At 64.3% G+C, this 112,982-nt stretch carries 102 protein-coding genes and 7 pseudogenes (1 of these 109 running past the window's edge); 49 read left to right on the forward strand and 60 right to left on the reverse strand.

Features of this window, described 5'->3' with window-relative positions:
* Positions 1 to 732 precede the first annotated feature (732 nt).
* Positions 733 to 978, forward strand: a complete 246-nt coding sequence (locus IPF36_RS15415) for a hypothetical protein (RefSeq protein ID WP_195428601.1) — start codon at positions 733 to 735, stop codon at positions 976 to 978.
* Positions 979 to 1,822: 844 nt separating this feature from the next.
* On the opposite strand, the pseudogene IPF36_RS15420 reads toward IPF36_RS15415, so the two are convergent.
* The 12 genes and pseudogenes from IPF36_RS15420 to IPF36_RS15475 all read right to left on the reverse strand — a co-directional run.
* Positions 1,823 to 2,024 (reverse strand): annotated as a pseudogene (locus tag IPF36_RS15420) (LysR family transcriptional regulator); the annotation flags it as partial.
* Positions 2,025 to 2,338: 314 nt separating this feature from the next.
* Positions 2,339 to 3,310 (reverse strand): tripartite tricarboxylate transporter substrate binding protein, encoded by a 972-nt coding sequence (locus IPF36_RS15425; RefSeq protein WP_195428603.1) that lies wholly within the window; start codon positions 3,308 to 3,310, stop codon positions 2,339 to 2,341.
* 173 nt (positions 3,311 to 3,483) lie between these two features.
* Entirely contained in the window at positions 3,484 to 4,686 is a 1,203-nt protein-coding gene (gene pcaF, locus IPF36_RS15430; protein WP_133097890.1) for a 3-oxoadipyl-CoA thiolase, read from the reverse strand.
* 619 nt (positions 4,687 to 5,305) lie between these two features.
* Positions 5,306 to 7,348: a 3-hydroxyacyl-CoA dehydrogenase NAD-binding domain-containing protein gene (locus IPF36_RS15435; RefSeq protein WP_133097889.1), complete on the reverse strand. Its 2,043-nt coding sequence runs from the start codon at positions 7,346 to 7,348 to the stop codon at positions 5,306 to 5,308.
* Positions 7,345 to 8,307 carry an FAD-binding protein gene (locus IPF36_RS15440; protein WP_195428605.1) on the reverse strand — a complete coding sequence of 321 codons (963 nt, stop codon included), beginning with the start codon at positions 8,305 to 8,307 and terminating at the stop codon, positions 7,345 to 7,347. Before IPF36_RS15440 ends, IPF36_RS15435 begins: the two co-directional genes overlap by 4 nt.
* Before the next feature lie 18 nt (positions 8,308 to 8,325).
* Complete coding sequence (locus IPF36_RS15445; RefSeq protein WP_133097887.1) at positions 8,326 to 9,075, reverse strand: electron transfer flavoprotein subunit beta/FixA family protein; 750 nt, start codon at positions 9,073 to 9,075, stop codon at positions 8,326 to 8,328.
* 524 nt (positions 9,076 to 9,599) lie between these two features.
* Positions 9,600 to 10,283, reverse strand: a complete 684-nt coding sequence (locus IPF36_RS15450; protein ID WP_195428606.1) for an RraA family protein — start codon at positions 10,281 to 10,283, stop codon at positions 9,600 to 9,602.
* A gap of 103 nt (positions 10,284 to 10,386) precedes the next feature.
* Positions 10,387 to 11,592, reverse strand: a complete 1,206-nt coding sequence (locus IPF36_RS15455; RefSeq protein WP_195428607.1) for a pyridoxal phosphate-dependent aminotransferase — start codon at positions 11,590 to 11,592, stop codon at positions 10,387 to 10,389.
* A 77-nt stretch (positions 11,593 to 11,669) separates the two neighbouring features.
* Entirely contained in the window at positions 11,670 to 12,398 is a 729-nt protein-coding gene (locus IPF36_RS15460; protein ID WP_195428609.1) for an amino acid ABC transporter ATP-binding protein, read from the reverse strand.
* Positions 12,395 to 13,120 carry an amino acid ABC transporter permease gene (locus IPF36_RS15465; RefSeq protein ID WP_133097883.1) on the reverse strand — a complete coding sequence of 242 codons (726 nt, stop codon included), beginning with the start codon at positions 13,118 to 13,120 and terminating at the stop codon, positions 12,395 to 12,397. Before IPF36_RS15465 ends, IPF36_RS15460 begins: the two co-directional genes overlap by 4 nt.
* Positions 13,117 to 13,821 carry an amino acid ABC transporter permease gene (locus tag IPF36_RS15470; RefSeq protein ID WP_133097882.1) on the reverse strand — a complete coding sequence of 235 codons (705 nt, stop codon included), beginning with the start codon at positions 13,819 to 13,821 and terminating at the stop codon, positions 13,117 to 13,119. The genes IPF36_RS15465 and IPF36_RS15470 overlap by 4 nt, the downstream gene beginning before the upstream one ends.
* Positions 13,822 to 13,873: 52 nt before the next feature.
* Complete coding sequence (locus IPF36_RS15475) at positions 13,874 to 14,707, reverse strand: ABC transporter substrate-binding protein (protein WP_133097881.1); 834 nt, start codon at positions 14,705 to 14,707, stop codon at positions 13,874 to 13,876.
* Between the two features lie 293 nt (positions 14,708 to 15,000).
* Between IPF36_RS15475 and pxpB the strand changes: the two genes are divergently transcribed.
* The 5 genes from pxpB (at position 15,001) to IPF36_RS15500 (ending at position 19,049) form a co-directional block, all read left to right on the forward strand.
* Positions 15,001 to 15,714, forward strand: coding sequence for a 5-oxoprolinase subunit PxpB (gene pxpB / locus IPF36_RS15480; protein ID WP_195428620.1), 714 nt, complete (start codon positions 15,001 to 15,003; stop codon positions 15,712 to 15,714).
* Complete coding sequence (locus tag IPF36_RS15485; protein WP_133097879.1) at positions 15,711 to 16,676, forward strand: biotin-dependent carboxyltransferase family protein; 966 nt, start codon at positions 15,711 to 15,713, stop codon at positions 16,674 to 16,676. The genes pxpB and IPF36_RS15485 overlap by 4 nt, the downstream gene beginning before the upstream one ends.
* The gene (locus IPF36_RS15490; protein WP_195428623.1) at positions 16,645 to 17,112 is read left to right on the forward strand and encodes a hypothetical protein; all 468 of its coding nucleotides are present in this window, start codon (positions 16,645 to 16,647) and stop codon (positions 17,110 to 17,112) included. The genes IPF36_RS15485 and IPF36_RS15490 overlap by 32 nt, the downstream gene beginning before the upstream one ends.
* On the forward strand, positions 17,109 to 17,873 hold the full coding sequence (locus IPF36_RS15495; RefSeq protein WP_195428625.1) for a LamB/YcsF family protein: 765 nt from the start codon (positions 17,109 to 17,111) through the stop codon (positions 17,871 to 17,873). The genes IPF36_RS15490 and IPF36_RS15495 overlap by 4 nt, the downstream gene beginning before the upstream one ends.
* A gap of 207 nt (positions 17,874 to 18,080) precedes the next feature.
* On the forward strand, positions 18,081 to 19,049 hold the full coding sequence (locus IPF36_RS15500; protein WP_133097876.1) for a tripartite tricarboxylate transporter substrate binding protein: 969 nt from the start codon (positions 18,081 to 18,083) through the stop codon (positions 19,047 to 19,049).
* A gap of 227 nt (positions 19,050 to 19,276) precedes the next feature.
* Here IPF36_RS15500 and IPF36_RS15505 read toward each other — a convergent pair whose 3' ends face one another.
* From IPF36_RS15505 to IPF36_RS15525, 5 genes are all read right to left on the reverse strand, one after another.
* The gene (locus tag IPF36_RS15505) at positions 19,277 to 20,110 is read right to left on the reverse strand and encodes a putative hydro-lyase (protein ID WP_368671154.1); all 834 of its coding nucleotides are present in this window, start codon (positions 20,108 to 20,110) and stop codon (positions 19,277 to 19,279) included.
* A gap of 68 nt (positions 20,111 to 20,178) precedes the next feature.
* Positions 20,179 to 20,550, reverse strand: a complete 372-nt coding sequence (locus IPF36_RS15510; protein WP_133097875.1) for a RidA family protein — start codon at positions 20,548 to 20,550, stop codon at positions 20,179 to 20,181.
* A gap of 104 nt (positions 20,551 to 20,654) precedes the next feature.
* On the reverse strand, positions 20,655 to 21,941 hold the full coding sequence (locus IPF36_RS15515; protein WP_195428627.1) for an FAD-binding oxidoreductase: 1,287 nt from the start codon (positions 21,939 to 21,941) through the stop codon (positions 20,655 to 20,657).
* Positions 21,942 to 21,982: 41 nt separating this feature from the next.
* On the reverse strand, positions 21,983 to 23,053 hold the full coding sequence (locus tag IPF36_RS15520; RefSeq protein WP_255519789.1) for a transporter substrate-binding domain-containing protein: 1,071 nt from the start codon (positions 23,051 to 23,053) through the stop codon (positions 21,983 to 21,985).
* 117 nt (positions 23,054 to 23,170) lie between these two features.
* The gene (locus tag IPF36_RS15525; protein ID WP_133097719.1) at positions 23,171 to 23,887 is read right to left on the reverse strand and encodes an IclR family transcriptional regulator; all 717 of its coding nucleotides are present in this window, start codon (positions 23,885 to 23,887) and stop codon (positions 23,171 to 23,173) included.
* Between the two features lie 235 nt (positions 23,888 to 24,122).
* Here IPF36_RS15525 and IPF36_RS15530 point away from each other — a divergent pair, with 235 nt between their 5' ends.
* A complete protein-coding gene (locus tag IPF36_RS15530; RefSeq protein ID WP_195428629.1) occupies positions 24,123 to 25,355 on the forward strand; it encodes an MFS transporter in 1,233 nt (410 codons plus the stop codon).
* A gap of 128 nt (positions 25,356 to 25,483) precedes the next feature.
* Here the strand turns inward: IPF36_RS15530 and IPF36_RS15535 are convergent, their stop codons facing one another.
* From IPF36_RS15535 to gcvA, 8 genes are all read right to left on the reverse strand, one after another.
* On the reverse strand, positions 25,484 to 26,266 hold the full coding sequence (locus tag IPF36_RS15535) for a class II aldolase/adducin family protein (protein ID WP_133097717.1): 783 nt from the start codon (positions 26,264 to 26,266) through the stop codon (positions 25,484 to 25,486).
* 21 nt (positions 26,267 to 26,287) lie between these two features.
* The gene (locus IPF36_RS15540) at positions 26,288 to 27,292 is read right to left on the reverse strand and encodes a D-2-hydroxyacid dehydrogenase (protein WP_195428631.1); all 1,005 of its coding nucleotides are present in this window, start codon (positions 27,290 to 27,292) and stop codon (positions 26,288 to 26,290) included.
* 23 nt (positions 27,293 to 27,315) lie between these two features.
* Entirely contained in the window at positions 27,316 to 28,185 is an 870-nt protein-coding gene (locus tag IPF36_RS15545; RefSeq protein ID WP_195428632.1) for an alpha/beta fold hydrolase, read from the reverse strand.
* Positions 28,182 to 30,272, reverse strand: coding sequence for an acetate--CoA ligase family protein (locus IPF36_RS15550; protein ID WP_195428634.1), 2,091 nt, complete (start codon positions 30,270 to 30,272; stop codon positions 28,182 to 28,184). The genes IPF36_RS15545 and IPF36_RS15550 overlap by 4 nt, the downstream gene beginning before the upstream one ends.
* 2 nt (positions 30,273 to 30,274) lie before the next feature.
* A complete protein-coding gene (locus tag IPF36_RS15555) occupies positions 30,275 to 31,255 on the reverse strand; it encodes a tripartite tricarboxylate transporter substrate binding protein (protein ID WP_195428636.1) in 981 nt (326 codons plus the stop codon).
* 5 nt (positions 31,256 to 31,260) lie between these two features.
* The gene (locus IPF36_RS15560) at positions 31,261 to 32,244 is read right to left on the reverse strand and encodes a tripartite tricarboxylate transporter substrate binding protein (RefSeq protein WP_195428638.1); all 984 of its coding nucleotides are present in this window, start codon (positions 32,242 to 32,244) and stop codon (positions 31,261 to 31,263) included.
* 45 nt (positions 32,245 to 32,289) lie between these two features.
* The gene (locus IPF36_RS15565) at positions 32,290 to 33,447 is read right to left on the reverse strand and encodes an acyl-CoA dehydrogenase family protein (protein WP_195428639.1); all 1,158 of its coding nucleotides are present in this window, start codon (positions 33,445 to 33,447) and stop codon (positions 32,290 to 32,292) included.
* 168 nt (positions 33,448 to 33,615) lie between these two features.
* A complete protein-coding gene (gene gcvA / locus IPF36_RS15570) occupies positions 33,616 to 34,518 on the reverse strand; it encodes a transcriptional regulator GcvA (RefSeq protein ID WP_195428641.1) in 903 nt (300 codons plus the stop codon).
* A 134-nt stretch (positions 34,519 to 34,652) separates the two neighbouring features.
* Between gcvA and IPF36_RS15575 the strand changes: the two genes are divergently transcribed.
* Together IPF36_RS15575 and IPF36_RS15580 are read left to right on the forward strand one after the other, a co-directional pair.
* Entirely contained in the window at positions 34,653 to 35,591 is a 939-nt protein-coding gene (locus IPF36_RS15575) for a hydroxyacid dehydrogenase (protein WP_195428644.1), read from the forward strand.
* Between the two features lie 16 nt (positions 35,592 to 35,607).
* Positions 35,608 to 36,477, forward strand: a complete 870-nt coding sequence (locus IPF36_RS15580) for an amidohydrolase (protein WP_195428646.1) — start codon at positions 35,608 to 35,610, stop codon at positions 36,475 to 36,477.
* A gap of 83 nt (positions 36,478 to 36,560) precedes the next feature.
* On the opposite strand, the gene IPF36_RS15585 is transcribed toward IPF36_RS15580, so the two are convergent.
* Positions 36,561 to 37,529: a tripartite tricarboxylate transporter substrate binding protein gene (locus IPF36_RS15585; RefSeq protein WP_195428649.1), complete on the reverse strand. Its 969-nt coding sequence runs from the start codon at positions 37,527 to 37,529 to the stop codon at positions 36,561 to 36,563.
* A gap of 484 nt (positions 37,530 to 38,013) precedes the next feature.
* Here IPF36_RS15585 and IPF36_RS15590 point away from each other — a divergent pair, with 484 nt between their 5' ends.
* The 7 genes from IPF36_RS15590 to IPF36_RS15620 all read left to right on the forward strand — a co-directional run bounded on the left by IPF36_RS15590 (position 38,014) and on the right by IPF36_RS15620 (position 45,417).
* Positions 38,014 to 39,219, forward strand: coding sequence for an acyl-CoA dehydrogenase family protein (locus tag IPF36_RS15590; RefSeq protein ID WP_255519790.1), 1,206 nt, complete (start codon positions 38,014 to 38,016; stop codon positions 39,217 to 39,219).
* Positions 39,216 to 40,298 carry an acyl-CoA dehydrogenase family protein gene (locus IPF36_RS15595; RefSeq protein WP_195428653.1) on the forward strand — a complete coding sequence of 361 codons (1,083 nt, stop codon included), beginning with the start codon at positions 39,216 to 39,218 and terminating at the stop codon, positions 40,296 to 40,298. The genes IPF36_RS15590 and IPF36_RS15595 overlap by 4 nt, the downstream gene beginning before the upstream one ends.
* A 4-nt stretch (positions 40,299 to 40,302) precedes the next feature.
* Positions 40,303 to 42,414, forward strand: coding sequence for an acetate--CoA ligase family protein (locus IPF36_RS15600; RefSeq protein ID WP_195428655.1), 2,112 nt, complete (start codon positions 40,303 to 40,305; stop codon positions 42,412 to 42,414).
* On the forward strand, positions 42,411 to 43,199 hold the full coding sequence (locus IPF36_RS15605) for an enoyl-CoA hydratase-related protein (protein ID WP_195428657.1): 789 nt from the start codon (positions 42,411 to 42,413) through the stop codon (positions 43,197 to 43,199). The genes IPF36_RS15600 and IPF36_RS15605 overlap by 4 nt, the downstream gene beginning before the upstream one ends.
* A gap of 40 nt (positions 43,200 to 43,239) precedes the next feature.
* Positions 43,240 to 44,211 carry a tripartite tricarboxylate transporter substrate binding protein gene (locus IPF36_RS15610; protein WP_195428659.1) on the forward strand — a complete coding sequence of 324 codons (972 nt, stop codon included), beginning with the start codon at positions 43,240 to 43,242 and terminating at the stop codon, positions 44,209 to 44,211.
* Between the two features lie 87 nt (positions 44,212 to 44,298).
* The gene (locus tag IPF36_RS15615; RefSeq protein WP_195428661.1) at positions 44,299 to 45,057 is read left to right on the forward strand and encodes an IclR family transcriptional regulator; all 759 of its coding nucleotides are present in this window, start codon (positions 44,299 to 44,301) and stop codon (positions 45,055 to 45,057) included.
* Positions 45,058 to 45,099: 42 nt separating this feature from the next.
* Positions 45,100 to 45,417, forward strand: coding sequence for a hypothetical protein (locus IPF36_RS15620; protein ID WP_195428663.1), 318 nt, complete (start codon positions 45,100 to 45,102; stop codon positions 45,415 to 45,417).
* A 63-nt stretch (positions 45,418 to 45,480) separates the two neighbouring features.
* Here the strand turns inward: IPF36_RS15620 and IPF36_RS34675 are convergent, their stop codons facing one another.
* The 4 genes from IPF36_RS34675 to IPF36_RS15635 all read right to left on the reverse strand — a co-directional run bounded on the left by IPF36_RS34675 (position 45,481) and on the right by IPF36_RS15635 (position 47,974).
* Entirely contained in the window at positions 45,481 to 45,921 is a 441-nt protein-coding gene (locus tag IPF36_RS34675) for a hypothetical protein (protein ID WP_255519791.1), read from the reverse strand.
* Complete coding sequence (locus tag IPF36_RS34680; RefSeq protein WP_255519792.1) at positions 45,915 to 46,316, reverse strand: hypothetical protein; 402 nt, start codon at positions 46,314 to 46,316, stop codon at positions 45,915 to 45,917. Before IPF36_RS34680 ends, IPF36_RS34675 begins: the two co-directional genes overlap by 7 nt.
* A gap of 199 nt (positions 46,317 to 46,515) precedes the next feature.
* On the reverse strand, positions 46,516 to 46,797 hold the full coding sequence (locus IPF36_RS15630; RefSeq protein WP_195428665.1) for an H-NS family nucleoid-associated regulatory protein: 282 nt from the start codon (positions 46,795 to 46,797) through the stop codon (positions 46,516 to 46,518).
* Positions 46,781 to 47,974, reverse strand: coding sequence for a DNA-binding protein (locus tag IPF36_RS15635; protein ID WP_195428667.1), 1,194 nt, complete (start codon positions 47,972 to 47,974; stop codon positions 46,781 to 46,783). Before IPF36_RS15635 ends, IPF36_RS15630 begins: the two co-directional genes overlap by 17 nt.
* Before the next feature lie 111 nt (positions 47,975 to 48,085).
* Between IPF36_RS15635 and IPF36_RS15640 the strand changes: the two genes are divergently transcribed.
* From IPF36_RS15640 to IPF36_RS34685, 4 genes and pseudogenes are all read left to right on the forward strand, one after another.
* The gene (locus IPF36_RS15640) at positions 48,086 to 49,351 is read left to right on the forward strand and encodes a site-specific integrase (protein ID WP_195428778.1); all 1,266 of its coding nucleotides are present in this window, start codon (positions 48,086 to 48,088) and stop codon (positions 49,349 to 49,351) included.
* Positions 49,352 to 49,500: 149 nt separating this feature from the next.
* Positions 49,501 to 49,752 carry an antitoxin gene (locus tag IPF36_RS15645; protein WP_133098635.1) on the forward strand — a complete coding sequence of 84 codons (252 nt, stop codon included), beginning with the start codon at positions 49,501 to 49,503 and terminating at the stop codon, positions 49,750 to 49,752.
* Positions 49,749 to 50,159: a type II toxin-antitoxin system VapC family toxin gene (locus IPF36_RS15650; RefSeq protein WP_195428668.1), complete on the forward strand. Its 411-nt coding sequence runs from the start codon at positions 49,749 to 49,751 to the stop codon at positions 50,157 to 50,159. The genes IPF36_RS15645 and IPF36_RS15650 overlap by 4 nt, the downstream gene beginning before the upstream one ends.
* 31 nt (positions 50,160 to 50,190) lie before the next feature.
* Positions 50,191 to 50,446: pseudogene (locus IPF36_RS34685) on the forward strand (integrase); the annotation flags it as partial.
* Positions 50,447 to 51,091: 645 nt separating this feature from the next.
* On the opposite strand, the gene IPF36_RS15655 reads toward IPF36_RS34685, so the two are convergent.
* The 4 genes and pseudogenes from IPF36_RS15655 to IPF36_RS15670 all read right to left on the reverse strand — a co-directional run bounded on the left by IPF36_RS15655 (position 51,092) and on the right by IPF36_RS15670 (position 55,136).
* Positions 51,092 to 51,562, reverse strand: coding sequence for a hypothetical protein (locus IPF36_RS15655; protein WP_368671155.1), 471 nt, complete (start codon positions 51,560 to 51,562; stop codon positions 51,092 to 51,094).
* The gene (locus tag IPF36_RS15660; RefSeq protein WP_195428670.1) at positions 51,531 to 52,508 is read right to left on the reverse strand and encodes an ATP-binding protein; all 978 of its coding nucleotides are present in this window, start codon (positions 52,506 to 52,508) and stop codon (positions 51,531 to 51,533) included. The genes IPF36_RS15655 and IPF36_RS15660 overlap by 32 nt, the downstream gene beginning before the upstream one ends.
* Before the next feature lie 28 nt (positions 52,509 to 52,536).
* A pseudogene (locus IPF36_RS15665) lies at positions 52,537 to 54,504 on the reverse strand (integrase).
* Positions 54,501 to 55,136, reverse strand: coding sequence for a hypothetical protein (locus tag IPF36_RS15670; RefSeq protein ID WP_195428672.1), 636 nt, complete (start codon positions 55,134 to 55,136; stop codon positions 54,501 to 54,503). The pseudogene IPF36_RS15665 and the gene IPF36_RS15670 overlap by 4 nt, the downstream one beginning before the upstream one ends.
* Before the next feature lie 290 nt (positions 55,137 to 55,426).
* On the opposite strand from IPF36_RS15670, the pseudogene IPF36_RS15675 reads away from it, so the two are divergent.
* Positions 55,427 to 55,714 (forward strand): annotated as a pseudogene (locus IPF36_RS15675) (VapC toxin family PIN domain ribonuclease); the annotation flags it as partial.
* Here the strand turns inward: IPF36_RS15675 and IPF36_RS35075 are convergent.
* The 6 genes from IPF36_RS35075 to IPF36_RS15705 form a co-directional block, all read right to left on the reverse strand.
* On the reverse strand, positions 55,673 to 55,834 hold the full coding sequence (locus tag IPF36_RS35075; RefSeq protein WP_368671156.1) for a PT domain-containing protein: 162 nt from the start codon (positions 55,832 to 55,834) through the stop codon (positions 55,673 to 55,675). The pseudogene IPF36_RS15675 and the gene IPF36_RS35075 overlap by 42 nt on opposite strands.
* 19 nt (positions 55,835 to 55,853) lie before the next feature.
* The gene (locus tag IPF36_RS15685) at positions 55,854 to 57,278 is read right to left on the reverse strand and encodes a pyridoxal-dependent decarboxylase (protein ID WP_195428674.1); all 1,425 of its coding nucleotides are present in this window, start codon (positions 57,276 to 57,278) and stop codon (positions 55,854 to 55,856) included.
* Between the two features lie 173 nt (positions 57,279 to 57,451).
* Positions 57,452 to 57,727, reverse strand: coding sequence for a hypothetical protein (locus IPF36_RS15690; protein WP_195428677.1), 276 nt, complete (start codon positions 57,725 to 57,727; stop codon positions 57,452 to 57,454).
* Between the two features lie 43 nt (positions 57,728 to 57,770).
* Complete coding sequence (locus IPF36_RS15695; protein ID WP_135706834.1) at positions 57,771 to 58,814, reverse strand: DMT family transporter; 1,044 nt, start codon at positions 58,812 to 58,814, stop codon at positions 57,771 to 57,773.
* Positions 58,815 to 59,080: 266 nt separating this feature from the next.
* Positions 59,081 to 59,728 carry a two-component system response regulator NarL gene (gene narL, locus IPF36_RS15700; RefSeq protein WP_195428679.1) on the reverse strand — a complete coding sequence of 216 codons (648 nt, stop codon included), beginning with the start codon at positions 59,726 to 59,728 and terminating at the stop codon, positions 59,081 to 59,083.
* A gap of 193 nt (positions 59,729 to 59,921) precedes the next feature.
* A complete protein-coding gene (locus tag IPF36_RS15705; protein WP_255519793.1) occupies positions 59,922 to 61,502 on the reverse strand; it encodes a histidine kinase in 1,581 nt (526 codons plus the stop codon).
* 209 nt (positions 61,503 to 61,711) lie between these two features.
* Here IPF36_RS15705 and IPF36_RS15710 point away from each other — a divergent pair, with 209 nt between their 5' ends.
* A complete protein-coding gene (locus IPF36_RS15710; protein ID WP_135706836.1) occupies positions 61,712 to 63,973 on the forward strand; it encodes a PAS domain S-box protein in 2,262 nt (753 codons plus the stop codon).
* A gap of 33 nt (positions 63,974 to 64,006) precedes the next feature.
* Here IPF36_RS15710 and IPF36_RS15715 read toward each other — a convergent pair whose 3' ends face one another.
* From IPF36_RS15715 to IPF36_RS15760, 10 genes are all read right to left on the reverse strand, one after another.
* Complete coding sequence (locus IPF36_RS15715) at positions 64,007 to 64,804, reverse strand: TorF family putative porin (protein ID WP_135706837.1); 798 nt, start codon at positions 64,802 to 64,804, stop codon at positions 64,007 to 64,009.
* Between the two features lie 228 nt (positions 64,805 to 65,032).
* Positions 65,033 to 65,995, reverse strand: a complete 963-nt coding sequence (locus tag IPF36_RS15720) for an electron transfer flavoprotein subunit alpha/FixB family protein (protein WP_255519794.1) — start codon at positions 65,993 to 65,995, stop codon at positions 65,033 to 65,035.
* Positions 65,992 to 66,792, reverse strand: a complete 801-nt coding sequence (locus IPF36_RS15725) for an electron transfer flavoprotein subunit beta/FixA family protein (protein WP_135706838.1) — start codon at positions 66,790 to 66,792, stop codon at positions 65,992 to 65,994. Before IPF36_RS15725 ends, IPF36_RS15720 begins: the two co-directional genes overlap by 4 nt.
* Positions 66,789 to 68,258, reverse strand: coding sequence for a hypothetical protein (locus IPF36_RS15730; RefSeq protein ID WP_195428681.1), 1,470 nt, complete (start codon positions 68,256 to 68,258; stop codon positions 66,789 to 66,791). Before IPF36_RS15730 ends, IPF36_RS15725 begins: the two co-directional genes overlap by 4 nt.
* 11 nt (positions 68,259 to 68,269) lie before the next feature.
* On the reverse strand, positions 68,270 to 70,480 hold the full coding sequence (locus IPF36_RS15735) for a (Fe-S)-binding protein (RefSeq protein WP_195428683.1): 2,211 nt from the start codon (positions 70,478 to 70,480) through the stop codon (positions 68,270 to 68,272).
* A 104-nt stretch (positions 70,481 to 70,584) separates the two neighbouring features.
* On the reverse strand, positions 70,585 to 72,777 hold the full coding sequence (locus IPF36_RS15740; RefSeq protein ID WP_195428685.1) for an FAD-dependent oxidoreductase: 2,193 nt from the start codon (positions 72,775 to 72,777) through the stop codon (positions 70,585 to 70,587).
* A gap of 118 nt (positions 72,778 to 72,895) precedes the next feature.
* On the reverse strand, positions 72,896 to 73,939 hold the full coding sequence (locus IPF36_RS15745; RefSeq protein ID WP_135706842.1) for a DUF3445 domain-containing protein: 1,044 nt from the start codon (positions 73,937 to 73,939) through the stop codon (positions 72,896 to 72,898).
* 16 nt (positions 73,940 to 73,955) lie between these two features.
* A complete protein-coding gene (locus tag IPF36_RS15750) occupies positions 73,956 to 74,918 on the reverse strand; it encodes a PDR/VanB family oxidoreductase (RefSeq protein WP_195428687.1) in 963 nt (320 codons plus the stop codon).
* Entirely contained in the window at positions 74,915 to 75,496 is a 582-nt protein-coding gene (locus IPF36_RS15755) for a dimethylamine monooxygenase subunit DmmA family protein (RefSeq protein WP_195428689.1), read from the reverse strand. The genes IPF36_RS15750 and IPF36_RS15755 overlap by 4 nt, the downstream gene beginning before the upstream one ends.
* A gap of 26 nt (positions 75,497 to 75,522) precedes the next feature.
* The gene (locus IPF36_RS15760) at positions 75,523 to 76,638 is read right to left on the reverse strand and encodes an aminomethyltransferase family protein (protein ID WP_195428690.1); all 1,116 of its coding nucleotides are present in this window, start codon (positions 76,636 to 76,638) and stop codon (positions 75,523 to 75,525) included.
* Between the two features lie 280 nt (positions 76,639 to 76,918).
* Between IPF36_RS15760 and IPF36_RS15765 the strand changes: the two genes are divergently transcribed.
* From IPF36_RS15765 to IPF36_RS15795, 7 genes are all read left to right on the forward strand, one after another.
* Positions 76,919 to 79,042, forward strand: a complete 2,124-nt coding sequence (locus IPF36_RS15765; protein WP_255519795.1) for a sigma-54-dependent Fis family transcriptional regulator — start codon at positions 76,919 to 76,921, stop codon at positions 79,040 to 79,042.
* Between the two features lie 18 nt (positions 79,043 to 79,060).
* Positions 79,061 to 80,098: a beta-ribofuranosylaminobenzene 5'-phosphate synthase family protein gene (locus IPF36_RS15770; RefSeq protein ID WP_135706847.1), complete on the forward strand. Its 1,038-nt coding sequence runs from the start codon at positions 79,061 to 79,063 to the stop codon at positions 80,096 to 80,098.
* A gap of 81 nt (positions 80,099 to 80,179) precedes the next feature.
* Positions 80,180 to 81,085: an NAD(P)-dependent methylenetetrahydromethanopterin dehydrogenase gene (locus IPF36_RS15775; RefSeq protein ID WP_195428694.1), complete on the forward strand. Its 906-nt coding sequence runs from the start codon at positions 80,180 to 80,182 to the stop codon at positions 81,083 to 81,085.
* 17 nt (positions 81,086 to 81,102) lie between these two features.
* Positions 81,103 to 82,359, forward strand: a complete 1,257-nt coding sequence (locus IPF36_RS15780) for an ATP-grasp domain-containing protein (protein ID WP_195428696.1) — start codon at positions 81,103 to 81,105, stop codon at positions 82,357 to 82,359.
* Positions 82,292 to 83,362 (forward strand): methenyltetrahydromethanopterin cyclohydrolase, encoded by a 1,071-nt coding sequence (mch, locus tag IPF36_RS15785; protein ID WP_195428697.1) that lies wholly within the window; start codon positions 82,292 to 82,294, stop codon positions 83,360 to 83,362. The genes IPF36_RS15780 and mch overlap by 68 nt, the downstream gene beginning before the upstream one ends.
* A 1-nt stretch (position 83,363) precedes the next feature.
* Positions 83,364 to 84,398: a RimK family alpha-L-glutamate ligase gene (locus IPF36_RS15790; protein ID WP_195428699.1), complete on the forward strand. Its 1,035-nt coding sequence runs from the start codon at positions 83,364 to 83,366 to the stop codon at positions 84,396 to 84,398.
* On the forward strand, positions 84,395 to 85,324 hold the full coding sequence (locus IPF36_RS15795) for a triphosphoribosyl-dephospho-CoA synthase (RefSeq protein WP_218959596.1): 930 nt from the start codon (positions 84,395 to 84,397) through the stop codon (positions 85,322 to 85,324). The genes IPF36_RS15790 and IPF36_RS15795 overlap by 4 nt, the downstream gene beginning before the upstream one ends.
* An 81-nt stretch (positions 85,325 to 85,405) precedes the next feature.
* Here the strand turns inward: IPF36_RS15795 and IPF36_RS15800 are convergent, their stop codons facing one another.
* On the reverse strand, positions 85,406 to 85,855 hold the full coding sequence (locus IPF36_RS15800) for a dihydroneopterin aldolase (protein WP_255519801.1): 450 nt from the start codon (positions 85,853 to 85,855) through the stop codon (positions 85,406 to 85,408).
* Positions 85,856 to 86,302: 447 nt separating this feature from the next.
* Between IPF36_RS15800 and IPF36_RS15805 the strand changes: the two genes are divergently transcribed.
* The 5 genes from IPF36_RS15805 (at position 86,303) to IPF36_RS15825 (ending at position 90,166) form a co-directional block, all read left to right on the forward strand.
* Positions 86,303 to 86,905 carry a flavoprotein gene (locus IPF36_RS15805; protein ID WP_240746118.1) on the forward strand — a complete coding sequence of 201 codons (603 nt, stop codon included), beginning with the start codon at positions 86,303 to 86,305 and terminating at the stop codon, positions 86,903 to 86,905.
* Positions 86,884 to 88,269 carry a DUF6513 domain-containing protein gene (locus tag IPF36_RS15810; RefSeq protein ID WP_195428703.1) on the forward strand — a complete coding sequence of 462 codons (1,386 nt, stop codon included), beginning with the start codon at positions 86,884 to 86,886 and terminating at the stop codon, positions 88,267 to 88,269. The genes IPF36_RS15805 and IPF36_RS15810 overlap by 22 nt, the downstream gene beginning before the upstream one ends.
* 13 nt (positions 88,270 to 88,282) lie before the next feature.
* On the forward strand, positions 88,283 to 88,864 hold the full coding sequence (locus tag IPF36_RS15815; RefSeq protein ID WP_195428705.1) for a DUF447 domain-containing protein: 582 nt from the start codon (positions 88,283 to 88,285) through the stop codon (positions 88,862 to 88,864).
* On the forward strand, positions 88,861 to 89,565 hold the full coding sequence (locus tag IPF36_RS15820) for a (5-formylfuran-3-yl)methyl phosphate synthase (protein WP_195428708.1): 705 nt from the start codon (positions 88,861 to 88,863) through the stop codon (positions 89,563 to 89,565). Before IPF36_RS15815 ends, IPF36_RS15820 begins: the two co-directional genes overlap by 4 nt.
* A gap of 61 nt (positions 89,566 to 89,626) precedes the next feature.
* Positions 89,627 to 90,166, forward strand: a complete 540-nt coding sequence (locus IPF36_RS15825) for a flavin reductase family protein (RefSeq protein ID WP_135706855.1) — start codon at positions 89,627 to 89,629, stop codon at positions 90,164 to 90,166.
* On the opposite strand, the gene IPF36_RS15830 is transcribed toward IPF36_RS15825, so the two are convergent.
* The 3 genes from IPF36_RS15830 to IPF36_RS15840 are packed head-to-tail and all read right to left on the reverse strand — an operon-like array spanning position 90,154 to position 92,859.
* Positions 90,154 to 90,744, reverse strand: coding sequence for an aspartate kinase (locus tag IPF36_RS15830; RefSeq protein ID WP_195428710.1), 591 nt, complete (start codon positions 90,742 to 90,744; stop codon positions 90,154 to 90,156). The two genes, IPF36_RS15825 and IPF36_RS15830, sit on opposite strands and share 13 nt — an antisense overlap.
* The gene (locus IPF36_RS15835; protein ID WP_195428711.1) at positions 90,735 to 91,868 is read right to left on the reverse strand and encodes a hydantoinase/oxoprolinase family protein; all 1,134 of its coding nucleotides are present in this window, start codon (positions 91,866 to 91,868) and stop codon (positions 90,735 to 90,737) included. Before IPF36_RS15835 ends, IPF36_RS15830 begins: the two co-directional genes overlap by 10 nt.
* Positions 91,858 to 92,859: an ATP-grasp domain-containing protein gene (locus IPF36_RS15840; RefSeq protein ID WP_255519796.1), complete on the reverse strand. Its 1,002-nt coding sequence runs from the start codon at positions 92,857 to 92,859 to the stop codon at positions 91,858 to 91,860. Before IPF36_RS15840 ends, IPF36_RS15835 begins: the two co-directional genes overlap by 11 nt.
* 9 nt (positions 92,860 to 92,868) lie before the next feature.
* Here IPF36_RS15840 and IPF36_RS15845 point away from each other — a divergent pair, with 9 nt between their 5' ends.
* The 6 genes from IPF36_RS15845 (at position 92,869) to IPF36_RS15870 (ending at position 99,699) form a co-directional block, all read left to right on the forward strand.
* Positions 92,869 to 93,642 (forward strand): HisA/HisF-related TIM barrel protein, encoded by a 774-nt coding sequence (locus IPF36_RS15845; protein ID WP_195428713.1) that lies wholly within the window; start codon positions 92,869 to 92,871, stop codon positions 93,640 to 93,642.
* Positions 93,643 to 93,966: 324 nt separating this feature from the next.
* A complete protein-coding gene (locus tag IPF36_RS15850) occupies positions 93,967 to 95,307 on the forward strand; it encodes a formylmethanofuran dehydrogenase (protein WP_195428716.1) in 1,341 nt (446 codons plus the stop codon).
* Complete coding sequence (locus IPF36_RS15855) at positions 95,304 to 96,986, forward strand: formylmethanofuran dehydrogenase subunit A (RefSeq protein WP_195428718.1); 1,683 nt, start codon at positions 95,304 to 95,306, stop codon at positions 96,984 to 96,986. Before IPF36_RS15850 ends, IPF36_RS15855 begins: the two co-directional genes overlap by 4 nt.
* Before the next feature lie 79 nt (positions 96,987 to 97,065).
* Complete coding sequence (gene fhcD / locus IPF36_RS15860) at positions 97,066 to 97,980, forward strand: formylmethanofuran--tetrahydromethanopterin N-formyltransferase (RefSeq protein ID WP_195428720.1); 915 nt, start codon at positions 97,066 to 97,068, stop codon at positions 97,978 to 97,980.
* A complete protein-coding gene (locus tag IPF36_RS15865) occupies positions 97,977 to 98,807 on the forward strand; it encodes a formylmethanofuran dehydrogenase subunit C (RefSeq protein WP_368671157.1) in 831 nt (276 codons plus the stop codon). Before fhcD ends, IPF36_RS15865 begins: the two co-directional genes overlap by 4 nt.
* 202 nt (positions 98,808 to 99,009) lie before the next feature.
* Positions 99,010 to 99,699, forward strand: coding sequence for an HAD family phosphatase (locus IPF36_RS15870; RefSeq protein ID WP_195428722.1), 690 nt, complete (start codon positions 99,010 to 99,012; stop codon positions 99,697 to 99,699).
* 6 nt (positions 99,700 to 99,705) lie between these two features.
* On the opposite strand, the gene IPF36_RS15875 is transcribed toward IPF36_RS15870, so the two are convergent.
* Positions 99,706 to 100,584 (reverse strand): phosphoribulokinase, encoded by an 879-nt coding sequence (locus IPF36_RS15875; RefSeq protein WP_195428723.1) that lies wholly within the window; start codon positions 100,582 to 100,584, stop codon positions 99,706 to 99,708.
* A gap of 1,110 nt (positions 100,585 to 101,694) precedes the next feature.
* Here IPF36_RS15875 and IPF36_RS15880 point away from each other — a divergent pair.
* Complete coding sequence (locus tag IPF36_RS15880; RefSeq protein WP_195428726.1) at positions 101,695 to 101,913, forward strand: zinc-ribbon domain-containing protein; 219 nt, start codon at positions 101,695 to 101,697, stop codon at positions 101,911 to 101,913.
* On the opposite strand, the gene IPF36_RS15885 is transcribed toward IPF36_RS15880, so the two are convergent.
* Both IPF36_RS15885 and IPF36_RS34690 read right to left on the reverse strand, forming a co-directional pair.
* Positions 101,901 to 102,770, reverse strand: coding sequence for an IS4 family transposase (locus IPF36_RS15885; protein WP_255519797.1), 870 nt, complete (start codon positions 102,768 to 102,770; stop codon positions 101,901 to 101,903). The genes IPF36_RS15880 and IPF36_RS15885 overlap by 13 nt on opposite strands.
* A 197-nt stretch (positions 102,771 to 102,967) precedes the next feature.
* Positions 102,968 to 103,087: pseudogene (locus IPF36_RS34690) on the reverse strand (transposase DNA-binding-containing protein); the annotation flags it as partial.
* Between the two features lie 83 nt (positions 103,088 to 103,170).
* On the opposite strand from IPF36_RS34690, the pseudogene IPF36_RS15895 reads away from it, so the two are divergent.
* The 3 genes and pseudogenes from IPF36_RS15895 to IPF36_RS15905 all read left to right on the forward strand — a co-directional run.
* Positions 103,171 to 104,373 (forward strand): annotated as a pseudogene (locus IPF36_RS15895) (adenylate/guanylate cyclase domain-containing protein); the annotation flags it as partial.
* Positions 104,374 to 104,506: 133 nt separating this feature from the next.
* Positions 104,507 to 105,358 (forward strand): annotated as a pseudogene (locus tag IPF36_RS15900) (IS110 family transposase); the annotation flags it as partial.
* Positions 105,249 to 105,782, forward strand: a complete 534-nt coding sequence (locus IPF36_RS15905) for a hypothetical protein (RefSeq protein ID WP_195428729.1) — start codon at positions 105,249 to 105,251, stop codon at positions 105,780 to 105,782. The pseudogene IPF36_RS15900 and the gene IPF36_RS15905, both read left to right, overlap by 110 nt.
* On the opposite strand, the gene IPF36_RS15910 is transcribed toward IPF36_RS15905, so the two are convergent.
* The 3 genes from IPF36_RS15910 to IPF36_RS15920 form a co-directional block, all read right to left on the reverse strand.
* A complete protein-coding gene (locus tag IPF36_RS15910; protein WP_133092626.1) occupies positions 105,713 to 106,498 on the reverse strand; it encodes a GntR family transcriptional regulator in 786 nt (261 codons plus the stop codon). The genes IPF36_RS15905 and IPF36_RS15910 overlap by 70 nt on opposite strands.
* A 69-nt stretch (positions 106,499 to 106,567) precedes the next feature.
* Entirely contained in the window at positions 106,568 to 107,563 is a 996-nt protein-coding gene (locus IPF36_RS15915) for a CoA ester lyase (protein WP_195428730.1), read from the reverse strand.
* A 55-nt stretch (positions 107,564 to 107,618) separates the two neighbouring features.
* Positions 107,619 to 108,677: a MaoC family dehydratase gene (locus tag IPF36_RS15920; RefSeq protein ID WP_195428731.1), complete on the reverse strand. Its 1,059-nt coding sequence runs from the start codon at positions 108,675 to 108,677 to the stop codon at positions 107,619 to 107,621.
* Positions 108,678 to 109,393: 716 nt separating this feature from the next.
* On the opposite strand from IPF36_RS15920, the gene IPF36_RS15925 reads away from it, so the two are divergent.
* From IPF36_RS15925 to IPF36_RS15945, 5 genes are all read left to right on the forward strand, one after another.
* Complete coding sequence (locus IPF36_RS15925; RefSeq protein WP_133092629.1) at positions 109,394 to 110,134, forward strand: IclR family transcriptional regulator; 741 nt, start codon at positions 109,394 to 109,396, stop codon at positions 110,132 to 110,134.
* Between the two features lie 26 nt (positions 110,135 to 110,160).
* On the forward strand, positions 110,161 to 110,910 hold the full coding sequence (locus tag IPF36_RS15930) for an SDR family NAD(P)-dependent oxidoreductase (RefSeq protein ID WP_195428732.1): 750 nt from the start codon (positions 110,161 to 110,163) through the stop codon (positions 110,908 to 110,910).
* Positions 110,903 to 112,066, forward strand: a complete 1,164-nt coding sequence (locus IPF36_RS15935) for an acyl-CoA dehydrogenase family protein (RefSeq protein WP_195428733.1) — start codon at positions 110,903 to 110,905, stop codon at positions 112,064 to 112,066. The genes IPF36_RS15930 and IPF36_RS15935 overlap by 8 nt, the downstream gene beginning before the upstream one ends.
* A gap of 91 nt (positions 112,067 to 112,157) precedes the next feature.
* Positions 112,158 to 112,658 (forward strand): MaoC/PaaZ C-terminal domain-containing protein, encoded by a 501-nt coding sequence (locus tag IPF36_RS15940; protein WP_133092632.1) that lies wholly within the window; start codon positions 112,158 to 112,160, stop codon positions 112,656 to 112,658.
* On the forward strand, positions 112,655 to 112,982 hold the 5' end (the start) of the coding sequence (locus tag IPF36_RS15945; RefSeq protein ID WP_195428734.1) for an acetate--CoA ligase family protein. It continues 1,808 nt past the right edge of the window; 328 of the gene's 2,136 nt are visible here — the first part of the coding sequence; the start codon lies at positions 112,655 to 112,657; its stop codon lies beyond the right edge, outside the window. The genes IPF36_RS15940 and IPF36_RS15945 overlap by 4 nt, the downstream gene beginning before the upstream one ends.

Consider the following 112,982-nt stretch of genomic DNA (forward strand, 5'->3'; position numbering starts at 1 on the left):
TCCTAGTGATGGGCGGTGGCGCTGGACTGCGTCGTGGCGGCTGTGGTCGCCAGCGCGACCAAAAGAGGCCGGCGCACGGCGGGCGCTCACCGCGAAATGCGAACAACCGTCCGTCGGGTCCGGTGACCTCTGTAACGAAGGCGCTAACTGGTTCCTGCGCAAAGCTGGCCGATGCCGCCGAGCGCGGCACACCCTTGGTGGCGGTCGCTCCTACCCGATCATCGGGCAGTCCGACTATTGAAATTGAAGAAAAAAGCCAATGGCGTTGCGGCGCAGCGTGTTATCGGTTTCGCGATGAAGCGACGCGGCCGCGAGGAACCGGTGGCCACCGTGCCGCTGTCCAGCCGGCGAATCTGGCCGCCAACGCCGTCGCGCGGTGCCACGCCACCACCACGCAGGAACGGCGTACGAGGCTGGCTATCTGCTTCCCGACCTCTTACGTGTCGGCTGTGGGGGAAGATACACGATCGTCGCGCGCGGCTTCGACGGCGGCGATTTCACCGGACTGCCTGCCGGAGGCAAGCCAGCCGCCCTGGCCTCTTCCGCGGCCCGCGCAATAGCCCGGCAAAGGCCTCCTGAAACCTCTAGCTTAGGATGTATTGGGACAGTTTCGTTGCCATGCCTGGACCTCCTGTTTGCATAGTCTACCGGACTCGGAGCGCCTGCGCCGCGCAACGAATTGCTTGGCGTAACCGGCTATGATGAACTCACGAACCGCAGAAGGGAGGCGCCATGGCTTCGAAACTGACTCACTACATCATGAGCCAACGCTTTCAAGACGTGGTTGGACGCGGGGTCGAACAGGCCGTGGCAATGACGCGTGCGGCAGGATTGACGCCGGCCGGCGATCCGAGCATCCCGCCGAGCGCGCGTCCGACGACGACGATCATCGTCGAAGCTGTCCCTTCAGCCAAGCCTGCGCGCCAGAGCGGCGCGATATCGCGTCGGGCGCCATCCGACTATCCTGAGGCTGGTTGAGGCGCTGGGCTCGCCCAGGGCGAATGGCATGTGCGGCCATGCGCCGCTGGCCCCCGCCAGGACCCTCCTTTTTCGTTCTTCCGTATCGTTGCAACGTTATGCAATTTGACATAGCTGGCGCTATGTCAAATTTCGCGGCAGGGGAGCGTTTTTTTTTGCATGAAGCGTCAACCGGCGGCCGACACAAAACTGATGACATTCAGGACGCAAAGTTGATGACACATGGTCGGGTATCCCACATGAATACTCAGTGGCGACACGAGAGTCGTGACAACTCAGCCAATACCTGCAGCAATATGGTCGGCCAGCGGACGGCCTTGCTAAGCTAAACCCCACCCCTTGGTTAGCATGTCAGCAGTTTGGTGTCATTTTTGGTGACAGCATTTCATCGCGACCCAGCCAAAGTTCCTTAACAGTCAAAGACCTTCAATCACGGCCGTTAAAAGGAACGCCGTCTATAGCCGTGGTGGTGGGCTGTTGGGAGCCGGAATTGGCTGGATTACGTGCGATTATTCTGGATCGGAAACCCAGAATTAGATGGACTGGCTGCTGCGCGAGGGCGAACGGATGAGTGCGCTAGTGCTGTCGGCCGATTTCTATCGGTTGCGGGCCGCCCAGCAGGTCCTCATCTGGGGAGGACGAAGATGCTTCCTGCCTGAACTCGTAACACGACCAGAGATGATCGATCGCGGGGGACTACGGCGCAACCTATCCGCGGGTTCTTTGCCACAAGCTTGGTCACGCTCGCACGGTCAGCGCGGCGGTGCGGAACCTATTGGTACTCTTCCCGCATCGCTATAGGGCTCGCCGCTGCCAGCGCCACAAATGCCACATTGCGCGATTAAACCCCTCTTACCTGCCCCGGCGGTAGCATGTACCGATGCCCACCAGGTTCATCAGGGAAAAAATCCCCCGACCTTCATCACGACATTTGGCGTGAATCGGCTCCAGAACGCCTCGGCAAAGCCATGAGAGGTGACGAAGCCCTCGTTCAGCGCGACAAATGGTTCGTCGCGGCATGCGCGCAGGTCGACCGCCGCCATCGACCGGCGCCGCACCCAGAAGCCTTCGTAGTCGTGTTCAGCTTCCTCGCACAACGCCTGGTAGGAGGCAAGGTCGGGAATCGTGGCTGGTCAAGCGGCAGTTGTGACAATCCACAATCCGCTAGCGTTGCTGCGAGCAGCGTATCTCCGTCACTGGTGGCGCATACCAACGGCATGCCTCCACAGTCTGATTCCAGATGCGCTCGGGCATGCCGCTATTCGCCGCCCTCGTCGAGACTCCCCCCATCTCAAGCCGAGGTGCGGATAGCTACATTCCGAATTCGGCAAGGTCCGTCGTTACGACGAGCGCCTGCCACTCAGTTAGCGGTGACTTTGGCGTCCTTAATCACACCGCCCCACTTCTTTCGGTCGAGAACCAGAAACTCCCTGAATTTTTCAGGTGACCCTCCTATGACCTCGATGCCGTCGTCGCTCAATCTCTTGGCCACGGCAGGCTGCTTTAGTGCTTCGGTTGTATCGCGGGCAAGTCTAGCTAGTACGCTAGGAGGCGTGCCCTTACTTGCACATAGTCCCACCCACGCCACCGGCTCGAAAGAACTGATACCTTGCTCAGCAAATGTCGGCACATTCGGGAGAGCTTCCAACCTTCGTGACGCAGCGACACCGAGAATCCGGAGCTTTCCCGATTTGACATGTTGCATCGAGCTTACAGGCTGGTCGAAGATTAGCGACACTTGGCCGCCGAGAAGGTCCGCCATAGCTTGCCCGGTACCTTTATAGGGAACGTGAACAATGTCCACACCGGTACGGAGTTTGAACATTTCCCCCGCCAGATGGCCCGCTGTGCCGTTACCAGAAGAGGCGAAGTTCAACTTGCCAGGGTTCGCCTTAGCGTAAGCGATGAGTTCCTTGACGTTATGGATCGGCAATGATGCATTGACCAGCGCAATGTATGGCGTATTGCCAATCAGGGTGACGGGCACAATGTCTGCTGGTTCGAAAGCCATACGCTGGAGGAATGGCTGAATCGATTGCAGTCCAGTAGTGCAAACCAGCAAAGTGTGACCGTCAGGGGGGGATTTCAGCATGACGTCGGCGGCGATTGCGCCTCCGGCACCTGGACGGTTATCCACAATTACCTGCTGGCCCAGCGATTGGGATAGCTTCGGCGCGATGAGTCTCGCCACAATATCGGTCGAGCCGCCAGGTGCGAAGCCTACTAGCAGACGCAGAGGCTTTGTTGGATACGACTCGGCACTATGTCCCACAATCGACCACGGCAAGACGATGGCCATACTCAGCCGAAAAAAATGTCTCAGCAAGTTCATGCTCGAAACTCCATAAGAACGGTTGGCTACCTGCGAAAAGCTGCCGAAATCAGCGTGTTAAGGCAGCACTATTCCTTATGCGCAAGTGGGAAAAAAAGGAGGCAGAGCGCCCCAAACAGCTTGCCCCAAAGGCGCAACCGTGCACGTGCACGGCGCCCCTCCGTCAAGCTTCCTTATACGCGCTCCATAACCATCGCGATGCCCTGACCAACGCCAATGCACATAGTGCATAGTGCGTAGCGGCCCCCGGTCCGGTGCAGCTGGTACATTGCCGTGGTCACTAGACGAGCGCCGCTCATGCCGAGCGGGTGGCCCAGTGCGATGGCCCCGCCGTTAGGATTGACGCGCTTGTCGTCATCGGCGATGCCCAACTCACGCAGCACCGCCAGACCTTGCGCCGCAAAAGCTTCGTTCAGTTCAATGACGTCCATTTGGTCGAGCGTCATACCGAGCTGCTTCATCAGCTTCTGCGTAGCAGGCGCTGGGCCGATGCCCATTACACGTGGCGCCACGCCGGCGGTTGCCATGCCGACGATGCGCGCGCGAGGAGCCAGACCGTGCGCCTTGATCGCATCTTCATTGGCGAGCAGCAGCGCGCAGGCGCCGTCGTTCACGCCCGAGGCGTTGCCAGCGGTCACCGTACCGTCCGGCCGGACTACGCCACGCAGCTTCGCCAGCGTTTCGAGGCTGGTAGCGCGCGGGTGCTCGTCGCGCTCGACCACGATGGGCTCGCCTTTCTTTTGCGGAATGGTGACTGCGGTGATTTCCTGCGCCAGCGTGCCATCGGCTTGCGCACGCGAAGCCCTCTCTTGACTGCGCAGGGCCATCAGGTCTTGGTCTTCACGGTTGATTTTGAAATCCGTGGCGACGTTCTCTGCCGTCTCTGGCATCGAGTCCACACCATAGGCGGCTCGCATGGCCGGGTTGACGAAGCGCCAGCCGATGGTAGTGTCGAAAACTTGGGCGTCACGCGAGAAGGCACTGGTGGCTTTCCCCAGGACGAACGGAGCACGGCTCATGCTCTCCACGCCGCCGGCAATCATCAGGGAAGTTTCTCCCGACCTGATGGCCCTAGCCGCCGTGCCGGTCGCGTCCATGCCGGAGCCGCACAGGCGGTTCACGGTCGAGCCCGGCACGCTCTGTGGCAGACCGGCCAGCAGCAGCGACATGCGTGCGACGTTCCGGTTGTCTTCACCGGCTTGGTTGGCATTTCCATAAATGACATCGTCGATGGCGGACCAGTCCAAATTCGGGTTACGCGCCATCAGTGCCTTGAGCGGTACCGCTCCAAGGTCGTCCGCGCGTACCGCTGACAGGCTGCCGCCGTAGCGACCGATAGGGGTACGGATGGCATCACAGATAAAAGCTTCGGTCATGTTTGCGTCCATGAGTAATCGCGTTTCAAGAGATGAATCGACAGGTTGCCGGCTGAACTCTGCTCATACAAAGTGCGAGCCAGACGCCCCTATCAGGGTGACTTGTTTCGTTGATTGCCGTACTCCTCGCTTGCCTGTGTCGACGCAGCCACGGGCTGTAAGGCCCTAACCGCAGATTGGCGGGCGACTGGGAAGCGGCTTGCCCTCCGACAGACCGCCAAGTGCAGCACCTTCCAAGGTCCCTCGAGTTCAGTTGGCTGTTCCATCTCAGCGAAGTGCTTTCCCAGAATGACCCCTGCCTCGATGGCAGAAGCAAGTACCACGACTCTCCACGACGGCTCGGCGTCCTCTGCCCACATCTCGTAAAGCCTTCGCAGGACTCGATGGTATTGGTTACCACAACGTGTTGCGTTCCTCGCCTCGCGGTGGGCCCGCATCGTGACAACTCGAACTTGCTTGAGAAGAGCAGAGTACTGTTGACTCCGGTATGACTGCCGCTGTGCCATCTGTCGATTTCAAACTGACGTCGAAGGCGAGCGGCACTCGCATGGTGCTATGCGCTACAGCCACGGCGTTACGTGACGGGCATCCCGGTCATTGGCCGGGACGAATGCGTGGGTCACTCAGTGAACAAGGGGCTTAAGTCCGCAGCTTTGAAACCAGGACCCACCAGAAGCTTCAGCCGCGACATCTTCTCGTTGAGTGCAGCAAGGCCCGCGCCGCGAGCCCAGAATACTGGGCCGCCCTGCCATCGGGGGAATCCGTAGCCATTTGCAAGAGCGACGTCAATGTCGCTGGGTCGGTCCGTCACGCCCTCGGCAAGCAAGTGCGCAGCCTCGTTGACCATGCTTAGCAAGACTCGCTCAACGATGTCCTCATCACTTACGGCCTGAACGCTCAGACCCTTCTCGGTCCGGGCGTCACCAATGAGTTGGTGCACGACTGGGTCTATCACCTTGCGGCCGTCAGCCTCGTAGGCGTAATACCCTGCTCCAGACTTACGCCCGAACCGCCCCATTTCACAGAGTCGGTCGGGAATCGATACATAGCGCGCCTCCGGGTCACGCAAATGGGCCCGGGACTGTCGCATGCGCCATGCGATATCCAGCCCTGACATGTCCGCCACCGCGAACGGCCCCATCGCGAATCCGAACTTTTGGAGTGCGGCATCAATTTGGTGCGGATAGGCTCCGTCTTCCAGCATCAGCTCACACTGATAGCGGTACGCGGCATAGATGCGGTTGCCGATGAAGCCGAAGGCGTTACCAGTCAAGACGGGCATCTTGCGCAGCCGCTTTGCTACCGTAACGCCCGTCGCAATTGCCTGCTTCGAACTGCGCTTGCCGCGCACGACTTCCACCAGCTTCATGACGTTGGCGGGACTAAAGAAGTGCAGTCCAATTACGTCGTCGGGTCGTGACGTGGAGTCGGCAATGGCATCCAGGTCCAGATAAGAAGTGTTCGATGCCAGAATCGCTCCTTGCTTCGCAAAGCGGTCTACCTGTGCAAACACTTCCCGCTTTACGGCAAGGTCTTCGAACACCGCTTCGATGACCAGGTCTGCTTGGGATAGAGCGGTCCATTCGAGGCTCGCCGCAAGTGCACCCGTTCTCTTAGCTGCTTCAGGTTGTGCCAACTTGCCCTTCTCGACCTGGGTGTCGTAGTGGTTCTTGATTCGCTCAGTACCGCGACGAAGCGCTTCGGCATCCCGCTCCACCAAGACCACGCGATACCCTCCGTCGAGGGCGGCAATCGCAATCCCCGAGCCCATCGTTCCGGCACCAATCACCGCCACCAAGCCGATGTCAGCCGGTTCGACATCGCGAAGCTCCGGATGCTTCAACGCTTCACGTTCAGAAAAGAAAAGATGACGAAGCGCGAAGGCGTCGTTCGACATGCGCAAGTCGGTGAAGACAGCGCGTTCCGCCTTCAAAGCTTCATCGACTGGCAGCCTTACACTCGATTTGACCGCCTCGATTGCTGCAGCGACTTGAGGGCGGCCCTTGCCTTGGCGCAGAGCGGCTGCCTCGGCGATTGCAACAGCGGCCGAATCTGCCGGCGGTACAGAAATGTCACGCAGCCTGCGCTTTCCTCCCATTTTGCGAGCGTATTGGACAGCGCATTCCAGAAGGTCGCCATTCGCAATCTCGTCCAGCACGCCGACCTTCAGCGCGCCCTCTGCAGCCACGCGCTTTCCACTGCAGACCCAATCGATAGCAGCCGGAATTCCAATCAGCCGCGGCAGGCGTTGCGTGCCGCCAGCGCCGGGAATCATCCCCAGGGTGACTTCGGGAAGTCCCACGACCAGATTTCGGCTGCCGACTCTGGCGTCACAACCCAGTGCGAGTTCAAAGCCACCGCCAAGCGCGGCTCCATGCAACGCAGCGACGACTGGCTTCTCGCAGGTCTCAATAGCGGCGATTACCGCAGGTAGTTCCGGCCGCTCCAGCGGCTTGCCAAACTCCCGAAGGTCCGAGCCCGCGATAAACGTGTTGCCGGCGCCAATTAATACCCCTGCTTCGAGGGACGGAACCGATGAAAGCGTCTCAATTGCTTCAAGGATTCCCTGACGTACTCTCAGGGAGCCGGCGTTGACTGGGGGATTGTCGATGAAGATTGCCAGGACGTTGCCGACACGCTCCGTACGAACTTGGGTGCTCATTGGTTGCCTCCATTCGATAGTGCTGTAACGAGTTCGGGCACGACGGTGTTCAGATCGCCCACCAGGCCGTAGTCGGCCACGGCGAAGATCGGGGCTTCGGCATCCTTGTTGATCGCGACGATGACCTTGGAGTCCTTCATACCGGCAAGGTGCTGGATCGCGCCGGAGATACCGACGGCGATGTACAGCTGCGGCGCGACGATCTTGCCGGTCTGGCCGACCTGGTAGTCGTTCGGCACGAAGCCGGCGTCCACGGCGGCGCGCGAGGCACCCAGGGCGGCGCCCAGCTTGTCGGCCAGCGGCGTCAGCACCTTGGTGTAGTTCTCGCCCGAGCCCACGCCACGGCCACCCGAGACGATGATCTTGGCGGCGGTCAGTTCCGGACGGTCGCTCTTGGCCACTTCGCGCGAAACGAACTGCGAAACGCCGACGTCTCCCACGGGCGGTAGAATTTGCACGACGGCCGAACCGCCTTCGCCGGCAGCGGCGTCAAAAGCGGTGCAGCGCACCGTGATAACCTTGATCTTGTCTTCCGACTTGACCGTGGCGATGGCGTTGCCGGCATAGATCGGGCGCTCAAACGTGTCCGGGGCGACGACCTTGGAGATTTCCGAGATCTGGGCCACGTCCAGCTTGGCGGCCACGCGCGGCAGGATGTTCTTGCCGTACGGGGTGGCCGGAGCCAGGATGTGCGAGTAGTCGTTGGCCGCATTGGCCATCAGCGCCAGCGCCTGCTCGGCCACGTTCTCGGCCAGGCCGTCGCCAAGGTACGTTGCGTCAGCCAGCAGGACCTTGGTCACGCCGGCGATTCCGACGGCAACTTGAGCGGCAGCAGCGGCATTGGCGCCTGCCACCAGCACGTGCACGTCGCCGCCGCACTGGGCTGCGGCGGTCACGGTGTTCAGCGTGGCGCCCTTGATCGATTGATTGTCGTGTTCAGCAATGACGAGTGCAGTCATGTTCTATCTCCCCCGCGCTCAGATAACCTTGGCTTCGTTCTTCAGTTTCTGCACCAGCGTCGCGACGTCCGGCAGCATCACACCGGCGCTGCGCTTGGCAGGCTCGACCACCTTCAGGGTCGACAGGCGCGGCTTCACGTCCACGCCGAGGTCTTCCGGCTTGACGGTGTCCAGCGGCTTCTTCTTCGCCTTCATGATGTTTGGCAGCGTGACGTAGCGCGGCTCGTTCAGGCGCAGGTCGGTCGTCACCACGGCCGGCAGCTTCAGCGACAGGGTTTCCAGGCCGCCGTCGACTTCACGGGTCACCGAGGCCTTGCCATCGGCCACCACCACCTTCGAGGCGAACGTGGCTTGCGGCAGGCCGGCCAGCGCGGCCACCATCTGGCCAGTCTGGTTCGAGTCATCGTCGATGGCCTGCTTGCCCAGGATCACCAGTTGCGGCTGCTCCTTGTCGATCAGCGCCTTCAGCAGCTTGGCCACGGCCAGCGGTTGCAGGTCTTCGTTCGACTCCACCAGGATGCCGCGGTCGGCACCGATGGCCATCGCGGTGCGCAGGGTTTCCTGGCACTGCGTGACGCCGCACGAGACGGCGATCACTTCGGTGGCAACGCCGGCTTCCTTCAGGCGCACGGCCTCTTCGACGGCGATTTCGTCGAACGGGTTCATGCTCATCTTGACGTTGGCCAGATCGACGCCGCTGCCGTCCGCCTTGACGCGGACCTTGACGTTGTAATCCACCACCCGCTTGACTGCGACAAGAACTTTCATAACATCACACTCCGGAAAATAGATAGGCCCAGCACATACCTTGGGATGGCTGGCGGCGCAATGACCAGTTGGAAAGACTGGATGTCTAACGGGCTTGGATCGCGCTGGCTTGTCAGAATCTTCCCGTAAAGCGACCGAAACGAATACTTCCAATTCCTTCCATAGGCATAACAAAATCGCATGCCTATTGCTCGGCACGCGACAAGATCGTCTTGCATCCGTCTCGAAAAAAAATGGCGAACATCGCTGTTCGCCCAATGGAGACGCCCCATGAAGAAAGTTAAACCTACTGTGCGTGGCATCTGCAGCAGCGCGGTTCTTCACTTGTTCGGGACCGTCATCTCTTTCCCCAGATGATTCCAGCGCTCATAACGGATGGCACCTCCGACATCCAGCTGGGTGTCAGTAGTTCGTCATGAAGAGCATGCCGAAAACATGGGCATGTAGGACTCCCCTAGCAGAATAAGTTCAGGCGCACCGGCCCATTCACGTGAAGAAAGGCGCTCCGCGGGTGGTGGGATCGCTTACAGCGCCTCTCCTTCCGCCAGCACCCCCGCAGCGCGAAGGGACGCAGCCAGCCATTTTGCAGTTGTGTCACCGCGTGAGATGGCCTCCAGACGTGCAGCCTCGTCTGCCACCTTGCGCTCGGCGAGTTGCAGCATATCGACGGCCTTCTCGCGCTCGATCACCACGACCCCATCTGCGTCCCCGACAACCAGATCGCCTGGGCGTACAGCAACGCCGCCCGCAGCAATGGGGTGATTGATTCGGCCGGGGACATATTTCGTTGGCCCGGCCGGATTGAAACCCGCGCTAAACACCGGGAAACCGAGATTCAGAAGCTCCACACGATCCCGGATAGCACCATCCACGACCACGCCACCGAGGTTCAACTTCTTGCACGCGCTCAGCATGAGCGTACCCATCAGCGCTGCGGTCAGGTCACCTTTGCCGTCAATCACCAGGATGTCTCCGGGACGCGCCAGTGCAATGGCGGCATGGATCATCAGGTTATCGCCAGGGCGCACTTCCACCGTGAAGGCGGGCCCCGCGAGGCTCATTGAATGGTGGACTGGTGCGATGCGTCCGTGCATGGCACCACGCCGTCCAGCTACATCGGCAAGGATCGCAGCTTGGAAGGCCTTGGCCTGGCCTACAACGTCCGGTGAGACGCGGTCAATTTGACGAATAATTTCAGGATGGTTCATAAGCGAGGGAATGGTAGGTTGGCCCCGTGGCGGCTTCGCCGTCACGGCGAGCAAGTTGGTGGAGTACAGGACGAGCGAGCTGCTCGTCCCGTACCAAGTTTAGCTAGCGCACCAGGGCTTCTGCGGCTGAGCCAAGTCGGCGGCAGCCTTCCATCAGGGTGTCCATGTCAGTAGCAAAGGAGAGACGGAAATGCGTATCGACGCCGTAAGCTGAACCTTGCAGGACCGCCAGATCTTGCGAGTTCAACACCCAGTCCACCCAGTCGTCGCTGTTGTTGATGACCTGTCCATCGGGCCGCTTGGAGCCGAATAGACCAGCGCAGGACGCGAACACATAAAAGGCACCATCAGGCGCAAAACAGTCGATGCCATCGACACCGCTTAGCGCAGACACGACAGCGTCGCGACGTTTCTGAAAGATACTGCGGTTTGCATGGACAAAGTCTTGAGGGCCGTCCAACGCAGCGATCGCTGCGGCTTGAGCAATGGAGTTAGCACCCGAGGTGCTTTGGGACTGAAGCTTGACCATCGCCTTGATCAAGGGAGCCGGTCCGCCAGCGAAGCCAATGCGCCAGCCCGTCATGGCGTACGCTTTTGACACGCCATTGATAGTCAGGGTGCGATCCTGCATCGCCGGGACCGCCTGGGCGAATGTCGTGAAGGTGCCGTCCCCATAGGTCAAGTGCTCATAGATATCGTCAGTCATCACCCATACATGGGGATGACGTTGAAGCACTTCGCCTAGTGCGACCAGCTCTTCGCGGCTGTAAGACGCTCCACTCGGGTTGTTGGGCGAATTCAGAATCAGCCAACGCGTGCGCGGCGAAATCGCTCGCTCAAGGTCGTCGGGCCTAAGTTTGAAGCCATTTTCGGCCGGACAATCTACGAAGACCGGCTGACCACCCGCCAGAAGCACGATATCCGGATAGGAGACCCAGTAGGGTGCGGGCACGATGACTTCGTCTCCCTTCTGGACCGTACATAGAACGGCATTGAAAATGACCTGCTTAGCGCCGTTGCTTACGATGATCGCATCGCGTGCGTATTCAAGGCCGTTCTCACGCAGGAACTTTCGAGCCACCGCTTCGCGCAGCGCTACGGTCCCGCCCACGTCGGTGTAACGCGTCTTCCCTTCCGCCATCGCTCGTATCGCGGCCTCGCGAATGTGCTCGGGGGTTTCGAAATCCGGTTCACCTGCCGTCAAACCAATGACGTTGCGACCTTGGGCACAGAGTTCCCGGACGCGCTGGCCGGCCATCGAACTAGGCGACGGTTTGATTCGGTTAAGTCGTTCTGCAAACTGGAGCATGATTGTCAACTTCAACTAGATTGAGTGTGGGCCGATTGCGTCGCAACCCTGCTGGACAGATCGCGATCGGCCGGGTTTTATACGTGGCGAATATCGGCGACAAACTTCTTCGCGCGAGGATGTTCCGGTGCAGCGAAGAACTGCTCAGGCTTGTTGCATTCGAGGATCTGGCCCTGATCCATAAAGATGACCCGGTCTGCCACCTCGCGCGCGAACCCCATCTCGTGAGTCACACACACCATCGTCATGCCCTCCAAGGCAAGCTGCTTCATGACCTGCAGTACCTCTCCCACCATTTCTGGGTCCAGGGCGCTCGTTGGCTCGTCGAAGAGCATGACCGGAGGACGCATGGCCAGAGCCCGGGCGATAGCGACGCGCTGCTGTTGCCCGCCAGAGAGCTGCGGAGGATAGGCATCGGCCTTATGTGCGAGGCCCACCTTGTCCAGTAACGCCATAGCGCGATCGCGAGCTTCGGCTTGGGAAACCTTCAGCACATCCATCGGCGACAGCATGATGTTTCGCAGCACGGTCATATGCGGAAACAGGTTGAACTGCTGGAACACGAATCCAATCTCGCTGCGCAGGCGATTGATGTTGACGTCCTTGCGATGGACATCGGCACCGTTCACGAAGATCTCGCCTTTCTGAATCGGTTCGAGTCGATTGATGGTGCGAATCAGTGTCGACTTTCCAGAGCCGGAGGGACCGCAGACGACCACAACCTCGCCCTTGTCGATGTTTTCGTTGACGTTGTTAAGCGCGTGGTAGTCCCCGTACCACTTGTTGACATTGTTGAAGCGGATCATTGGACGGTTGCTCCTATAGGTACGGCGCTGAACTTGCGGGGGGAACGTCGACCAGTTTCCAGACGCTTCACGCCAAGGTTAAGTGAATAGCAAACGATGAAATAGAACGCGGCGAGGATCAGGTAGACCTGGAACGGCTTGTTCAATAGCTGCCCATTGACCTGGTACGCGGCATACGTCAGTTCGTTGACGCTGATGATGTAGCCCAGCGAGGTGTTCTTGATCAGGTTGATGAACTGATTCAGGATGCTAGGGGTCATGCTTCTTAGCGCCTGCGGCAGGACCACCCGCCACAGAGTTCGGCAATAGGACATACCGAGTGATCGCGCTGCCTCCACGTGTCCGCGGGGAACCGCAAGGATGCCCGCGCGAATGACCTCACCAAGGAAGGCTGCCTCATACACGATCAACGCACAGATGACTGTCGTTACCCCGGATACGCTGCGGCCCACAAGCACCGGGACGATGAAATAGGCCCAGAAGATCAGCATTAGGACCGGGAGCCCCCGCACCACCGTTGTGAATGCAACCGCCGGCAAGGCAAACGCCTTGATTGGGCTTGTGCGGGCGACACCGATCAGCACGGACAATGGGAACGCCAGTACGAGACCTGCTACTGCCATGCACAACGTCAGAGCTAGGCCGCCGAGGGGACCCTCCGGAAATTGCCCGAGCAGGAATATCAGCCCGTACTCCTGCAAAATATGGAGAATTTCGTTCATCGTGCCCCCTTCGCTGTCATGTCAAGCCGTTGATGGGCGAAGCTGCCGAGTCCCATGATCAGGAACGAAACGCACAGGTAGAAGATGGACGCGATCGCGAAAGCCTCGAACGTGTGAAACGTTTCGTTCTCGATCTGCTTGGTGACGTACGTTGCTTCCGCCACACCAATGACCATTGCGAGGCTGGTCGATTTGAATAGGCTCAACGACTGATTGACTAGGGGCGGCACGGACACCCGCACCGCTTGCGGCAGGATCACGCGACGCACAGCCTGCACGTAACTCAGTCCCAACGCGCGCGCTGCCTCAAGCTGGGTCGGTGGTAGCGATCGGATGCCGCTGCGCAGGTCCTCCGACATGTAGGCCGCAGTATTGAGCGACAGCGCGATGAGCGCGAAGATCAGTTCGCCATTGCTGGCGTTGATTGCGACCTGCCAGGAGTTTGGCAAGATTTGCGAGATGCCGAAGTACCAGAAGAAGATCTGGACGAGACCGGGCACGTTGCGGTGATAGCCTACGAACGCCTCGCAAAGCTTTTCCACGACCTTGATGGTCGAAGACCGCAATGCAACGATGATGAGTGCAAGAGCGAATCCGCAAATCCATGAGGACAGAAACAGGCCTATGGTCCGCAGGCCGCCCATGAGCAGCCATCGTACATAAGGCCCCTCATGGAGGAAAGAAAAATCTAGTGGTTCCATGACTAACTCGGAAGGCTGGCGGGGCTGGCGTTCGGCCAACCCCGCATATGGGTTACTCAACCGCTGAGAGCGGCGTCAGCTTCTTTTCCCGCTTGATGTTGAAGGGGGTCTGGGGACCAGCCCACTTGTTCCACATGGCATCAAGCTCGCCTTCCTTTTCCATTTTCGCGAGCGCCGTGTTGACCGCAGCGAGTAAAGCAGGCTCACCCTTCTTCACGCCCAACGCGGTCGGTTCCCAATGCAATTGCCCGTCGACGAATCTCATCTTGCCGCTGGACTCGTTCACGTAGCGGGCGCCGGACATTTGGGCGATCGCGAAAGCCTGCGCCTTGCCCTGTTGCAGGGCGAGGAACGCGGTCGGCGAGTCCTGGAAGGTCACGATTTCTGCGGATTGCAGCAGGCGCCTGGCGTAGAGCTCTGGCGTCGAGCCCTTGACGGTGCTGATCTTGATGTCCTTCGCCTGGCTGACATCCTTGATGGAAGAATCGACCGGGACTACCAGCTTGATGGGGACTTGGTAGTGAATGTCTGAGAACGCGATCTGGCGGGCGCGCTCCTTGGTGTAGCCCAGCGCGGCGGCCACGATGTCGACGCGACCCAGGGCCAGTTCTGGAATACGCGATTCCACGCTCAAGGGTCGGTGCTCGAGTTTCACACCCAAGTGCTTGGCCACCGCTGCACAGGTTTCGACATCAAAGCCCACGATCTGGCGGGTCTTGGGATCCTGATAGCCGAGGGGCTGACTAGTAGACAACGTGCCGCAAATCAGGGTCCCTCTTGCCTTGATGTCGGCCAACCGGTCAGCGTGAGCCGTACCGGTCAATGCGACGCCTATACCTAGAAGGAACAGGCGAAGGCGCCGAGAGAGTTGGGGGTGCAAAGCCATTTCACTACTCCTATGGAACGTTTTCATAATGCCATTATGATTTTTCTTTTGCAGCAATCGTGCCACATCCTGACTGGCAACACCCTAGGGGTTTTCGCGGGGTTAAAGTGTCGCAAAGGACACATTGATGCCGGGGGACATGCACGTTTTCAGCGATCGGCGCACTTCTTCTGTGCACATCGCACCGACCTAAAGCGAGGGTTAGCCCCGGTCGCAAAAGATTGGATTTTGATTTCATAATGACATTATGATTTCGTGAGCGGGCCATCTCGCGCTTGCCACGGAGGATCCACATGACCGACAACGAACTCCCTTCTCATGAACACCCCCCGCCCTTTGCAGACGCGACCGGCTCCGCGCCGGCGAAGGTGAGCAGGGTTGGCGAAGGTGCGCTGCTGCTTGAGGCTGAAGGAGAACTTGAGCTCAATACGCAGCGACTCGTCTGGGGCTTAGCCGACGAGGTTCAGCGCTGGAAAGGCGTGCTCGAGATCGTCGCTGGCATGACGAACTTGCTGGTGATCTACGACCCGTTCCGGCTGGAAAGTACGAGGTTGCAGGCGCGCCTACTCTTCGAATGGTCGCGCGCGAAGCCGAGGACGCGCGCAGGCAAGGTCGTTGAAATCCCCGTGGTCTACGGCGGCGAAATGGGGCCGGATCTTGCCGCGCTTGCCAGCCACGCTGGACTGTCGCCCCGGGAAACTGCGGTTCGACATGCCGAAACCGACTTTGTCGCCTATGCGCTCGGCAGTTCCCCAGGCTTTGCTTACCTCGGTGGCCTGCCCGCGTCCCTCTTTATGGCGCGGCGTGCCGTCCCGATTCTCAGTGCCCCGGCGGGCAGCGTGATGATTGGAGGGAACCAGACCGGTGTGACATCCGCCGCAGGACCGACGGGCTGGCACATCATTGGGCGGGCAACCCGGAGCGTGTTCGATGCGGATGCTTCGCCTCCTGCGCTGATCGCACCCGGTGATACGGTGCGCTTTCGCATCGAGAGGATCGACGAATGATCGAAGTGCTTTCCACCGCAGCCTTGACCACCGTCCAGGACCTCGGCCGGTATGGGCAGCGACGTTATGGCGTCGGTACCGCTGGTGCGATGGACCGGCTGGCCCTTACCCTTGGCAACGAAATGCTTGGGAACGATCCCAATGCAGCGGGTCTCGAGATCACCCTGACACCGTTCAAGATCCGGTTCCTGCGCGAGACTAGTTTTGCAGTCGCTGGCGCGGACTTTGACGCCAGCTTGGACGGAACACAACTCTTGCCTTGGTGGGCGACGACTGCCAAAGAAGGCCAAGAACTGATGCTGAAGCGCCCAGTCCACGGCGCGCGGGCCTATCTTTGTATCGCCGGAGGCATAGACGTTCCACCGGTACTCGGCTCGCGCAGTACGCAGATGCGCGGCGCGATCGGGGGCTATGAAGGCCGGCAATTGCGTAGAGGTGATGTGCTGACCGTCAATGATTGCCCGCTACGGCGCGGCAACTTTGGGATCATCCCTCCAGAGCATCGTCTGGCTCCAGGCAGCGCATCGGGATCTGTCACGGTTCGCGCCATTCCTGCGGGTGAATACGAGAAATTTACCGAGGCATCCTGCAAACAGCTTTGGACCACACCCTGGCAGATCACGCCACAAAGCAACCGGACCGGCTATCGACTCCAGGGGCAGAAGCTTGAACTGACGCAGCCACTAGAGATGCGATCCCACGGCATCATTCCGGGCGTTGTACAGGTTCCGCCTAGTGGACAGCCTGTCGTGCAGTTGGCGGACGCCAATGTCTCTGGCGGCTACCCAAAGATTGCGACTGTGATTAGTGCCGATCTATGGCGGCTTGCACAAGCCAGGATCGGAGAGCACATCTCCTTCGTCCAGGTTGATGTCGAAGAAGCTTTGAGCGCATCGAGAGCGATTGACGAATACATCAAGGAGGTGCGACGTGCTACTGCGCTTGCCATGCCATGGCGTTGACCTCGACGAGCTGGAGTTGGACAAGTTGTCTGCGGTCGGTGTCGTGGAACTCGCCGCGTACGCCGAGAGCCGGGGGATAGGAATCGAGCTCAAGACCGCTAATCTGTCCATGCGATCGCACGTACGGGTCCAGCAGACCACTGCGGTGCCTGATCCCGAGCCATCGTCTTCCATTGCACCAGCATCTATCGAGGTCTGCAGCGCCGACACCGTTGGCATCCTGCGACTCGAGCATCCAGGACGGAGCGCACCGCTTGCGCGTGCTGGGCAAATCGTAAAGATCGGCGATCCCGTTGCCATCCTGCAGGTCGGAATTCGATACAGCGTGGTGCGCGCACCCTCCAATGGCACGATTCAGCGATGTCTAGTTGCCCCGGGAACGCTCGTTGGGTTCGGCGAGCCACTGATTGAACTCTTACCAGAGGTATCAGCATGAAGATCGATATCAACTCAGACATGGGCGAAGCCTTCGGTCCCTATCGCATGGGTGACGACGACACTCTCCTCACGCTCGTCTCGTCGGCCAACATTGCTTGTGGCTTCCACGCTGGCGATCCGGATGTCATGGCTCACACGGTTGCAACGGCCATCAAGAACGGGGTAGACATTGGTGCCCATCCGGGCTTTGACGACAAACGGCATTTCGGTCGGCGTCGTTTGCCGACCGATGCGAAGTCGCTTAAATCGGAAACGCTATACCAGCTTGGCGCACTGGACGCGATTGCGCGCGAGCAGGGGGCACGGGTATCACATCTGAGCTTTCACGGGGCTCTGGGCAACATCCTGTACAAAGACCGGGAACTAGCCGATGTCTTGGTCGGCGCGGTGGCAGCATTCAATCGGGACATCATTTTTCCCGTCACACCGAACACGGCCACGGAAGCGGCTGCCATAAAACACGGGCTACGTACGGTTCGGAAGTTCTTTGCCGACCGGGCATATGACAACAACGGGTTGCTCGTCCCCCGCGGAACGCCAGGTTCCATCATCCATGATCATGATGTCGCCGCAAAGCGTGTGCTACAGCTATTGGACTCGGGCACGGTTACGACCATTGATGGTGAAACGCTGCGCATGCAAGCGCAGGTCGTCATGGTGCACAGCGAGACCCCTGGCGCAGTGGAACTGGCACGCGCCATCCGCAATGCATTGGAAACAAATGGAGGCGAAATCGTGCCCATGTCCAAGCTTGTTTGAGAGTAATGCACCGACATGGTCGGGAGTGCAGCTTCGGTGCGCTCACCCGCGACCCCGCACCAATTCCGAGCGAGTTACCGACCATCATGGCAAGCGAAGGCCGCCTATGGGCGGAATGGATCACCGCAACGCTTGGCACCAATTATGCATAGAGTAATGGCATTATGGTTTTACTAAACGCCTAACTTTGATTTCGAGGATAGCTTCATGGTTAAATCCGCCCTTCTCGCCGCGGCCGCGCTCCAACTTGTGATTCCTGTTTGCGCTCTTGCTACCGAGTTTCCACACCAACAGCCGATCACCTTGATCGTAGGATTCGGACCGGGTGGCTCGACGGACATCATTGCGCGCTTCTTGGCGCCGAAACTCAAAGCCGCTCTGGGACAAACAATCGTGGTCGACAACCGGCCGGGTGCGAGCGGGATTATTGCTACCGAGGCGATGCTTCGAGCCCCGGCAGATGGCTACACGCTGTTCGCTTGCACGAATGGTGTTCTGACGACGCACAAGTATCTGTTCAAGCAACTGAAGTTCGACGCTGCGAAGGACATCCTTCCAGTGACTCAAATTGCTAGCGTCCCGTACGTGCTGCTCGCTCACCCCAGCGTGCCGGCGAACACGCCCGCCGAGTTCGTCGCCTTGGCTAAGAAGGAGCCTGGCAAGATCATGTACGGCTCGGCGGGTGTGGGATCGGCAGGCCACCTCGCTGCTGAGATGTTCTCGTCGAAGGTTGGCATCAACATGAACCACGTCCCCTACAAAGGGAGCGGTCAGGCGATGAGTGACCTGGTCGCGGGCACGATTAACGTCGCCTTCGACCAGCAATCGACCGTCGCGGGCTTCCTTGCCGGAGACCGCCTCAAGGCCATCGCGGTCGCCAGCAAGGAGCGCCTTCCGAGTCTGCCGAAAGTCCCGACTTTCAATGAGGCAGGCATCGCATTCGAAGCCGCCTCCTGGACGGGAATCTGCATTCGCTCCGGAACGCCTGCGCCCATCGTGGATAAGATTTCCCGAGCGGTTCGCGAAGTGATGGCGCAGCAAGATGTCCGGAAGCGATTCGAGGAACTCGGCATCCAACCGAAAAGCACAACTCCACAGGAGTTCCAGACGCTGGTGGCGAACGACCGCGATCGCATGGGCAAGGCCATCACGGCCATTGGCATTAGACCCGAGTAATATCGGGGCGCGCGATCAACAGCGCTCGCCCGCTGGGTGGGTGATTTCCCCGCCCTCCCCGGCTTGACCACCGCCGGGAACGAGCGCCACAAGCACGCTATGCAGGCATCACCGGCTGTCGAAAACCGACTTCGATCTTTGAGGCGTTACACGCGGAGACTAGACGCCGCGATTTCTCCCGCCGAAAGCGGCAAGCGCCGCTACTTGCTCCTCGTTCAATCCTTTGTTTACCAGCCGTCGAGTGTCAGGTCTGTAACGAACATGTGACCCGCAGCGTGCGTGAACATTTCCGGTACACCAGCGGCCAAAGCGACGGCCTGTGGCGTTACGCCACACCCCCAAAAGACTGGCGTATGCCCTTCTGGGAGGCCACCAAACTTAACGAACTCTGGAGCTTGCAGGTCGTGGATACCAATCTGCGACGGGTCTCCGATATGCACGGGGGCGCCGTGTGCAAGCGGATAGCGGCTGGTCACTTGGACGGCACGTGCAACCAGTGGCGTAGGAACCGGCCGCATTGTAACCACCATCGGGCCGGAAAATGGACCGGCTGGTTGGCATGCAATTCCGGATCGGTAGGTAGCTACGCGACCATCCTCATTGTGCAGGTGAGGCATCGCGATGCCGCTATTGTCCAGGGCTTCGTCGAACGAAAGACTGCACCCAAGAAGAAACGCCACACTGTCGTCCCGCCAGACGCTCGTTAGGTCGCTGCGCTCCTCGACAAGTTGGCCGTCGCGGTACACCTTGTACCGTGAGAGATCCGTCCGGACATCAGCTCCGGGCGCGGCGAGTTTCGGCTCCGGATCTCCCGGATTCGTCACATCAATGACCGGACACGGAGAAGGGTTGCGCAAGCAGAAGCGCAGGAAGTCAAAGGCATACCGCGCACTCAGGACCACGAGGTTCGCCTGCAATCGTCCTCGCGATGCTCCATGCGTTGTCCCTGTCCACTGCGACGACCGAATGGCCAGTCTGACTTGTTGCGGCGACATGGTCGCAAGGTCCGTACGTCGGATCACCGTCTGTTGAGCGTCGATTCCTGCATTGACCTGTGTCACTGGATTCTCCTTCATCAAATTGCGCAGTACACGTTAGCGCCGGCGCCACGATAGCGAGCCGGGTGGCATTAGTTCGGAGAGCGCACGGCCACGACCTGTACTTCAATGAGATAGTGCGGCTGTGCAAGTGCAGCCTGCACGCAGGCGCGCACAGGCTGATGTCCAGGCACCACCCACTGGTCGTAGATCTTGTTCATTGCCGCCATGTCGCGAATGTCGTTAAGCCAGATGTTCACCGAGACCAGCCCTGTCTTCGACGATCCGGCCTCGGCCAACAGCTTGTCGACCTGTTCTAGGACGCTGGTAGTCTGCTCTTCGATGGTGCGACCTGAATTGGTAGCTGGAGTCACGCCTTTGAAGTAGACGATTCCCGCGCCATTGACGATCACGGCCTTGCTCATCCGTTCGTTGCCGGGAATGCGTTCGATTGAAGTTTGCATGTAGAACTCCTTCTTGCTGTTGCATGTTCTTAGAAACTGCCCGCTGTGGCGATGAAGCTGGCCCCACCGGGATGGATCGCAGGTCGAATTTACGTGCCTGAAAGCTATGCTGAGAGGTGCCCGCGCGCTTCCCCGCACGACCGTCTCCAAAGGCTGAAGCGTTCGACCGCGTACGGGTGCGAATCGATCTGTGGGACTTTGCGGCCGGAAACGATCGAAGCGAGAAGCTTCGCAGAGACGGCCGCCAGCGTCAGTCCGTTATGTCCGTGGCCGAAGGAGTAGTAAAGATTGGCATGCCGGGAGGCACGGCCAATCGCAGGTAAGCCGTCCGGCAAAGAAGGTCGGACTCCCATCCAGCGAACGGCACCCTCTCGACTCAGACCGGGGAAGTATGGTGTGGCAAGCTTGAAGAGCATGTCTGACCTTGCGGCATTCATCGGCGCATCGGCAGGGGCGAACTCTGCTGTGCCAGCGAGACGCAGGCCATCTGCCATCGGAGTCGCGACAAAGTAAGCTTCCGCAATGGAAACAGGACGGCCCAGGCTGACGCTCGGCATCGGAAGCATAAGGTGATAACCACGCTCGGAAATGAGCGGCGCACTGTAGCCAAGAGGACGCATCAGCGCGTCCGAGCGCCGACCGGCGCATACGACAACCAAATCGGTGTCCAGGGAGCCAATGTCCGAATCCAACCGCCACCGTCCCGCTGCAGTCGGAGCCATTCGATGGATGGAAGCCTTGATGAAACGACAACCAGCTTCTTGAAGCCGCTGAGCGAACATCTCGCCCAGCCGTCGCGGTCCCAAACATCTACCCGAGTTGGGATAGAACAGCGCTCCCTGAATGTCACGAGAGATTGCTGGCTCGAGTTCCAATGCCTGCTCTTTCGATATCCGCTCGACCGCTACGTGATGCTGCTGCAGCGCGGGAATCTTCGCCGACCGGGCTTCAAGCGTCTCCAGTTTCTTACAGATGGCCAATGCGCCGCGGCGCTCCATCAGATGAGATGCTCTGGCTTCGCGCAAGAGCGAATCGTAGCTTTCGATCGCCGGACGAATTAGGGCCGACATCGCTTCGACAGTTTTCGAAAGCTGTTCCGGACGCAAGGCCAGCGCCGCCCGTATGCCCCAAGGCAAGAAGCGTGGAATATACGACGCGTGGATGGTCAAGGGGCCAAGAGGGTCTTTGAGCAGCGCCGGCAGTTTTTTGAGACTTTCGGTCGAGTTCGACGGGAAGATGTTGGCTTCGCTCAGGTAGCCAGCGTTGCCAGCAGAGCACCCGCTTGCTGGTTCATTGGGGTCTATGATTTGCACTGCAAATCCGTCCATGCGGAGCTGCAGTGCAGTAGCCAGGCCTACGATCCCGGCGCCCACAACAGTGACTTGATTCATGCTAGTTTGGAAAGGGCAAAGGCGCCCATAGGCGCCCAGAATTACTGAGTCTTCAACTCGGCACTGACCTGACTAATCGGTGTCAGCCGCTTGTCGCGCTTGATGTTGTACGCCGTGCCAGATCCCAGCCATTTGTTCCAGATCCGGTCCATCTCTCCGCTGGCCTCCATTTGGACGAGTACCTTGTTGACCGCCGCAACGAAAGCCGGCTCGCCTTTGCGAACGCCGAGCCCGTTCGGTTCCCAGCCCAACGCCTCGTCCAGATAACGGAAGGCACCCGCACCAGCCGCCATCAGCTTGGCACCTGACGTTTGTGTGATGCCCTCACCGTCGATCTTTCCCTGCTTGAGCGCTGTGAACACGGCGGGCGTATCGCGGAATGTGATGGCCTGGACTTCAGGAAACCGCTTGCGCAGCCAATGCTCCGGGGTCGATCCTGACGACATCCCTACCTTCTTGCCGTTTAGATCAGTGATCTTCTTATACGGGGACTCGGTTGCCACCATGATGCGGATGGGCACCTGGAAATGCGAGTCCGTGTAGTCGATCTGCTTCGCGCGCTCTTCGGTGTACCCCAGGACAGCAGAAAGAATATCGACACGTCCAAGCGTTAGCTCCGGAATACGCGCTTCCAGCGCGATCGACTTCTGCTCTAGCTGAACGCCCAAGCCCTTCGCCACCGCCTCACAAACATCCACATCGAAGCCGACAACCTTCCTGCTTTTCAGGTCCAGGTACCCCATCGGTTCGATGGTATTCATCGTGCCGCACACGAGCGTGCCGCGGGCCCTTACTTCGGCCAGCAAATCGGCTTGTGCGGTGCCTGCAATGCCCATCGCCAAGACTCCGGCGACTGCTGCGCGCAGCAAACCGAACTTCAGAACAGCTTCACTCTTTCGTGCATCAGCCATGCTAGCTCCCACAAAAAAAGAAGACACGCCCATCGCGTCTTTCATTTTCATAATGGCATTATGATTGCAATACTGATGCCAGGAAGACTCGCTGATGCGTGACTGCATCGCAATAGGTAGTTGCGCTAGGCTTGTGCGGCAGGCGGCGTCTTGTCGCTTGGGGTGGGCGAAATCGGTGCGCGACGCACCTGGATGGTTCATTACAAAGCGCCCGTACGAGCGCGACGCGACGGCCCTGCGCTGTAGAGTCAGCGGGCCAGAAGGGAAAAAAGGGCGGCTAGTGGCCGCCCTTTGGGATGGAGATAAAACTTTACTGCGTTATACGCTAGCGCCTAGGGACTTCGAGAGTTCCTTAGCGGAATCAAACAACAGGTTTTGGGTAGCTTTGACGGCCGGATCGAAACGGCCAACAGGTCCCGAGATCGTCAATGCACCAGCAAGCGTGTTGCCGTGCCGCAGCACGGGTGCCGACATCGACGAAGTCAATTGCTGCCCGGCCGTGACGGGATTGACCTTGCGGGCAGAAGTGAAGATGCAGTTCTTGACAGACCATGCGAAATCAACGGGTGTCGAAAAGATCCGCAATACCTCGGCGGTTGCCGTGTCATCCATCGGCAACCTCGTTCCCGGGGCAATGCTCGCCTTCAGGTGCTGCGGTGAGTCCTTCCTCAACAGACAGATACGACTGTCGCCCTCGCGAATGTAGAAGGATGCGCTCTCCTCCGTTTCACGCATGAGCGCCTCCAGCACGGGCATGACATGCTCCGAGAGGTTAAATGTCTGCTCGTAGCGGATACCAAGTTCGAAAACGCGAGCCCCAAGTTGATAGCGGCCGTCTGGCCGCTTGACAACATAATTCATGGGTTCAAGCGAGAGCATGTAGCGCAGGATGACGCTCTTGAACAGCCCTGTCTCGCTTTCCAGGTCGGAAAGGGTCAACGGGCCTTCATGCTGCAGGAAGGCATCCAAGATGGAAAGTGTTCGGCCGACCGCATTGACTGAGCGGTCCACGTCGGTTGTCTTCTGCCTGGCCATCTGCCTTCCCTTTCTCCCAAGGTGCCCGGACCGACCGGGGCCCGCGGCTCAAAATAATTGCAAGGCGCACATGTTACAGCAACGCCGGAGGCTGCCGCCGTTCCGGCACCGAGCCAGGCCCTCAAAGAAAAGTGCCGTCGCTGACGTATTCATAATATCATTATGAATCTACAATGCGTGAATGTGAGCACAACGCCACTTCCGTCAGCGGATTGGCATTGGCCCCGCATAGCCAATGACCGCACTCAAGTCTGCCTCTTCAGGCCCCTTCCCCGCTCTCGCTGAACCAGCAATTCGACGTTACCTATGTGGCCAGACGGCCTCCGTCATGGGGAGCTGGACGCAAAATATCACGCTGAACCTGCTGCTTTGGGAACAGACGCATGCAGCTTGGCAGTTAGGTCTGTTGAATTTCTTGCTCTACGGGCCTGCTTTGTTTGTAGCGCCGATTTTTGGGTCTCGGCTCAATCCGACGGCAGCACGTGTTACAGCCTTGCGCATTCTCTTTTGCGCGCTGTTCCTCGCTGCCTGTCTCTTGGCCGCAAATCTTGCAGGATGGCTTCGCGAGGAATTGGTCATCGGCGCGTCGCTTGTTTGCGGCGTCCTTAGCGCTATGGAAATGCCTTCCCGTCAATTGCTGTTGACCACCACGCTGCAAGACAAGAGCTCTCTGCCAAGCGTGATTGCTCTTAACACTCTCGTCTTCAACGTTGGCCGCATGGTGGGGCCAGTCATTGCCTCATACGCTTTCCTGCGACTTGGAGCAACTGGTGGATTCGCGCTGAACATTGTCGGACTCGCCACAATGCTGCTGTGTATCGGGTCGTTGCCCACCGCTGAGCAGGCCTTAGCCCCGAAGAAAAGCGCAGGTTTTCGCATGGCGGTGGCATATGCGCGCGGCAATAAGATCGCTCGGCAGTGTTTGCCCACCCTGGCGGTCCTGGGGCTTCTGGGCGGGTCTTACCAGACGCTAATACCAGTGCTGGCAGCCCATCGGTTCGGCAATGCAGCGAAGTTCACTGGCGTCTTTTTTTCTTGCGCTGGCGCCGGGGCAATGATGGCAGCCATACTGCTGTCTTCCCGGTTGCTTAGCCCGCGCAGTTCGATGCGCATACACGCAGCAGCACCATGGCTGACGGTGATGGCCCTGGCTGGCGTTTCGTTGGCTTCTTCGCCCTGGCTGGCTGGCGCGTGTTTTGCTGGACTCGGTCTGGCTCTCACATTCTTCGCCACGACCACAAACTCAACACTACAGCGGGATTGCCCAAATGAATTGCGCGGGGGAATCGTCGGACTTTATGGAATGGCCTATCTCGGCACCATGCCGTTGGGCCATTTGCTGATGGGCAATATCGCAAACTTTGTCGGCGAGCAAATCGCTTTTGGCCTGATGGCGTGTGGGCTAGCGGTGTGTCTCACTACACTGCACATCTGGATCGCCGGCGTCTCGCCTACAAACGCCAGCTAGCCAACACAACATAATGCCAATGGTGTAATAGCTTCACCGCAAACTGACAAAGCGGCAAGCACAGCTCGCCGCTGCTACCACACCGCTATTCTAGGTGGGCTTCCCGAACGACGCCTGGAAGCTACGCGTCAACCCTTGTAGCTGGGGTCGATACGATCGAGCTTGCGCAACATCGCCGGCCACTCCATCACCCCAAAGGGACGCCGCGTCCCGGGCAAGTAGTTCTTCCGCGTATCTTCAACGATTTCAGCCGGCACGGTCGTGAGCGGTTGACCGCATGCGAGAGCTGCAATTTGCGCCTTGCAAACTTGCTCGAAGCGATGCATGGCGTTGAAGGCTTCCGCAGTGGTAGTCGTGGCCACCAGGAGGCCATGATTCCTTAGGACCAGGTAGTTCTCATCGCCCATATCGCGCAGTAGCGATTCCTTTTCTCGCTCATCCAGCACGATGCCCTCGAACGCGTGATAGGCAGCGCTCGAAAAACGCATTGACGTCTGCGTCAGGGGAAGAATTCCAGAGGCCAACGTCGAGACCGCCATACCCGCTACGGTATGTGTGTGCGCTACGCAGCCAACATCCGGCCTGGCGGCGTGGATCGCGCTATGAATCACATAGCCGGCGCGATTAACCCCATACTTCAAATCACCGAAGTCGGGGCTGAAGAGGATCTCGCCACTTTCGTCGACCTTGATCAGGGACGAGGCGGTGATTTCTTCGTAGAGCATGCCATATGGGTTGATCAGAAAGGCGTTTTCTCCCGGAACGCGAGCAGAGATATGGTTCGCTGTGAGGTCGGAAAGGCCGTAGAGGTCGAAAAGCCGATAGCACGCGGCCAGATCCACACGTGCCTTCCATTCTTCGGGCGACACTTGGTCGCGAAGCGATGGCAGTTTCAGATCGGACGAGGACATGTGTTCTCCTAACGATGTAAGTTACGCAACTGTGTTTCGAAGAGTCAGCCCATCACGCCAACGGGTGAGATTGTCGAGGAATATCTCCCCTACCTCTGCATAGTGTCCCGTCGTGTGACCAGCCGTATGGGGGGCGATCATTACAGTCGGAAGAGTCCAGAGTGCCGAATCGGGACTCAAAGGCTCCTTCTCAAATACGTCAAGAAACGCCCCGCCGAGATGCCCGTCTTGCAGGCACTGGATCAGGTCGCTCTCAACGACAACTTCGCCTCGCGACACATTGACGAGTATCGAACCTGCGGGCAACAAAGCAAGTGTCTTGCGGTTCAGCAATCCGCGTGTGATATCCGTCAGCGGGCAGGCAAGAACAACTACCGAAACCTTCGGGAGCACGCTCTCGAGTTCCGCAAAGCTAACAGTCTCGGCGAGTCCTGGAACGCTTCTGATGCGGCGGCTCATGCCGATGACGTGCATGCCGATAGCGTCCAGCAGGCGCGCCACTTCGAGTCCGATAGGGCCCAGTCCGACAACTGCGGCGGTCTGCCGTTTCAGGTCGTGAGGCGCTCGTTCCCCCAGTAACGGCTCCCAGCTCTTCCGACGCTGTGCATCCATGAGCTGTGGTAGCCGACGGGCGATAGCCAGCACCCCGAGAAACGCCATCTGAGCAACGGCGCCAGCATTCGCTCCGGAAGCCGTAGTAACCGTCACGCCACGCTGTCTCAATTCGGCGTAGATGGGGCGATCCGCTCCCGCCGCATGCGACTGCAACCAGGTTAGCTTTGCCGATGCGCGCATCGCATCGTAGAACTCGACCAGCGACGGTGCCAGTTGGGTCTTGCCGGAATTGCCAGTCACGTCTCGTGTCAGGAATGCGACATTCGCGCTGTCTTCCGGGCCACTATTGAGCACCGCCCTGGGCGTCACAAACCGGTGCGGCAACTCTTTGAGTACCGCGCTTATGCGTGCACCGAACGCTTCCCGGGCAACTTCCGACATCATGAGCGTCAGCGAGACTGCATTGGTCATCTCGTTCGTCCTTGATCAGGTCGCTACTCTATCGAAGAGAACCAGCGCAGAAGTAGCTGGTTCACTTCTTGGGGCCTTTCATATTGAACCCAGTGGCCGGCTCCCGGAATCAGACACCAGTCGCGATAGGGCGCATCAGCGGAAAGCTGTGATGCCGCATCGAGCGGAATTGCTGTCACATCATGCTCGCCCCACACGAATAGCGTCGGCCGGTGGAAACGACTAAGGGATTCCGCCAGGCTTCCTTGTCTGGATAAAGCTTTACTGCGAAAACGCGTCGCCCGGCAGGCTCGCTCATGCACTAGCATCGCCGTCGGATCGATACTGTGATGGTCGTAAAGCATGAGCGCGGCGAGGTTGTGCCGCAATGCTTGCGTCGCTTCCTCGGGGTTGTCGCTGCGCCAGTCCTTCATCGCGATCGTCTGCCGACGCGGACCTCCGTGCCCGGCTGGCCCAAGAAGCGCGAGCTTTGATACGTTGCCGCAGCGGGCCGCCACGTTGGCCGCGACAAGCCCGCCAAATGAAAATCCCGCGAGCTGGATAGGGTCGCCTTGGATCCCAATGCGCTCCACACAGGCGCACACCGCCGACACAAGGTGCTCTAATCGGTCAGCGGCGTGCGGATCGCCCGACAATGAGTCGGAGTCGCCAAAGCCAGGTAGATCTGCCACCCAAAGCTCGTGGTGCGCCATCAGTGGCTCGATGTTCCGAATCCAATGCAGCCAGCTACCGTGGCCGCCATGCAAAAGCACCAGCGGCCGCCCCTTGCCGAACCGCCGCCAAACGACGTCTCGATCCTGCACGCGGAACCGGTAAAGCTGCCCGAGCGACTCGATCCGAGCAATCAAGGCGCTCGGATCGACCGCAGGAGTGGAGTCGACTTTGGTTGTCACGAGCGAAGAACTAGAGCATCAACCGCAACGACGCCCTGCCCCTCCGGCAGAACCATCATTGGATTCACTTCAGCTTCAATGATGTTCAGCTCTGGCTTGACCGCGAGCTGCGATAACGCAGAAACGGCTTGTGCCAATGCATCCAGATCGCCCCGCTGGCGCCCGCGAAGTCCCGACACCGTCTTCAAGGCCTTGACTTCGGCAATCATGTCCTTCGCCGTACCCACACTTACTGGAGCCAAGCGAATGCTGCGATCTCGGGCCACTTCGGCCCAGATTCCACCGGCTGCCAGCATAATGATCGGACCCGCTTCGGGGTCGATGCGATACCCAATAAGAACCTCGGTAAGCCCCTTCGTCATTGGCTGGACCAGCACTTCTTCGCAACGCTTCCCCTGCGCTCGTTCGGCGAGGTTGGTACGCAACGTCGCAAGCGCCTTCTCCAGACCGGCCTGATCCTGAATACCAAGGACCACGCCACCAACCTCGGTCTTGTGAGGAATTTCTTCCGAGCACACTTTGGCGACTACGGGAAAGTCAAACGAGAGCGCCGTGGCAGGGCCTTGCAGGGGCATGGTGACCGCAGGGGCATGGGGCACGCCGATGCAGTCGAGAACCTCGTAGGCCTGGGACTCACTCAGCGTACGAGTATCAGTGGTCGACGCTTTCACGCTCGGCTGAGCGCCAGGCGCACGTCGCGCAAACAGCGATGCGATAGCGTCGGCGCAGGCTTCCGGGGAACGGAAACACGGAACGCCAGCCGCGGTCAGGGACGCCAGCGCTTCAGGCGCATCCGGCACTAACATCGCTGCGAGAGGCTTGGAGCTTGTCGCGCTGTCGATGATCGGCTTAACGGCAAGCTGAGGTTGGAATCGGGCCGACGAGCCGACGACAGCAAGTACCAAGTCGAACTCCGGCGCTTCAAACATGATATCCAATGCGCCTTTCATGACGCTATAGTTGGTACCAGCCAGCGTCAGGTCAAGCACTCGACCCGGCGAGACAGCAATGCCCGCCGCCTCCAGCTTCGCAAGTGTCTCCGCCGAAGCCGGTTCCACCACGACATCGCGGATTCCGAGCTGGTCAACCGCCATGGCAGCACCGCCACCGGTCGTTGTCACCACCCCAACGCGCTTGACCGTCCCGGCGCTCCCGGTCAGAGGAATCCGCTCGGCAAGAGGGAAAGTTTCCAGCAACGCCTCCAAGACGCCGACGCGAGCAATACCGAGATCCTTGAGGAAGGCATCGGCGATATCATCCTCGCCAGCAAGCGCCCCGGTATGCGTCGCCGCCATTTCGGCCGCAGCCGCAGACCGGCCAAGCTTGTACGCGATGACCGGCTTACCCCGCTTCGCGGCTTCGACGGCAAATGCACGCAGCTTGTCGCCGTGTCGCAGGCTCTCAAGGAACAGCAGATAGCCACCGATTTTCGGGTCATCGAGCGTGGCGGCGCAGATTTCTCCAACACAAAGATCGGCTTCACCGCCCACCGACACCAGACCAGCAAAGCCGACGCCGCGTGCCTTGCCACGCGACACCAGCGACCCAATCATGCTACCGCTGTGACTTGCCACGAACACACGTCCCTGAGGAAGCTCGGGCTCGGCAAAGGCGGCATTGGCGGTGAGGACGAGTCCAGACCGCGGATTGACGACACCCAAACTGCTCGGACCGAGAATCCGCAGTCCCGTGGTCCGGCTGAGCTCAGCCAGGGCGGCTTCCCTCTCTGCACCTTCCGGGCCAGATTCGGAAAAGCCGCTGGCTAGAATAGTCACCACCTTCACGCCGATTCGCGCGCATTCTTGCGCAGCATCGAGCACCGTATGGGTTGGCGTCAGGATGAAGACGTGTTCCGGGACCTCGGGCAGCTCTGCCAAGCTCGGATACGCAGTCTCACCTTGCACAGTATGACGATTCGGATTGACCGGGTAGACCTTGCCTTGGAAGCCCGCAGCACGCAGGAACTTGAGCGGCCGGCCAGCGGTCTTGGCAGTGTCGTCCGATGCACCGTACAGTGCCACGCTGCGCGGGGCCAGCAGAGCCTGTGCGAGAGAAGCATCCGGCTGAATGGTGGCGGTCGTGTTCATAGTTAATCCAGTGTTACTTTTACGGTCTTGAAAACTTTCGACATGTGATCGACGTCCTTGTCGATGTATGCCTTGAACTCGGTCGCAGTGTTGCCCACCAGCACTGCACCCTGCGGCAGAAGATTGTCGCGCAGTTCCTGTGCGCCAGCAGCTTTTATGGCGGCTTGCTGCAGCTTCTCAATGATGGGCTTGGGCGTGCCTGCGGGAGCAAACAGCCCGCTCCAGGAGTCAACATCGAAGCCAGCCAGACCAGCCTCTGCCATGGTTGGCACGTTAGGCAATACGGCAAGGCGCTTTGGAGACGCCACAGCAATGGGACGCACCTGACCGCTCTTGAAATACTGCATCGCGGATATGGAGGTCATGAAGGCCATTGATACATTGCCAGCGACCAAATCGGTGATCACGCTGGAGGCGCCCTTATAAGGAACGTGAATCAAGCTGATACCGGCCTGCTGCTTCAGCATCTCGCCAGCCAAATGCTGCGTGCCGCCATTGCCTGTTGATGCGAACGAAAGCTTGCCCGGCTGCTTCTTGGCAAGAGCGATCAGCTCTGCCAGATTTTGCACGGGCAGCGTCGGGCTTACCGCCAAAATCGCTGGCGCCGACATGATCTGCGAAATGGGTTCGAAGCTCGTCTTGACGTTCCATTTCAGGTTCTTGTAGACGAAACCGTTCGAGGCAATCGGAGCGGCCGCAAAGAGCAGTGTGTATCCATCGGGCTTCGCAGACGCCACCTGGTCGGACGCGATATTCGATCCGGCGCCGGGCCTGTTGTCCACGACGAACGGCTGCCCCAGCGTCGACTGAAGCTGTTTGGCCACCAGTCGAGCCACAACATCCGTCGGGCCGCCTGCTTGGTAACCGACCACAATTCGAACCGGTCGAGTCGGATAGTCGGCAGGCGATTCGGCCTTCGCGGCACCACAGCCTAACGCCAGAGCCAAGGGAGTGATCAGCTTAAGAGCAAAATTGCGGTTCATCTCTTTCAATCCAACTTCAGGTTGATGGAGCGCGCGAAAGTCGTTCCCAGGGAAACCTCTTTCTTCAGATAAGCGGAGAACTCTGCCGGCGTGCTACCCACGACCGTCGCCCCCTGCTCTTCGAACGCCTTGCGAACATCCGGCATTTCCATGACCTTTCGGACTTCCTTGCCGAGCTTTTCCACAATCTCCTTTGGTGTGCCCGCAGGTGCAAAGAGACCGTTCCACGAATCAATCTCCACACCGGCAACACCCGCCTCTGCCATGGTCGGAACGTCCGGCAATTGGGGGATTCTGTGATTGGAGGTCACTGCAATTGGACGAAGCTTGCCGCTCTTGAAGTACGGCATGGAACTGAGTACCGTCATGAAGTACATGTCGGTTTCGCCGCCAAGCACTGCGTTCACCGCCGGGCCGCTGCCCTTGTAAGGCACGTGAAGAAGATCGATTTTGGCTTTGCTCTTCAGCAATTCGCCGGCAATATGCGGAACGGAACCCGGCCCCGATGACGCAAACGTGTACTTGCCAGGCTCCTTCTTTGCTTGCGCAACCAACTCCGAGACAGTCTTGGCATTCACTTTCGCCGGATTGACGGCGAGCACCGCAGGAGCCGACATCAGTCGGGAAATCGGCTCAAAGCTCTTGATGGCGTCATAGCGGATGTTTTTGTACAGCACGCTATTCCACGTCAGTTGCGCCGCTGCGATCATCAGCGTATAGCCGTCGGCCGGGCTTGTGGCCAGCATTTCAGACGCGACGTTCGAGCCCGCGCCGGGCTTGTTGTCGATGACGAACGATTGGCCCATCGACGCCTGAAGCTTTGCTGCGATCATCCTGGCCGTTAGATCGGTGGGGCCGCCTGCCGGATACCCGACAAGAATGCGAACAGGCTTGTTGGGATATGAAGGGGCGGCTGCTTGTGCCTTGACCGACATAGGAACGAGCAGCGCCATCGCGAGCACCGAAGCGCCGCCGAGCTTGTTAATCATAAGTGTCTCCGGTTGTTTTATTTGAATCGGGCTTATGCGCAGAGGTCAGCTTGCTTTGGGCGGGCGTTGCGAGAAAGTACGCTCGAACACGCCTTCGGCGATACGATTCTTCAGCATCTCAATCGAACCGCCGGCGATCATCCAACCGCGGATGCGACGCAGGCAATATTCGACGATCGACTCTTGGCTGTAGCCCATGCCGCCCATAATTTGCAGGGCTTCGTTGGCGACGTCCCAGCCGGCCTGGTTACAGGCAAGCTTTGCCATAGCGGTGCTGTGCGCGGAGGGCAGGCCGTGCTCTCCTTCCATCGCAGCGCGATAGAGGAGCAGTTGAGCAGACTCCAGCTTCAGTGCCATCTCAGCGAACTTCCACTGAATGCCTTGGAACTCGCACAGCTCTCGCCCGAACTGTTTGCGGATCTTGGCGTGCTCGCGGGCAATGTTGAAGCAGTGGCGTCCCAATGCCAACGAGCGTGAGGAATTGCCCAGGCGTTCGACATTAAAGCCCGAAATCTGTCGTTTAAAGCCGCCTTCGCCCAGCAGAAGATTTTCCTTGGGGATGTGGCAGTCTTCGAAGTAGAGTTGGCACCATTCTTCGCCGCTCATGAACTTCGACGGCTCACCGACCTGGAAGCCCGGGGCGCCACGTTCCACCAGGACCGAGCCGATGCCGCCAACACCAGGCCCGAAGCGTACGTAGATCAGGAAGAGCTCGGCTTCCGGGCTGTGCGTGGAGAAGATCTTGCTGCCATTAATAACGTAGTGATCACCGTCAAGGCGGGCAGAGGTCTTGAGTTCAGTGACGGCGGAGCCGGCTTCGGGCTCCGTCATGCCCAGCGCGATGAGTTTTTTGCCGGCCAGCAGGTCCGGCAGAAAGCGCGCTTTTTGTTCAGCCGATGCGTACTCGACGAAAGTTCGGATGGGGCCGAAGTTGCCGGCCTGCACAATGTCTGCACTCTTTGGACAGACTAGGGCGACTTCCTGGATGGCGATGACCGCATGCATGAGAGTGCCGCCCTGGCCCCCGTCTTCCTCAGGAAATGCAATGCCAAGCAGCCCTTGCTCTGCCAGCATCTGTGCAGCATCCCAAGGATACTGGGCGGAATGTGCACGCTCGAGCGCACCGGGAGCAAGCTTGTCTTGTGCGAAGCGTCGCACAGATTCCGCAAATGCCTGATGCTCTTCGCTAAGTTCAAAGTTCATTTCTGTCTCTCTGATTGGGACCGTTGACAGGTATCAGGATGGTCCATTCAGAGATAGTTGTGAACTTCGAGTTTCGAATCCAGCTAGAACATAAGGTAATACCTAAACCAGAACCACTCGGTTGCGAACATTTGGACAACCATCGACAACGGCCTATGTACTTGCCACTTAGGCCATTTCCCGCGCTACGGTGTCAAGAAGCCACTCTCGGAATGCAGCGATCTTCCTCGGTTCGCGTTGCACCTGAGGGCGCACGAGGTAGTACGCCTTCTGGCGGCTCCAAGGCTTGGCGAAGGGTCGAACCAGCCGTCCGGAGTCCAGTTCCGCCTTCAGCATGGGGGCCTGGCCAATTGCGATCCCCATTCCGTCAAGGGCGGCCTGCCAAGTCAACACGGAACTGCCAAAACTCATGCGTTCGCTGCCAGAAGCCAGTTCGGTCATTCCTGCGAACTCAAGCCATTCGTCCCAGTCGGTGCGGCGGTAATGAGACACAAGAAGGCGGTGTTTCAGCAGTGCGTCCAATTTCCCCCGTGGGCCACGGTGGGTCTTAAGATACTCAGGCGTGCAAACCGGCTCGATTTCGTCATGGAACAGCAGGTCGCTATTGACCCGTGGCCAGCCACCGTCCCCGAACTGTATGGCAACGTCAGCGGAGTCGCGGTCAAAGTTAACGTCGGGTATGGCGCTGTCGATCCGCACCTCGATACTGGGATGCTGCTCCTGAAAGGCGGGCAGGCGAGGGAGTAACCACTTGGCAGCAAAGGTCGTATAGGTACGAACCCGTAGCGCGCCCTGTGAGGAATTGCGTAGCAAGCGCGCGGTGGCTGCCGCAATCGAGTCAAATGCTGGAAGCACTTCGCTGGCGTACGTCTCCCCGTGCTTCGTAAGCGTCACACCGTGTCGCTCGCGTTTGAAAAGCTCAACCCCAAGGTAGCCCTCCAGCACCGCAATTTGGCGACTGACTGCGGATTGGGATACGTGAAGTTCCTGGGCGGCGAGCGTCAGATTGTTGGTGCGCGCAACGATTTCGAACACCCGTAACGGATTGAGGGGGGGGATACGTCGAGCCATAGCCGCCATGTCGCTAGAAATGACATTAAATTATACCTACCGACGCAATTGGAAGTGGCACTTGTGTTCGCAAAACGCCAAAATTTTGATCGGAGGCGGCTCAACCCCGAGTCAGCCGGCATGGGAAATCGCTCGTGAATACTCAACAGAAGCCCGTCGTCCTAATCACCGGTGCAGATCTGGCTCAGCCTGCCCTGGATCTTCTCCAGGAATTTGAAGTAGTTCTTGCAGGCAAGCAGCCCACCGAAGATCAAGTCATCGCTTTAGCAGCGCAGCACAACCCTGTCGCGATCATTGCACGCTATGGAAAGATCACGGCGGCGATGATGGACGCCGCGCCGGGGTTGCGCGTGATCTCTCGCCATGGCAGCGGCGTGGACGTAGTCGACCGACATGCTGCAGCGCAACGGGGAATTTTGGTGCGGGCTGCTGTGGGAGCCAATGCCGCCGCGGTTGCCGAGCATGCTTGGGGACTCATCCTCGCGTGCGCGAAATCAGTCATTCACCTGAACTCCAGAATGCGTGGCGGGTTTTGGGACAAGGCCACGTACAAGACGATCGAACTGAACGGCCGTACGCTTGGTATCGTCGGGTTCGGTGAGATCGGCCGACGGACCGCGGCGATCGGCGTAGCCATGGGCATGAAGGTGCTGGCCTTTGATCCGTTCGCGACGTCGGCACCCGAAGGCGTAGAACTCGTGTCGCTGGATGAGCTCTATACGCGATCGGATGTCGTTTCGTTGCACTGCCCCCTTACTGACGAGAATCGGAAGATGATCAATCGCGACACGTTGACCCGCTTTAAGGACGGATCCATCTTCGTCAACACAGCGCGCGGCGGCTTAGTGGACGAGCCCGCCTTGATCGAAGCTCTCACGTCCGGAAAGCTCTATGCCGCAGGGCTGGACAGCTTCGAAGTCGAGCCGTTCACTCCGGGGCATCCTTTCTGCGACGTGCCCAACCTAGTTCTGTCACCGCATGTCGGCGGCGTAAGCGATGCGGCATACGTCAATCTCGGCGTAACGGCAGCAAAAAACCTGCTGGCGGCCCTCGAAGCGGCCGTCACAGCGTGACGCAGCGAATGCGTCCATGACAAACTCCCCGTCATGCGCACGAACGGCACCTGATTTCCCTGTTCCAGCGGGGGCGACGGACTGCCACTGTCATGTATTCGGGCCGTACGGGCGCTTCCCCCTCGAGGGGGAGCGCACTTACACCCCGCCTGAATACACGCCATCGGCCTATCTTCGGCTACTCGACTCCTTGCATCTCAACCGTGGAGTGCTCGTTCAGCCGTCCGCTCATGGACTCGACAATCGAGCGATGCTGCACGCCCTGGCAGCAGCGCCCGACCGTCTCCGCGGGGTCGCGGTGGTTGACCCCAGTCTTGGCACACCGGATCTCAGAACGCTCGCCGCACAAGGTGTATGCGGCCTCCGCTTTAGTCGGCTACTCAGCCAGGGGCACGCCCGCTACAAGAACGCAGTAGATGTCCGAGAGTTACACAAGGTGCTTCCAGCGCTTCGTGAACTTGGGATGCACGTTCAACTCTGGTCCGACATCGATGTTTTAGTCGAACTGGAGCCACTGATTCGCGCTTCACGTGTCCCCTTTGTGCTGGATCATATGGGCCGTGTAGATCCGAATCGCGGAATCGACGATCCGCGATTCTCGGTACTGCTTAGCTTGCTCGCGGAGGGCCTTGTGTGGGTAAAACTAACCCCTTACCGCGTCTCAGCAGCGTATCCGGACTACGAAGATATTCGGCCATTCCATGACCGGTTACTAGCCACGAATCCGGAGCAGCTTGTATGGGGTTCTGACTGGCCTCATGTCAACATGGCGCACAGTTTTCCAGACGCCGGTCACCTGCTCAATCTGCTGAGCGGCTGGACACCAGATCGCGCCCAGCTCGAAAAGATCTTAGTCCACAATCCTGCGGCACTGTACGGCTTTTAGTCGGCACATCGCAGGCGAGCGTCTTTGCCTGCTGCCGTGAGCGCGTCATCGAAGGGGGCCGGTGTCGAGATACCGGCCTTCTATCATTCAGCTTTTAGCAGGCCTTGCTTGGCAAGCATGCCCGCGCGGGCGTCCTCGTCACGCATCAACGTGTCGAATTCTTTGGCTGTCGCTGGAGACGCGATCGACCCAAGGTCCTGCAATCGTTGCTTAACCGCAGGGTCAGCTAGTGCGCGATTCAGGGCGTCATGGAGCGGCTGGAGAATCTCCGGCGGCGTCTTCGCCGGCGCCATCAGGCCGGAAACCGTCACCACCTCAAAATTCTTTAGACCGTGCTCTTGTAGTGTAGAAACCTGAGGCAAATCGAGGGCTCGCATTTTGCTTGTGACAGCCAGAGCGCGCAGCTTGCCTGCCTTTAGGTTTGGCAGAGAGGATGGCAATTGATCAATGACTGCGTCGAGCTGAGATCCCAGAAGATCGGTAATGGCAGGAGCGGATCCCTTGTAGGGAACAATCGTAAATGTTGTTCCGAGCGCGGCCTGAAGCTGGATGATGGCTACGTGATTAGTTGTCCCGACACCCGCGTGACCAATGGAAACCTTACCGGGATTGGCCTTTGCGAACGCCGCAAGCTCTTGGAAGGACTTGAATCGGCTGTTGACGGGCACCTCCAGGACCAATGGCGTGACGGCCATCATGCCGATCGGGGCAAAATCTTTCGGCGTGAATGAAGGTTTTCCGATTATCTTTGGCGTGTAGGCGAAACTTCCGTTCGCGGTAGCAACGATCGTATAGCCGTCGGGCTTTGCACGGGCCGCTGCCTCGTGGCCTATCAGTCCGCCGGCTCCCACCCGGTTATCGACGACAAACGATTGGCCTAGTGCCTTCGACATGTCTGAAAGAACGGTGCGCGCTGTGACATCAAGATTGCCTCCCGCTGCGAAGGGAACAATCACGGTTACAGGCCGCGACGGATAGGGTTCAGCAGCAGCGCAAGCGGCAAAACCAGCTAACGCGAACAAGGAAAGCCGCACAAATTTTTGAGCTTGCATAAGAGTGTCTCCAGAGCGGGAATGATTTTATGCACTCTATTTTGCTTACCGCTGAGCGATCGAAACACTTCCAAAACTGCACTCAGATATGAGTTCTAATCATATGTTGAGGGTCTAAACCAGCGCTATGACGTGAGCGGCGCCAAGAACAGGTCACGCCACCGCTTTGGACTGGGTGATAGATGAAGCAACAAGTCGCTTTGGCTGATGATCGTCGCCGTCCTCGACAAGAAGTGGACCAGGTCAGCTCGCGTGATGACTGCCATTGCACCTGCAGCGGTGTCAGCGCCCGTATAGCCAGCCGGCAGGACCTTTTTAGGGTCATCGTAGACCCCGAAAATGTAGGGTTCGCAGAATCAAGAGATCCACCTAAAGCAGGCCTTCGGCGCGTGGTGCGGCCGGCTGGAAGCCGCCCGTGCTCCCCTCCAATCATCGATTCACATATGTGAATTTCACCTTTCACCATTGGCCCTGCTGAACCACTATGTGCTCAGGCCAACAGCGTTCACGCGCCACACAGTCCAGGGAGCACAACTTGTCAGCTCAACCCATCAAATTCGCGGTCAGCCCTCCGGATCCGCGTATAGCAACTCTCCGCGATGAAGTTCGCGCATTTCTCCAACATGCCCGCCAGGAAGGATTGCTCCGCGACAGTTCGCACGGGTGGGCAGTCCCCGACCCTGCGTTCAGCCAGGAACTCGGACGCCGCGGGTGGATCGGGATGACCTGGCCTAAGCGCTATGGCGGACATGAGCGTACCGCTCTCGAACGTCACGTCGTCACGGAGGAATTGCTGGCCGCAGGCGCGCCGGTGCGTGCCCACTGGGTGGCCGACCGGCAGAGCGGTCCTCTTCTGCTCCGGTTCGGCACCGAGCACCAGCGTCACACCTTCCTGCCGGAGATGGCGGCCGGACGGCTTTACTTCTGCATCGGCATGAGCGAGGCCGATTCGGGCTCCGACCTGGCTTCGATCCGGACCAAGGCGGAAAAGATCGACGGCGGATGGCTCGTCAATGGGGCCAAGATCTGGACCAGCAACGCGCACCGCGTGCACATGATGATCCTCTTCGCACGCACCGGCCCGCGTGGCGAAAGCCGCCGCGAAGGCGTCAGCCAGTTCCTGGTCGACCTGAAAACGCCTGGTATCACGATCCGGCCCATCCTGAACCTCGCCGGCGAGCACGACTTCAACGAAGTCGTCTTCGCGGATGTGTTCGTGCCCGACGCCATGGTGATCGGCACCATCGGCAACGGCTGGCAGCAGGTCAACAGCGAACTGACCTACGAGCGTAGCGGTCCCGACCGTTGGATGAGCAGCTTTCACCTTCTGCGCGCCTATCTCGATGAAGCCGATGTTGATTCTGACGTGGCCGCGCCGGTTGGCAGGCTGGTCAGCAAGCTCTGGACGCTGCACCACATGTCGATGTCCGTGGCGCTCATGATGGAGCAAGGCATCACGCCGAGCGTCGAGGCTGCGCTCGTGAAGGATCGCGGCACACAGTTCGAGCGCGAAATCCCCGAAGTGCTGCGGTTGCTGACTACCGAAGCCGGCCGCGCCGAAGGCGCCCTGCCCTCCCTATTCAACGACTCGCTGGAATATTCGCTGCTGCACGCCCCCTCCTACACGATCCGGGGCGGCACCAAGGAAATTCTGCGCGGAATCATTGCCAAAAGCCTGGGGTTGCGATGAATGATATTTCCGAAATGCTCACGGACAGTGCGGCGCGCCTGTTTGCCGATGTCTGCACCCGCGAAGCGCACGATGCCGCCGAAGCCGGCGCCTGGCTGTCCGACGCCTGGTCGTCGATCGACGCCGTTGGCCTCACCTCGCTCGACGAGATCTGCGATGACGCCGCGACGGAATTCATTGTTATGGCAGCGCTCGCCAGGACGGCTGGTGCGTTCGCCGTCCCGCTTCCGATCGTCGAGAACTTGATCGCGCAGAGAATGCTGCGCTCGGCGGGACTGGAAACGACGGGCGCGCCGGCGACCATTGCCGTCAATCTTCCGCAGAATAGCCTGACCCTTCGCCAGGAAGGCAGCAAGTTCATCGTGAGCGGTGCGCTGAAGCGCGTGCCATGGGGCAGGCACTCCGCCGAGATTGTCGCGACGGCTGCGGATGAGGCCGGCCATGAGCGGACCGTCCGACTTGCCAATATCAAGCCAGTGCGCCAAGGCAGCAATCTGGCAGGCGAAGCGCGCGATGACTTTGCGATTCAGGCCTGCCTTCTGGAAGCCGGTGACGTCGGTACGCCGCGTAGCGGCCTGCTCTCTCCGTATCTCGAAGCGGCGCTCATGCGCAGTTTCCAGATCGCCGGCGCACTGGAACGCGTGCTGGAGATGTGTGTGCAGTACAGCACGGAGCGCGTGCAATTTGGGCGACCCATCGCGAAGTTCCAGGCGATTCAGCATCAGATCGCCGAACTCGCCGGGCATGTCGCAGCCGCATCGGTGGCCGCGGATGCCGCGCTGCTGGCCGCGCAGCATCGCGATGCGGAATTCGAGATCGCGGCGGCCAAGCTGACCGCCAGCGAGGCCGCCACGACCGGATATGCGATTGCCCACCAGGTCCATGGTGCGATGGGCTTCACGCACGAGCACGCCTTGCATCTGAGCACGCGCCGGCTGCTCTCCTGGCGGGACGAATTCGGGTCCGAGGCGCAGTGGGCGACGGCAGTCGCCCGGCGACTGAATAGTGTCGACCACAATGCATTGTGGCAATTCATTACCGCGTCATCCGATGCGGTATCCCAGACTGCGGGGAACTGATCCCATGCTACGAAACCTCTTCTCTCCCTCCAGCATCGCAGTGGTCGGCGCGACGGCGGGAGCCGCCCGCATCGGCGGCAAGGTCTTTTCGACGCTACTGGCGCACAAGTACGCGGGTCGGCTGTACCCGGTCAACCCGTCACACAGCGAAATCTCCGGGCTCAAGGCCTACCCATCAGTGGAGGCGATAGGCCAGCCCGTTGACCTCGCCTTGATCGCCATTCCCGCAGGACGTGTCCCCGATGCGGTTCGCCAATGCGCCAAGGCGGGCATCCCTTACGTCGTCATCTTCAGTTCCGGCTTTGCCGAGGAAGGGGAAGCCGGCAAGCGCCTTCAGGCCGAACTCGATGCGATTCGTCGCGAGACCGGCATCCGGATCTCCGGGCCGAATGCCGAGGGCTTCTTCAACGCCATCGACTGCGTCGCCGCGACGTTCAGCCCGGCAATCGGCATCGACAGCGGCAAGGACCGGCAAGGCAAGCGCATCGGGGTGGTGTCGCAAAGCGGCGGCCTCGGCTTTGCCCTCTACAATCGAGGCCGCCGCGAAGACCTGCTGTTCAGCCACATCTGCAGCGTCGGCAACCAGGTCGACCTCGAGGCCGCCGACTATCTGGAAGCCATGCTCGACGATCCGCAGACGGGCATCATCCTGATGTATGCCGAGTCGTTCAAGAGCCCGCGGCGGTTCATCAGCCTTGCCAACCGCGCCGCCGCCTCCGGCAAGCCGATCGTTATGGCGAAGGTTGGGCGTTCGACGGCCGGACAACGCGCTGCGGCTTCCCACACCGGAGCGATCGCGGGACCCGCGGTGGTCTGCGATACCGCCCTCGCCCATGCCGGCGTGATCCAGGCGCACGATCAGGACCAGTTGCTGGACATCGCTGCCGGGCTCGCCAACTACGCCCCAATCACTGGGAATCGCGTGGCCATCATCTCGACATCGGGCGGAACCGCCGTATGGCTGACAGATACCTGCGAAGCGATGGGCTTCGACCTGCCCGAGATCGATGGCGAGCGACAGCGACGGATCGCCGAATTCATTCCCGCATATGGATCGACCGCCAATCCGGTCGACATCACCGCGCAGGGCGTGAACGCCTACGCGCAGTCGCTCGAAGTGCTGGCCGATGCGGACTACCTCGATGCATTCATCGTCGTTTCCTCCTTTGCCCATGAGGCACGGTTGCGGGCGGAGGGCCCGGAGCTGGCCGCGATCGTGAAGAGACTGGGAAAGCCGGTCCTGTTCTACAGCTACACGGTTCCCTCGGAGGGCTCGCGGGCCCTGCTCCGAGACCTAGGCATCCACTGCTTCACCAGCATGCTCGGCTGCGTGAGGGCACTCGCGGGCTTGCGCACCTACGGCCAGCATCTTGAGCGGATCGCCTCCAGCGATGCCAGCCCCGCCACCCTCGCGCTTTCAGGAGCCGGTCGAAAGCTGCTCACTGCAGGCTCCGCCGTTCTTTGCGAGTACGAGTCCAAGGCGCTACTGCAGCGCAGCGGCATCGCATGCCCCGAGGAACATCTGGCGACCGACGTGGAATTGGCACTCGCCGCCGCACACCGCCTGGGGTATCCGGTGGCGCTCAAGCTGCAGTCACCGGACCTGCCTCACAAGTCCGAAGCCGGCGCGATCGCGCTCAACGTGCGGGATGACGACGCGCTTCGCGCGAGCTTTGGGCGCCTGCTGCAAAACGCGCGCGAGCACGCGCCCGAAGCGCAAATCCGGGGTGCCCTGGTTCAGCCGATGGCCGCCCGCGGCGTGGAGATGATCGCCGGCATCGTCAACGACGACGAATTCGGCCCGTTCGTAATGGTCGGGCTGGGCGGGATCTATGTCGAGGTCCTGAAGGACACCGTGCTGGCGCCGGCTCCGGTCGACAAGCAGACCGCGCGCGACATGCTCCGCTCGTTGAAGGGCTGGCCCCTTCTTGCCGGCGTGCGCGGCGAGTTGCCTGCCGATGTCGAGGCGATGGCAGACCTGCTCGTCGATCTGTCGAAACTCGCTCTCTCGGCAGAAGACTGCCTGCAAGAGCTCGATGTCAATCCGATCTTCGTCCACGAGCAAGGCAAGGGCCTGACCATCGTGGACGCCCTCGCCATCAGGAGACCCCAGTGAGTGAACTTCTTTTCGATGTATCGGAGCGCATTGCCACCATTACGCTGAATAGCCCGGAAAAGCTCAACGCTTTCACGACCGACATGCTGCTGGGGTGGGGCGATGCGTTGCTGGAAGCGCAGCGCCGGGACGACGTGCGCGTGATCGTCCTCACGGGCGCCGGCCGCGCGTTCTGCTCCGGCGGCGACGTCGGCAGCATCGGCGAACGGCGGGAGGCCGAGAACGCCTACATGCGCAAGGTATCGCTCAGCGAACGCGTTCATCGCATTCCGCTGATCATGGAGACGCTGGACAAGCCGGTCATCGTGGCCGTCAATGGCGTGGCGACCGGCGCGGGCATGGACATGGCGCTGATGGGCGACATCCGCATTGCCTCGAGCACGGCCCGATTCGCCGAGACCTACATCCGGATCGGAATTATGGCTGGGGATGGCGGCGCCTGGTACCTGCCCCGGCTGGTCGGGATGCCAAGGGCGCTGGAACTGCTGTGGACCGGGCGCTTCGTCGAGGCCGAGGAAGCCGATCGGATCGGCCTCGTCAATCACGTGGTGCCGGAAGCCGAGTTGATGCCTCGCACAATGGAGATGGCCGGAAAGATCGCGAATGGCCCGCCGCTGGCGATCCGGATGATGAAGCGCGCCGCGTATCAGGGCGTCGACCTCAGCCTGCGGGCGCACCTGGACCAGGTGTCCTCGCATATGGGCGCGATCTTCTCGACGGAAGACCACAAGGAAGCGCTCGCCGCACTCAGGGAGAAACGCGCGCCGGTCTTTGTCGGACGATAGTCCCGACCCGCCTGACATACAGAACAATCAGGAGACAACGATGTTGAGAAAGTCCTTTGCCATCATTGCCGTGGCGCTATCCCTGTCGGCGGTCGCCCACGCGAGTCCCGACGCGTATCCCAGCAAGCCGGTCAAGCTCATTGTTCCCTACAGCGCCGGCGGTTCGACCGATAATATCGCCCGCCTGCTCGCGGAGCGCCTGCGCATGGAACTCAAGCAACCGGTGATCGTCGAGAACCGACCGGGTGGCAACAATCTTATCGCGGCACGGGCGCTGCTGGCCAGCCCGCCCGACGGCTACACGTTGATGCTCGCCACAAACGGACTGCTCTCCGTGGCGCCTGCCCTGTATACCAGGCTGCCGTCCAATCCGGTCGATGGGTTTTCGCATCTTGGCTTCATCAGCGGCTACCCTTACGTCGTCGTAACGCGCGCGGACCAGAAGCAAACGCTGCAAGACTACATCACGCGGGCGCGCAGCAAGCCCAATTCCGTCTCCTACATGGTCGTCGGCAACGTGACGGCAGTGGCGGGCGCCATGCTGAAGGCGCGCAGCAAGACCGAGCTTACTGAAATCCGGTACAAGGGCGGCGCCGATGCCATCTCGGACCTCGTCGCCGGCAGGGTGGACTTCGGTCTCGTGGCGCCGTCCGTGGCGTCGCCGCTGATGAAGGCCGGCAAGCTCTCGGCGCTGGCGGTCACGACGAAGACACGGGTCAGTACCATGCCGAACGTCCAGACCGTCAGCGAAGAAGTTGCAGGAATGGAGGACTACCACGTGGACGTCTGGAGTTCACTCATCGCACCGCCTGGCCTGCCTCAACCCATCGCCAACCGAATTGCCGAAGCGCTGGCAAAGGTGACGAAGGATCCCGGCTTCGCGGCCGATCTGGCGAAGAACGGGGAATATCCGATCCAGGGCGGACCTGCGGATGTGAAGGCGAGAGTGTCCCGCGAAATACCGATGTGGAAATCGGTGGTCGCGAGTACCGGCATGTCGCCGGTCGAGTGAGACACCGCGCTTCATCGCCGCTCTTCACCACGCCCCCGCCATTGGGATATGCTGACCCTCCCCCGCCCTCACGCCTCGAGCGCAGCAATGGTCAAGTCGGCAGTTCGCATCATCGAGATCCTGGAGCTGTTCGACCGGCTCCAGCGTCCACTGACGCTTTCCGAGATAGCCGACACCCTCGGCTATCCCAGATCCAGCACGATGGGGCTGCTCCAAAGCCTCAGGGCGATGGACTACATGGCGTTCGACGACGAGGAGAAGCACTACACGCCGACCAATCGCGTCGCGCTCCTGGGTGGCTGGCTGCACGGTCGCGTATTCCAGGATGGGGTGATCGTCGGGCTCATGAACCAGCTTCAACGCGAGAGCGGCGAAACGGTAATGCTCGCACTACAGAATGGCATGCATGCCCAATACGTCCACACGGTCCAGTCGCAGGACCTGCTTCGCTTCTATCTTCGTCCGGGCATGCTGCGCCCCATCTGTCGCAGTGCGGTCGGTCTTGCCCTGTTGGCGCAGCAATCGCCCGAGCGCGTCAGGCGGCTGGTCGAGCGGATCAACGAACAGCAGATCGACCCGAGCGGTCCTGTTTCCTACCCCGCCCTGTCGCGAACTCTCGATTCTGTGCGGACGCAAGGCTATGCGTACAGCGACGCGGTGACCGAGGACGCGTGCGCAATCGCCATTGTGCTTCCGTCGCGACGAGGGCAGCCTGCGACGGCACTGGGCGTATCGGGCCCGACACGACGCCTTGGGAAGCAGAAGGAAGCGATGTACCGGCTGATGAAGGAACTGGCCGTGGAGCACCTGAGCGCCCGTTTCCCGCTGCGTCGACCGGTCAAATAGCGGCCAGCCCCCGCGCCACGCGATCGTTCCGTCCGCCACCCGATGCGAGTCCTTGCCGAGCTTTCCCTGCTGCGCCGCGAAGTCGCGGCCTTCGCCAGGGAATTGCGCTGTGAAGCGTTGACCCTGTCGAGACGACAGGGCAGGACTCAGCAGGCGCTCATCGAGGAAGCACTGGACTACTATCTGCTCGATGCCCGGCCACGGACGCGATTGGTCGCGTTCGCCGCCGCCGTCGACATTTGCCCGCACCTTGCTGCCCGGCGCCTGCACGATGTGCACCAGGCAGCATGCGATTGCCTGCTGCTTCGCACCCTCTTCTGGTCGTCGGCCCAGCGATTGAAGCGCTTCGGATGGCTATGAAGACTGGCTCAATCCACCGTGGCGCCTAACGCCTTCACCGGGGGGACGTCCAACGCATCGGAACTAGTGTGAGCCCCATCCGATTTCCCGCATCACGAAGCCAACGAGATGCACGGCCATCTGGGCATCCTCCTCCGAAACCGCCCGCAGGCCTCGAGCGTGCGCCTCATTGTCCTTTCCACGAGGATGCAGCGTGCGAATGATCTGGAGCGCGCCACCAAGTGCGATCCGTGGCTCCGCGAGCTGTTGAAGAGCCTTAATGCACGACCCCAGGTCCTCCTTGAGGAGGGCACGGTTTCCGCTGGTTTGGCATAGCCAACGCGATGCCAGAACGGTGCAGGCGTTCCGGCATTGGTCGACGATCGATGTCGGTAGTTCGCGATAGGCGGCATCGAGGACTCTCTCGATGGCAGCCTGCACCACGGCAAGGTGATCGGGACCGACCTGGGCCTTGTTCAGCTCCGGGAGAATGTCAAAGGCGGACTCGGCCCGTAGTGTCACCATGATGCCCAGACTAGCGGTCCGCTCTTCTGAATGATGCGCCACAGTGAATACGCGTGAGCTACGCCGATGGCAAGGTGCGAGCCTTCGCCCCGCCTGGGCTTGCTCAGCAGTTCCGTGCATTCGATGTATACGCCCAGCTCCTTGCTGACCTTGCCATTACTGCGGGCTGCGCACAGATCCGACTGGATTGCGGGATGCGCATCGACCAGAATTTGCTCCCAGGCGTGTGAGCCGAATTTCTGGAATAGGCGTCCGCGCCGGACACGGGAAACCGGATCGAATGACTCCTCACGGAACATCCACGTGAAAGGATGGCTATCCAGGCCCATCGGCACCTTCGTGAAATCCGACGCCGCCTCGATGAGCGTGGCTTGTGATACCACAGGGGTTGGCATCACGAGGTGCGAGGGACTACCGCGGCCTTCGTAGACCAAACCGTTTGATCGTTCGATTCCTAGACGGGTCATAAAAATTTTGAATGCTTGGCGTGCCGGTGCGTGTCTGAGGGACGCCCCGGGATTCGAAAATCCGCCATATCCTCTGCAAGCCGATTATTGAAAAGAAAATTCATCGCTTGCAGTAACTGAGCTTCGTTTATCCGACCCGGTAAAACTCCACCGACTGCCCCGCATTGACCGCCCGCCGCAGCCAGTCGGGCATGTCGCCCTGCCCGTCCCAACTCTGCCCTGCGGCGTTGCGGTAGCAGACCACTGGCGGTGGCGGTGGCGGTGGCGCTGGTGCGGGTGGCGGCGGGGGCGGTGGAGGAGGCGGATCGAAGCACCCCGCCGCTTCCAGCTCCTCCATGGTCAGCCCGTAGTCGGCCATCTCATTCTGGATCCAGCGGATCGCCGCCGCCCGCTCATTGATTTCTGTCATCGGTGCTGTCGTTGCTGTCGTCACTGCTGTCGCTGCCGTCTTCCGGGTTGGAGGCGGCCGTAGGCGCGCCCTGCTGTTCGTCGTCCCGTTCTTCGCCCGGCCCGTCCGCCTGCTCGGTCGACGCCGGGCCGCCGGCCTTGCGCCACCGCCCACCACCACTCTCCCCCCGCCGCTCGGGCGGCCCCATCCGCAATTCTGCCAGCAGCTGGCGCGCCAGCGCCGCTTCGGCCTCGGCGCGCTCGGCCCGGCGCTGTGCTGCGGCCAGCTCCGCCTGCACCGCGTCCAGGTCGTGCGCCGCTTTGCGCTGCGCCTGCTCGGCGGCCGCGAGCCGATCGGCGAGCGCCGCGGCCTGGGCCTCGAGCCGGGCGCGGACTTCGGCCTGCGCCACGGCCGCGTCGCGGGCCTCGCTGCGCGCCGCCACCAGTTCCCCGCGCAATGCTTCGGCGGTGCGCTCGCTCTGCTGGCGCGCGGTGCGCTCGGCGTCCAGTTCGCGCAAGGCGCGGCGCTCACTGGCCTCGGCCCGATCCTGGGCAAGGGTCACCTGCTCGCGGGCGCGCGCGAGCTCGGTCGAGAATTGGGTACGCAGTTCCGCCAGCTGCCGCCCGGCGGCGTCCAGTTCCGCCCGCCCCGCTTCGAGCCGGGCCTGGGTCGCCGCGTGCGCCTGCCGCTCCGCGACCAGCGCCGCCTGCACGACGTCGTGCGCGTCGCGGGCCTCGCCCAGCTGCGCCGACAGCGCGGCCACCTCCTCCCGCACCGCCGCGGTCTCGGCGCGCGCCGCATCGCGCTCGGCTTGCGCTTCGCTCGCGGCGTGCCGGGCTTCCGCGCGCAGCGTGGCCAGTTCGCCGGTGGCGGCCTCGTTGGCCGCCTGCCAGATGGTCTGCACCGCCCCGGCCGCAATGTCCTTCAACGCATCCGGCAAGTCGGGATGGTCGATGGTGACGCGCGTACGCCCGCGCAGTTCCTGCCAGAACGCCTGCAGCACCTCGGCGGGCGTGCCCATGCTGCCCTTGCGCACCAGGCTGTAGAGCTTGTTGGCGGTGGGCGTGACGCCATAGCGGAAGAACAGCAGCCCGCAGACCTCGCGGTACAGCGCGCGGGTTTCGGGAAAGCGGCCGCGCAGCTCGGCCAGGTCGGTTTGCAGCGCGGCGTCGGTCAGATCCAGGTCGGCAGCGGCCATCGGGAGAAAAAACGGAAAAGTGATGATAAATATTACACCGTAATACGTAACAAAGCCAATTTTAGGCGGCACACTTTAGACATAACTGCGCTTATGTCTATAATGAAGACCATGCCCGCTTCTGACGCTGCCTCGACCGTGGAATCGCCCGCCCTGCCACCCTCCCCACCCGCGTCCGGCCCCCTTGCCGCCCTGCCCACGCCGCTGGAGCAGTTGCGGCTGCCGTCGGCGCTGTCCGGGCGCGACGGCAGCAACCGCGCACCCGCCACGGCCACCCGCATCGCGGCGACCGACGACCTGGCCGCCGTCACCGCCTGGCTGGCGCGCTACGCTGACAGCGCGGCGACCGTGACCGCGTATCGCCGCGAGGTGGAGCGGCTGATCCTGTGGGCCGTGCTACAGCTCGGCAAACCGCTGTCTTCCCTGACGCACGAGGACCTGCTCGTCTATGAGCGCTTCCTCGCCGATCCGCAGCGGGCCGCCCGCTGGGTCCTGGCCGGCAGCAAGAAGCTCGCGCGCAGCCATCCGGACTGGCGCCCGTTTGCCGGGCCGCTGTCGGCCGGCAGCGTGCGCCAGGCGCTGGTGATCCTGAACGCGCTGTTCGCCTGGTTGACCGAGGCAGGCTACCTGGCCGGCAACCCGCTCGCCCTCGCCCGCCGCCGGCGCGTGCCAACCCAGGCGCGTATCACCCGTTATCTGAGTCACGACCTGTGGGAGACGGTCAAGGACACCGTCGCGGCGATGCCGACCGAGACGGGCCGGGAACGCCTGCCTTGTTGCCCTTGCCGGTTACCTCCAGCCACCAGCGCTCGATGCCCTGGGCATCGCGGCGGCAGAAGAACGCCCCCATCGTCGTGGCGGTCAGCTCGGAGGCGCGCAGGCCGCCTAGGTAGAGCACGGTCAGCACCCAGCGGCAGCGCGCCGCATGCGACCCGGCTGGTCCCGGCGACCGACGAGCTGATTGCCGAACTGGCGCGCTACCGCCGCGCCCACGGGTTGCCGCCGACTCCGCAGTTCGGGGAGACGCGTCCACTAGTGCTGCCGGTGATCGGAAGAGCGGGCAGCGAGAAACCCCTGTCACGCGGCGCGCTGCACCTGATCCTGAAAGAGGTATTTGGCATCGCCGCGGCGCGCCTGCGGGCGCGCGGGCCGGAATGGGAGGCGCAAGCCGCGGTGCTGGCCAGCGCCTCGGCGCACTGGCTGCGCCACACCGCCGGCTCGCACATGACGGATCGGCAGGTCGACCTGCGCTTCGTGCGCGACAACTTCGGGCACAGTTCGCTGTCGACGACGAGCGGCTACCTGCACAGCGAGGAGGATGCACGCCATGAGGCCACGCAGGAGCGGCACCGGATCGGTTGGGGTACTGAGAAATAGCGGGACGGCGAGTTATTTCACCATCATGAAACTCTGACCACTCCCATGGGGCTGACCGATGTGTCACCCACTTAGATGCAGAAGTGGTAGATATCTTGATATCCATCTCAAGATGGTATATATTTTGATACCTATCAAAGGAATTCACCATGAGCACCACTGCCAAGATCTTTACCACCGGCCGCAGCCAGGCGGTGCGGCTGCCTCAGGAGTTCCGCTTTGCTGAGCGCGAGGTCTATATCCGCCGTGACCCGTCCACCGGCGACGTGATCCTGTCGCGCCGGCCGGAGAGTTGGGACGGCTTCCTGGCCGCCATCCAGGGCAGCGCCGTGCCGGCAGACTTCCTGGCCGAGCGCGCGCAGGACGAGCAACCCCGGGATCCGCTGGCGGGTCTCGAATGACGCGCTACATGCTTGACACTAATATCGTGAGCCATCTGCTGCGAGGACACCCAGCAGTCGTGGCACGCGTGACAGCCGCGCCGATGGCGACGCTGTGCCTGTCGGTCATCACCGGCGCGGAACTGATGTACGGGCTGGCCAAGCGCCCCGGCGCAGCGCGACTCGCGCGCGCAGTTGACGAGTTGCTGCGTCGGATCGAGGTGTTGCCTTGGCCCCCTTCGGTGATGGCCGGCTATGGTGAAACCCGCGCTGCACTGGAATCTCAAGGGCAGCCGATGGGGGCGCTGGACTTACTGATTGCCGCGCACGCGCTGGAGACTGGCGCGGTGCTGGTGACCAATGACCAAGCGTTCCGGCGCGTCCCTGGCCTGGTGGTGGAGGACTGGTCGGTGCCAACCGGGAACTGAGTCGATGGCGATGTAAATCCGCACAATGGCTGCACGCGGCGCGCTCCACCTGACCCTGAAGGCGGCGTTTGGCATGGCCACGGTGGTGGGCAAGTGCTTCGGCCCATTGGCTGCGCCACACCGCTGGCTCGCATATGACCGGCCAGCGGTCGACCTGCGCTTTGTGCGACAACTTTGGGCACAGCTCGCTGTCGACGACGAGCGGCTACCTGCATAGCGGGGAGGATGCGCGGCATGAGGCCACTCAGGAGCGGCACCAGATCCCCCTGGCTGACGCGCCATGCTGACAGCGCAGCGACCCTACCAACCTACCGGCAGCAGGCCAACCAGTGGCATACTCTTTGCCTTTTTGGCACCGCTCCCCCATGTCCTCTCTTTGCCAATGCCACTGACCGCCTCACAACTTGTCCTTCAGGCGAAGCAGCTTGAGATCGAGGCCGTTCAGTTGATGGCGAGCCGTGTGGAGCTGGCGGACCTGATCGTATGCCGAAGCAAGTGTGTCAACCAGTTCGCAAGCAAAAGTGCCACCTCAGTCCATCCCTTGACGGCGCGAGGGATATTTTCCCTTCCGATCAAAGACTTAACGGAAGCGAAGCGAAAGTGTCACCGGCGCTCCGTATCACAACCAGCCTGGGCCAGTTTTTTGGCTTTCATACGAGGGACGGCAAAACGTCGCCACCGAGCAAACACGGTGGTCAACGTGAGGGGCGGTTAGGGCAAGGGCAACGCCGAAGAATCACAACCCCAGCGCGCTCCCGACATACTTCCGTGACAGCGCTTTGCGGTACCCTGCTCTCATTGGCCGAGCTTCCGTGGGCCTCCATCCATTTCCGCCATAGCTTTCACGGCACTGCGAGCAACGGTACGGTGTTTCGAGAAGCTGTACGTTCACGCGATACGGCGCTTCATAACCGCAGTTCCGACATGCCGATTCAAGCGCGTCCCGGTGCGCTGGACACCGATAGACGGTCTCGATCTGATGCACAACACTGTGATATCCAAGCGCGATGCAGCGACGGCAGTGGCGAAACGTCGGGGCGAAACGTCGGGGCGAAGCGTCGCCGCTCAGTTGGCGCCAGAAGCGCCTCGCGCAGCGTTGTTTTCGGCAGGCCAAGTGTGCCGTGCAATCGCTCAATGTCGACGGCACTGAGCTCCGGCACTATGCCCTCATAGGGATCGATGTCCGGGCCCATTAGATTGGCGACAACCGTCCCCGACAGCGCGTTCGCCTTCTGGAACTTCCACAGGATCGAAACGAGCGATTCATAGGGTTCGATCCATTTCCTCTGGAATAGGTAACCCAGGGCTGGCGATAGCTTAGCCTCGTCGAGAGTGAGAATCGGAAAACTCGGCGGACTGAGCAACACTTCGCTAGGCGGCAGCAAGGACGCGTCCGGTTGCATGGCGTGACTGGACATAGCCGGAATGCCGTACCGCGTGCGCCCATAAGGCGGGGTCAGGACGATAGGCGGAATCGTCCTTCAGTTCGCTCTCCTTGAGCACGATCTCGACTGCCCGCGCGAAGGACTCCATCGGGATGGCGAGTTGCCCCGGGAGATTGGCTCTGTTATGCGCGCTCTCGAACGCCTGCCACAGGACGCCGGCGTCGCTAACCAGCCTGTAACCAGCGTCGAAAGCTGCGGGCACATAGAAGCGAGTAAAGCTCCATTGGCTATCCGCAGGATATGCGGTCTGATCGTACCCATTAAGACACGTCGCCACGTCCTCCGCATTGCGAATACCATGGAAAACCAACTCTTCCACCATCAGGCGCGCGACGATCTGGGTCTTCCCGGCAACTTGCAACGCGCTCTTCTGTGCGAGAAGTTCCTGCTGACCGACGAGGAAGGTAAACAACTTGATCTGCTGCCGATCGAGACTGTCGTGAACATCACGCAGCCACTCGTACTCATTATCGTTGTAGCGCTGTGCCTCGTCGCAGAAAAGCAGCACCGTTCCGCTTCCCGCCCGTGCTGCGGCCTCGCGGATCCGCAGAGCAAGACGCATACGTTTGGATGGGTTGGAACCTGCGTTCGGATCCGGATCGCCAACGGCCTCTAGCAGATTCGCAAAGAACGGGCCTTCGGCATGCCGCGGCTTGTGTTCACATTGCGCGTGGTAGCTCGTCATCTTCGGATGATCGCGCGCAAGTAGTAACCGCACGTATTCGATCGCCCGGGTCTTGCCGACGCGGGAAGGCCCATGTATCAGCGCTCCCATGACCCGGTAGCGTAGACATCGATCAACCAATTCATAGAAGGCTTCGATCGCGGGCGTGGCGATACGATAGTTGCCTGTAACAAGCGGGTGAAGCGACGGATCGATCGGACGCTGAAACTGAGAGGCCATGGCATACCTCGCAATGGAAGAGACAGGGTTAGAAGACTTGTCCAGTTCCGATAGTAAGTTTTCGCGGCTGCACTGGTGTATGAGGCGAAATTGGGGCACTGTCCGGCGCTGCGGCGCCCGGTGCAGCTGCCGACGTGCAGGCGTCCCGCATGGTGGGCGGCGCCTTGGCAGACGTACGCGTTGTCGGGGCACTGGCAAGCGTCCGCACGGTCCGCGCGTATTCGGTCGCCGCTTTCCGACTCGTCTTCGCCTGCGCGAGCTTTGCCTCCAGATATGCCTCTATCGGATTCGATTCGTCCTGATGGCTTCGGCGCCGGTCCCGCAGCTTTCGGATTTCCTGGCGCAGCTTCAGGTTGTGGGGTACGACGCCCTAGGCACCTTGTGCGTCGAGGACACCTACTTCCGACCCATCCGGGAGAAAGGCTCGTACGCATCGCAGATCGTCTGCGTTCAGGTAGACGAGAATCTCCTTGCCGACCAATCGCGTGCTTCTTGCAAGTACACCGCTCGTGTAGCGCACGCCGTATAGATTGATGTGCGGCCGCACACCCTGCTCAAGATAAGCGCGTACACGACAACGGCGCGCAGCTTGCATCAGACACAGTGTACGCCGATGGTGCTCAGTGAGCCGCGTCAGGACGGTTTGTCGCGTGCTCACGTGGTATTCGATCGCTTCGAGCGGAGTCACGTTATTCAAACCGGCATGCGGCGTACCGTTGTACGTGGTTATCGCATACTCGACCAACTCCTCCAATTCGTCGAGCGACACGTATAGGCGAAGGTCGCCCTTCGGATCGGAAAGCGCACGGCGCAAATCACGGGGATGCGAACCCGTGTAGCCGGGTAAGCGAGAAGACAGCCGTTGCGCCATCGTGCCAAAGAAGCGCTCAATATATGGACGCTCATCCGGAGAGTATCTGGGGCCGGCATCGACAATGCAGCCTGTGAATTCACACATTGCTCGCAGGGTTTCGCTCGTCAGGTTTGCCTTTGCGTTGTCGAGTTTCATCCATTCCCAGGTGACATACGAGAGCTCCGGCCACCTCTGCGATGGAAGACCACATTCCGGCTCATAGCCAAGTCCGTCTAGAGAGAACGCGCGGACCGGATGGGGCTCCAAGGTCTTCTCGATAGTCTTGATCACGTCGTAACGACAATATTCTCGCGCACAAGGTTGTAGCCCAGGACCGCACGCGTGCAGACGTCAATGATTACTAACAGCCATACTCGTTCAATCTCAAACTCATGCTCAAATCCAAGCGGATCGCGGGCGACCACCTTAAGCCTAAGATCGAGCCGATGGCCGTCGAACTCGACGATCTGGTAAGGACGCGTCGCCGCTGGACTACCCTCTCCGGCTTCCCGATGTGGCAACCCCTTCAGGTGCGTGGCTCCAGCTGCGCGTGCCGCCAGACCAAAGCTGCGTAACATTTCCGATTTTAGAAGCCCAGACAATGAGCGAATGGCACGTCCTGCCGTATTGAATGGATAATCTGTCGCCTTCAGGCCTACCGCCCTGCACTGCCGCAGGAATTCGTCATGAATGGCTTGTAGTCCGCGCAGCCGTGTCCGCAATCTCTCGTCGGTATTGACTTGCTCGAGCAGGCCTCGGCGTCGCCGCTTGATCTGCAAGCGCAGCCAATCGCTAAGCCGCGGGTAGCGCTCAAAAAGTTGCGACAAGGCACCGGCTCCCCCGGCCTTGCCGCGCTCTCCACCGATGTTTACTGTGCTGACCCGCGCGTACTCGGCGATCCGCATATAGCGCCCTAACGCGCGAAAGCCATATGGCCGTCCATCCGAGTGGGGGATACAGCTCGCGCCGGTTCACCCCGGTGGTCTTCACTATCTGCCTGAGCGAATCACCTTCGGCATAGCGCACTAGAGCCTGCCTGCGTCTCTCAAACGCGCGCTGCTGCATGGTATCGAGCTCTGTATAGGCCACCTCCGGCCATGACGCGAGGTCGAGAGCTTGCAACTCCGGTTTGCGGCGGTTCATGAGCTCTTGCCTACTACAGCGAACGACGTTTGCAAGGACAGCGAGTGAGTGTGCAGGGCTGGCGCAGCAACCTGACCGGCATGCAGTAAGCCGAACAGTGTTGCGCGGAGCAACACGGGATCCGCGTGCGAACACTTGCGCTCGAGTGTCACTAGCTGTTGCGGACTCTCCAGGCAGCGCTCGACCGCTCGGCATAGTGACCATGTGACGAGCCCTCGATTTGCCACGATGCACGGCAGCATCCGCTGCCAATTGCAAATCCAAACCCGTGCGGCAGCCAGGTCGGACGATGTCACACTGCGGATAGAGAACGCCCCTTCGTCCAGTTCATGCCCAGCAGGCCTTGCCCTCAGATCCAGGCCGGCCTCTGCGAGAAGCACCAATTCTTGACGATCGCCGTATCGAACCCAGAAGTCGGCGAGCCGGACCTTTCCACCGAACTGTACGTAGCCGGGGCGTTCGCAAAAGGCAGTCACCAGTGGATCCGCCTCAAGTAGCAGCCACATATCAAGCAAAGCACGACGATAGAACGTCAGCCGTCTTCCCAGCTTCGGGCTGAAGGCTTCAAGCCGGTGCGCGCCAGCGGGGCGGGCGAGCACAACCGGCTCCGTGAATTGCGGAGAAATTTCCATCGGATCAAGACCTTACGGACAGGTTTCGAAGTCTAGGATGCGAGGTGGCAAACTTCACCGGCATTGTGTGAGAAATTGCGCTTTCACTTCTGAAACAAACGAAAGCAAAAGCGCCACCGGATCTGCCGAGAAGCCGGAGATGTCTAGCCTCCGGTGGTGGCACATTCGCTTCGCTCTACGGCCGCCAGCATGGATAAACCGCGCTGACTCCCTCTTCGCGAGGATGGCCGGCGCCCGTCAAGTTATTTCACTAAGATGAAATTATTTAAGTTCTGCGGCCAGTGAGGACGACCCACCCTATGGTCCTGTTGGAATTGGCTTGCGGGACACCCCCAGCCCCACGCGCCCGGACACTCGGCGACATCGGACTGCTGCAGCCCGCCAAGCAGGCGAGCCTGGCAGAGGTAATGGCGTTTATCGAACTCGAGAAATTGTATGGACTGGGTTGCGGCCTGGTGGACGTCTCATTGCTGGCTTCCACTCTGATCACACCCGGTGCGCAGCTATGGACGCTGGACAAGCGTCTCGACGATTTGTCAGTGCGTTTTGGTGTGGCGCATCGGCCCAAGCTTCATTAGGTCGCGTGAAGCCAGCACGGGGTTGGTTGGTTGGTTGGTTGGTTGGTTGGTTGGTTGGTTGGTTGGTTGGTTGGTTGGTTGAACGCTTGGACCGTAATTTTTCGCTGCTTTAGCGGTCACGGCGGGCCGAGCAAACGCGCTACCGGTCTTCTCCGGCCACAGCCCGCCACGCGTTGACAATGCTCCCGGCCGCGAGGTCGATGTCCTCCTCCGTGGTGGCCCAGGAAATCACTGACATCCGCAGCACGGCCCGGCCCCTCCAGTCGGCACCGCCGACATAGCATTCACCCGCGGTTTGCACCCGTGCGACTACGGCACGGGTCAGGCGGTCGGCGGCGACGGGGTCTTCCTCCGGGCCGAAGCGCAGCAGCACCTGATTGAGCGAGATGCGGTTCAGTACGGCAATGCCGGCTTCCTGCCCCAGCCGCGCTGCCAGCCGGCGCGCCAGCCGGCAGTGCCGCGCTATCATCCCGGCAACACCGGTGCGTCCCAGGTGGCGCAGCATGGCCCAAGTGGCGAAGCCGCGCGCGCGGCGAGAGAGCTCCGGCACGTAGTGGGAGGGATCGCGCTCATCGCCATCCGCCAGCGGCAGATAGCTGGCGGCGGCAGTCATGGCACGCCGGTGCGCCTCGGGGTGCGCGACGATGGCGTAGCCGCTGTCATAGGGGGCCTGCAGCCATTTGTGCCCGTCGGTCGCCCAGGAGTCCGCCGCCTCGAATCCGGCGGCCAGCGCCGCGGTTTCAGGGCAGGCCCTGGCCCAGAGGCCGAAGGCGCCGTCCACGTGCAGCCAGGCGCCGCGGGCGCGGATGGCAGGCAGCATCTGCGCGACCGGATCGAAGGCGCCGGTATGAATGTGGCCGGCCTGAGCGATCACGATGGCGGGGCCCGCACCGCCCGCCAGCGCGGCTTGCGCGTCAGCGGCACGCATGGCACCGTCACGGCCCGCCGGCACGCGCGACACGCACGCGCTACCGAAGCCGAGCAGGCGCAGCGCGGCGTAGACGGAGGTATGCGCCTCCGCGCCGATCAGCACCTGGATGCGCGGTGCGCCGAACAGGCCTTGCGTCTCGGCATCCCACCCGGCGCGCTGCAGTACCTGCGTGCGCGCAGCCGCGAGGCAGACGAAATTGGCCATGGTGGCGCCGGTGACGAAGCCGACCGAGGCGGTACCCGGCAGGCGCAGGATGTCGAGCAGCCAGCGGGCCGCGGTGTTTTCCGCTGCGGCGCCCGCAGGCGCGCCGCGATGGTTGGCGCAATTCTGTCCCCAGGCACTGGTCAGCCAGTCTGCGGCGACCCCGACCGGATGCGAGCCGCCGACCACCCAGCCGAAGAAGCGCGGGCCCGTGGTGGCGAGCAGGCCGGGCTCGGCCAGTGCGCGCAGGGCCTCGATGGTTTCGTCCGCCGGCGTGCCGGCTTCCGGGGTGGGCGCATCCCAGGCCTCGCGGCAGTCCGCATAGGAAGTGGCCGGCCACGTCCGCGCCGCGCCTGCCGACTGGCGGTAGCGCGTGGCGGCGGCAGCCGCGCGGGCAAGCACATCGAGGTCTTCCGTTTCCCTGCACGACATGCCGGCTTTCAATCTCTAGATCTTCGTCACGAACGTCCTGGCGTGGTACAGCGCGACCAGGCTCAGCGCCGTGATGATGACAATGGCAAGCACATCGGCGCCCGCATAGCCCCAGAAATCCGACATGGCAATCTCCTAGTGTGTGGTTGCGCAGCACCGGTGCTGCGCCGCTGTCAAAGCAAGCCCGTGTCCCGCATGCGCTGCCGGCCGAAATCGCTCAACCGGAAGCGGAATCGCATCTTGTCGGCGCAGGTGTCGAATTTCTCCTCCACGCTGGTGAGCAGCCCGCCCGAATACAGGTCGGTCAGGATGACCCGCACGGATCCGGCCCAGTAGTTTCCCCCTTTGCCATACTCCCGGCATACCGAGGCGGCGATATCGCTATCCCACATGCCGTCCGTCCCCGCGATCTGCTGCAGTATGAATCCCTTGATATGCACCTTCGCCATCTCTCATCTCCCGATTGAGAACCACCCACATGTCCAGAACGGGTTACAGCGCACGGACCACTTCGAGGACGTCGCTCTTCTCCGTGTACATCAGGAAAGCGCCCGATACCACCAGCGTCAGTCCCAGCAGGAAGTTCCACGCCGGGAACTGCAGCGTGAACGCGGCCAGGAACACCACGGCGAAGGCGCCATAGAGCGCTGCGATGGCCTGGCCCCGGCCGACGCCGATCAGCGGAAAGGACTTGTACCAGGACACGTAGCAGAAGCCGAACGTGATGCCCGCCAGCAGCAGCCAGGTCATCGCCTTCAGGTTCCAGGTCTGCGCCATCATGCGCATCACGTCGATGTCGCCGAACAGTGCCAGCGCCGGCAGGACCAGGCACAGCCAGTAGAGGGCCTCGGCAGTGAAGCGCACGGTGATGCCGCAGTCGGGATCGGTGACATCGAGCGCGCGCCCGGCAAGCGCCCCTTCGACGCCCCACCCCAGCGCCGCCATGGCGCCGCCGAGGTAGCCCAGCCACGACGTGTGCTTGCCGGACGCGCCGGAAAGCTCGCCGAGGATGCCGGGCGCGTAGATTGCCACGCCGCCGCCGATAATGACCAGGATGCCCAGCGCGGCACGCATCGTAATCTTCTCGTTGTACCAGACGCGGGCGATGCTGGCGCCGACGATGGGATACAAGAGCCCGGCAATGGCGGCGAACACCGCGCCCACGTAGCCCATGGCAAGGAAGGAGCCGAAGATGGCCATCGGCCCACCGAAGATCGCCGCGGCAAAGTACCACTTGGAAATGCGCCGCACCTGGACCAGCGTGCGGCCGAAGTCCTTGAACTTGTCCAGCACGATCAGCCAGAGGAAGAGGAACAGCAGCACCGAGAATGCGTTGAAGGTCGTGATAACCGCCGCCGCCGTCAGGAACTGGCGCGGGTTGGCCATGTCCATGGCGGCGAACGGCGCCTCCTTCCAAACCGCGGCGCCGGGCACGTACCACGCACCCCACAAGACCGCACACCACAGCGCCCAGATAAAGCCCCAGCGGATGCTGCGGGCACGAAAACTCACCTTCGCTTGGCCGACGGTCGTCATGAATCCTCCTGTGGTGGGCGCGTCGGAATGCACGCCTGATTCGAGCCTCATGTCCACATACGGAAAGGACCGCACGAACATGTGCGTTGGATTATTGGAGGGGCGCGGGGCCGGCACAATAATCCAAAGGAGAGATACCTACAAAGAGGCATGCGCGGCCGGCATACTTGGCGGAAAAATGCGCGTAGTGCGAGGGGACGAGAGCGCGAACGCCGCCGTGCCGCGCGGCGCGGCAGGCGGTGCTGACTTGCGCTGGGGGGACTAGCTCAGTGCCGCGGCTTCTGCTGCTCGTGCCGCCAGACCACGGCTTCGAGCCGGGAGTGAAGATTGAGCTTGGACAGCACGTGCTTGACGTGCACCTTGACGGTTCCAACGCTGATGCCGAGTTGGCGGGCGATGGTCTTGTTGCACAGGCCTTCCGCCAGGAAGTCCAGCACCTCGGACTCGCGGCTGGTCAGGTCAGCCTGGGCGGCGGGCACGCGCTGGTTGGACGCGACCACCTCCATCAGACTGCCGGTCACGGAATCGCTCAGCACCGAGGCGCCATTCGCCGCGCGCCGCAGGCAGTCGCACAGGTCTTCCGGCTCCATGTCCTTGAGCAGGTAGCCATGCGCTCCGGCGCGCAGCGCGGAAACCACGTCGCGTTCGTTATCCGATACCGTCAGCATGATGAAGCGGGAGTCGACGTGCTTCTCGCGCAAGGCGCCGATGGTCTCGATGCCGCTCATGCCCGGCATGTTCAGGTCGATGAGGATGACATCCGGCTGCATGCGCACTGCCATGTCCACGCCCTCCGCGCCGGAGGAGGCCTGGCCGACGACACGGAAGTCCTGGTCCATGCCGATGAGTTGCGCGAGACCCTTGCGGAACAAGGCGTGATCGTCGATGACCAGAACCGTGTTGCTCGTTTCCATGGCCGTTGTCTCCGTATTTTTTGCAGCCACGCGGCCGGTTCCTGATCCGGCCTGATACTTCTGCGGGACGCATTGCCGCCTGTATCGGCGGTTGTTTGCGAGAGCAACGGAGATACTACCGGCATCCCCGGTTTTGGGGAAGGCGTCAGCGCATGCCAGCGCGACTGGGGTTTTCCCGATTGTGCGCTGACGCTCACCACTCAGGCTGCCGCACCGGACGGAAGTGGACCGAAACGCAGGAGCCGCCGCCCGGCCTGGGACTGATCGACAACGCACCGTCCAGGCTCAATGCGCGCTCGCGCATGATGGCAGTGCCGTGCTGGTTGCGCGGATCCGCGGCCGGCTCGAAGCCCAGGCCATCGTCCTCGATGACGATGGCGATCGCGCCATTCTCCTCCGGCAGCAGCCTGACGGTGGCCTGCGATGCACCCGCGTGGCGCACGACATTGGAGAGGGCCTCGCGCACGATCTGCACGATATGGAACTCTTCGTTGGCACTGAGCTGGCAGCCCTTGAGCCGGTTGTCCAGCGTCATGGCCACGCTGCTGCGCGCGCCATACTCATCAAGGGCCTCCTCCAGCGCCGCGGCCAGGCCCTGTACATTGATCTGCGTGCGGAACGTCGTGATCAGTTCGCGCAGCTTGCGATAGGCGCCGTTCAGGCCGTCGCGCAGTTCTTCCGCGGTCGCCTCCAGGCCCTCGCGCGCGTCCCCTCGGTCGGCCAGGGTCTGCAGGCGGCTGACCTGGATCTTCATGTAGGACAGCGACTGCGCCAGCGAGTCGTGCAGTTCGCGCGCCATGGCCGTGCGCTCCTCGATCAGCGCTACCCGGCGCCCTTCCTGCATGCGCCGGAAGTTGCCGATCGCCAGGGACAGGTGACGCCCGATCGCCTCGCCGATCTGGCTGCCTTGCGCCTGGCAGTCCTGCGCCGTCCGGAACAGCACGAAGAGATGCCCGTAGCGCTCCTTGCCGTCGCTGATCGGCACCGCGAGCCCGACCTCGGCGTGCCCGCCCTGCTCCGCCAGCTCGAACACCATGTGCGGGCCCGCCACCGTGAGCGCGCGCACACGCTCCACCTGCGCCCACCCCAGCTCCCCGGCGTGCACGACTTCCGGCAGTTCGAGCGCCTCGCTGGTCTCGTCGTCCAGGCAGATGCAGCAGGCGCGCGCCTGGAGCCCGTCGGCCACCGCCTCGCACACATTGCGCAAGGCCTGCGCCCCCAGCGACTCGCCGGACAGCGCTGTCATCACCTGCTCGAGCAGGCTGAGCCAGCGGTCCTTGCGCTCCGCGGGAATGTCGCCTGCCGGCGCGCGCGCCTCACGCGCCTGGCGGCGCATCCCCAGGCCGATCAGCACGCCACCGGCGGCCACGATCAGCAAGGCAATGCGGACCGCAATATCCACCCGCAAGTGGCGCTGCAAGGCCTCGGATACATCGACGGCCGCCTGCTCAAGCACCGGCATGGCGGCCGACACCGTACCGTAGGCATGGGCCTGCCCTTCGTCCGCCAGCCCCGCGCCGAATGGCGGGTCGGACAGCAGCCGGCGCGTTTCCGCCAGCCATTGGCGCCCCTCCCGTCCGGCTTCGTTGCGCTGGTCGAAGCCGCTGCCGCGCTGGCGCAATTCGGCCGCCTTGCTCAGGAAGCTCACCGCCTCGCTGGACCAGGCCGCGGTCAGGATGGGTTGCACCATCAGCGCCAGCGCCGCCAGCGCCGCCACGGTGATCACCACGGCCCAGGCCCGCACCGCGCGCTGTTGCCGGGCAAGGAAAAGCAAGTATGATTGCGGGGCGCGTCTGCCGGGTACGGAATTGAGATTCATGGGTTCACCTTGGGTCGCAACGCGCATTCAGCCCAGAGCGTTCGATTACCAGCATAACGAAGGAACGCGGGGATATAAAAGGAGACAAGCGCGGCCAGGGTCTGTTCGCATGCAAAGCGTACGCGCGTCTTGCATGCGGACAGGTTCCACGCGAGGGGAGCATCATGCTGACCGTGTGGCTGTACCTGACCGGCGCAGCCGCTGCGTGCGGCTATGCCATCGGCGCCACCATGGGCTGGCTGCCGTCCAGTACACCGCTTGCCGTGGCGTGCCTCGGCGGCGCGCTCGGCCTGGTGGTAGCGGCCGCGGCCACCAACCGGCGCGCGCCGGGCCGGCCTGCCGCCGCCGCGGTGCCGCGCCCCGGCGTTGGCCCGATCCCGCCCCTTCACGACTACCGTGCGCTGATCGACGGTCTCGAGGACATCGTCTTCGAGACCGACGCCGAGGCTGCCTTTGATTTCCTGAATCATGCCTGGAAGTCCATCACCATGCTGGATGTGCACGTCAGCTTGCACACGCCGCTGTTCCGCTACGTCCACCCGGACGAGCAGGCGCTCAACCGCGAGCAGTTTCTCACGATCCTCTCGCAGCATGGCGATGCCTGCCGCTACGAGACCCGCCTGATCCGCCATGACGGGCAGCAGCGCTGGGTGGAAGTCAGGCTGCGGCCACGCTTCGACGGGCACGGCCAGGTGAGCGGCACCACCGGCATGATGACCGACATCCATTCCCGCAAACGCGCCGAAGACGTGCTGCGCGCACGCGACCGCAGCCTGTCGACCCTGCTGGACCATCTCCCGGGTATGGCCTTCCGCTGCCGCAACGACCGCCGCTGGACCATGGAGTTCGTCAGCGATGGCTGCTTCGAACTGACCGGCCTGGAAGCGGTCGACCTGCTCAACCACCCGTCCTACGACGAACTGATCCATCCTGAAGACCGCGCCTATGTCTGGGATTACGTGCAGAGCCAGCTCGAGCAGCGCAAGGCCTTCCACCTGCGCTACCGCATCCGCACGCGCGCCGGCCAGGAGAAATGGGTCGACGAGCGCAGCCGCGGGATCTACGCGGGCAACGGCACCCTGCTGGCGATCGAGGGCTTTATCTCCGACATCAGCAGCCAGAAGCGCGACGAGGAACGTGCCGAGCGGGAGCCGCTGCGCGACCGGCTCACCGGCCTGAAGAGCCGTGCCCTGCTGCTCGATCGCGTCGATCTTGCGCTGCAGTACGGCGCGACCTTCATGCTGCTGTGCCTGGACGTCGACAATCTCAAGCGGATCAACGAGCGGCACGGCCGCGCGTTTGGCGACCAGCTGCTGAGCCGGCTCGGGGAGCGGCTCGCGGCGTGGTGCGGGCCAGGCATCTCCGCCGGCCGCAGCGGCGGCGATGAGTTCGCCATTCTCGCGCTGGAAGCGCCAACCCGTGGCGACGCGGCCGCCTGCGCCGAAGCCCCCGCCGGCTGCGCACCGGCAGACCGCCAGCTCGGTGGCGTCATCGCCGCGCTGACCCTGGTGGACACCATTGCCGGCATGCTGGACACGCCCTTCGACCTCGACGGCACCTCGATTTCCATCAGCGCCAGGCTGGGCATTGCATTCAGCACCGAGGCCGGCACCGACGCCCGCGCCATGCTGCGCGACGCGCTGCACGCCGTGTATTCGGCCCGCTGGCAGACCGCAAGCGGCACCGTGCGCTACGCCTTCGCCGGCGAGTCCGCCAGGCATGTCGCGCAAGCCTGGCGACGCTCGGCCAGTGAATTTGCGCGTGCCTGCGACACGCTGCGCCTGCAGGTCAGCCTGGCCCAGGTCAGGCCGCTCGGCGACAAGCCGGGCTGGGCCGAAGGCACGGCCTGCTGGCACAGCCCACGCGCCGGCCTGATTCCTGCCGAGCACATGTTCCTGCATGCGTGCCGCGCCGGCACGCTGCAGGCCGTGGTCGAGCGCTATCTGCTCGCCATCTTCGCAGAGGCCCGTCTTCATCTGAAGCCGCAGCAGCGCCTGTGCCTGTGCATCGATGTCGTACCGCTCGATGCGGCCATACTGCAAGGGATACACGGCGCCTTGCTTGCCATCGCGGGCCAGCCCGGCGCCACCCGGGTCGACCTGCTCCTGCCGCAACAGGTCGACCCGGGACTGGCCGATCTCGAAGCCACGCTGGCCGGCCTGCGCAGCCGTGGCGTGCGTGTCGGCGTGGACCTTACCCCGGCCGCCAGTCGCGACGGCGAGCCCTTTCCCACGTGGGCCTTGCTCGCCGACTTCTGGCGCATCGGGGTCGACCAGGCCGCCATGGCACGGATCCGGCTCGAACGCCTGCTGCGGATTGCGGCACTGCACGACATCCCCGTGGTGGCCGCCGGCGATGCCGGCGCCTTTGGCAGCCGCCTCATCCACCGGGTTGGCGTGGCCGAGCCGATCGCGCCGGCCGCCTAGCCTGCCGCCGCCCCGCTCCATGGCAGCCAGTGCTCAGAACACGCGTTTCAGGCCGAGTATCCAGTGCGCGGTGCCCAGCCGCTTGCCGTCGGCCACCCACAGGCTGCGATCGGCATTCGTCCCCGTGTAGGCCAACGAGACGGTCCAGCCGGTGCCGAAGCTCTTGCTGACCACGGCGCGCCAGTCCGTATAGTTGAAGGCGCCGTAGTTGCGCACCCATTGCCGGCCCACATGCAGCCCCAGCACGAAGTCTTCCGGCAACGGGACATCGGCGTTGAGCTCCAGGTAGCCGCTGCCATGCGAGCTGCCCTGGTTGGTCCCCATCGATGCGCTGTTGAAGCCGAAGAAGTCGGTCAGCGTGCTGGAGTATTTCAGGGTCACAAACTTCCAGCCGACCGCGCCGTACAGTTCCAGCGTGTTGTATTTCTCGTCCGAGCCCGGCAGCTTGGGGTTTTCCGGATAGTAGAACTGCAGCAGCCCGACATCAAAGCGCCAGTCGCCGAAGGACTTGGTAAAGCCGCCGTACAGGTCCATCTCAAGGCTGGCGCCGTTGATCGCCTTGCTGCTGACGTTGGTCGCCCAGACGCCAGCGTAGAGACCGCTATCGTGCGCGTAGTCGAAGCCGCCCTGCAAGGCAGGCCGGTCCTGCGTGTAGGTGATGCCGCGAAAGACGTAGTTGCTCATCAGCGCGACATTGGCGCTGAAGGTATGGGGGCTGGCGGGCGGCTTCGGCTCCTCCTGCGCGAAGACGCCTGGGGCCGCGCCTGCACCGCAGGCCAGCAAGCAACCCGAGGCGAAGGCCCTGGACCAGGATTGCGAGGACAGTTTCATGCTTGATCCTTGGCAAGGAATGTTTGTGCTGCATCGACTGCGTATTGTTGGTGGCGTACTGTTGGTGGCTTGTTGTTGCTCCCCATGCCGCGGCGCTCTGGTCCGGCTGGCGCCTTGCCATACCCCCCTCACCCGGGCCCTCTCCCATGCGGACGGAGGGCGGGTGCAACCGGGCGAGGAAGGTCACCGCCGGCAGGTTCCCGCCGTCGGCTTGCTGCACCATCCACCTCAGAAATGGTTGCGCAGCTCCTTGCCGATATCGAAGATGTCGCCCACGATGCCGTACTTCGCAATCGTGAATATGGACGCCTCGGGGTCGGTGTTGACGGCGATGATGGTGTCCACATGCTTCATGCCGGCCATGTGCTGGACCGAACCCGAGATGCCCATCGCCACGTACAGCTTGCAGTTGGCGGCGGTCTTGCCCGACTGCCCCACCTGCCGCGACTTCGGCAGCCACCCCGAATCGGCGATCGGCCGCGAGCAGCCCAGCGTGGCGCCCACCGAATCCGACAGCTCCTTGAACTGCTCGACGTTGTCTTCCTCGCCCACGCCGCGTCCGATCGAGAGGATGAAGTCCGCGCCCGGGATGTCCACATCGTCGCCGCCGGCCGGCTCTTCGAAGGCCAGGTGCTGGCTGCGCGGCGCGACCTGCGGTGCCGCCTGGCTGGACACCGCCGGTGTCCCGGCCGCTTCCACCGGCTTGAACGAGCCCGGCCGTACCGTCAGCACCACGGTGGCGCGATCGGGGAACTCCATCTCGACGTTCACCTTCTGGCCGTATCCGGAACGCGTGGCCACCCAGCCATCGCCATCGCGCTCGACCTTGAACACGTCGGTGGTAAAGCCATGGCCATCACGCACCGCCAGCGGCGCCGCATAGCCCAGCGTATCCACGCTATGCGGCAGCAAGACCAGCGACGGCTTGCCGGCAGCAATCAGCGCGCGCACCGACGCTTCATATACTTCCGGATCGAAGGCATCGTCCGCGCTTTGCACCGTCACGATCTCATCCACGCCCGCCAGTTTCAGTGCCTCGGCGTAGCGCCCCGGATCGGCGCCGATCACCGCCACCCGCACCGGCTGGCCGCTTGCCGCCTTCAGGCTGACGGCCAGGCCGACCAGTTCGCGGCTGACCGGACGCAGCTCGCCCTTGCGATGCTCACCTACCACCAGAATGCCCGTCATCATGCTTCTCCCCTGTATTCCTTGATGATCTTTGCCAGTTGCGACGCCTGCTCGGCCGGGGTGCCCCCGATCATTTGCGCGCGGCCCTTCTCCGGCACGTACATGCGCCGCACCCGCGACAGGGAGCCCGCCGCACCAGCCTCGCCGGCGGCAAGGCCGATGTCTTCCGGCGACACCACTTCAATCGGCCGCGAGGCCGCCTGCTTGATGCCGCGCAAAGAGGCATAGCGCGGCGTGTTGATGCCGAGCTGCAGCGTGAGCACGGCGGGCGTGTCGATCTTCACCGCGGCATAGGTGCCGCCTTCGAGCTCGCGCCGCACCGTTGCCTTGCCATCACCCGGGGTGTATTCCAGCGTCGCAACGACCGCCGCATGGGGCGCATCCAGCAGCCCGGCGAGCGCCATGCCGGTCGCGCCGAAGGCGTGGTCGGAAGCCTGCACGCCGGCAAACACCAGGTCGGCGGACTCGCGGCGTGCCAGCGCGGCCAGCACCCGCGCCACGGCGATGGGGTCGGATTCCTCCAGCGCATCGTCCCAGACGCGGATGGCGCGGTCGGCGCCCTTGGCCAGGCACTTGCGCAACTCTTCGTCCGCGCTGTCCGGGCCCACCGTGGCCACGATCACCTCGATGCCCTCGCCGCCCGGCCCCTCCTTGAGGCGCATGGCTTCCTCCAGGGTGTAGTGGTCCCACTCGTTCAGGTCGTGCACCAGGAAGTCGGGATCGATGTCGCGGCCGTCGTCGCGAATCTCGAAGTCCTCGTCCAGCGTGGCCACCTGCTTGATCGTCACCAGTATCTTCATATCGTCTCCATCGTCTGCGCTGCTTGTTGTATGGCTCGCGGCATGGCCTGGCGCCGCGCCGGCGCCGCGCGCATGCCCGCCAGCCGGGCGAAATGGCCGAAGATGCGGAAGCGGACTTGCGCGTCGGGGTCGCCGCGCATGCGCCAACGGTCCGCGTCCGTCAGGTTGGGATGCTCGATCACCATGGCGCGGTGCAAGGCGTAGCCGTCGTGACGCAGCACCAGCAGCACGCCACGCGGCGCCTTCCGGTTGAGGATCACGGCGCGGCGGACATCGGCGCTCGGGTGGGCCGCCAGCGTCGCCAGCCGCGCGGGCGAGGTGCCGGGATGACGTGCCACGCCCGCCAGTACGTCGACGTCCGTGCAGCGTGCAAGGCGGCGCAGCAGCGGCAACGGCAGGTCATCGCGGTAGGCCACGCCGGCCCGTACCCAGGCGACGGGATCCGCGCCCAGCCGCTCCAGCAGTCCCGCAGGACAGCCCGGGTGCCGCGCCGCGCAGCGCCGCACCTCTGGCTCTGGATCCGCTGCGGCCAGCACCAGCCAGTCCACCGGGCAGCCGGGGTTGCGTGCCACCGTGCGGCGCACCCAGGGGTCGGTGTCCTCCAGCAGCCAGCCCGCCATGCGCGCCGCCAGGTCCTTGCGCCCCGCCACCGCGCGGCGCACACCGGCATCGCCGTCGAAGCAGCATGCCAGCAAGGCATCGGCGGGTATGGCCGGGTGCGCCGCTGCCGCACGACGTACGGCGGGATCGGCATCTGCCGCGAGCTGGCGCAGAAGCGTCCCCGGGGCCCGCGCCTGCTGCGCCAGGCAGCGCCGCTCCAGCGCCGATGCCGGCAATGCCTGCAGCAGGCTGTCCGGGCAATGCGGATGCAACAGGATCTGGGCTCGCACCGCTACGCCGTTGCCCTCGTCCCCCTCGTCCCCCTGGCCTGCATCGCGCCACAAAGCCTGCAAGGTGGCCTCGCCGGTGGCCAGGTTGATGGCCAGCAGCCGCTGCAGGACCGGCAAGTGCCGCTGCTGCAGCGCGGCCAGCACGTCCGCGGCGACGCCCGCGTTCTCGCACAGCGCGCACAGGATATCCTCCTGCGCCGTGTCGTCGGCGATCTGCGCCAGCACCGCACGCGGCATATGCGCGTGCCGCGCCAGCAGCAGTCGCATGCGTTCGCTGCGCGCCCGCGGCCAGAGCGCAGCCAGGCAATCCGCTGGCGCGGCGGGATTGCGCGCGAGCCGCTGCCCGACCATGGCATCGTCGCGCGCTTCCGCACCCAGCCGCGCCAGCACGGGCGGCGCCACGAAGGCCGCAGATGCCAGCAGCAGCCGGTCGCGGCGCGCCTCGAACAGGCGCGGCGCCAGCCACTGCCGGTGCACCGCCGAGGCGTAGGGATAGAGCGCGGCCGCGGGGTACGGCTCCGCGTCTTCCCGCGCGCGCCGCAGCAGCTCCATCCAGTGCCGACCGGTGAATTTCATCGCCGCGCGCCTCAGGCTTCCACCAGGCCGCCCTGCGTGCTGGCGGACCCGCCAGCACGCAGGGCGGCTGCACCGGCACCTGCACCGGCAACCTCGGCTTCCAGCGTGATGGGCTCGGCCAGCGCGTCGCGGATCATCTCGATCAGTTCTCGCACCACGAACTTGCCCTCATAGCCGCTGGTCTTGAGTGCGTCCTCGAACATGGTCAGGTCTTTGGGGCAGCAAACCACGAAGACTTCCAGCCCGTCGATGCCCGCCGCCTCACGCATGCGCAGCTGGGACGGCTTCTCGGCGCCGACCGGATCCGGCATCCAGATGCGCCCGCCGCCGGCGCCGCAACAGAAGGAGTTGTCGCCATGGCGCGGCATCTCCACCAGTTCGCAGCCGATGCGCTTCAGGATTTCGCGCGGGCCGCCGTAGCCCTTGTTGAAACGGCCCAGGTGGCAGGGATCGTGCAGGGTCACGCGCAAATGCTGCGGCTGGCGCACCTTGAGCTGGCCCTGCTCCAGCATGCGCTGCACGAAGCTGGTGTAGTGCTCGATCTCATAGTTGCCGCCGAAGTCCGGATACTCGTTGCGGATGGTGTTGTAGGAATGCGGGTCCGTGGTCACGATGCGCTGGAACTGCGCGGTGCCCAGCGTGGCGATATTGGTTTCGGCCAGCAGTTCGTAGAGCCCTTCCTCGCCCACGCGGCGCACGTCGTTGCCGGCATTCGATTCCCCTTCGAACAGCAGGCCGAAATTGACGCCGGCCTCGTGCAGCAGGGTGGCGAAGGCCTGGCTGACCTTCTGGTTGCGCGGATCGAACGAGGCGTAGTCGCCCACGAACCACAGCACGTCCACCGGCTCCTTGCGCGCATCCTTGATCTGGAACGGCAGCGCCTTGGTCCAGGCCGCGCGCTTGCGCTTGGATTCCCCGAAGGAATTGCCAGTCTTGTGGATGGTCTGCAAGGTCTTCTGCAGCTGCGGCTCCATCTCGCCCTCTTCCACCAGCTTGCGGCGCATCTGCACGATGATGGGTACATGCTCCACCGCCACCGGGCAGATCTCCACGCAGGCCATGCAGGTGCGGCACGACCACAGGGTCTCCATGAACACCTGGCCGCCATCCTTGCCGTGCGGGCTCAGCTTGACCTGCTCCGGCAAGGTGTTCTTCTGCAGGGCATCGTTGGCGAACTCGCGCAGCGAGAGGATCACGTCGCGCGGCGACAGCGGCGCCCCTGCGGCGCGCGCCGGGCAGGCTTCATGGCAGCGGCCGCACTTGGTGCAGGCATCGAGGTTGAGCAGATGCTTCCAGGTAAAGTCGGTGATGGTCGTATAGCCCACCTTGTCGCCGGTGGCGGCCTGGCGCGGCAGGCGCTGCGCGGCCAGCGGATCGCGCAACATCAGCGAGCCGGCCGCGGTGAAGATGTGCTTGACCTTCGTGAAGGGAATCAGCGCGATCAGGGTCAGCGCCAGCAAACCGTGGAACCACCACAGGCCGGTGCGCAGCAGCCCCGCCGCGGCGGCGCTCAGCCCGGCAGCGCGCAGGCCTTCGGCCAGCGCCGCGCCGAACGGCGACCACCACCGCAGCTCCCATACCTCCGGCCGCTGCTGCAGCCAGACCAGGCGGGCGGCCTCCAGCACGTAGCCGGTCGCGCCGATGACGATCAGTGTCCACAGGAAGGCCCAGTCCTCGCGGCGGTAGCCGCTGCGGTCGTAGCCGGGCTCGCCGGGCTTGCGGTCGGGGCGCGTGTAGTCCAGCTTGGGCGGCTTGATCCAGCCGCGCCGGACCATCATGTAGACGAGACCGCCGATCATGGCCACGCCGGCGCAATCCAGTACCAGCGAGAACCACAGATAGAAATTCCCGTGCCAGAAGCTGATGCCGAACAGCTTGGCCGTGATGTCGTAGTCGAGCGTAATGGTTGCGGTGCCGATGAAGAGCAGCGCGAAACCATAGAAGATAAGCCGGTGCGCGCGCCCGGCGGCGGGATCGCGCCTGGCGATAGTGCGATGGCTCGCTACCGTGCGGCACATCTGCAGGAAGCGCTTGAACAGATCGAGCGGCGCGCCCAGGGGCTGGCCACGCCGGTACTTGCGCACCTGCACATAGGTGCCCCAGCAGAACACGCCGATGGCGCCGAAGCCCACCAGGTAGAACAGCACGATGGCGTGGGACGAGAATCCTTCAAACAGGACCCGGGTGATCTGGAGCGGGTCGAACTTGTCTGCGGCGAACATGGCGGCTTCCGTCTGGGTCGATGCGTGGAGGAGCGGCGGGGCGCGGCGGGGCGCGGCGCGACGAGGAGGGCCAGGCACAGCCTGCCTGGCCCTCCCCCCGCGGATCACACCTTGTAGATGATCTCGAAGGTGCCTTCCTTCTTGTGCGGCACGCCCCAGACCGGCACTTCGCGGCGGTAAGGCAGCGGGATCTGCGCGTCGGCTTCCTCGATCTCGCGCGCCAGCCGCTGGCCGCCGAAGGTGGCGTCGGCAATCAGCCGCGGCGCCTCGGCATCGCCGATCAGGTAGACCTCCTTGATGCCCACGCTGGCCCAGCGGTCCTGCGCCGCCTTCAGCTGCCGGTACAGGCCGTCGTTGGAGCGGCGGCCGGTCACCAGCACCAGCGAGTCGAACTCCAGCCAGCGATGGGTCTTGTTCTCGTCGCGCGGGGACTTGCCGGGTCCGCGGTACGTGCGGCGCGAGCCGTCGCCCCAGATGTTGTAGATCTCGATGCGGCCCGGCTCGATGCGGCTGGCGAAATGGTCGCCCATCTCGTTGACGCCCAGTTCGTGCAGGCGCCGCATCATGTTCGGATACTCCAGCGTGAAGTGCATGTAGTTGGCGAGGTGCACACCGCTGACGATGGTGACCTCGTGGCCGGCAGTCGCCAGCTTCTCGGCCAGGCTCGGCGCCATGAAGTAAGTGTCCGCGTTGAGGATGACCACGCGCTTGCCGATCGCCTTCTTGCCGGCGATCACCTGCTCCGGCGTCAACTGGTCGTCGCGCGAGGCGTCGGCACCCGGGATGGGGTCGTGGGTCAGGCAGTTGGTGCCGTCGGTCACCCAGTGCGAACCGGTAGCGATGACCACCTTCTCGGCACCGTATTCAAGAATGGCGTTGGCGCTCAGCGGCTTCTGGCCCAGCGCGAGCTGGCTCTGCTTGTTCTTTTTGAGCAGCTTGGCGATCTGCGTCTCGCGGTAATCGCGGTGGTAGCCCCATTCGCCCAGTCCGGGCAGCGTGATGATCTGGTTCAGGTGGCCGCCGATCTTCTCCGCAGTGTCGACCAGGTGCACGGTGTGCCCGCGCTCCATCAGCACGCGCGCGCATTCCGAGCCGGCGGGGCCCGCGCCCACCACCAGCACGGAATCGTCGGACTTGGCGCGCGCGAACCTCTCGGGGTGCCAGCCGCGGCGGTACTCCTCGCCGGCGGTGGCGTTCTGCGTGCAGATCATCGGCGGGCCGCCGATTTCCCAGCGCGAGATGCAGACATTGCAGCCGATGCAGACGCGGATGTCGTCGATGCGGCCTTCCTCGATCTTCTTCGGCAGGAAGGGGTCGGCGATGGACGGACGCGCTGCGCCGATGATGTCGGCAATGCCCTTGGTCACGATCTCGGTCATCTTTTCCGGATCGGTGAAGCGGCCCACGCCCAGCACCGGCTTCTTCGACACCTGCTTGATAAAGCGGGTCCAGGGAATCTGGTGGCCCTGCAGGTTGAAGCGCGAGGGACCGGCGTCCTCGCCCCACTCGGCGATGTCGCCCACGTCCACGTCCCACAGGTCTAGCAGGTGGTCGGCCATCTCGACGAACTTCATGCCGTCCTGCTCCACCTCGATGCCAGCCACGCCGTACAGCGAATCCACCGCGAAGCGCGTGGCGATGGCGCAGTCGTCGCCCACGGCGCGGCGCACCTTCTCCAGCGTTTCGAGCCAGAAGCGCGCGCGGTTCTCCAGCGAGCCGCCGTACTTGTCGGTGCGCTTGTTGTAGTAGGGAGAGAGGAACTGCAGCGGCAGGTAGGAGTGCGCCCCGTACACGTAGACGATGTCGAAGCCGGCATCGCGCGCGCGGTAGGCCGCATCGACGTAGTACTGCTGCACCTGGGCGATGTCGCGCAGGTCCATCTCCTTGCAGTAGGTCAGGGTCTCGAACTCCGAGGCGTACTGGCTCGGGCCGCGCGGCGTGGCCCGGCTTTCCATGCAGGGCGCGTGGGCGCCGCCGTACCACATCTCGATGCCGGCCAGTGCGCCGTACTTGTGGACCTCGTCGGTCATCGCGCGCAGGTTGCGCACATCGCCCTCGTCCCAGATCCGCGCGGACATCCGGTGCGTGTCATCCGATTCCGGGTGGATCGAACAGTATTCCGTATTGAGGGCTGCCCAGCCCCCTTCCGCCTTCATCGAGCGATGGGCCGCCTGGAATCCGGGCAGCGTGGAGCCTGCGCCGATGCAATGCGGAACCTGGTAGAAGCGGTTGCGCAGTGTCTTGGGGCCGATCTGGATCGGTTCAAACAGGATGTCGTAGCGTGGGTCGCGGGCCATTGATGGTCTCCAGCCGGTTTGTGGGGCGATCGCTCTCGGGCGTCGCAGGCAACGCGGAGCGCGAGCTCCGCCTTGAATCGAATCGGGACGTCTGTTGTTGTTCTCTGGCTGCGCTGCGCTAATCCGGCGCCGTGCCTTCGCTGAGCATGCGGGCGTCGTCGAATGGCGCCAGCCAGTCGATCGCCGCCTGGCGGTAGCGGGTGATCCCCTTGTAGTCGACCAGTTCGCCAGGCAAGGTGCGCAGCACGCGGTGCAGCCGCGCCGCCCATTTGGGCACCGTGGCAAGCTCCTGCAGGCTGATCAGGTAACAACGCACGCCGAAGCCGATGGCATTGCTGCGCGGCAGGCGGAACAAGGTCTGCAGCTCCACGCGCAGGTGAACCAGCTCGCCGGCGTTTTCGCGGGTGACGGCGGCCCGCTCGGCGCCCCAGTCGCAATAGCGCTCCGGCGATGTATCCAGGCGCGGATGGATGGTCATGGTCCAGTTCAGGCGGCGCACTGGCCCGCCCACCCGCAGGTGCAGCAGGTATTTGAGGGCGCGGTCGAAGATGCCGAGCTCGTGCGCCAGCGGCACCGGCCCGTGCCATTCGGTGAAGCTCATGCCCAGGTCAAAGTCCAGCGACCAGTCGGCCTGCGTGGTGACCATGCCGGCATCCATGAACAGGTTGTCCTGGCGCTGGTCCATCAGCACCCAGTCGCCCTGCACCTGGCGCAGGATGTACTCCAGCGGCGGCTGCGGCAGCGAGGCGGTGTCGCCGAAGACGAAGCGCTGTTCCAGGCCGAGCAGGCGGTTCTCCCAGGTCCAGTGCGCGCCGTCGCGTCGCAACTGGAAATGGCCGGGATGGCTGGCCGCCAACGAGGTCATCATCAGCTCCAGCGTGTCCCATTGCGCTTCCATCATGTGCGGCAGCGCCATGCAGCGGCCGGGGTCCTGCGCCAGCACCAGCGCGCGCTCGCGGCATTCGCCGAGGTAATGCTCGTCGATGTCGAAGGGATGCTCGGTGACGCTACCGGCGGGCCCCGCGGCGTGGGGCTCGATATTGACCGAGTACATGTACCGGTCTTCGGCAAACGGAAACGGAAAGCGCCGGATCGCAGCGGGACTGTTGCTATAGACGAAATCGCCGCGATAGGTTTCGTCCTGCTTGAAGATGGTTTCCATCGCGCTTCCTCGCCTCCTAGATGGCCAGCACCACGCGCTGGCAGCGCGCCCGCGAGACGCAGGGCATGAGCTTGCGTCCGCCCGCCCGTTCCTCGGCGGAGAGATAGTGATCGCGATGCAGCAGTTCGCCGTCGGTCTCCAGCACCTCGAGTTCGCACTGCCCGCAGGCACCGCCGCGGCACAGGTAAGGCGCCCTGACGCCGGCCGCCTCGATGGCTTCCAGCAGGCTGACCTCGCTGCCGACCTGCACGGTGATGCCGCTGCGCGCCAGCACCGCCTCGAACGGGACGCCGGGCTGCGGCGCGAGAAACTGCTCCCAATGCACGTGGCCGTCCGACCACCCCGCCGCGCGCGCCGCCTGGCGCACGGCGTCGATCATGCCGGCCGGCCCGCACACGTAGACATCGGTGCCGAGCGGCTGCCCCGCCAGCACCGTGGCGAAGTCGAGCTGATTGCCGCCCTCTTCCACGTAGAGATGCAGCTTGCTGCCGGCGATCCGCTGCAGCTCGACGGCGAAGCCGGCATGTTCCTGGCTGCGCACGGCGTAGTGCAGCTCGTAGGCCGCATCGAGCCGCTCCAGCTCCGCCAGGTGCGAAAAGAATGGCGTGATGCCGATGCCGCCCGCGATCAGGATGTGCTTGCGCCGGGTCTTGAGCAGCGGAAAGAGATTGACCGGCGCGGACACGCGCAGCACCGAGCCGACCGTGACCCGTTCATGCATGTGGCGCGAGCCGCCGCGCCCTTCGTCCACGCGGCGCACACCGATCTGGTAGTGGTCACCGTCCCAGGGCGAACTCATCAGCGAGTACGGATTGCGGTGCAGCCGGTCGTGGCCTTGCATCTCCACCACGATATGGCTGCCGCCGGAGAAGCGCGGCAGCGCGCCGCCGTCGGCATGCTGCAGGGTGAAGCGCTTGATCAGCGGCGTCACCGGCTCGATCTCTGCCACGCGCACCGGAATGGATTCCTGCGGCTTCATGCTGCCCCCGGGGTTTCCGCGTCGGCCATCACACCCATGAAGGCGGCGAGCCGGCGCGAATAGTGATCCCGCACCAGCAGCGTGCGGCCACAGCCCGCGCAAGGCGCCAGGCTGCCGCTCACCGCCGCGTTGCAGGTGTGGCAATGGATGCAGTACACACGGCGCGCCGCGGCCGGGGCCACGTGCTCGCATTGCATCTCGTCGGGATCGAGCCCATGCTGCTCGGCGCTCCGGCTCGCCTGGGCAAGGAAGTCCTCGTCGCCGGCGGCGTAGAAGCGCAGCCCCATCGGCTGGCGCGCCAGGGCCTGCGCCAGCGCCGCGAGCAATGCGTGCCCGGAAGCGGCGATGGTGGCGCCGGGCCAGGCCGCGCGCACGCCTTCGGCAAGGTCGGCGCTGGCCGCGGGGGCGTACAGCAGCTCGCATGCCGGCGCCGCGGAGCCCGCCCGGCTGGCCTGCGCGGCCAGGCGCAGCAGGGCCTCTGCGCCCGCCCCGCACGCCACCGCCAGGTGCGTGTGCCCGCTGCGGTCGAACTGCAGTGCGCGGTACACCGGCATGCTCTTGATCCCTGTCACCAGCATGGCAAGCTCCTTCGCCCCGGGGCCGTTCAGGCCGCCTTGATCTGCGTGCGCAGGCGCTGCGGATCGTAGAACGGCGTCTTGGTCACGGTGGCCACATGTGCGCCCGTGCTGTCGCGGATCTCGACCCTGGTGCCCAGTGCCTTGTACGCCGGCTTCAGGTGCACCAGCGCCAGCGACTGCATCAGGTAGCGGCTGAAGGTGGCGCTGGTGACGACGCCCGCTTCCTTGCCGTCGACGAAGATCCTGGCCCCGGCCTCGACCGCGCGATCGAGCCGCACCGCCACGCCGGCCTGGGAAAAGCGCTCCTTGCCCCGGGCCGCCAGCAGCGCTGCCTTGCCCACGTAGTCGCCGGCCTTGTCGGAATCGATGGCCCAGCCGAGGTTGACCTCCCACGGCGTGGTGTCGCCCTCGGGCATGTCGAAGGGGTAGAACAGCAGCGCCGCCTCGATCCGCGCCAGTTCCAGCGAATCCCAGGAGCACGGAATCAGCCCGTGCGGCTTGCCCGCTTCGAGGATGGCGTCCCAAAGCGCCACGGCATCCGCCGCTGCGCAGGAGATCTCGAAACCCTCCTCGCCCGAGTAGCCGCCGCGGGAAATCACGATCTTGCGGCCAAACAGCGTGGTTTCGCGGTGGGCGAAGTAAGGCAGCGTGGCCAGGTCGATGCCGATATGCGCCTTCAGGATCGCAGCCGAGCGCGGCCCTTGCAGCGAGAGCATATGGACGTCGAAGTCCTGCTCCCACTGCATGTCGCGGCCTTGCGAGAGCGCGGCCAGCTTCTGCTGCGTGTCACCGCTGCCGTGCGACAGGCGGTACTGGTTCTCGCCGTCGCAGATCACCATCAGGTCGTCGCTGACGGCGCCCTTCTCGTCGACCACCGCTGCCAGGCGCGCCGTGCCCGGGCGCAGCCGGCGCACGTCGATCGGGACCATCCTGTCGATCACCGCGGCGGCGTCCGGCCCCCACACCCTGACAATGTTCAGGCCGCTGATGTCATAGAGGCCTGCCGCAGTGCGCACCGCCACCACTTCGTCCTGCGGATCGCGCTGGTAACGCCAGGGAATCGGCATGTCGTTCCAGGTGTCGCCGTCCAGCTTCGAGCCAAGCTCGCGGTGTCGTACGTTCAGGGTGGACTCTCGGGTCATCGGTTGTCTCCGCATGGGTTCGGTGTGTCTGGCGGAGTATGGTTGGCACCTACCTCCCCAACAATTTCCCCTTGGCACTACCTCCTAGGTAGTAGCGGTACCCCGTGCAAACCCTGGCCCCGACCGGGCTACCGCCTATTGGGTATTGCCCGGGCCCGGCCCCGTTGCGCAGACTCCATCCCAAGCCAGTGCGCAAGCCCAGCAGGAGGAAGACATGATGACCCTGACCCAGCCGCTTCTGGGCACGAACAGGAGCACGGACCGGTGCATGGACAGGACCATGGACACGCATGCCCATCGCATCGCGCAGGCCGTAGCCCAGCCGCTCGCGGCGTGCGAGGTCAGTGCGGCGGTGGTGCGTTCCTGGACGCGCTGCCTGCGCGACTATGGGCTCGACCCCGAGCTGCGCCCCGCGCCCCCGGTGCTGACCGCGACTGAATTGCGCGAGCGCAGCGAGCGCTTTGGCGAGCTGGCCGGCTGCGCGCGCCTGGAGATGAGCACGCTCCACCAGCAGTTGGCCGATGCCGACATGGCCGTGATGCTGACCGACGCCGAGGGCGCCATCATGCACCTGGTGGCCTCCGATCCGTTCGCGCGCGAGATCGCGCCGGAAGGGCTGCGCGTCGGCGCGATCTGGAGCGAACGCGAGGCCGGCACCAACGGCATGGGCACCTGCCTGGCCGAAGGCAGTGCCGTGGCGATACGGCACGACGAGCACTTCTTCCGGCGCTATACCTCGCTGACCTGCTCGGCCGCGCCGATCTTCGACGAGAACGGCGAGCTGTGCGCCGTGCTGGACGTCACCAGCCGCTCGCCGCTGCAGCAGCAGCATTCGCTGGTGCTGGTGGCCATGTCCTGCCGCAACATCGAGAACCGGTTGTTCGATGCGCGCTTTCGCCATGCTTTCCCGATCCGCTTCCACAGCCAGTCGGAGCTGGTCTACACGCCGGGCGAAGGCAAGCTCGCGGTCGATCAGGACGGTGCGGTGCTGGGCGCCAACCGCAGTGCGCTGCACCAGCTTGGCTTCCATACGCTGCAGGCGCTGCGTGGCAAGCGCATCGACGAACTGTTCATGACGTCGCTCGACGAGCTAGTGGCGCGCAGCGCACGCCAGTCCTTCCATCCGGTGCCGATCTACCGTACGCAGGCGGCAAACCGCTTCTTCATGGTGGCGCAGCAGCCGCCGCAAGCGTGTGATCCGCGCCCTGCCCGCGCGATCGTGCGCGGCGCGGGCCGGCCCGCGCAGGCGGCGCCCGCCGCGCCCGCCTCGCACCAACGTGCCGCGGCACAGCATGCGCTGTCGCGCCTGGCCGCTGGCGATGCGCGCATGGAGGCGCAGATCCGGCTCGCCACGCGCGTGATCGAGCGCAATGTGCCGATCCTGCTGCACGGCGAAACCGGCGCCGGCAAGGACGTCTTCGCCAATGCGCTGCACGCGGCCAGCCCGGCCGCACAGGGCGCCTTCGTGGCCATCAACTGTGCCTCGCTGCCCGAAGCGCTGATCGAGAGCGAGCTGTTCGGCTACCGCGCGGGCGCGTTCACCGGCGCGCAGCGCGAGGGCCGGCGCGGCAAGATCCTGCAGGCCGACGGCGGCACGCTCTTTCTCGACGAGATCGGCGACATGCCGCTGGCGCTGCAGGCTCGCCTGCTGCGGGTGCTGGAAGAACGCCAGGTTACCCCGCTGGGCTCGGAGAGCGCGACCCGGGTCGAGTTCCAGCTCATCAGCGCCAGCCACCGCAACCTTGCCGAGCTGGTCGGCGAAGGGCGCTTCCGCGAAGACCTGTTCTACCGGCTGAGCGGGGTCGAACTGCGCCTGCCGCCGCTGCGCGAGCGGACCGACCGGCTCGCCTTGATCCGCACCATCCTGGCCGAGGAAGCGGCCCCCCACGCCGCGCCCACGCTGGCGCCCGAAGCCCAGCAGGCCCTGATGCGCTATGACTGGCCCGGCAACCTGCGCCAGCTGCGCTACGTGCTGCGCACCGCCGCCGCCTTGTGCGACGGCGATCGCCTGTGCCTGGAGGCACTACCCCCGGAAATCGTGCACGGCAGCACACGGGCGCGCCGCGCACGCGCGGCCGATTCGGGCGCCCATGCGCGTGCCGATTCGCGCGCCGAGGCCGGCAGCGCGCAATGTTCAGCGGGCACGGACGAAGAGAACCTGCCGCGCTTCAACGCGATCCAGCTCAACGAGCGCCGGACCATCTTGGAGCTGCTGGAGACGCACCGCTGGAACGTCAGCACCGTGGCCCGCACGCTGCGGCTCAGCCGCAATACCCTGTACCGCAAGATGCACCAGCTCTGCATCAGGGTCTCGCAGGCGGACCCCCCCGCGCGCAACGCGGGCGCCACCGATGACATGCCGGCATACCTGCAGGGCGAGGCGCAAGCCAGCGCCTTGCCATGACCTAGCGGGCTATCGACCATGCACAAGATTGCCACCTCACCGCATCGCAGCCAGCCCGCCGGCGCCATCGGCATCCGCGCCAACGGCCGGCTGCACCTGGGCTTTCTCGACCCCGGCGCCACGCTGGGCCGGCGCTTCGGCAGCCTCGGCCTCGCGATCGAGGGGCCGGCCACCGTCCTGGACCTGGCGCCCGCAGCGCAGGACCGGATCACCGCGCTCCACCCTGCCGCGCAAGCGGAACTGCCGCGCGTGAGCGCCTGGCTGGAGCGGCTGCGGCAGGCCAGCGGCATGCGCCGGCCGCTTGCGCTGCGGCTGCACGAGGTGCTGCCCGCGCATGCCGGCTTCGGCTCCGGCACCCAGCTCGCACTGGCCCTTGGCCGGGCCTATGCCGAGTGCCACGCGTTGCCGTGGTCCGGCGCGGAGATTGCCCGCATCCTGGAGCGCGGCGGCCGCTCCGGCGTGGGCATCGCGGCGTTCGAGCATGGCGGCCTGCTGCTGGACGGTGGACCGCGCGGCGCGGGCACCGTGCCGCCGCTGACGGCGCGCTTCGGGTTCCCGTCCGACTGGCGCATCGTGCTGCTGCTGGACGACAGTCGCACCGGCCTGCACGGCGCAGCGGAGAAGGAGGCCATCCAGGCCCTGCCGCCCTTCCCCAGGCCGCTGGCCGCGGAGCTCTGCCACCGCGTGCTGATGCAGATCCTGCCGGCGGCCGCCGAGCAGGAGTTCGCCCCGTTCGCGCAGGGCCTGAACCAGTTGCAGCAAGTCATCGGCAACTACTTCGCGCCAGCCCAGGGCGGGGTCTACAGCAGCCCGGCGGTTGCGCGCGTGCTGGACTGGGTCACGCGGCAGGCCGGCAGCGATGCGGTTGCGGTGGGCCAGAGTTCGTGGGGGCCGACCGGCTTTGCCATCGTGCCGTCGCAGGCGGCCGCCGAGCAAGCCGTGGCCGGCGCGCGCGCGGCGGGCCTGTTGCCGGGCTGCCTGGAGGCGCGCATCGTGCGCGGCGCCAACCATGGCGCCGGCAGCGTGCTGCCGGCGCAGCATCGCAGCGCGGCCTGAAGCAACCAGAAGCAACCAGAAGCAACCAGAAACGAACTGAAGCGGCCAGGCCGCACCGAACCCTATCCGAGCGAGATCCCCATGGCACGCCCCTGCATCCTGCATATGTTCACGCCTGGCCGCCAGGCCAGCCCGTTCGACGTCAATATGGCCATCGACGCCGGCTTTGACCACGTCGTGCCCTATGCAGAAGTCGGGCCCGCCAATGTCGCCGCGATGACGCAGGACGCGATCTTCTCGCGCGGGCCCAAGGGCGTGGCCAATACCGGCATCTTCATCGGCGGCCGCGACGTGATGGTGGCTGCCGACATGCTCGACCTCGCGCGCCAGTCCATGGTCCCGCCCTTTGCGGTATCGGTCTTCGCCGACCCCAGCGGCTCCTATACCACCGCGGCGGCACTGGTGGCCTCGGTGGAGCGCCAGTTGCGCAAGGCGCATGGCAGCGACTTCGCCGGCAAGCGGGTGCTGGTGCTTGGCGGCAGCGGCGCGGTCGGGCGCGTGGCCGGCGCACTGGCCTCGCAGCTCGGCGCCCGGGTCTGGCTGTCGAATCGCGTCGACGACGAACAGGCCGTGCGCACCAGCCAGGAAACCAATGCGCGCTTCCAGGCGCAGACCCAGGGCATCCTGATCCGCACCACAGAAGCGCTGCGCGCCGCACTGGCCGAAGCCGATATCGTGTTCGCCACCGCCAGCGCTGGCGTGCAGGTCATGAGCGAAGCGGACCGGGACGCCGCCGGCAGGCTGCTGGTGGCAGCGGACGTGAACGCGGTGCCGCCCGCCGGCATCGCCGGCGTTGAGGTGATGGACGACGGCAAGCGCATCGGCACAGCGGCCGCGGTGGGCGTGGGCGCGCTTGCCATCGGCAATATCAAGTATCAGGTCCAGCACCGGCTCTTTCTCGCCATGCGCGAAGCGACCACGCCGGTCTACCTGGGCTTCCCCGAAGCCATGGCAATGGCGCGCGCGGTGGCTGCGGAATTGCCCTGAGACAGGAACGCAAGACCATGCCCAATGCCCCCATGCTCATCGCCGCCGGACTATCGGCCCGCATGATGGCCGAGTCGGCCGCGCAGGCCGGGCTGCCCGTGATCGCGCTGGACGTGTTCGGCGATGCCGACACGCGCCATGCCGCCTGCCATTGGGAGCCGCTGGGCGGTCCCGACGCGCTGTCGATCGACCCGGAGCGCCTGCTGGCCGCGCTGCGGCGCCTGCGCGCCAGCCACCCGCTGCTGGGATGGATCGCGGGCGGCGGCTTCGAGCACCAGCCCGGGCTGATCGAGGCAGCGCACGCCATCGTGCCCCTGCTGGGCAATGGCGCCGCAACCGTGCGCACCGTCAAGCAGCCCGCCAGCTTCTTCCGGCTGCTCGATGCACTTGGCATCGCCCATCCGCCTACCCGCCTGAACCCGCCACCGTGCGGCGAGGGCTGGCTGAGCAAGCGCGTTGGCGGCACCGGTGGCTGGCATATCCGGCCGCTGTACCAGGCATCCGCCAGCGCCAGCGCCGGCGAGGCGCAGTATTACCAGCAGCGCGTAGCGGGCCAGTCCATGTCCGCGCTGTTCCTGGCGAACGGCAGCGAGGCGCGCATGGTGGGCGTCAGCCGCCAGCATACGGCCGGCGAAATCGGCGCATGCGGCAGTGCGGACGTGCCCGACGAAGCCACCTCGTTCCTCTTCTGCGGCGCCAGCGGACCGACGGCGCTGAAACCGGCCACGGCCAGCCGCCTGGGCGAGATCGTCCACGCCATCGTGCGCGAGACGGGCCTGGTCGGGCTGAACAGCATCGACTTCCTGCTCGACGCGGACGAGATCGCCGTGCTCGAAATCAACCCGCGGCTATCCGCGACCATGGCGCTTTACGCCGATGCCTTCGCCGGCGGCCTGGTGCAGGCCCATCTGCAGGCGTGCCGGGGGATCTTGCCTCCGCCGCTCCCGGCGCCCCTGCCAGCGGCTGGCACAAGCCCCCTGCGCGGCTTCCACACCGTCTTCGCCGCGCGCGCGGCCCACATTGGCACAGCGCTCGCCGCAGACCTGATGCGAACCGGCTGGTGCCACGATATTCCGCCGCCGGGCACCGCCGTCGACCGCGGCAACCCCATTTGCACGGTCTTCGCCGAAGCCGCGACCGCAGGCTCCCTCGCCATCCTCCTGCAGCAGCGGCATGCGCAAATCCACCACCGACTCGAGGCTCATCATGCCCAGCACCACGCCCGCCACCAGGAACGCCGGGGCAGCCCCCAGCCCCAGCGTCAATTCGCTTAGCCAGCCACTGCTCGCGCGCCTGCTCGCGCAGGCCGGGCCATGGCGGCTCGCGGTGTCCGCCGGGCCGCTGGGCGTGCGCATCGTCGACGCGGGTGTCGAGACCCGCGGCAGCATCGCGGCGGGTCTCGCCATTGCCGAGATCTGCATGGGCGGCCTGGGCCGGGTACAGCTACGGCACGGCAGCGATCGCAGCGAGAGTGGTCCGGATGGCGGCTGGCCCACGCGGGTCGAGGTCAGCAGCGGCGCCCCGGTGCTGGCCTGCCTGGCGAGCCAGTATGCGGGCTGGAGCCTGGCCGCCAGCAAGGAAGAAACCGGCGGCAAAAAATTCTTCGCGCTGGGCTCCGGCCCGGCGCGCGCGCTCGCCGGCAAGGAGCCGTTGTTCGCGGAGCTCGGCTATCGCGACCGCATCGCGGATGATGCCAACGCCGATGCCAACGCCAACGGCGGCGCCTGCCTGGTGCTGGAGGTCGACCGCGCCCCGCCCGAGGCCGTCGTCGCCAAGATCCTGCGCGATTGCGGGCTGCGGCCCGAGCAGCTGACCCTGATCCTGACGCCGACGGCGAGCCTGGCCGGCACCACACAGGTCGTGGGGCGGGTGCTGGAAGTGGCGCTGCACAAGGCGCATGTGCTGGGCTTTGCGCTCGATCGCATCGTCGAAGGCAGCGCCGCCGCGCCGCTGCCGCCGCCCGGCGCCGACGCCGGCGAGGCCATGGGCCGTACCAACGATGCCATCCTCTACGGCGGCACCGTGCACCTGACCGTGGACACCGGCGACGATGCCGCGCGCGCGCTGGCACTGGCGCTGCCTTCTATCGGCTCGCGCGATTATGGCCGGCCCTTCGCCGAGGTCTTCAGGGAATACGATCACGACTTCTACCGGATCGACCCCGCACTGTTTGCCCCGGCCGAGGTGTGGGTCAGCAACCTGGCCTCCGGGCGGACCTGGCACGCGGGCGCGCTGAACATGGCGTTGCTGCGCGGCCAGTGGCTGCAGGAAGCGTGAGATGCGGCCCACCTCTCTTCCCCCACCCTCCGTGGCCGGCACGGCGCAAGGGCTGCGGGTCGCCATCATGACCGACGAGCGCGGCTGGCACACCACCAGGCTCAAGCGCGCCTTGCGCGCGCGCGGTTGCGAGGGTCACTGCGTGGACCTGGCCGACTGCCGCATCGACACCACCTGGGCCTGGCACGGCCTGGCGATCCCCGGCTACGGCCGCGGCCTGCCGGACGCCGTGATCGTGCGCGGCGTCGCGGGCGGCAGCTTCGAGCAGGTGACGCTGCGCCTGGGCATCCTGCACGCGCTGCGCGAGCTCGGCGTTCCCGTGTACAACGACGCGCGTGCCATCGAGCGCAGCGTAGACAAGGGCATGACCAGTTTCCTGCTGCACCTGGCCGGGATTCCGACGCCGGCCACCTGGGTCAGCGAATCGGTGCCGCAGGCCCGGCGTACGGTGATGCGCGAAAGCGCGGCGGGGCGGGCGCTGGTGCTAAAACCCCTGTTCGGCTCGCAAGGCAAGGGCCTGCAGCGCATCGGCGCGCTGGCGACGGGACATGCGCCGCTGCCCGCGCTGTCGCCGTACCGGCACGTGGCGTATCTGCAGCGCTTCGTACCGGCGCCGGCGGCCAGCGACGGTGCCAGCGACGGTGCCAGTGCCAGGCCAGGCTTCGACTGGCGCGTGCTGGTGGTTGGTGGCCAGGCGGCGGCAGCCATGCGCCGCGTCAGCGATCACTGGGTTCACAACGTGGCGCAAGGCGCGCAGTGTGAGCATGCCGAGATTTCGCCCGCGCTGGCCGCGCTGGCGATACGCGCCACCGAGGCACTCGGTCTGGATTACGCCGGGGTGGACCTGGTGCCTGCCGCCGGCGCTCGCGCAGGCGAGGCAGGCGCACTCGTGATCGAGGTCAACGGCGTCGCCGCCTGGCGCGGCCTGCAGTCCGTCACCGAAGCCGACATCGCCGGCCTGCTGGTGGACGACCTGCTGGGCCGCAAGCTGCCCGCCGCCCGTGCGTGCGCGAAGCGTGCAGGAGCCCTGGCATGATGGCCGCGCCCGGGCACGACCGCGCCGGCGCCGCGTCGGCCGCCTTTCTCTGGGCCTGCACGCTCGACGTGGCGGTGGCCAAGCCGGGCAATGTCAGCCTGTGTGCGCCGGGCCACGGCATGACCGCGCGGCTGTTCCTGGACAGCGCCGCCGCGGCCGCGCCGCCACTGACCGACACCATGCTGGCGGTCGGCGCACGGATCGAGCGCGCGGTGTCCGCCACGCAGGCGGTCGCGCGCTGCAACACCAATCTCGGCATCCTGCTGCTGTGCGCGCCGATCGCTGCCGCCATGGAAGGCACGCCACCGCGCGACGCCGAAGCCCTGCGCCAGCGGCTGGAGACCGTCCTGGCTGGCCTGACCGTGGCCGATGCGCAGGCGGCCTACCGCGCCATTGCCCAGGCCAATCCGGCCGGCTTGGGCGCGGCGCCCGAGCAGGATGTGGCAGCACCGCCGACGGTGGACCTGCGCGCTGCCATGCGCCTGGCCGCCATGCGCGACAGCGTCGCGCGCCAGTATGCCAATGGCTATGCCGACCTGTTCGCCCTCGGGCTGACGGTACTGCGTCGCCACCTGGCGAGCCACGGCCCCTGGCCGGCGCGGCTGCAACGCGCGGTCGCGGCGGTGTACCTGGCCTTCCTGGCCCGCTTTCCGGATTCGCATATCGCGCGCAAGCATGGGCTGGCCGCGGCCAGGAACGTCAGCTACAAGGCGCGCCTGTTGCATCGGCGCCTCGAAGCCGGCCAGGTCATCCCGCGCGAGGAGCTGGCCCGATGGGACCGGCTGCTGAAGACCGACGGGCTCAATCCCGGCACCACCGCCGACCTGACGGTGGCCAGCGCGATGATCGCCGGCTGTCTCGACCCGGCGCTATGCGCGCTGTCCGCGGCTTCGCCGGCACTGGCAACGTCCGCTGTCGGCCTGTAGTCCATGTAGTTGACGGTAGTCACCGGTGGTCCCAGTACCCGCGCCGGCACCGCTGCGGCGCGGGTAGCCGCCCCGGATGCCTCAGGCGGACATCGCGCCCGGGCTCGGCCAGCCGAGTCCCTGCTCCCTGACAGCCAGCCGATCGTCCCGGCGCCGCTCGATGGCCACGCCGACCGCGCTCACATCGTCGAACTTCCTCGGCTTCACCACGACCACGCGCACCCAGTGGGCGCCGAAGTCTTCCAGCAGCAGTTGCGCCACACGCTCGGCAAAGGCTTCCAGCAAGCGCAGGCCATGCGTGGCCATCAGCTCGCGCAAGGCCGCGCGCACCTTGCCGTAGTCGATGGTGTCGCCGATCCGGTCCGTGCTGCAGGCGGCGCTGCGCGCGAGCCCGGCGGTGAGGTCGATGCGGATGGGCTGCGGCGTGTGCAGCTCGCCGTCATCGATGCCGATCACCGTCTGGCCCTCGAAACCCTCGATAAAGATCAGGTCCATGGCGCCGCTGGTGACACCCATATACTGCCCGGCCATCGGTCCCGCCTGCCCCGCCCGGTTGAACTCCGCGGTCGCGGCCGCCACCATCATGTCGTCTCGCTTCATCAGGCCTCCCTGCCGTGCAATGGCTGCGCGGCCGGCGGCCGCTCCCACGACCTCTCACGCAAATAGCAGGCCACGCGCAGCCGGCAGCGCCGCGGTGACCCGCAGTGCCAGCCATGCCGCCCGCGCGCGGGCACCCGCTGTAGCGCGCCTGCGCATCTGCGCACCGCGGCCACGTCACAGACTGTCCCGGCCGCGGGACAGTCGCGCCGGCGCAATGACCCGCGCAGGCCCCGAAAGGCCGTCGCATCAAGGCCGGCCGCACCAGGCATGACTCCTGCGATCACTGCGCCCAGACCGATCATCCCGACAATACGCGCCTTGTCCCTACCATTCGCCCTGCCATCCGCCGTGCTCCGTCCCGCGACCGAAGGCCCGGCCCTGCCCGGCACGGACGACACCGACGGGCACCCCGCCCAGGCCGGCGGCGGGCCCCGCTTCGCCTGGGCCGTCACGGGCTCCGGCCATTTCCTGGAAGAAAGCCTGGCGCTGGCTGCCGCGCTGCCGGATGTGGACCTCTTCCTGTCGCGCGCGGCCGAGGAAGTACTGGCCATCTACGACATTCCGCTCGCAGCGCTGAAAGCGCGCTTTCGCGTGTTCCGCGACAAGACCGCCAGCGCGGCGCCGGTTGGCATGCTGTACGGGCACCGCTACCACACCACGGTGATCGCGCCGGCCACCAGCAATACCGTCGCCAAATGCGGGTTCGGCATCTCGGACACGCTGCCCACCAATATCTTTGCCCAGGCCGGCAAGCTCGGCATCCCCGGCCTGGTGTTCGCGTGCGATACCGAACCCGTGGTGGTGACCAAGGGCCCGCAGGGCTGGCTCAAGCTGCACCCCCGCAATATCGAACTGGAGAACGTGGAGCGGCTGCGCCGCATCGACCATTGCCAGGTGGCCTGCTCCATCGGCGAGTTGCGCGCGGCGCTGGATCAACGACTGAGAGCACTGTCACTGACATGGAACACATCGTCTTTCTGACCGGGCGCCTGGCCGAGAAAGGCCTGGAGCGGGTGCTGCGCAGCCTCGAGCCCGCGCCGTTCACCTGGGAAATCCGCGAGATCGGCCTGCAGGTAGCCGCGCTGATGACCGCCGACATGGTGCGCCGGCGGGTGGCGGCGCCGGTGGCGGCAGACCGTATCGTGGTGCCCGGGCGCTGCCGCGGCGACCTGGACGAGCTCTCCCGCCACTACGGCATGCCGGTCGAGCGCGGGCCGGAAGACCTCAAGGACCTGCCCGGGTTCTTCAATCGCAAGGCGCGGCCCGTGGATTTGTCCCGGCATGACATCGCGATCTTTGCCGAGATCGTTGACGCACCGCAACTCGACATCGCGGGCATCTGCGCACGCGCGTACCGCCACCGCGCCGAGGGCGCCGACGTGATCGACCTGGGCTGCCTGCCCGCCACCGCATTCCCCCACCTGGAAGACGCCGTGCGCGCGCTCAAGGCCGAAGGCTTCCAGGTCAGCGTCGATTCCATGAATACCGACGAACTGCTGCGTGGCGGCCGCGCCGGCGCGGACTACCTGCTCAGCCTGTCGCTCGATACCCTGTGGGTGGCCGACGAAGTCGCCGCGACGCCCATCCTCGTGCCCAGCCAGCCCGGGGACGAACGCTCGCTCCATGCCGCCGTCGAAGCCATGCAGGCGCGCGGACGCGCCTACATCGCCGACGCCATCCTCGATCCGATTCCGTTCGGACTGCTGGCATCGCTGGGGCGCTACGAGCGCCTGCGCCAGCGCTTCGCCGATGCGCCCATCATGCTCGGCATCGGCAACCTGACCGAGCTGACCGAGGCCGACACCGGCGGCATCAACGCGATCCTGATGGGCATTGCGGTGGAGCTGCGCGCGTCGGCGGTGCTGACCACCCAGGTCAGCGGCCACGCACGCCGCGCCATCCGCGAAGCCGACGTGGCGCGCCGCATGATGTACGCCGCGCGCGAGCAGCGCTCGCTGCCCAAGGGCCTCACCGACGAGATGATGTCCCTGCACGCGCGCGATCCCTATCCCGACACGGCCGAGGAGATCGCCGAGACCGCCAGCGCCATCCGCGATCCGAACTTCCGCGTGCAGGTCTCCGAGCAGGGCATCCACGCCTACAACCGCGACGGCCACCACGTGGCCGCCGACCCCTTTACGCTGTTCCCGCGCCTGCAGCTCGAGCATGACGGCAACCATGCCTTCTACATGGGGGTGGAACTGGCCCGCGCCGAGATCGCCTGGCGCCTGGGCAAGCGCTACGTGCAGGACCAGTCGCTGGACTGGGGCTGCGCCGTCGGGCGCGAGGCGCAGAACCTGGCCGAATGGTGCGCGCCGGGCACCACCATGCGCAAGCGCGCCTAGCGGACATCACAGCATGAACGACCTCATCTACGAAACCATCGTCACCACGGTCTCGGCCGCGGGCCGGCCGCATATCGCACCGATGGGCGTGCGCCACCGTGGCGACGACATCGTGCTGATGCCCTTCCGGCCATCCACCACCTACGACAATATCGTCGGCACCGGCGCCGCCGTGGTCAACCTGACCAACGACGTGCGCGTCTTCGCCGGCTGCCTCACCGGCCGCCACCGCTGGCCCACCGTCGCGGCCGAGCGCATCCGCGGCGTGCGGCTGGCCGGCGCCCTGAGCCACCTCGAACTGCGCCTGCGCGACGAAGGCGGTGACCCCAACCGTCCCACGCTGCGCATGGCACGCGTGTACCAGCGCCGCCACGGCGACTTTCCCGGCTTCAACCGTGCCCAGGCCGCTGTCATCGAAGCCGCGGTGCTGGTCAGTCGCCTGCACATGCTTGCACCCGACAAGATCGCCCGCGAAATGGCCTACCTGCAGATCGCCATCGACAAGACCGCCGGCCCCGCCGAACACGAGGCATGGCAGTGGCTGCGCGAGCGGATCGACGCGCACAACGCTGCCTCCCTGGAGACCACACCATGACCGCCCTGCTCACCAGCGTACGCAATGTGGAAGAAGCCCTGGAAGCCGCCCGGGCCGGCGCCGACCTGATCGATCTCAAGGAACCCAGGGCCGGCGCGCTCGGCGCGCTGCCCGCGCAGACCGTGTGCGAGGTCGTCCGGGCCGTGCGCACGCGCTGGCCTAACCGCCTGCTGAGCGCCACCATCGGCGACCTCGCGCCAGCCGAGCATGCGCTCATGGTGCTGATGGCCAACACCATCGGCAGGTGCGGCGTCGACTACGTCAAGGTCGGCGTCGCCCGCGGCCCGCACGCACGCGAAGCCCTGGGGCAACTGGCCGGCCTGCCCTGGCAGGTGGTGCCGGTATTCCTGGCCGACGATGGCGTCGACCTCGCGCTGGTCGAAGCCGCCTGCGCGCTGGGCTTTCCGGCGGTGATGGCGGACACGGCCGACAAGCGCTCCGGCACCCTGTTCGACTGCACGGACATGGCAACGCTGCGCGCCATGGTCGGGCTTGCCGGGCGGCATGGCATCAAGGTGGGGATGGCGGGATCGTTGCGGCTTGAGCATCTGCCACGACTGCGGGCGCTCGGGCCGGACTTCGCCGGCTTCCGTGGCGCGCTGTGCGACAGCGGGCGCGGCGGCAGGCTTGACCCCGCAAAGGTGGCCGCGTTGCGGACCGGACTGAACCTGGCCGCGGGACTGGAGGCGCAGGCGGCCTGAGCGTTTGCGGCCTCGCCCAGGGGCATTGGTCCCCGTGAACCAACACCGGAGAACGACAACCATGACCGCGACTTCCATGTCTTTCGTGCCCTTCGACCAACGGCAACTGCGCGATGTGCTCGGCACGTTCGTCACCGGGGTGACCGTGGTCACCACGCGCGATGCCGACGGCGTCGCCCACGGCGTCACCGTCAACGCCTTCAGCTCGGTCTCGCTGGAGCCACCGCTGATCCTGTGGAGCCAGGCCATCGCCTCGCGCAGCTACCCCGCCTTTCGCGACAGCCCTCGCTTTGCCGTCAACATCCTGGCGCACGACCAGATCGGCTTGTCCCAACACTTCGCGCGCTCGCGCGAAGACAAGTTCCATGGCATCGCCCATCACTGCGGGCTGGGCGAAGTGCCGATCCTCGAAGGCGTGGCCGCCCATCTGGAATGCGTGCAGGTGGCGGCGTATCCCGGTGGCGACCATGTGGTCTATATCGGCCGTGTGGAGCGCATCGGCCGCTCCGGGCGGGCACCGCTGGCTTTCGGGCATGGGGAGTATCAGGTGGTGCGGGCGGCACAGGCCGTGCAGGCCGCGCAAGCTGCTCAGGCGGCCTGATTTTCTCGCAACCACGCGCACAGGCGGTCCAGCTCCTGCTTGTGCAGGATCTCCACCGCGCAGGCGGCAGCGCGTGCGCAGGCCGTGAAGCCGCGATCCAGCACGCCGGCCCGCACATACTGGTCCAGGCTCAGTCCCGGCGCGACCTCGCACGACTTCACCAGCACCAGCCGCTGCGCGCCAAGCCGCTCGCTCAGGCAGGCCGCGATGCTGTCCGATGTCGCATCCCAGTTGGTCATGGCGTCCGGCTGCGCGCGCAGCAGCGCGTAGGGCGTCCACAGCGCGGCGCCGCCCTGGCGCAGGACCGTGCGGATATCGTCGTCGCCGGTGGCCAGGGTCAGGCGCGGGCACAGCGCATGCAGCATCAGCGCGTACTGGACCATGGCCAGCACGGCCATATTGTGCGCGGGCAGGTCGCCGAAACCCCACCGCGCCTGGTAGTCCCGCACCTGGTCGGCAAAGCCGCCGCCGCCGGGCACGATCACCACGCGCCCGCGGCCCAGTTCGGAAAGCTGTTGCAGCCAGTCGGGCAGCAGCGGGTCGCGGCCAAGGCTGCCGCCGATCTTGACTACGACCATGAAGCCTCCGTTCCTGCTGGTTCGGCACCGGCCTGCCGGCACCGCAAAGTCATCTCCCGTGTCCTGACCCCACGGCCCGCCTCGCGGTCCTGCCATCGCAGCACCGCCACCGCGACACTGGGCGCACAGACCTGAGCCCATTCCGCGTGCTCGGGCGCGATGCCGGCCAGCGCCTCGAAGGCGCGATAGGGCCGGGCCAGCCGCACCGCCAGCTCGCGCGCCAGGAAGCGCCCGCAGCCGGCGCCGATCAGCGGCGCTTCCGCGGGCAGGCCCACGCCATCCGCTACCCGCCGCAGGTTGACGGCCAGCTCGTCGAGCTGGGCCCGCCGCCATGCGTGGGCAAACGCCAGCCACGCCGCCGGCGCGGCGTCGCGCGCATCGCGGCCGATCATCCTGGCCAGGCGCTGGCGCGTCGCCGCATCGGTCTTGGGGCCGCCGTCCGCACTCGGGTGGGGATCATGCTCGGCCGGCAGTTCGCCGGTCAGCCGATAGACGTCAGCGGTGGTGGCGAACAGCTCGTTCATGACGTTGTACTCGGTGCCTTCGAAGGCAATGCGTCGGGCCAGCGCACACAGCGGCGTGCGCGCCGCGCCCAGGTAGACCAGTTCGCCGGAAGCAAGCCGGCCGGCATCGTCCCGGCCTTGCGCCCTGACCTTGCCATCCACGATGGGAATCAGGTCGCTGGTCGTGGTGCCGATGTCCACCAGCATGCCTTGGTCCGTGCATGCCGCCGCCAGGCTGGCGCTTGCCATCCAGTTGGCCGACGCGATGTGCGCCCAGTCACGCGACACCCGTGCCTGCTCGCGCCAGCCCGCGGCGCCGGCAAAGAACGCCACGCGCGCGCCGAAGCGGCGCGACATGGCTTGCGCGAGCGCCTCCACGCCGGCCTGCCGGTGTGGGAACAGGTCGGCCATCTCGCCGGTCATGGTGACGGCATGGCCCGCCTGCATGGCGTCGGGCCAGCGCCGGCACGCCAGCGCCAGGACCTCGTCGAGCCGATGCAGCCCCTGCCACAGGGGACAGGGCCATTGGGCGACGTCCCGCACGGCGCCATCCTCCAGCCGCGTCGCCTTGATATTCGCGCCGCCCAGGTCCCAGCCAAGGATGACACGATCAGCGGCCATGCGAGGCTCCGTCGGTCTCCAGGCGCTCGGCCCGGACCTGATGCCCGGCCAGCAGTTCGCAGGCCAGGTTGCGGCCGAGCGCGGCGGACAGGCCGGCATAGGCGCAGGTCACGCGCGGGTTCACCTCGATCACCACCGGCCCGCGTTCGGGATGCCAGACCAGGTCGATGCCGACAAAGCCGCGCAGCCCCGGCATGCCGCCACGCAGGCGCCCGGCAAGTTCGGCAAGCAGTTGCCCCGCGCGCCCATTGCGTTCGATGGCATTGGGCAGCACGCCATCGTCGTGCACCTGGCCGCGAGCATCGATGCGAATGCGCTGGCGGTTCACGCTCAGGAGTTCCACCTCGCCCGGCCCGCACAGCAGGGACAGGCTGATCGGCTCGCCTTCCACCCACGGCTCGAGCACCACCGGTTCGCCGCCGGCGAGGCGCCGCAGCCAGGCTTCGTGGGCGGCGTCGAAGCCGTCGTAGGCATGGGTTGCCACCGAGCCGGCGCCGTCATCGGGTTTGACCACCCAGCGCCCGGCCTCGGGCTGGCGCGCCTGGCCATCGTCCCAGGGCCGGGTCGCGGCAATGCCTAGTGCGCCGAAGTGCTGGGCGGTGGCGCGCTTGCTGGTGGCCAGCGCAATGGCGCCGGCGTCACAACCGAGCCAGCGGGCCTCGCCCACCATGTAGTGCAGGCCCAGCAGCACGCCATCGGACTCCGGCGCCACGATCCAGCTCACGTCGTGGCAGGCAGCCTGCCGACGCACGAAGGCCGGCGCATCCTCATCGGGCGCGCGCATACAGCAGACCACCTTGCTCGTGCCACGGCAGGCAGGCAACGGCTCGCCGGGCAGCACCGCGCAGGTCACGCTCACATCGCCGATGCGTGCCAGGTCGGCAATCATGGCATCGCGCATGGCACGGCCCTGGCCCAGCAGTTGTGGCATGGCGTCGGCCTCGGTCTCGCCGCCGCTGATATATTCGTAGACGAACACTCGCGTCATCATTCCGTCTCCATGCACATCATCCCCGTCATCGACCTTCTCGGCGGCTGCGCCGTCCATGCGGTGCGCGGCCAGCGCGACCAGTACCGCCCCATCGCCTCGCGCTTGTGTGCCGGCAGCGATCCCGTGACGGTGGCGCGGGCCATGCTCGCGTACTGCGCGAGCCGCACGCTCTACGTCGCGGACCTCGACGCGATCACCGGCAAGGGTCTCCAGCAGGAAGCGCTGCAGTCCTTATGCCGGGCTTTGCCGGGCGTAACGCTCTGGCTGGACGCGGGCTTTGCCGATGCGGCGGCGGCAGCCTGCGCCATTTCCGCGCTCGCAACGCAGCAACATGGCGGCGCGCGGGTGATACCCGTGTTCGGCAGCGAATCCTTGTCGGATCCGCCCGCACCTGCCCACGTGGGCGCCGCCGTGCCGCCGTTCGACGCATGGCCCGACGCCCCGCTTTCGCTTGACCGGCGCCACGGCATGCCGCTGGGCAGCGCCGCCTGGTGGCAAGCCAGTGCGGCATGGCCGGCGCAACTCATCGTGATGGCGCTGGACCGGGTCGGAGCCTTCGAAGGCCCTGACCTTGAAACGCTTGCCGCCATCCGCACGCAGGCGGGCGCGGCGCGCAAGCTGATCGGCGCCGGCGGCGTCCGCCATGCAGCCGATCTCGCCGCCGCCGCGCGGGCCGGGGCCAGCGCCTGGCTGGTCGCATCCGCCATCCACGATCTCCTTATTGAACCTGCAGAGCCCACAGAACCCGCCGAACCGGCCGCCCCGGGAGGCCGGTCCTCCTGAGCGGCACCGCCCGGCATGGGCAGGCATAAACACGTTCCATGCCAGCACCGTGCGCCGCTCCAGCACACGCTGCGTGCGCCGCGCGCCTGCTCACAGGGTGACAACTTGCCCCGCCTCCGGAGCACTGGCTGTGCCGCGGCCGGTGCCGGATGAAGATGCCGCCGGGACCCCGGGACGACGCGGACGCCACCGTGGCGGGCGCCCGGCGCTCCGGCCACGGCATAGGGCCGCGGCTGGCACACGGTTTGCAGAAAGGGGGGCATGGCACTCGCACCCGACCCCTCCCTCCAAGCAGCCAGTCGCACCGCAGGCCCTCCCGCTGCCATGACCGACTGGACCTGTCCGTTTTGCGCACTGCTGTGCGACGGCCTCAGCGTCACGCAAGCCGCGGGCAAGGCACCGGCGCTGGCCGGCGACGCCTGCCCGCGCGCCACACGGGCGCTGGCGGCGTTCGACCCGCAGGCTGCCGTTGCCGGGCCTTGCGCCGACGGCCGCGCGGTGGCGCTGCCGCAGGCGCTCGACACCGCCGCGCGCCTGCTCGCCGCCAGCCGGCGCCCGCTGTTCGGCGGACTGGCAACCGACGTGGCGGGTGCACGCGCACTCTACGCGCTGGCCAACCAGTGCGCCGCCGTGCTCGACCACGCGCATGGCGACGCCATGACGGCCAGCCTGCGCGCGCTGCAGGATCGCGGCGCCTTTACCACCACGCTGGCCGAGGTGCGCGCACGCGCCGACCTGATCGTGTGCATCGGCACCCAGCCTTCGCACAAGCACCCCGAGTTCTTCCGGCGCTGCGGCCTGGCCGAGGCGGAGCAGCCCTGCGCGCGCGAGATCGTGTTCGTGGGCACGCCGGTCGATGCGGCTGCGGCGGCGCTGCCGGATGCGCGCTGCGGCGCGATCGACCTGCCCGGGAACCTGGATCTTTATCAGGCGGTGGCGCTGCTCAACGCGCTGTGCCGGCCACGTGCGCTGCCGGATCACGGCATCGCGCCGGCGCCGCTGCGCGCGCTTGCCGACAGGCTGCGCGCGGCGCGCTATGCGGTGCTGGTCTGGACGCCCTCGACGCTGGTCGGGCTGCCCGGCGGCAAGCACGCCGCGCTGCTGATCGAAGGCATCCACCACCTGATCAAGACACTGAACCGCAGCACGCGCGCGGGTGGGCTCTCGCTCGGCGGCGATGACGGCGGCAATACCGTCAACCAGGCGCTCACCTGGCTGTCCGGACTGCCGCTGCGCACGCAGGTGCATCGCCAGGGGCTCGATCACGATCCGCATGGCCACGCGGGCGCCCGCCTGCTGCGCGAGCACAGTGTCGATGCCTTGCTCTGGGTCGCCAGCTTCACGCCGGACCTGCCGCCGCCCGCCAGCGCGCTGCCCACCGTGGTGCTCGGGCACCCCGCGCTGGCGGCGTCGATGGCAGACCGGCACGGCGTCTTCATCCCGGTGGCGACGCCCGGGATTGGCGCGGCTGGCCACCTGTTTCGCACCGATGGCGGCATCGTGCTGCCGCTGCGTCCGTTGCGCGAAGACGGCCTGCCCACCGTGGCCGAGGTCGCGACGCAATTGCTGGCGCGGATAACGCGGCTACGGCCGGCCGACGCGGCCGCGGCGCTCCCCGTCCCCCCGGTCCCTCCAGCCCCCTCAAGCACGGAGTCCGCATCATGAGCACACTGCGCCTCCATGGCGGACGGGTGTTCGACCCGCAGCATGGCATCGACGGCAAGCGCGCCGACCTCTACATCCGCGACGGCCGGATTATCGACGAGCCACCGGGCAGCCCGGCAGAGCGCGAGATCGACGTGGGCGGCATGGTGGTCATGGCCGGCGGCATCGACATGCACTCGCATATCGGCGGCGGCAAGGTCAACCTCGCGCGCATGCTGCTGCCCGAAGACCATCGCGACCGTCCGGGCCCTGCGGGGCCCCTCGAGCTGGCCTCCTGCGGCGGCTGTACGCCAGGCACGCTGGCCACCGGCTACCGCTATGCGCAGATGGGCTATACCGCCGCCTTCGAACCGGCGATGATGGCCTCGAACGCACGCCAGACGCATTTCGAGATGGGAGACACACCCATCATCGACCACGGCGCCTACGTCATGCTGGGCAACGACGAGCTGTTCCTGCGCATGCTGGCGGAAGGCACGGACTTTGAACGCATCCGCGACTACGTGGGCTGGACCATCAACGCCAGCAAGGCGCTCGGCGTGAAGGTGGTCAACCCGGGCGGCATCTCCGCCTTCAAGTTCAACCAGCGCAAGCTCGATGTCGACGGCCACCACGAGCACTACCGCATCAGCCCGCGCGATGTGCTGCGCACGCTCGGCAGGGCCCTGATCGAACTGCGCGTGCCGCACCCGCTGCATATCCACGCCAGCAACCTCGGCGTGCCCGGCAATATCGAATCGACGCTGGCCACCATCGATGCCCTGGAAGGCCTGCCTGGCCACCTGACCCATATCCAGTTCCACAGCTACGGTGCCGACGGGCCGCGCAAGTTCTCGTCCGCCGCGCTGCGCGTCACCGAGGCTGTCAACGCCAATCCGAATATCTCGATCGACGTCGGCCAGATCATCTTCGGCCAGACCGTCACCGCATCGGGCGACACCATGATGCAGGTAAAGAATGCCGACTTCGCGCAGCCGCGCAAATGGATCGGCGCCGATATCGAGTGCGACGCGGGCTGCGGCGTAGTGCCGTTCCGCTACCGCGAGCAGAGCTATGTCAATGCGCTGCAGTGGGCCATCGGACTGGAGGTTTTCCTGACGGTCAGGAACCCCTGGCAGGTCACGCTGACCACCGACCACCCCAATGGCGGCCCCTTCACCAGCTATCCGCACCTGATCCGCCTGCTGATGGACAAGTCCTTCCGCGACGAGCAGCTCGCGCGGCTGCACCCCGAGGTGGCGGCAAATTGCGCGTTGCCGGACATCAGGCGCGAGCTGAGCCTGTACGAGATCGCCGTGCTGACCCGGGCCGGGCCGGCGCGTCTGCTGGGCCTGCGCGACCGCGGCCACCTGGGCGCGGGCGCGGCCGCTAACATCGCGATCTATCGCGAAGACGCCAACCGCGAAACCATGTTCAGCGCGCCAGAGTATGTGTTCAAGGACGGCACGCTGGTGGCGCGCGCCGGGCAGATCGTGGCGGCACCAGCGGGCGGCACGCATTTCGTCGAGCCTGAGTATGACACTGGCATCGAGAAGACGCTGCGCAAATACAGCGACCAGCATCTCGCGCTCGACTTCGGCAACGCCGCCATTGGCCATGACGAGCTGTGCAGCTGCTGCCGGGGCGGCAGGCTGCTGCCGGCCGCGTGCGATCCGCTGCAGCGGCAGGATGGCGCATGAACCAGGCCGGGACGATGCGGCGCGGCGCCGGCGCCGGCGCGTAAGACGAAGCGCTGGCCACCTTCCAGGAAACCTTTGCATGCAGATCAACGGAATCGCCATCGACGACACCTTCGCGGAAGCCTTTCCGATGAAGGCGACCCGCCTGCTGGTCACGGCACACAACCTTGCCTGGGCGCGCCATGCCGCCCAGGCGATGACCGGCTTTGCCACGTCGGTGATCGCCTGCGGCTGCGAGGCCGGCATCGAGCGCGAGCTGGCGCCGGCCGACACGCCCGACGGCCGGCCCGGCGTGGCGGTGCTGCTGTTCGCGGTGTCGGGCAAGGAGCTGGCCAAGCAAGTGGAGCGCCGTGTCGGCCAGTGCGTGCTGACCTGCCCCACCACTGCGGTGTACGCGGGGCTGCGCGAAGGCGAGCCGATCGCGCTGGGCAAGAACCTGCGCTTCTTCGGCGACGGCTGGCAGATCGCCAAGATGATCGACGGCGTGCGCTATTGGCGGGTACCGGTCATGGACGGCGAATTCGTCTGCCAGGAAACCACCCCGGTGATCAAGGCGGTGGGCGGCGGCAACCTGCTGATGCTGGCGCGTGATACCGACGGCGCGCTGGCCGCGGCCGAGGCCGCGGTGACGGCAATGCGCCGGCTACCCAATATCATCCTGCCCTTTCCGGGAGGCGTGGTGCGCTCGGGCTCCAAGGTCGGCGCCAGGTACGCCGGCATGCATGCCTCGACCAACGATGCCTTCTGCCCAAGCCTGGCCGGGCTGGTGGCGGGCAGCGAGCTCGCCCCGCCGGTGCGCTGCGTGCTGGAAATCGTGATAGATGGCCTGGCCGAGGCCGACGTGGCCGCAGCCATGCGGGCCGGTATCGACGCGCTGGTCTCGGACGGCGCGGCAAAAGGGCTCGTGCGTGTGTCGGCCGGCAACTACGGCGGCAAGCTGGGACCCTATCATTTTCACCTGCATCGGCTTGCGGGCCAGGGAGAACGGGTATGAGCGGCATGAGCGGCGTCACCTTGCGCCTCGCCAGCGCGCCGGCGCTGCGCGTTGACCTGCGCCACCTGGCGCCCGCCAGCCTGGCCGGGATGGCGCCGGATGCCGTGGCGCGCCTGCCGCTATGGCATGGCAGCGAAGCCATCACGGTGGGCGACCTGTTCACCGTCCATGCCCACGCCGCATCCGGGAACACGCCCAGTCTTGCCTTTGAAGGCGACCTGAGCCGCTTCGACCGCATCGGCTGGCAGATGGCGGGCGGCAGCCTGCGCGTCGACGGCAACGCCGGCGATTTCCTTGCCTGCGGCATGCAGGCCGGCAGCCTGCGCGTGAGCGGCCACGCCGGCGACTTCGCCGCGGCGGCGATGGCGGGAGGCGAGGTCGCCATCGGCGGCAATGCCGGAGACTTCGCGGCCGCGGCGCTGCCCGGCGACATGGACGGCATGCGCGGCGGCACGCTCGATATTCGCGGCGATGCGGGCGACCGCCTGGGCGACCGCATGCGGCGCGGCACGGTGCTGGTGGCAGGCAGCGCCGGCGATTTCGCCGCTTCGCGCATGGTGGCGGGTACCATGGCGATCGCCGGCGCGGTCGGCGACCACCTGGCCTATGGCCTGCGGCGCGGCACCGTCGTGCTGCTCGGCACCGGCCCGCGCGAGCGCGCCACCTTCGTGCGTACCGACAGCAATCTCGATGTATTCTGGGCCCTGCTTGCACGCAGCCTGGCCCGCGCCGGCGGGCCGTTCGCACCGCTGCCGGCATTGCGGCCGCGCCGTTTCGTTGGGGATGTAGCGGTGGATGGCCGGGGGGAATTGCTGGTGTTCGAGTAGCTCGCTGCCGGATCCAACGACATCGGGACAGCATGGCGCCGCCACGTCCGCGCAAGGGACCGGGGCGGGAGCCAGGCCTTATCATGTCGCTTGATGTCGTCGCTTGATGTCGTCGCTTGATGTCGTCGCTTGTTCTGGCCGCCTGCTCCCGGCAGCCTCTGATCCCTTTCCACTCAATCTCAGCCATTTCCCGGCATTTCCCATGCAGCTCGCACTATTCGACCTCGACCACACCCTGGTGCCCTTCGACAGCGGCTCCACCTGGCTGCGCTTCCTGATGCAGCGCGGCGTACTCGACGAGGCGGAGTTCGCACCCCAGAACCAGCGCTTCGCGCAGGACTACATGGAAGGCAAGCTCGACATCCACGCCTTCCAGCGCTTCTGCATGTCGTTCCTCGCGCGCTTCGAGCGCAAGGAACTGCAGGCCTGGCGCAGCGAGTTCATCGCCGCGATCGCCGACCGCATCCCGGCGCCGGCGCGGCAACTGGTGGCGCAGCATCGCGACGCCGGCGACCTGTGCTGCATCGTGACGGCGACTAACGACTTCGTCGCGCGCGGCTTCACCGATGCCTTTGGCGTGGAGCACCTGGTGGCTTCGCAGGCCGCCACCATCGGCGCGGGGCCGGTGGCCCAATTCAGCGGCGAGATGGTCGGCGTGCCGAGCTTCGGCGCCGGCAAGGTGGAGCGGGTGACGGACTGGCTCGCGACGCTGGGACGCCGCTGGGAGGATTTCGAGCGCACCGTCTTCTATTCGGACTCGCTCAACGACCTGCCCCTGTTGCAGCATGTCAGCCACCCCATCGTGGTGGCACCTGATCCCCGCCTGCGCGCCATCGCGCAGGAGCGGGGCTGGCCGATCGCGGAAGCGGCCGCGCCGCTCGTGCTGGCCTGAGCGTCCTTACAGCGCGGCGCGCTTGCTGCGCTCGATCATGCGCAGCACGAAGGGCGTGAAGATAAGCTGCATCGCCAGTTCCATCTTGCCGCCAGGAACCACGATGGTATTGGCGCGCGACATGAAAGAGCCGTGCACCATGCTCAGCAGGTACTGGAAGTCGATGCCTCGTGGATTGGCGAAGCGGATCACCACCATGCTTTCGTCCGGCGCCGGGATCTCGCGGGCGATAAAGGGATTGGACGTGTCCACGCAGGGCACGCGCTGGAAGTTCACGTGGGTGCGCGAGAACTGCGGGCAGATGTAGTTCACATAGTCCGGCATGCGCCGCAGGATGGTGTCGGTCACCGCTTCGGTGGTGTACCCGCGCTGCTTCTTGTCGCGCCACAGCTTCTGGATCCACTCCAGGTTGATCACGGGCACCACGCCGATCAACAGGTCCGGGTAGCGCGCCACGTTGACCTCGCCGGTCACAACGCCGCCGTGCAAGCCTTCATAGAAGAGCAACTCGGTGCCGTCTGGCAACGGCTCCCAGGCGGTAAAGGTGCCCGCCTCCTGGCCGCAAGCCGTCGCCTCTTCCTCGCTGTGCAGGTAGCGGCGGCGGGAGCCGTTGCCGCATTCCGCATAGGTGCGGAACAGCTTCTCCAACTCGCCGAAGAGGTTGGTGTCGGGACCGAAATGGCTGAAGTTATTGTTCCCGCTGCGCTCCGCCTCGGCCAGCCTGACCTTCATCTCGGCGCGATTGTAACGGTGAAAGCTGTCGCCCTCGATCAGTATGGACTTCACGCCTTCGCGGCGGAAGATACTCTCAAAGGTGCGGGTGACGGACGTGGTGCCGGCGCCGGAGGAGCCCGTGATGGCAATGATGGGATGACGTGCCGACATGGCGATGGACTCAGGCGCGCTCGGTCACGGCATCCACGCCTTCAATCGGGCACGTCCTGATACTTTGGACTTCGGGCATGGCAGGTCTCCTCGTTTTCTTGCCTTGTGTTCTTGCTTCGTCTGGCGCAGTGTCCGGCGCATCCCGGCCTAGCGGGCTGAGCGCGATGCTGCGATCCCGCATCCATGGCTGCGGAGCGCTTCGATTCGCAAGAATTGCGCCACGGCACTTTACTGTTGCGCTAGTCGGGTCGCGCATCCGTACCATGGCCGCGGCTATGCTCAAGCCGCCCTTGTCCACGCCGGCCTGACGATCGCACTGAGTCATGCAGTGGTGTCGGTCGGCATGGGCAGCGGCCTGCTTTTACTGCACACAGTGTCACTGGAATTGCGCATCCCGTAAGGCACGCTACCTGACGTGGTCGCACGAAGCCCAATGCGCCCAGTCCACCTGGAATGTCAAGCCACGCACCGCACGCGCAGCATCCCTGCATACAACAGCGGCCCGTTGCTTCGCTCGATTTTGGCTTGCGAGGAGGCGCCCGAGGGGAATCGACCTGACGCCAGCCAGCATTTGCACGGTTGTAGGTCGAGCTTGGCGATTAATTGCGTTTTTATTTTGGCGTGCGACGTGACAGCCACTGTTGAAGATCGGCATAAGACGACCGTTCGGACGCGCTATGGCCTCCACGACAGAACGGACGCGTTATGCTTGCACTCCCTTGCTAGGGGCTTCAGTCTCCATATTCTTGCGGGTTTCTCCGTGGAATCCGGGGCGAAGTGCACTGGATCTCTCGTGGATTGATGACCGGGCGAGTTACTTACGTGCACAAGGGAAAATTCGGCCGCATTATGATTGAGGAACTTCAAATTCGGACATTTGCTTCTACGCCCCCACGAAAGATTGCCTCATTAGTCGCATTTCAGCGAAGCTTCGGCCAGTAATTGCTTAAATTCGCGGCCACGATTTTCCAAATTTCCCAAGTGCATCCCGCATATCCCTGGGGCCCCTTGAGCTGTGCGCTCGCTCGCGCTGAGTCCTGTTCGGCGGCCCCTCCCTACGCTGATAAGATCTAACCGTTAAGTCTTCCAGGTCCTGGAAGGGATAACCTTATGCGCTGCGCTAGCTGCGGGTTCGAGAATCCGACAAGCGCCAAGTTCTGTGAGGAATGCGGCGCAAAGCTGGTGCGCGTTTGCCCGGCCTGCGGGAAAAAGGCGGGTGCGAAGGCCAAGTTCTGCAGCAAATGCGGCGCGCCGTTGAGCGCGACGCCCCCTATTACGGGACTGGTACCCAGCGCCCCCATCGATTACACCCCTCCCTATGTGGCCTGAGCTTTACCCACAACTTCTGGCGGCTTACTCGTCTTTCTGGAAGATCCGATACATTTCGGTGATTTCGTGCAGGGCGAGGAAGCCGCGCCAGAGGACGGTGGCTCCCGGGGGATCGTCGTTTTTGCGACCCAGGTAGCCACCGAGCTTGCGATCCAAAGGACCGCGTCGCTGAGTTTTGGCGCCTCTTCCGGTGGCTTGGTTGTGCCGTGCGTGCGGCAGTACAAGGCCCGCCATTCGAGCGATTGCAGTAGCGCCGAGCAAGGGATATCGGCTTCGAGCCGGCCCAACATGGTCGCGTACATAATGCGCCAGCCGATCACGGCGAACAGCGCCGTGGCCCGCAGGAACCGCTCCAGCGTCCCGAACTGCCGGGCTTCGATCTGGCAGCCACTTTTCAGGACACGATGCCAGGATTCAATGGTCCAGCGCCGGGCATACCAGCTCAGCCGCTCCAGCGCATCTTCCAGCGTTTGGGTGGGCATCGAACTGAGCAACATCCATTCGAGCGGCTCAACGCCTTGGGGCGGCTCGATCTCCAGTGCGTGAATGGCAAACACTTCGAGACTCGGTAGATCCTCTGCACCGCGGCTGCGCGGCGGTCGCGGTTGAACCGGCACACAGCGCAAAGCCAGTCGGGCGCTACGCGCCTGCCTGGCGCCGCTTCTGGGCACGTGCAGTACGGTCTCTCCAAGTACAGGAGCCGCAGCAACCGTCTCCCACAGATACTTCTCTGGGTGGTCCACGCCTCGATTCCAGGCGGCCCGCACACTCAAGGCGGCATATCGCTTCTTTGATAATGAGGCGGTCGACCCGGACGGAATACTGGCGAGCCACGTCGCGCAAACCGTGGGTCGCATGCAGCAGGTACCTGTCGTCTTGGCGGTGCAGGACACCACGGAATTCAATCTGGCAAATTTGCCCGCGACTGAGGGACTTGGTCACGTCACGGGCGGCAATTTGCACGGATTCATGTTGCACAGCGTGCTGGCGGTGACGCCTGAGGGCCTGCCACTGGGCGTGTTGAGCATTGGGCACCACTCAAGGCCTGCGGGAACGAAACATGGGCTTTTTGCGCCAGTTCGCGCGCCAATACCACAAGGCGCTGCGTGCGACGCGCATCTCCCAATTGTGCGCCACCGAATTCGTCGCCGGCCCAGTCTTCCAGGTCTTCCATATCAGGCAAAGTCGCCACCAGTGATTAACAACTTCGCCCGAAGTTGACACCGTCCAATCCGGTTTACAACCTCTCCAATCGAGATGTGGGTAAAGGTAAGCTATCTGGCCGAGCGCATCCGGGCGGCGCAGGCAGACATGGAAGCCCGCGGCGCGGCGGACGGCGAGCGCAAGACGATCACAGCGCTGTTCGCTGACATGGCCGGCTTGACCGCGCTGTTCCATGACCTCGATCCCGAAGATGCGCGCCGCCTAATCGACCCGGTGCTGGGGCTGATGATGGAGGCCGTGCATCATTATGAAGGCTATGTCGCCAAGTCGATGGGCGATGGCATCCTGGCGCTGTTCGGCGCGCCAATCGCGAACGAAGATCATCCGCAGCGAGCCTTGCTGGCAGCGCTACGCATGCAGGAGGCCATGCGCCAGCACGCCGACAGGGTACGTCTCGCTCAGGGGATCGCGCTGCAGATTCGTGTCGGTATCAACTCCGGCGAAGTGGTGGTGCGCACGATACGCATTAAAGATTTGCACACTGACTACGATCCGGTTGGCAACTCGATCCACATTGCTTCGCGCATGGAAGGCATCGCGGTGCCCGGCTCCATCGTCGCGAGCGACCACACCCACTACTTGACCGAAGGCTATTTTGCGTTCACGCCGCTCGGCGCGACGCCGATCAAGGGGCTCCCCGAGCCGCTCGCGGTCTTCGAAGTCCTCGGTCTCGGCCCACTGCGCACCCGGCTGCAGCTCTCTGCCAGCCGCGGGCTGGCGCGCTTTGTCGGCCGCGCCCACGAGCTCGAGCAGTTGCGCGAGGCGCGGGCGCGGGCGCGGGCGCGGGCGCGGGCGCATGCCGGATATGGGCAGATCGTCGGCGTGGTCGGCGAGCCAGGGGTCGGCAAGTCGCGCCTATGCCACGAGTTCAAGCTGCTCGCGCCGCGCGATTGCCTGGTGCTGGAAACCCACTCCGTTTCGCACGGCAAGGCCTATCCGTATCTGCCGCTGATCGAGCTGCTGCGGAACTACTGCCAGATCGCAGCGCAGGACGATGAGCGCCGGCGGCGCGAGAAGCTCACCGGCAAGGTCCTGACCCTGGACCGAACGCTGGAAGACATCCTGCCCTATCTGCTCCACCTGCTTGGGGCGGCTGAACCAAGCTCGGCGCTGGCGCAGATGGACACCCAGATCCGCCAGCAACGCACCTTCGAGGCGATCAGCCGGCTGCTAGTGCGCGAGAGCCAAGCCCAGCCGCTGGAGCTGATTGTCGAGGATCTACAGTGGCTCGACAGCCGTGAACTGTAGATGGAATGGTCGCCTCCCGCCTCGGCGATTCGCCGACCGTGCCGGAGCAGTTCGTAAGGCTGAGCTCCCATGTGTGTCACAGTGGTGATTCTGTCGTCGCAGCCTGCCAAGGAGGATCCACATGGAACCGACCACAGTAGCCATCGACCTGGCCAAGCACGTTTTCCAAATCCATTTCGTTGAGCCCGACACTGGCACGATTCACAGCAAAGCCATGAGGCGCGCTCAGCTGTTGCCGTTCTTCACAAACCGACCGCCATCCCGCATCGTCATGGAGGCCTGTGGCAGTGCGCATTACTGGGCACGGAAGTTGTCTGCACTCGGGCACGATGTCCGGCTTATTGCGGCCCAGTTCGTGCGGCCGCTTGTCAAATCCAACAAGAACGACACCGCAGACGCCGCAGCAATCTGGGAGGCAGCGCAACGCCCAGGAATGCGGTTTGTGGCCGTCAAGACGGAGGAACAGCAAGCCATGCTGGCGCTCCACCGCATGCGCCAGCAACTTGTACGCTTTCGCGTGATGCAGGTGAACCAATTGCGCGGACTATTATATGAGTTCGGGGTGGTGCTGCCACAGGGGCGCCGCACGGGGATCGCAGCTGCCAAGATCGCCTTGGCTGATCTGGCAGACCAGTTGCCTGCGATGCTAACGGATGGCTTGCAAGACCAACTATCTCGGCTGCTCGCGCTCGACGAGCAGATCCAACGGATTGAGCAACGCATTATGGAATGGCGCCGCTGTGACGAAGCGTGCCGCCGTATCTCCGACATCCCGGGGGTTGGCCTGTTGACAGCCACTGCCGCAGTCGCCGTCATTGGGAATGCCCGCACCTTCAAGTCCGGACGAGAATTTGCAGCCTATCTTGGACTTGTGCCTCGACAGAGCGGCTCCGGCGGCAAAGTCAAACTGGGCGGCATCAGCAAGCGGCGGCTACCGGGGCAAGCTTGGCAGTGTCACCATCGCCGGTACGTACAGCCTTGGGCGCGACGTCGTCAGTGCACCTGCCGGCGCCAACTGCGGCGCCGAAAACCCTGCCGACAAGCAAGCCTGCAGCGGGTGGTCGGCAATGATCGCCTACGACATCCAGGCCGTTGCCGCAGCATACGCCGCTCTTCTCGTGGCGCCACCACGCGTCGAAGTCATAAACATGAACGAAGCCTTCGTGTTCGCGGAGATGAAACGCGGTCAGTGGCAGTTCGCTGGCGACTGTGCAGAGCTGCAAGATGCCGTCATGAGCTTCGCCGTAACGCCGGCGGCACAATTGCAAATCCCGTCCACGCCTCGGCAAGGTCGTTTGCCCCGCTTTGGCGCGCTCGCCGGCAAGCGCTACAGACCGAGTGCCGGTCCCCGGCTCCGCTTGAGCTGGAACGCCACCGACACACGCTCGGCCGGATAGACGGTATCCGTAATCTCGAGAATCTTGCCGGAGCCTTCCTTGTAGTGGCGGATCAGCCGCAGCCCCGCCGATCCCGCCGGCACGCCGAGTTGCGTGGCCAGAGGTTCCTCGATCAGTGTGGCCGTGACTACCTGCCGGATCTCCGCGATCGCGGTGGCATGTTCGCGTTCGATCAGCTCACTGACCAGTGTCTGCGGATGATTGCGGATGGTATCGACGAGACCCGCCAGCGACGCGTCGATGTAGATGTCGGCGCGCGCCACGGGCGTGCTGCCTTTGCGCGCGTCCACGCGGGTGCCGCTGAGCAACACCCAGGCGCTGCCCACCGGCGCTTCGAGCCGCCGCGCGAGAGCGCGGTCGAGCGTGACGTCGTGCACGTCGTCGATCGCACGCACCTCGGTGGCCGCTACGCGCACGAGGTCTTCGGCCGTGCCGAAGGATTGCGTATACGCCGCGTTCGGGTTGACGGCCTCGACAATGGTGCCGACCGCCTTCTTGCGCGAGATATACCCCAAGTCCTGCAGCATGCGCAGCGAGGCGCGCACCGTATGGCGGCTCACACCGTGCTGTTCGGCTAGTTCGTGCTCCGTCGGCAGCAGGCTGCCCACCACGCGGCGGCCTTCCACGATGTCCTTCACCAGCAAGCTGGCGAGTTCGGCGTATCGGGTGGACGCGGCCGGCGCACCGGTTTTACTGTCCTTCAGTATCGCTGTCATGGCGGCAGGCGGTTCGGAAAGTCGTAGGGATTGCGCATTTTACGATGTCACTGCCCCTACCCTCCTCCGTCAGTTGGCAAAAAAGCGGCGCTCCGCCTCGGCCGGCATCGCCATGCCGGTGACCTTCGCCTTCTGCAGCACTTCCCAGAAATAGCGGTAGGTGGCGCGGTCGTGCAGCTCGCCCTTGTACTGGATCGGGCCCCAGTCCGCGTCCTGCGCGGCCACCAGGATGCCAGCGGCATCTTCCACCTCGGTGAAGTCCGGGCGCATGGCGTTGACGATCGGCTGGATCTGTGCCGGATAGATGCTCCACATGCGCAGGAAGCCGAACTCGTTGCGTGCGCGGCCCGCGTCGCCGGCGATCACGTCGGCGTCCTTCAGGTTCAGGCACACGTTATGGGCCGGCACGATGCCGTTGGCTAGCGCCGCCGCGACCATGTCCGCCTTGGCGCGCGCCAGCAGCGCGTGTTCGAACTGGCCCGGGCTACGCATGGCGGCGGCCGGGATCGCGCCGTGGTGGCCGCTGACGAAGTCCATCAGGCCGAAGTCGAGCACTTCGATATTCGGCAGTTCGGCAATCTGGAACACGTTCCGGAGCGCGCCGTGGGTTTCGATCAGCACGTGGACCGGCACGGGCTTGTCCAGGCCGGCCTTCTTGGCGGCCTCGCCGATATAGCGGATCACCTCGGCTACCTGCTCGCTGTTGGTGGCCTTTGGCACGGTGATATAGGCCAGCCGGCTGCCGGCTCCGGTCACGATGATGTCGACGTCCTGACGCCAGGCCGGGTGCGACGGGTCATGGATGCGTGCACCGGCGCGGTCGAAGCGGTTGCGGTCGGAGGCAATCATGCGCGCGACCATCTCGGCGTGCTCGCGTTCCTGGCCGGAGGCGGCGCCGTCCTCGCAATCGCAGGTCACGTCGAAGACCGGGCCGTATTCGAGCTGCAGGTCCATGGCCTTGCCGATCAGCTTCTCGCTGCCGGCAAAATGCTCGCAGGCGGCCAGTACCGGGAAGGATTTTTCGCCGGCGAAGAGGGCGTCTTTCGGATGCGTTGCGGTGGTCATGTCTTGTCTTGTCTCGCTGAATGGTTGGATGCAAGGGGCAGCCCAGGCGTAGGGCTTACCGCTGGCGTTTCGGAATGGCGATGGTGTAGTCGAGGTCGAGCACTACGTTGGACGGATGCGCCGGCCTGCCCTCGCCCGGTTCCGGGAAAACGATGGACGCGGCGCTGGCGTTCTTCACGCCGATCATGCGCAGCCGCAGGCCGCCGACGTGTTCCTGGCCCAGGTCGATCTTGTCCAGCACCTGTGTCGCGCAGGCGATGGTGTCGCCGGCATAGCTCGGGTTCACGTGGCTGCCGCCGTTGATGGCCAGGATCGACAGTCCGTTTTCCAGCCCGTCGTAGGCCAGCGCGCGGCATACCGAGATGATGTGCCCGCCGTAGACCAGGCGCTGGCCACCGTTCGCCGCCATGGCATGGCCATCGAAATGCGCTCGTGCCGTGTTCTGGTACAGGCGCGTGGCCAGGCTGTGGTCGCTGTCGTTGATCGTCATCGCGCCCGGATGGTCGAGCCGCTCGCCCACGGCGTAGTCCTCCCACAGGTCGTCGAAGCCCGTCATGGCCGTGATCTCGCGCACGCGTGCCGTGTAGTCGCTGCCGCGCAGGCGCTCGGCCGGCACCACAGCCTGGGTGGACGGCACCATCGCTTCCCCGCAAGCGGCACCGTGGTCGCGCTTGTGCACCATCACCCAGCGCACCCAGCTTAGTACCTCGCGGCCATGCTGGTTGCGCGCGGTGGAACGCACATAGACCACCCCGCTCTTGCGGCTGGAGTTCTCCTTGAGACCGATGACTTCGGTGTCGACGGCGAGCGTATCGCCCGGATACACGTGCGACACGAAGCGCACTTCCGCGTAGCCGAGGTTCGCCACGGCATTGAGCGAGATATCCGGAACCGTCTTGCCGAACGCAGTGTTGAACACCAGCATGTCCTCCAGCGGCCGGCGCTCGAAGCCGAGCTGCCAGGCATTGGTCTCGGCCGTGCACAGCACGGTACGGCTGCCGGTTAGCCCGATGTACAGGCTTCGGTCGCCTTCGGTCAGCGTGCGCGGCGTGGCATGGCTAGTTCTCATGCCAACGCGGAAGTCCTCGAAAAAATTACCGCTGCGGTCCTTCATGTCCCCTTCCTTGTCCCTCAGACCCGGCGTCGGCCTGCGCCGGCTCGCAGTCACTTATGTACGTACATAGTGATTGGCAAAGCAAGCGATGTCAACCCGTATTTTGCCCCGTGCAGCTCGTAGATGGCTTATATACCAGGATAAATCCCCACACGACTTGAGTGGGTGGCATGGATAAGCCTTGCCATCCACCGGATTTCTCCGGTTACTATGTACGAACATAAATGCCGCTGAAAAGCGGACCGCAGGACAAACCGCCAGCAGTGCAAGGTGCAGAAACTGACCGTGCATGGTTCAGGAGGCCGCGCGCCAGTTCACCCAGCACGCGGCGTGTTACGGATTCCGAGAGCAGCATGCCGCATCTCGGGTTCCGGCTGCCCATGGATGACAGGCAATGGGAGCAAGTGCGATCCACGCACGCAGTTGCAGACCGGGGCCAAAAACAACCGAATTCCCATAGGTATCTGGCACTCCCTCCGGCACGGGCTAGAAGACGTCGACCACGGTCGTTGCATTCCTGGCGCGACAAAAGACGCCGGCATATGCCTGTACCGCCCCATGCCGCCGTTTCGCGAACTACTGGTGCAGACATCTCCGATCTTATCCGAGATTTCGTATGCATCAACGCCCCCTCGAAAAACCATTTGCCATCCCGTTCGACAGGTCGTACATTTATTCCATATATCGTAGTTTAGTCCGACATTTCGGAGCAAACAGTGCCAGTCCAGATTCCCGCCGCAAGCCGCGCCATGGCCGTATTCGAAGTGTTCGCCCGGGAGCGACGGGACCTGTCGAACTCCGAAATGGCGAAATTGCTCGCTGTCGCCGATAGCAGCTGTTCCGACCTGTTGCACACCCTGCACTCGCTTGGCTACCTGATGCGTACCACGCGGACGCGCCGCTTTTATCCCACCGTCCGCCTGCTGGAAACCGCGCGGCAGATCGCCGAGAACGACCCGCTGACGCGGCTTGCCCAGGAAGCCGTCGCACGCCTCACGGACAAGACCAACGAGAGCGCCTTCTTCGGCGTACTGGAACCGCAGGCGGTACGTGTTGCCGCCGTGGCCCAGAGCCGGCTGCCCCTGCGCTACATCCTGGATGTCGGCGAGCGCGTCGCGCTGCATGCGTCGGCGCTGGGCAAGGCCATGCTGGGCACCCTGCCGGAAGGCGATGCCCGTATGCGTCTGGAGGCCGCCAAGCGGCCCGCCGTGACTCCCAGCACGGTGGTGGATCTCGACCGCCTGATGGCGCAGCTGGCGCGCGGCCGCGAGCAAGGCTGGTACGAGGCCCATGACGAAGGCACTGACGGCGTGACCGCGCTGGCTGTCGCGGCGCGGCTGGGCGACCGGCCGGTAGCCATCTCGGTCGCAGGCCCCACCGAGCGCATCGAGAAACACCGCGAATCCTATCTGGCAGCCCTGCGCGACGTGCGCGACTCGCTGCTGTCCGAACACTGAACCCACACACCCCCTAGGAGAGAGACATGGATCTTGGATTGACAGGCCGCGTGGCGATCGTCACTGGCTCGGCGCGCGGCATCGGCGCCGAAACTGCCCGCATGCTGGCCCGTGAAGGCATGGCCGTGGTCATTACCGATGTGGACCTGGATGCCGCGCGCGAAACCGCCGCCGGCATCAGCCTTGCCGGCGGCAAGGCCATTGCCGTGCAGTGCGACGTGCGCCAGGAGGACCAGGTGCGCACGATGGTTGGCGCAGGCAAGGAAGCCTTCGGCAGCATCGACGTGCTGGTCAACAACGCGGGCCTGGTCAAGGACCGCACCATCCTCAAGATGGACGAGTCCGACTGGGACCTGGTGCTGGACGTGACCCTCAAGGGCGCCTTCCACACCACCCGCGCGGCACTCCCGTTCATGCATGAGAAGGGCTGGGGCCGCATCATCAACATCAGCTCGCGCGCGCTGTTCGGCAACCCGGGCCAGGCCAACTACTCGACCGCCAAGGCCGGCATCATCGGCTTCACCTGCGCACTGTCGCTGGAGCAGGCGCGCAAGGGCGTGACGGTCAACGCTATCGCCCCGGGCTACATCGAGACCGAGTACATCAAGAGCCTGCCCAACTACGACACCATCCTGGCCAACGTGATGGCCAAGAACGCCGTGACCTTCCCGGGCCAGACCAGCGACATCGCCGGCGCCGTGGCCTTCATGGCATCGGAACACGCCCGCTACATCACCGGCACCACCCTGTTCGTGACCGGAGGCCGCTATGGTTGATCCCAATGTCGATGTCGACGGCCTGGATGCCAGCCAGCAACTGCTGCGCGACAACATCCGCCGCTACCTGAAGGAACACATCGCCCCTCGCATCGACCAGGCGGAGCAGGAAAAGCGTTTTCCGCACGAGGCGCTGACGGGCCTGGCCGATTTCGGCTACTTCGGCGGCTACCTGCCGGAGGCCGACGGCGGCCTGGGCCTGGACTACCTGACCTGGGCCGTGATGATGGAAGAAGCCGGCTACTGCTGGCTGTCGCTGCGCATCCTGCTCAACGGGCTGAACATCGTCTCGGGCATCATCAATGCCTACGGCACCGAGGAGCAGAAGGAACGCTTCATGCGCCCGCTGCTGCGCAACGAGCGCAAGACCTTCGTGTCGATCTCGGAGCCGGACGTGGGCTCCAACGTGGCCGAGATCAAGACCCGCGCGGACAAGCGCGGCGACCGCTACATGCTCAATGGCAGCAAGCTGTGGATCACCAACGGCATGTTCGCCGACTTCGGCATCGTGGTGGCGCGCACCTTCAGCGAGACCTGCAACGGCGAGCTGTCGCTGTTCCTGGTGGAGCGCGACGTGACACCGTACAGCGCCACGCCGGTGGAAACCATGTTCACGCGCAGCACCGGCACGGCCGCCTTCACGTTCGAAGACGCCGAGGTGCCCGCCGCCAACCTGCTCGGCAAGGAAGGCCAGGGGCTGCGCCAGATCCTGATCGGCCTGAACTTCGGCCGCCTGAACGTGGCCATGGGCGCGGTCGGCGCCGCGCAGTGCGCGCTGGACCTGTCGGTGGACTACGCGCTGCAGCGCAAGCAGTTCGGCCGCCAGATCGGCTCGTTCCAGCTCGTGCAGAAGCACATCGTCGACATGACGATGCGCACGCAGGCCGCCCGCGCGCTGGGCTACCGCGCCGCACGCTCGATGCAGAACGGCACGTCGCGCACCGAATGCTCGATTGCCAAGCTGTACGCCACGGAAGCCGCGTTCGAAGTGTCCAACCTCGCGCTGCAGGTGCACGGCGGCATGGGCTACGCCACCGGCTACCCGATCGAGCGCATCTTCCGCGACACGCGCGGCGGGATGATCCCCGAAGGCACCACCGAGATCCAGACGCTCATCATCGGCCGAGAAATCCTGGGCATCAGCGCGCTGACCTGAACTTCGCTTTCACCGACCGCTTGACTTGCAGGCGCCCCTCTCCCACAGGCGGGAGAGGGGTGCAATCAGAACCGACAATCCAAGAGACACCATGACGCAACCCGCCATCCTCGAACAGATCGCCAATACCACGCTCTACTGGGAAGACCTGGTGCCGGGCATGACCTACAGCACCTCGTCGCGCACCATCACCGAAGCCGACGTGGCCGCCTTTGCCGCGCTGACCGGCGACTTCAACAAGGTGCACGTCGACGCCGAATACGCCAAGGGCACCATCTTCGGCCAGCGCATCGCGCACGGCATGCTGGTGGCCTCCTTCATGGCCGGCCTGACTTCGCGCTCGATCCCGAACCAGTTCTTCGAAGGCTCGCTGTTCAGCGTGCTGGAAAACCGCCTGAAGTTCCCCAAGCCCACCTTCATCGGCGACACCATCCGCGTGGAGATCGAAGTCGTGGAGCAGAAGACCACCAGCCGCCCGGACCGCGGCATCATCGCGTTCCTGCGCAAGGGCATCAACCAGCGCGGCGAAGTGGTGGCCGAGATGGCTGCGACCTGTCTGTTCAAGCGCCGCACGCCAGGAGAGGCGCAATGAGCCAGCAGCCCATCTGGTTCAGCGACCTGTCGCGACTGGTCAACCCGCACTCCATTGTGCTGGTCGGTGCGTCCGAGAAACCGGACAGCATCGGTGGCCGCACGCTGGAAAACCTGACCACCTACTCGGAGTTCAAGGGCGACCTCTACCTGGTCAATCCAGGCCGCGCCGAGATCCACGGCAGGCCCTGCGTCGCATCGGTCAATGACCTGAAGCAAGCGCCGGACCTGGCCATCCTGGCCGTGCGCGCCGACGCCGTCATCCAGACCCTGCGCGATTGCGGCAATCTCGGCGTCAAGTTCGCGATCGTCTTCACTTCCGGCT

This window comes from Cupriavidus sp. IK-TO18 (assembly GCF_015549295.1).
GTDB classification, from domain to species: Bacteria; Pseudomonadota; Gammaproteobacteria; order Burkholderiales; family Burkholderiaceae; genus Cupriavidus; species Cupriavidus oxalaticus_A.

Bases quoted from the DNA above. Each gene is read 5' to 3' on its own strand.
- IPF36_RS15415 (WP_195428601.1), top strand. From the start codon at position 733: ATGGCTTCGAAACTGACTCACTACATCATGAGCCAACGCTTTCAAGAC.
- IPF36_RS15425 (WP_195428603.1), bottom strand. From the start codon at position 3,310: ATGAACTTGCTGAGACATTTTTTTCGGCTGAGTATGGCCATCGTCTTG.
- pcaF (WP_133097890.1), bottom strand. From the start codon at position 4,686: ATGACCGAAGCTTTTATCTGTGATGCCATCCGTACCCCTATCGGTCGC.
- IPF36_RS15435 (WP_133097889.1), bottom strand. From the start codon at position 7,348: ATGAGCACCCAAGTTCGTACGGAGCGTGTCGGCAACGTCCTGGCAATC.
- IPF36_RS15440 (WP_195428605.1), bottom strand. From the start codon at position 8,307: ATGACTGCACTCGTCATTGCTGAACACGACAATCAATCGATCAAGGGC.
- IPF36_RS15445 (WP_133097887.1), bottom strand. From the start codon at position 9,075: ATGAAAGTTCTTGTCGCAGTCAAGCGGGTGGTGGATTACAACGTCAAG.
- IPF36_RS15450 (WP_195428606.1), bottom strand. From the start codon at position 10,283: ATGAACCATCCTGAAATTATTCGTCAAATTGACCGCGTCTCACCGGAC.
- IPF36_RS15455 (WP_195428607.1), bottom strand. From the start codon at position 11,592: ATGCTCCAGTTTGCAGAACGACTTAACCGAATCAAACCGTCGCCTAGT.
- IPF36_RS15460 (WP_195428609.1), bottom strand. From the start codon at position 12,398: ATGATCCGCTTCAACAATGTCAACAAGTGGTACGGGGACTACCACGCG.
- IPF36_RS15465 (WP_133097883.1), bottom strand. From the start codon at position 13,120: ATGAACGAAATTCTCCATATTTTGCAGGAGTACGGGCTGATATTCCTG.
- IPF36_RS15470 (WP_133097882.1), bottom strand. From the start codon at position 13,821: ATGGAACCACTAGATTTTTCTTTCCTCCATGAGGGGCCTTATGTACGA.
- IPF36_RS15475 (WP_133097881.1), bottom strand. From the start codon at position 14,707: ATGGCTTTGCACCCCCAACTCTCTCGGCGCCTTCGCCTGTTCCTTCTA.
- pxpB (WP_195428620.1), top strand. From the start codon at position 15,001: ATGACCGACAACGAACTCCCTTCTCATGAACACCCCCCGCCCTTTGCA.
- IPF36_RS15485 (WP_133097879.1), top strand. From the start codon at position 15,711: ATGATCGAAGTGCTTTCCACCGCAGCCTTGACCACCGTCCAGGACCTC.
- IPF36_RS15495 (WP_195428625.1), top strand. From the start codon at position 17,109: ATGAAGATCGATATCAACTCAGACATGGGCGAAGCCTTCGGTCCCTAT.
- IPF36_RS15500 (WP_133097876.1), top strand. From the start codon at position 18,081: ATGGTTAAATCCGCCCTTCTCGCCGCGGCCGCGCTCCAACTTGTGATT.
- IPF36_RS15510 (WP_133097875.1), bottom strand. From the start codon at position 20,550: ATGCAAACTTCAATCGAACGCATTCCCGGCAACGAACGGATGAGCAAG.
- IPF36_RS15515 (WP_195428627.1), bottom strand. From the start codon at position 21,941: ATGAATCAAGTCACTGTTGTGGGCGCCGGGATCGTAGGCCTGGCTACT.
- IPF36_RS15520 (WP_255519789.1), bottom strand. From the start codon at position 23,053: ATGAACCATCCAGGTGCGTCGCGCACCGATTTCGCCCACCCCAAGCGA.
- IPF36_RS15525 (WP_133097719.1), bottom strand. From the start codon at position 23,887: ATGGCCAGGCAGAAGACAACCGACGTGGACCGCTCAGTCAATGCGGTC.
- IPF36_RS15530 (WP_195428629.1), top strand. From the start codon at position 24,123: ATGACCGCACTCAAGTCTGCCTCTTCAGGCCCCTTCCCCGCTCTCGCT.
- IPF36_RS15535 (WP_133097717.1), bottom strand. From the start codon at position 26,266: ATGTCCTCGTCCGATCTGAAACTGCCATCGCTTCGCGACCAAGTGTCG.
- IPF36_RS15540 (WP_195428631.1), bottom strand. From the start codon at position 27,292: ATGACCAATGCAGTCTCGCTGACGCTCATGATGTCGGAAGTTGCCCGG.
- IPF36_RS15550 (WP_195428634.1), bottom strand. From the start codon at position 30,272: ATGAACACGACCGCCACCATTCAGCCGGATGCTTCTCTCGCACAGGCT.
- IPF36_RS15555 (WP_195428636.1), bottom strand. From the start codon at position 31,255: ATGAACCGCAATTTTGCTCTTAAGCTGATCACTCCCTTGGCTCTGGCG.
- IPF36_RS15560 (WP_195428638.1), bottom strand. From the start codon at position 32,244: ATGATTAACAAGCTCGGCGGCGCTTCGGTGCTCGCGATGGCGCTGCTC.
- IPF36_RS15565 (WP_195428639.1), bottom strand. From the start codon at position 33,447: ATGAACTTTGAACTTAGCGAAGAGCATCAGGCATTTGCGGAATCTGTG.
- gcvA (WP_195428641.1), bottom strand. From the start codon at position 34,518: ATGGCTCGACGTATCCCCCCCCTCAATCCGTTACGGGTGTTCGAAATC.
- IPF36_RS15580 (WP_195428646.1), top strand. From the start codon at position 35,608: ATGACAAACTCCCCGTCATGCGCACGAACGGCACCTGATTTCCCTGTT.
- IPF36_RS15585 (WP_195428649.1), bottom strand. From the start codon at position 37,529: ATGCAAGCTCAAAAATTTGTGCGGCTTTCCTTGTTCGCGTTAGCTGGT.
- IPF36_RS15590 (WP_255519790.1), top strand. From the start codon at position 38,014: ATGTGCTCAGGCCAACAGCGTTCACGCGCCACACAGTCCAGGGAGCAC.
- IPF36_RS15595 (WP_195428653.1), top strand. From the start codon at position 39,216: ATGAATGATATTTCCGAAATGCTCACGGACAGTGCGGCGCGCCTGTTT.
- IPF36_RS15600 (WP_195428655.1), top strand. From the start codon at position 40,303: ATGCTACGAAACCTCTTCTCTCCCTCCAGCATCGCAGTGGTCGGCGCG.
- IPF36_RS15610 (WP_195428659.1), top strand. From the start codon at position 43,240: ATGTTGAGAAAGTCCTTTGCCATCATTGCCGTGGCGCTATCCCTGTCG.
- IPF36_RS15615 (WP_195428661.1), top strand. From the start codon at position 44,299: ATGGTCAAGTCGGCAGTTCGCATCATCGAGATCCTGGAGCTGTTCGAC.
- IPF36_RS15620 (WP_195428663.1), top strand. From the start codon at position 45,100: ATGCGAGTCCTTGCCGAGCTTTCCCTGCTGCGCCGCGAAGTCGCGGCC.
- IPF36_RS34675 (WP_255519791.1), bottom strand. From the start codon at position 45,921: ATGGTGACACTACGGGCCGAGTCCGCCTTTGACATTCTCCCGGAGCTG.
- IPF36_RS34680 (WP_255519792.1), bottom strand. From the start codon at position 46,316: ATGCCAACCCCTGTGGTATCACAAGCCACGCTCATCGAGGCGGCGTCG.
- IPF36_RS15630 (WP_195428665.1), bottom strand. From the start codon at position 46,797: ATGACAGAAATCAATGAGCGGGCGGCGGCGATCCGCTGGATCCAGAAT.
- IPF36_RS15635 (WP_195428667.1), bottom strand. From the start codon at position 47,974: ATGGCCGCTGCCGACCTGGATCTGACCGACGCCGCGCTGCAAACCGAC.
- IPF36_RS15640 (WP_195428778.1), top strand. From the start codon at position 48,086: ATGCCCGCTTCTGACGCTGCCTCGACCGTGGAATCGCCCGCCCTGCCA.
- IPF36_RS15645 (WP_133098635.1), top strand. From the start codon at position 49,501: ATGAGCACCACTGCCAAGATCTTTACCACCGGCCGCAGCCAGGCGGTG.
- IPF36_RS15650 (WP_195428668.1), top strand. From the start codon at position 49,749: ATGACGCGCTACATGCTTGACACTAATATCGTGAGCCATCTGCTGCGA.
- IPF36_RS15655 (WP_368671155.1), bottom strand. From the start codon at position 51,562: ATGCAACCGGACGCGTCCTTGCTGCCGCCTAGCGAAGTGTTGCTCAGT.
- IPF36_RS15660 (WP_195428670.1), bottom strand. From the start codon at position 52,508: ATGGCCTCTCAGTTTCAGCGTCCGATCGATCCGTCGCTTCACCCGCTT.
- IPF36_RS15670 (WP_195428672.1), bottom strand. From the start codon at position 55,136: ATGGAAATTTCTCCGCAATTCACGGAGCCGGTTGTGCTCGCCCGCCCC.
- IPF36_RS15685 (WP_195428674.1), bottom strand. From the start codon at position 57,278: ATGTCGTGCAGGGAAACGGAAGACCTCGATGTGCTTGCCCGCGCGGCT.
- IPF36_RS15690 (WP_195428677.1), bottom strand. From the start codon at position 57,727: ATGGCGAAGGTGCATATCAAGGGATTCATACTGCAGCAGATCGCGGGG.
- IPF36_RS15695 (WP_135706834.1), bottom strand. From the start codon at position 58,814: ATGACGACCGTCGGCCAAGCGAAGGTGAGTTTTCGTGCCCGCAGCATC.
- narL (WP_195428679.1), bottom strand. From the start codon at position 59,728: ATGGAAACGAGCAACACGGTTCTGGTCATCGACGATCACGCCTTGTTC.
- IPF36_RS15710 (WP_135706836.1), top strand. From the start codon at position 61,712: ATGCTGACCGTGTGGCTGTACCTGACCGGCGCAGCCGCTGCGTGCGGC.
- IPF36_RS15715 (WP_135706837.1), bottom strand. From the start codon at position 64,804: ATGAAACTGTCCTCGCAATCCTGGTCCAGGGCCTTCGCCTCGGGTTGC.
- IPF36_RS15720 (WP_255519794.1), bottom strand. From the start codon at position 65,995: ATGATGACGGGCATTCTGGTGGTAGGTGAGCATCGCAAGGGCGAGCTG.
- IPF36_RS15725 (WP_135706838.1), bottom strand. From the start codon at position 66,792: ATGAAGATACTGGTGACGATCAAGCAGGTGGCCACGCTGGACGAGGAC.
- IPF36_RS15730 (WP_195428681.1), bottom strand. From the start codon at position 68,258: ATGAAATTCACCGGTCGGCACTGGATGGAGCTGCTGCGGCGCGCGCGG.
- IPF36_RS15735 (WP_195428683.1), bottom strand. From the start codon at position 70,480: ATGTTCGCCGCAGACAAGTTCGACCCGCTCCAGATCACCCGGGTCCTG.
- IPF36_RS15740 (WP_195428685.1), bottom strand. From the start codon at position 72,777: ATGGCCCGCGACCCACGCTACGACATCCTGTTTGAACCGATCCAGATC.
- IPF36_RS15745 (WP_135706842.1), bottom strand. From the start codon at position 73,939: ATGGAAACCATCTTCAAGCAGGACGAAACCTATCGCGGCGATTTCGTC.
- IPF36_RS15750 (WP_195428687.1), bottom strand. From the start codon at position 74,918: ATGAAGCCGCAGGAATCCATTCCGGTGCGCGTGGCAGAGATCGAGCCG.
- IPF36_RS15755 (WP_195428689.1), bottom strand. From the start codon at position 75,496: ATGCTGGTGACAGGGATCAAGAGCATGCCGGTGTACCGCGCACTGCAG.
- IPF36_RS15760 (WP_195428690.1), bottom strand. From the start codon at position 76,638: ATGACCCGAGAGTCCACCCTGAACGTACGACACCGCGAGCTTGGCTCG.
- IPF36_RS15765 (WP_255519795.1), top strand. From the start codon at position 76,919: ATGGACACGCATGCCCATCGCATCGCGCAGGCCGTAGCCCAGCCGCTC.
- IPF36_RS15770 (WP_135706847.1), top strand. From the start codon at position 79,061: ATGCACAAGATTGCCACCTCACCGCATCGCAGCCAGCCCGCCGGCGCC.
- IPF36_RS15775 (WP_195428694.1), top strand. From the start codon at position 80,180: ATGGCACGCCCCTGCATCCTGCATATGTTCACGCCTGGCCGCCAGGCC.
- IPF36_RS15780 (WP_195428696.1), top strand. From the start codon at position 81,103: ATGCCCAATGCCCCCATGCTCATCGCCGCCGGACTATCGGCCCGCATG.
- mch (WP_195428697.1), top strand. From the start codon at position 82,292: ATGCCCAGCACCACGCCCGCCACCAGGAACGCCGGGGCAGCCCCCAGC.
- IPF36_RS15790 (WP_195428699.1), top strand. From the start codon at position 83,364: ATGCGGCCCACCTCTCTTCCCCCACCCTCCGTGGCCGGCACGGCGCAA.
- IPF36_RS15795 (WP_218959596.1), top strand. From the start codon at position 84,395: ATGATGGCCGCGCCCGGGCACGACCGCGCCGGCGCCGCGTCGGCCGCC.
- IPF36_RS15800 (WP_255519801.1), bottom strand. From the start codon at position 85,855: ATGGCCGGGCAGTATATGGGTGTCACCAGCGGCGCCATGGACCTGATC.
- IPF36_RS15810 (WP_195428703.1), top strand. From the start codon at position 86,884: ATGGAACACATCGTCTTTCTGACCGGGCGCCTGGCCGAGAAAGGCCTG.
- IPF36_RS15815 (WP_195428705.1), top strand. From the start codon at position 88,283: ATGAACGACCTCATCTACGAAACCATCGTCACCACGGTCTCGGCCGCG.
- IPF36_RS15820 (WP_195428708.1), top strand. From the start codon at position 88,861: ATGACCGCCCTGCTCACCAGCGTACGCAATGTGGAAGAAGCCCTGGAA.
- IPF36_RS15825 (WP_135706855.1), top strand. From the start codon at position 89,627: ATGACCGCGACTTCCATGTCTTTCGTGCCCTTCGACCAACGGCAACTG.
- IPF36_RS15830 (WP_195428710.1), bottom strand. From the start codon at position 90,744: ATGGTCGTAGTCAAGATCGGCGGCAGCCTTGGCCGCGACCCGCTGCTG.
- IPF36_RS15835 (WP_195428711.1), bottom strand. From the start codon at position 91,868: ATGGCCGCTGATCGTGTCATCCTTGGCTGGGACCTGGGCGGCGCGAAT.
- IPF36_RS15840 (WP_255519796.1), bottom strand. From the start codon at position 92,859: ATGATGACGCGAGTGTTCGTCTACGAATATATCAGCGGCGGCGAGACC.
- IPF36_RS15845 (WP_195428713.1), top strand. From the start codon at position 92,869: ATGCACATCATCCCCGTCATCGACCTTCTCGGCGGCTGCGCCGTCCAT.
- IPF36_RS15850 (WP_195428716.1), top strand. From the start codon at position 93,967: ATGACCGACTGGACCTGTCCGTTTTGCGCACTGCTGTGCGACGGCCTC.
- IPF36_RS15855 (WP_195428718.1), top strand. From the start codon at position 95,304: ATGAGCACACTGCGCCTCCATGGCGGACGGGTGTTCGACCCGCAGCAT.
- fhcD (WP_195428720.1), top strand. From the start codon at position 97,066: ATGCAGATCAACGGAATCGCCATCGACGACACCTTCGCGGAAGCCTTT.
- IPF36_RS15865 (WP_368671157.1), top strand. From the start codon at position 97,977: ATGAGCGGCATGAGCGGCGTCACCTTGCGCCTCGCCAGCGCGCCGGCG.
- IPF36_RS15870 (WP_195428722.1), top strand. From the start codon at position 99,010: ATGCAGCTCGCACTATTCGACCTCGACCACACCCTGGTGCCCTTCGAC.
- IPF36_RS15875 (WP_195428723.1), bottom strand. From the start codon at position 100,584: ATGTCGGCACGTCATCCCATCATTGCCATCACGGGCTCCTCCGGCGCC.
- IPF36_RS15880 (WP_195428726.1), top strand. From the start codon at position 101,695: ATGCGCTGCGCTAGCTGCGGGTTCGAGAATCCGACAAGCGCCAAGTTC.
- IPF36_RS15885 (WP_255519797.1), bottom strand. From the start codon at position 102,770: ATGCGACCCACGGTTTGCGCGACGTGGCTCGCCAGTATTCCGTCCGGG.
- IPF36_RS15910 (WP_133092626.1), bottom strand. From the start codon at position 106,498: ATGACAGCGATACTGAAGGACAGTAAAACCGGTGCGCCGGCCGCGTCC.
- IPF36_RS15915 (WP_195428730.1), bottom strand. From the start codon at position 107,563: ATGACCACCGCAACGCATCCGAAAGACGCCCTCTTCGCCGGCGAAAAA.
- IPF36_RS15920 (WP_195428731.1), bottom strand. From the start codon at position 108,677: ATGAAGGACCGCAGCGGTAATTTTTTCGAGGACTTCCGCGTTGGCATG.
- IPF36_RS15930 (WP_195428732.1), top strand. From the start codon at position 110,161: ATGGATCTTGGATTGACAGGCCGCGTGGCGATCGTCACTGGCTCGGCG.
- IPF36_RS15935 (WP_195428733.1), top strand. From the start codon at position 110,903: ATGGTTGATCCCAATGTCGATGTCGACGGCCTGGATGCCAGCCAGCAA.
- IPF36_RS15940 (WP_133092632.1), top strand. From the start codon at position 112,158: ATGACGCAACCCGCCATCCTCGAACAGATCGCCAATACCACGCTCTAC.